Origin of the sequence: Bacillus sp. ISL-57 (assembly GCF_018613135.1) — a bacterium.
GTDB lineage: Bacteria > Bacillota > Bacilli > Bacillales > DSM-1321 > Peribacillus > Peribacillus frigoritolerans.
In genome coordinates this window covers 115,343-230,685 of record NZ_JAGGQV010000007.1, presented here as the reverse complement: position 1 = coordinate 230,685, position 115,343 = coordinate 115,343, and the positions used below count along the sequence as shown (strand labels likewise).

The window sequence follows — 115,343 nt, the reverse complement described above, 5'->3', positions numbered from 1 at the left end:
ATACCAAATGAAGCGGATTTCAATTCGGAGCTTCGACCGGATTTGGATAAATATCTTCAAGCCGCGAATGGTGGAGCGTATGACAGGGTTAAATTGTACCGTCTTGCATGGGATGTATGCATGAGTTCATTTGGATCCAGGCAAACGCTGTACGAAAGGTTCTTTTTTGGGGATCCGGTCCGTATGGCAAGCGCTTTATATAACGGCTATGATAAACAAGAATATGTGGACCGTGTCAAAGAGTTCTTGAACCGCACTGAAAACCTTGCAGAAATCAACTAAGCCAGGTAGCGGTGGCAAAGAATGTTAATTTAAAGGCCTTCCCGATGATGTGGAAGGCTTTAAATATGAAAACTTTGTTCATTTATTATATCGATTATGGATATTATTCTTTTTATATGTGCCAAAATCACTGAATTCCGCAAGTTCCATGGAGAGGGCAAAGTATCTTTTTGAAAAGAGGGATGCCAAATGGGACTCCAACGTTTCAAAAAGGTGGTCACATACTTTTGTTTTATCACTGTCCTGGCGTCCAGCGCCAATTTTTAGTATGGCATGAACAAAAGCATCATCCTCTGTACCATCGGCAACACGATAATGCTTCAATTCAATGGCTCGGGATCGAATCCCGCCAATCGGAAAGATGGTGGGATAGGATATCAGTACATCATTCACCTTTCTTAATAAGCCGTCAATCTGGATTTCATCTTTGATATTATCCGTATATTCAATAATTATATGAGGCATATGGTTAATCCCCTCCATTATTTGTTAATTTTTAGGTGGAGCCGATCCCCGTTTTCAGTAAATACATCGTCCCCGACTATTGTGCTAACGAGTTTTCCGATACCTTCAATTTCAGTGATGATTTCATCGCCTACAGCAGTATCCGCCAAGCCTTCAGGTGTGCCTGTCAATATGATATCGTTTGGACTCAATGTCATGAAGCTGCTGAAATATTCGATTAAATCAGCAATGCCGAAAATCATGTCTTTCGTGTTGCCTTGCTGAGTCAATTTTCCGTTGACGTAAGTTTTGATGGCAAGATTCGAAGGATCTGGAATATCTTCGGCATCGACGAGCCAGGGACCAATGGGGGTGCAGGTATCACGATTTTTGACCTTTAAATTTGGCCGGTAGTAGTTCTCCAGATAATCCCTTATTGCATAATCATTTGCAATCGTATATCCACTTACATAATTAAAGGCTTCTTCCTTTTTTATGTTCTTCGCCTTTTTACCGATGACCACTGCCAGTTCACATTCATAATGCATATAAGCTGCATCAGCAGGCCGCCTTGTCTGTCCCCGGTGGCCGATGAATGTATTGGGACCTTTTAAGAATGCAAGGGGTTCTTCCGGGGCTTTAAAAGCTAGCTCCTTCGCATGGTCTGCATAATTCAAGCCAAGCGCGAAGACAGTTCGTGGTTCCACAGGGGGAAGCCAGACAACGTCCTGCTCATTGACAAGCCGGCCATCCGCCAATTGGAGCTGGCCATGATATTCACTTGCTGGATGTATGGCACCTGCATAGGCTACACGGGCTCTCTTCATAAAATCCCCTCCAGTGATAATTTTTCCTCGGAAATGATCGTATTTTCCAAATAACCAATTTCGTCTATTTCTATCCTGACTTGATCATTGGCTTTGGCCAGCGGTGCTTTCTCAGGAACTCCAACTAGAAGGACGTCACCCGTACTCAAGGTCATGAAGTCCGTTACATCCTCAATAAGCCGGGGGATGGAGCGAATTAGATTTGAAGTTGAATTTTCTTGCCTTAGCTCTCCATTAATATATACACGAAGTCCTAAAGAGTCGGGGTTGGAGATGGATTCCTTGGATACGACCCATGGACCGATCGGGCAAAATCCATCACGGGCTTTATGGCGGATAGCAGGACGAAAAACGCTTTCATGAGGAATGCTAATATCATTGGCGATCGTAAAACCTTCTATATAATCCGATGCATGTTCTTTCTTGACTCTTGTAGCCGTTTTACTGATCACTATTCCAAGTGCCGCTCCGATTTCCAATTCAGGTATGCCGGCTGGAAGGGGAACTGGATTTGAATAAGAAGAAAACGTGTTTCTAGGTTTAATATAAAGGATCGGCCCTTTAGGAGGTTCATTATAAGGCGGATGGTCGATCTTTCCCTTCAATGCTTCCAATGACCCTTTATAGTTTAATAATGTTCCATATACCGTTCCTGAAATAGGGTTATCCAACTTGATTCGTGATACCTCATACTTAACACCGTTCATTAAAATATAGCGGTTCGACAGTATTTCCACTTCTTCTGAATAATCTGACTTTTTAAGCTTCACTCTTGCTTTTGCCATGGCACTCACCCCTTGATTTTATAATTAATCATATATGATATCGTATATGATTTTTTGTTTAAGTTCAACATTTTTAGATTATTCAGTATAATTAGACAAAAAATGTTAGAAAAAAGCTGAGTTTCAACAGAAAAATGCCTGGAATATTTAGTTAGTATGAAGCTAGGAATTCAAAGATTGTGGATGGGGGATGTTCGGATGATGAATAGCAAAGAGTATTTAGAAAGTTTACGAGATGGACAAACGGTATTCTTGAACGGTGATAAGGTAGATGAAGTGGCGCCCCCTATCGCAATTCTGCCAGGTAAATTGCGCAGTTATATGATGCCCTGCATGCCCCGGATACTGCACGGATTTTAACGGCTGAGACAGATGGAGGTCATAAGGTCATACTACCCATAAGTTCTTCAAGGCCTCAAAGAACGCAACAGAGCTGCTTGAAGCAAGGGAAGCCATACCACAATAGTCAAAGTTGAGTTATGGTTTCATGGGTCTACCCCTGATTACAAAGCTGCACTTACAGGATCATTGGGACCTTATAGCGATTTTTATAAGGGATTTGAAGATAATGCGAAAAGATGGTATGAAAAAACGACAAGGGACGTTCCCTTCTGTAACCATACAATTATAAATCCGGCAATGGAGAGGAATAAACCGCTACATGAAAATGAAGGGGGTATTTGTACGTACCGTGGAAGAGCGGGATGATGGAATAATCGTAAGCGGAGCTAAAATGGTTGTAACTACTGCAGCACTTACGAAATATAATTTTGTCACGAATCATTCTCCTGTCGATCTTGGGGAAGGAGATAGAAGCCATGCATTGATTTTCTTTGTGCCGATGAATGCGCCGGGATTAAAAATGATCAGCAGACAGTCTTTTGAAGAAACGGCTGCCAAGACAGGCACTCCTTTCGATTACCCGCTTTCTAGTCGCTTCGACGCAGTCAGCGTCCTTGATCATGTATTCGTGCCTAAGAGCATGGGCGTTCGAGAATGGTAAACTGCCATGCAATCTAGCGAATACACTAAAAAACATAATAAGAATGATATAAAAGGCATGGAACCTCCGCATCAATTGATTTATTTGCTTGTAAGCAGGGCTATGGGTATAATAAGTAGAGTAAATTCATTAGTAAGTTAAGTTATTTTTGGAGGTAAATTCCGTGAAAATTACAATAAAAGATGCTAGCAAATTCGTCAATCAAGAAGTAACCATTGGAGGCTGGCTTGCCAGCAAACGTTCCAGTGGGAAAATTGCTTTCCTTCAAATACGTGATGGCTCTGGGTTTATTCAAGGGGTGGTCGTGAAAGCTGAAGTGGGTGAAGAGATTTTCGCTCGTGCGAAATCGGTTTCGCAAGAGTCATCCTTGTATGTAACAGGTGTCATTCAAAAGGATGAACGCTCGCCGTTCGGTTTTGAATTACAGGTGAAAGATATTGAAATCATTCATGAATCATTGGATTATCCCATTACACCTAAAGCGCATGGTCCTGAATTTTTAATGGATAACCGCCATTTGTGGCTGCGTTCAAAAAGGCAGCATGCAGTCATGAAAATCCGGAATGAAATAATCCGTGCTACATATGAATTCTTTAATGAAGAAGGCTTCGTTAAAGTGGATCCCCCAATTTTAACGGGAAGCGCACCAGAGGGAACAAGTGAATTGTTCGCGACTAAATACTTTGATGAGGATGCTTACCTTTCACAAAGTGGTCAACTCTATATGGAAGCGGCTGCCATGGCACTTGGGAAGGTATTTTCCTTTGGTCCAACCTTCAGGGCAGAAAAATCCAAAACAAGACGACACTTAATCGAGTTCTGGATGATTGAACCAGAAATGGCTTTCATCGAATTTAAAGAAAACCTGGAGGTCCAGGAGAAATTCGTTTCTTCCATCATCCAATCCGTATTGAAAAACTGCGAGCTTGAGTTGAATACACTGGGCCGTGATACATCGAAGCTTGAACAAATCCAAGCTCCTTTCCCGCGCATTACATATGATGAAGCCATTAAGTTCCTTCATGAACAAGGATTTGATGATATTCAATGGGGTGATGATTTTGGAGCTCCGCATGAAACTGCGATAGCGGAAAGTTATGATAAGCCCGTTTTCATAACTCATTACCCAACCAAAATCAAACCTTTCTATATGCAGCCAGATCCTGAAAGGGAAGAAGTCGTTCTTTGTGCCGATTTGATCGCTCCGGAAGGATATGGAGAAATAATTGGCGGTTCAGAACGGATTCATGATCAGGGATTGCTTGAACAGAGAATCAATGAGCATGGCTTGAGCGAAGATGCTTACAAATGGTATATGGAATTAAGAAAATATGGCTCTGTGCCGCATTCAGGCTTCGGTTTGGGATTGGAACGCACCGTAGCATGGATCAGTGGAGTCGAGCATGTACGTGAAACCATCCCGTTCCCTCGTCTATTAAATCGATTATATCCTTGATTTCGTAATGAAGCGGTTATCTTGCCTATTGGCAGATAACCGTTTTTTGTTAAAATTATAAACTTATTCGATGGGCCGTATTCATGTTATACTAAACCAGAGGTGTCCAAAAACATGAATAAAGAACATTTATATGCGTGGTTTAAGGAAGGAACGATAACGATTCCATCCTTTTTGTTGACTAACTATAGTGCAATGGGACTAAATGAACAAGAAATGGTCCTATTATTACAATTGCAAAGCTTCATCGATAGAGGTAATCATTTCCCAGCACCCTCCCAACTTTCTGACCGAATGACATTGCAGGAAACGGAATGTCTATTCATGATCCAGCGTTTGGTCCAAAGGGGATTTGTTGAAATGGTGGTTGAGGGGAGCCAAGAAATCGGGCAGGAAAAATATTCATTGTCTCCACTGTATGAAAAAATGATGGACTGTTTCCTGAAAACCTTGAAACAGGCAGAGTCTGCAGAAATCCAAAAAGCGGGGGAGAGCCTTTATACGATTTTTGAACAGGAGTTCGGCCGCCCTTTATCTCCCTTTGAATGTGAGACATTGGCAATGTGGATGGAGGATGACCATCAACCTGAAATCATTAAGTCAGCTCTGAGGGAGTCTGTCATTTCAGGAAAATTGAATTTCCGATACATTGATCGAATTTTATTCGAGTGGAAAAAGAATGGCATTAAAACCTTGGAACAGGCAAGGGAGCAAGGACAAAAATTTAGAGTTCATCAAAAGAGGGACCGAAAGACGGAAACTGCACAACCATTGAAAGATGTGCCTTTCTATAACTGGCTCGAGCAGTAAAGTAAATTGAAGGAGAACCAATATGTTGAATAAAGCTCAAATTCGATATTGTCTGGATACGATGGGTGAAATGTTTCCGGATGCCCATTGTGAGCTGAATCACTCCAATCCATTTGAATTGGTGGTTGCTGTTGCCCTGTCAGCTCAGTGTACGGATGTATTAGTCAATAAAGTGACGAAGGATTTATTTCAGAAATATAAAACGCCTGAGGATTACATAAGCGTTCCGATTGAAGAGTTGGAAAATGACATTCGCTCAATCGGTTTGTTTCGTAACAAGGCTAAGAATATACAAAAGCTGTCGCGCATGTTGATCGAAGAATACGGTAAGGAAGTTCCGAGAGATCGTGATGAGCTTGTTAAATTGCCTGGCGTTGGCAGAAAGACGGCGAATGTGGTCGTTTCCGTTGCTTTTGATGTGCCTGCGATCGCTGTGGATACCCATGTAGAGCGTGTTTCCAAGCGCCTGGGATTATGCCGTTGGAAGGATAGTGTCCTCGACGTTGAGAAAACGTTGATGGCTAAGATACCAAAGGATGAGTGGTCCGTTACGCATCACCGCCTGATATTCTTTGGACGCTATCATTGCAAGGCCCAGTCACCAAGATGTGAAACCTGCCCGCTTCTCGAATTATGCCGTGAAGGCAAAAAAAGAATGAAAAGGAAAGAAGCCAATTGACGCAGTCCATATCATTAAAAGTCCCTGAAGAATTGGTCCATCATTTGTTTTTTCCTGAAAAGGAAACCATCTTGGAAAAAGAACGATATGCAGCTTGGAGTGAAACGATTCCATTCGAGGCTTTCCCGTATGAGTTACTTTATTATAATAATGTAGAAGCTTATGCTCCTTGGACGAAAGGGTCAATGCATGTAAAGGAACTGCTGGAGAGATGGAAGGGAATTGATTCAGAATGCAGTTTGCTATTTTCTGAGCGAAAAGCGGGACAGACCTTGGGACTCATGAAGCAGGGTATCGGTTTACTTTTAACCGCAGTCTTCTGGATGCATGGGCAGCCAGTGGCATTGAATGATTTCCGGTTCCAAATGCAATCTTTTAACAATATTCCGGTGAACATGGATGAAAGACTTTCTTTCATCCTAGCTAGACCCGCTTTTTTTCATTCTTATAGACAGCTTAGTGAGTTGTTCCGAGAATTTGAAAAACAATATGTGAAGTTCATGATCAAAAATACGAACAGCCAAAAAAACGTCTAAGCCAAAAGCTTAGACGTTTTTTTGTTCATTCTTCATTAATATTTATTCAGTATCTTGGTTTGGATCTGGGTCCGGATTAGGATCGGGAACAGGGGTCTCGACTGGTTTTTCCTCTTCCACCGTTCCAGGGTCAGTGGTACCGTCCCCGCCTTCGACGTCCTCACCATTATTGCCATTTCCGTCATCTGTGTTGTTGCCATTACCATTATTATCACTATTGCCATTATTGCCATTATTGCCGTTATTGCCGTTATTGTCGCTATTGCCGTTATTACCGTTATTGTCGTTTTCGCCATTGTTATTTTTGTCTTCGTCTTTTTTGTCTTCGTCTTTTTTGTCTTCTTCGCCTTCAGCCGGAGCTTCTTGTTCCGTATCCTCACCTTCGGCCGGATCTTCAATTTTCTCGTCCTCAGTATCTTCAGGGACTTCCGCTTCAGCAGGTATTTTGACAGATGTACTCGCAGGATCACTTTGTTGGTTATCCACTAATGCTACCACTGAGAAAGTATATTTACTTCCAGGGGTTGGATTAGGAATCGTTAAACTAGTATCCTTCGATTTTTTCAATACGCTCTGTGCGCCGCCGTCAACAGACATCATAACCTCGAATTGGGTATTCCCATTACCTTTAGGATATGACCATGATAAATTGATTTCATTGCTTTCCTGGTTGTAAGAAGCGTTAATGCCAGGAGAGTCGATTTTTTCATATTCTGTCGTCACTTGTGTTGGCTCGTGACCTTTAACATAATATTCATAAGTGATTTTACTGCTTGGTGTATATTCATTGGCTTTAACAGCTGGATTCGAACCTTTGATGACTCCAACCTTCACAACACTGTCAGGTTGATCAAAGTCTTTCGTTTCTTTTGATTGAGCCATATGTTCCATTAAATTCTTAAAGATGTATTTAGGGATTCTTTGAGATGATTCACCCAGATATTCCATTTGCTCACCAGATGCATTATCATAACCAGCCCAAACTGCGACTGTATAATTGGTAGTGTAACCTGCCATCCAGCTATCCTTTACACCCGAAGATGGGATGTTATTCTTTGCACGCTGTTCAGGCGTGAAATTGGTTGACCCGGTTTTACCGGCTACCGGGAGGCTAGGTATATTGGCTAACCTTCCTGTTCCATATGGTTCTTTCATGACGCTTTTCAACATGTCCGTCACGATGAAAGCTGTCGAATCTTTCATGACCGGTTTTGATTCCGTCTTGTTTTTGATGGTTGTTTTATCACGTAAAACAATCTTTTTCACACTATGCGGTTCATTATAAATACCATTGTTTCCGAATGAACTGTATGCACCGGCAAGTTCAAGTGTAGAAACATCCTTACCGCCGCCCAATGCTGCCGATTCGGTAATTTCCTTGTCGAAAGGAATCCCAAGATCAGTGGCAAAGTCACGTGCACGGTCCAAGCCGACTGCTTGAAGCGTTTTTAGGGCAGGAATATTTAATGACCGTGCCAGTGCTTCCCGAGTCGTTACATTGCCATAATGTCGTCCGGAAGCATTTTTAAGTGGTGTTCCATTGCTGTAAGTGTATTCCTCATCCTTGATTTGGTGGTAGGTGGACCAATTTAAATATTCCACGGCAGGACCATAATCCAGAATCGGCTTAATGGTCGAACCAGGTGATCGCTTGGCATCCGTTGCATAATTCCAGCCGCGTTTAACCGTCGTATTCCTGCCGCCGCCCACTGCTTTAATTTCACCAGTTTCTGTATCGAGTAATGTGACTCCGGCTTGGAGATCTTTACTTGGATAATTGATGATTTCATCACTGTTCAACATGTTATAAACATATTCTTGGGCATCTTTATCAATGGTCGTCTGGATTTCCAAACCATCGGTAAATACGTTATAGTCACCCATATCTCCGACTTCCTCAATTACCAAATCGATGAATGCATCATATGCGGTCGTATCGATTTGGCTCTTATCGATTTCTTGAAGTCCTTCTGTTATATCGATGCTTTGTGCATTTTTCATTTCCGTTTCAGTGATATATCCATGTTTGTTCATTAAGTGAAGGACAATATCACGGCGTTCTTTCGCACGTTCAGGGTATTTATACGGGTCATACCTGCTTGGGCTTTGCGGTAATCCTACAAGCATGGCCGCTTCGTTCAATTTCAATTCGTCAAGATCTTTTCCATAATAAGTTTGCGATGCAGTTAAGATCCCGTTGGCACGGTTTGCAAAGAAAATCTTATTCACATACATTTCGAAAATTTCTTCTTTTGTATATTTTCTTTCAAGCTGTATGGATAGCCACATTTCCTGGACTTTCCTTTTAATGGTCTTATCAGGTGTTAAATAAGACCGCTTGATGACCTGCTGGGTCAATGTACTTGCACCCTCTGAGCCGAATCCGTTTTTGAAGTTGGCTATGACGGCACTGCCCAGACGTAAGAAATCGACCCCGTGATGCTCATAAAAGCGGGAATCTTCCGTTGCGAGGAAAGCTTCTTCGACAAGATCGGGTATGTCTTCATAATTTACATAATCCCGGTTTTCCTTTCCGATTTCAGCAAGTAATTTACCATTTTCATCGAGAATCTTTGATGTAACCGGATCTTTCAAAAGCTTTTCGTCAAGTTCTGGAGCGTCGCTTATAAAGTAAGCCATTGCAGCTCCTCCGGCAACCAGGCCTATTATTCCGATTGTAACAAGTATAAGGAAAATCCGCTTAAGCATATTGGTTGGCTTTTTAGGACCTTTATTCTGTCCCTTTTTTTGAGTCTGCCCCTGCTTTCGGCGTTCTTCTCTAGTATTATATTTTTCAGCCATTTTTACAGCTAACCTGCCTTTCTAAAAAACTAAAAATTTTCTGAGATGAGCGAATCTACTACTTTAATATAGTCAATTCTCGGTTGAAAGCCAAGAGTAATCTTTCGTGAACTGCTTTCAACCTCTTGAAGAGTTATAGATTTGCGTCCGCCTTCTTTCATTCTCTTCCAATAAAAACTCAATTGTTCGGAACTCATTAAATATATATCATCCATTGCGGAAAACCGGATGATGACAAACGCAATTCCGTCATGCTGAACGATATGCTTCATATGTTCAATTTGATGGTCATGAAAATTCTTCAGCGGGAACGAACTGCTGTTTTTCGTTTCCTTTGCCTCAAAATCAATGTACTTTCCTTTATAAACACCATTATAATCGGTGGTCGATGCTTGTTTGAAATAAGCTTCTTTAATGACTGCAGCACTTCTTTTCGGATAGTGGACATCGACAATTTGGATGGGTGTCGGTTTTTTATGGATGACGGCAATGCCGTGTGCTAAATAATACTGATTGGTTTCGTTCAAATCGTCTTCCAATGTTTTTCCCCGGTTGCTGTAACTGATTTTTTTTAGTGGACTTTTCTTTTCTTCCATAGCCTGCGGTACAAATCTTCGTCCGTTGGGATAATGAAATGCCACTTTTACCCCTCCTTTTTTCACTTATCTATATTAGCAAAAAAAGAATCCAAAATGTGAATAAAAAGAATTGTTTCTTAGAACGATAGGATTTATGTACAACTATATGTCACAATTCATCGCTATAGAAAGGCTAGATGCGAATGTTAAAGACGGAAAAGCAGTTGCTCCAATCCATAAAAGCCCAAACTGCAAAAGGGAATAGGGATAATATATCAAGAACGAAAGCATATGAACAATTTTTTAGAATCCATCCAGAAATACAATGGTCATTTTTAGCCGGGATGGTTTCCAGGAATGCAGGCTGGAATATGTGTGATCTTGAAGGGATTTGGTTTTCCAATTTACTTGGCCTTAAATACAGGCATCAATTATTCCTAACCTATGAAGAAGCCAACTGGAGGATATTCCAAGATGCATATCCGCAATTACTTCTCTATCATTATTCGACGAAATATGGACGTCCATTGTTTCACTTATGTCATTATTTTTTTATTACCAAATTCATGAAAAACGAATGGCATTCCTTTTGGAAACATGGAAATCGTGAAAAATTAGTCACTGCGCTTATCATAAATGAACAAAATATCATTGAAGAACCGGTTATTAAAAAGCAATCCTTCGTTTTTCATTCTTTGTTATTTTTCCTGCAGGACTGGATGCATTTTAGCACTGTTTTATTTCCTACTTGCAATGGAGAACTGTATGGATCGTCCGTTGCGCATTTTAGAAATATCGATAAAAGGATTGAATTGGGGAAACGGTTGGCTGGGCTTTTATTTTCTGAAGATTTATTTCCACTATTTTATGAATTTTCCTGCAGGACTGAACCAACGGGTGCCAGATATGATTATGAACAATATCGGAAAAAGCCTAGGTACCATGAAACCCCTATGCTGAGAGGAGTATATCCATTGATTCATCATCAAGCAGGGGGGACAGAGCAATGGGATATGAAAAAAAAGGTTAAAAAAAAATGGTTCATTGAACCCAAATGGGAAGAAGACCCGCATTTGACGGAATGGTATGATCATAAACAAAAACAGCTGCACACGGCAGCAATAATCAAAAATTGGATTTTATAATAGGAAACAGGGAAGGCGTCGATGAAGCCTTCCCTGTTTATCGTTCAGTATTTATTACTTACGTAGAGGGGCGGTTTTCTCCACTAAGTTTCGGGTTTCCCGTTCCTGCCTCTTTAGTGGGCGGCTTTTGTCGTTTTTCGTTTTTCTGCTGTCTGCTTTCATTCGACTGCATAAAATCACCTCCTGTCTGTATTCTTGTTTAAAACTCCATTCTTCATTCTGCCATTGTTGTCGAAGGGCATAATAAATTAAGTGAATTGCACTTTCTTTGCCGATTCGCTTCTAGTTTTGTCAGTCATGAAGGGCTTTCAGATAAAAAAAAGAATAGTACAGGTAAAGAATGGGAGGGATCAGCATGGTCAATAAAAGTGTCGCAACAGAAGAGATATTAAGGATGATAGCTGAGATCAGTACCAGCCTGGATCGTTTGGAAATTTCATATGGGGAAACTGTAAATACAGTGCGGTGTAAACTATGGGCGGAACAATATACTTTGGTTAATGAAGCCCAGGAAGCCATTGAGAAAGCCGAGGATTATTGGGTGAATGCTGAAGGTGTGAACCACTCCTTTTCCATTGTTCCGGAAAAAACAATTATAAAACACAAGGTTTTCACTGAAGTGCACGTATAATTCGCAGGAATTTCATTTTATGGAGAACTGGATTATACTAAGGGAAACAAATGTACGGAGGAATATATTGTGCAAAAAGAAAAACTGCAGCTGTTAACAGAACAATTGATTAAATATACGGACCAGGCAGATGATATTTATGAAAGTGTACGCCTGGAAGGAAAGGAAAAGGATTTCTTTTCTGAAGTAAAGCCGTTTGCAGATCAGGTCAGGACCGTATGCATCGAATGGGAAACCGGAATGAAGGAGTGGATGAAAGAAACCGAATTTAGGCATCTTTTCCCCGAGCAAATCGAACAAACCGCCCATAACCTTTCTGATGTGGCCGTTCAGGCATTTTTTCCTAAAACAAGTTATAAGCGATTTAAAAGCCATGTCCAGTCGATCGAATTCATCCTTAATAATGTAAAAATGGAAATCGATCGGATTTTATCATAAAAACACCTACACTTTATTCCTTCTTTTTTCATATATTATCAGAACCATGTAATGAAAAAGAGGAGGGCTTATTGTCATGATGAGATCCGGTTATAACCAAATCTCCCCAAATCAAGGACAGTTTCCTCAATCAATGCCGGAAAATTGGGGAGGATACCAACAGCCAATGCCGTATCCTCCGCCAAATAATCATAATCTCGAACAACCATTTATGTATCCATATCATCACCAGGATACAGGGGGCTATATGACGCCATATCATGATCCTTATCAGCAGGCAGCTTATCACCCATTTCAACCAGTCCCGCAGCAGGCGATGCCTGTTGGAGCTTATCCGGGCAACAGTGTTATGCAGCCAATGGCACACATGCAGCCACTCCAGTCCAATCTTCAGCCGCAAGCTTTTAGTCCGTTCGCAAATCCGTTACAGCCAGCTAAAAGACCTCCGCAAAGTCAGCAGCAGGCTCATAATCCATATCCAAAGCAGCAGTTCATGCAAAAACCCCAGCCATCGGGTTTCAAATCGGTCATGAATCAATTCAAAACACAAGATGGCTCCATGGATATAACGAAGATGATGAACACAGCTGGACAAATGATGAATACAGTTTCCCAAGTATCTTCAATGGTCAAAGGAGTAGGAGGCTTCTTCAAAGCATAGAAGGTGAATAAAAGAAAAAAGCAGACTTACAAGTGACCAGCCACTTTTTTAAGTCTGCTTTTATTCATGCCTAATGGATTTCAATCCGATTCCCCCTGATTTTGGGTAGGTGAAGCGTGAGGATGCCATCGCGATGTCGAGCGGTCACATTTGCTTCATCAATCGGTTTTGGAAAGGAAATGGTTCTTGAAAAAGTACCGGTTGAAACTTCCTTTTGGTACAATCCTTGATTTTTATGCTTTCCATCTACATGCTTTGCAGATATGGTTACGGCATGGGCCAGTACATCAATTGATATTTGGCTGCGTGGAATTCCAGGCAAGGTGGCAGTAAGGGTATATTCTGAATGCGTTTCGTGAATATCAACTGGAAAGCTGCGTTCTTTCGCCGAACCGAAGAAATCGTCAAGAGATTTCAACATGCCTTTAGGAGGCCTTTCGGAAAACAGCCGATCCATTTTGTTAATGAAATGGGAAAAGGGTTCCATTCGATTCCGGTTATTATTTTTTTCAGAAGAGGTCATCACGGTGCTCCTTTCTAAAAAATTCCTTTGCCTATAAGCTATGTGAGGAATGAAGAAATGTGAATGGACTGTTGGGTTTCAGATTCAGGTCCATAGGGAATAACGGTACTGAATGATTAATAAAGGAAATGAGGGATTAATATGACAGATAGCAAGCTTTCCTACATAGATACCGGGAAGGGAAGGGAGACATTGTTGTTTATCCATGGATTTTGCGGAAGCCATGAATATTGGAGTGACATCATTGCTGGATTAAAGGAAGAATACCGGGTTATTGCCGTTGATTTACGGGGACATGGTGCAAGTGAGGAAATAGGGGAGTCTTTCTCGATTGAAGATATGGCTGCTGATATTGCGTCATTTTTGGAAGAACTGGAAATCGGACAGGTATATATGTTTGGTCACTCGCTTGGGGGATATATCACCTTGGCATTCGCAGAAAGGTTTCCTGGGAAATTGTCTGGTTTTTCATTGGTACATTCCACCGCTTTCCCAGATGATGAGACTGGAAAGGCGGGGCGATTAAAATCAGTCGAGAAAATCGAAGGTGAGGGAATCCCTGCTTTCATTGACGGACTTATACCAAAGCTTTTCGCTAATTCCGATGATCCCAATATTGACCATACAAAGGAAATCGGATATAAAACAAGTGAAATTGGTGCGATAGGGTCTTTACATGCCATGAGGAACAGAATAGACAGAAATCATGTTCTCAAAGATACGGAGTTGCCTGTCCTTTTGGTTGCAGGTGAAAAGGATAAGGTGATTCCCGTTGAAAAAACCTTTTCTGTAAAAGGGAGCCATATTAATGAAGTAATACTTAAGGGCAGCGGCCATATGGGAATGTTGGAAGCTCCAGGCAGACTAATTGAAGAAATCATTCGCTTTGTCGAGAAGAATTAAGTGAAAAAAATGACCGGGCTGGAAACGAGATGTTGACGTTTCTAGCTTTTTTTTTGAATAGGAAATAGTTTCCCTTTTGCATAGAACGTTCATTCGGTAGAATAGGAGTATGAGGTGGTTAAATGAAACTGCGAAAAAATTTACTGGAAGTCATCAAGGATCTAAAAACAAATGAAGATTTTAAAGATAATATAGTACATTGGCAAGTCATTGAAGCAAAAGAGGCAAAACATGTTCCTTTTCCCGAAGCAATGAATGATAAGATCAAGCATGCTCTTGAAATACGGGGGATAAATGGGTTGTATACCCATCAGGCTACTGCATTTGATACTGCTGTCAGCGGCAATAGCCTTGTAGCGGTCACACCTACTGCTTCTGGTAAAACATTATGCTATAATTTGCCGGTCCTTCAAAAAATACTGGAAGATGAAAAAACCAGGGCGCTTTATATTTTTCCGACAAAAGCACTGAGCTATGATCAAAAAAGCGAATTGAATGAAATGATCCATGAAATGGATGCTGAAATAAATAGTTATACATACGACGGGGACACACCTTCAAATATCAGGCAAAAAATCCGCCAGGCCGGACATATCGTGATCACCAATCCTGATATGCTCCATTCAGGAATCCTGCCCCATCATACGAAATGGGTCTCTTTATTTGAAAACTTGAAGTATGTGGTCATCGATGAACTTCATATTTACCGCGGCGTTTTCGGAAGTCATACAGCCAACGTCATTAGAAGGTTAAAGAGGATTTGCAATTTTTATGGAAGCGACCCTGTATTCATCTGTACTTCCGCTACGATCAATAACCCAAAAGAGTTGGCAGAAGAGCTTACGGAAAAACAAATGGTCCTTATCGATAATAACGGAGCCCCGAGTGGGAAAAAACATTTTGTGTTTTACAATCCCCCAATAGTCAATAAACCGCTGAACATACGCAGGAGTGCGGTTTTGGAAGTCAGGAAGCTTGCAAATGAATTTTTGAAAAATAAAATTCAAACCATCGTTTTTGCGCGAAGCAGGGTTCGTGTGGAAATTCTATTGACATATTTACAGGAACTTGTGTCAAAGCAATTGGGGCCAAAATCAATCAGGGGCTATCGCGGCGGATATCTGCCAACACAGCGTAGGGAGATTGAACAAGGCCTTAGGGATGGTTCCATTTATGGAGTGGTATCCACAAATGCACTTGAGTTGGGTGTCGATATCGGCCAGCTTCAGGTTTGCATAATGACTGGTTACCCGGGATCCATTTCGAGTGCCTGGCAACAGGCGGGACGTGCGGGAAGAAGGCATGGTGAAGCATTGATCATCATGGTTGGCAGTTCCAGTGCCCTTGATCAATATATCGTACAGCATCCCGACTATTTCTTTACCAGAAATCCAGAAACGGCAAGAATCAATCCGGATAATCTTTTGATCCTGGTTGATCATGTAAAATGTGCAGCATATGAGCTGCCATTTAAAAAAGGCGACACCTTTGGGGAAACAGAGATTATGGACGTTCTTGAATTCCTTACAGAAGAAAGGGTCTTACACTTGAATGGGGACAAATGGCATTGGATGAATGATGCTTTTCCCGCAAGCAATATCAGCCTGCGTTCAGCGGCACAGGAAAATGTCGTGATCATCGACCAAACGAATGCACCGGTTAATCGGGTCATCGGGGAAATGGATACGTTCAGTGCAATGACCCTTCTCCACGATGAAGCCATTTATTTGCACCAGGGAATTCAATTTCAGGTGGAAGAACTTGATTGGGATGAAAAGAAAGCTTATGTACGAGAAGTAAATGTGGACTATTATACGGATGCTAACCTTGCTGTCCAGTTGTCTGTATTGGAAGTCGATAAACAGCGAACTTTCGCTTCCACAGCAGCTGCTTTTGGTGATGTCGCAATCCGGGCAATGCCTACGATCTTCAAGAAAATCAAATTCGAAACTCATGAAAATATTGGTTCAGGACCAATCAGTCTTCCGGAGATGGAGCTGCATACGAGTTCGGCCATGCTTTCCATGGATTCTGATATATTCAATTGGGACGAAAATCGAATAGAACAAGGAATGATAGGAGCCTCCCATGCTCTAAATTACATGATTCCGCTATATGTTATGTGCGATCCGCATGATATCCATGTGTATCCGCAGGTTAAGGCAGCGCATAATGAAAAACCGACCATTTTCATCTATGATAGTTATCCAGGTGGCATAGGGTTAAGTGATAAAGTATATGAAAACTCTGAAGTCATCCTGATGGAAACAATATCAATGATCGAGAATTGCACTTGTGAAAGCGGCTGTCCCTCCTGTATCGGAACGGAATCCGCAACGAAAACAGCCAAGAGTGATGCCAAACAATTATTAGGTCAATTTTGTAAGCAAAAACATTAATAGATTACAGGGATCCGTGAAAAGAGGCGTAATTTCATGTCTTTAAAAAATAAACTAAACCGTATGAAAACCCATATGAACCTAGAGAAACATACTTCTCCTATAGAAGTAATCGACCAGAAAGAGAATGAAGAAATTCCTTACTTTGAAAAGTGGCTGGAGAACGATACCGTTTCCTTTCATTTCGATGGTGACTATTGTTTCATTAGGGAAGTCCGCTACCCTATAAATCACAAACACGGCTTATATGCATTTTCCGAGTTGAAAAAGGTCGTAAAAGAGTGGAATCAAGCTTCATTGGAGCATCCACTCTCCGCCAAGGGCGTTAAAAGTGAAGATCTGTTTTTCTTCGATACGGAAACGACAGGGCTTGGAGGCGGAGCGGGCAATACCATTTTTTTACTTGGCTATGCCTATTTAGAAGGTGAAGAAGTTGTCGTGAAGCAACATATCCTTCCGCAGCCAGGAAGTGAAATCCCGCTTTATCAAAGCTTTCTGGAAAACATCAATTACGAAACCCTTGTCACATATAATGGTAAATCCTTTGATTGGCCTCAGCTGAAAACAAGACATACCTTAATAAAAGAACATGTACCAAAACTACCGGAGTTCGGACATTTCGATTTGTATCATGCTTCAAGGCGCCTTTGGAGAAACAAATTGGAGCGAGTGAAATTATCTGCGGTCGAAACAGATATTCTAGGTGTACATAGAGAGGATGATATTCCTGGATATTTGGCGCCGATGATTTATTTTGATTTTGTTGAGAGGAAGAATCCGGAAATTCTGTTTGGGATCATGAAGCATAATGAATGGGATATCTTATCACTGATCACATTGTATATTCATTTGTCTCGAAAAATCCTCCAAATCGATGGATATACGGAAGAGTCCATGGAGATTGCACGATGGCTCGATTATTTGGGGAAAAAAGAGGAGTCAGTTGAGACATATCAAAAAATATTGGAATCGGGAAGTGAGGAAGATCGAATAATGGCTGGTCATGCCTTAGCTTTCCAGAAAAAGAAGCTAAAACAATTCAATGAAGCTTTGGAGATTTGGAAGGAAGTTGCCTTAAAAGGGAATGTGCAAATAAGGATAAAGGCACAGATTGAATGTGCAAAATTATACGAACATCAATTTAAGGAAGTCGGCCATGCTCTAAAATGTTCAATAATCGCCCATCAAGAGATGGTAAGAGAAGGGATCACTCAGGAAAAAAAACAATTGGAATTGGAAAAGAGGATTCGGCGGCTCGAAAAGAAAGAAGGTTCAAAGGATATTTCTGTATAAAATAAAGGAATGAGAATGGTCTTTTAGTGCAAAAGGATGAAAATAAAAAATATGTATACAATTATTGTAGCCTTCAACTATTGTGTGTAAAATGGAAAGAGTTGAGGGTGAAATTCCAAGCGTTCATTTCATACCTTTACATCAAATAAAATTAAGGTGAAAGCGGAGCGGAGAAATGTATAAAACGACTTTATTTCTATTTTTTGTTGTCCTTTGTTTAACGATAGTTTTATTTACTTCATTAAAAGACAGTCTCTATTCCTTTTTGTAGAAAATTAACCTCTATATTTGAAGAGATAGCATTCATATAATAGTGTACTTATCGACAGCCATACATCGTTTTATACTTATTCTGTATAATTAGGTCATTTCATCAGTACACGTATCCCCTTTTTTTCATAGTCTATAATGGTAAGACTAAACTTATCATGATGAAAGGGGACGTATTATAAATGTATTTTCGTAATAGTGGAGGAAATAACCCCAACGTAATGGGTGCATACAACAATGTAATGGGCGCATCCAACAATGTGATGGGAGCATACGGGAACGCACCTGGAGTAATGGGCGCATCAACCGGTAAACAGAACAACGTAATGGGAGCGTCAACTGGTAAAAAGTCCAACGTAATGGGAGCCTATAGTCCATCGGCAGTGTCTCCAGCGCAATATGGTCCAACACAAACATCTCCATCTCAAGTTGCCCCAGCGCAAGTCTCTCCGACACAGCAATTTGTCAATACGAATGTATCGAACACAGTGATTCCTGTCGTTCATCCATCACATACTACAAATGTCAATAAACATGTGAACACATTTAAGCATTATTTCCCGCATACTCAATCCGTTGTGAACGAGTGCTATAATCAACACTTGATTTGTGGAAGGCCGCCGCAAAACCCATGCTGTCCGCCTAGGCATTTTGGATACTAAAAAATAAGGGCTTATTAAGCCCTTATTTTCTTACATAATCATGTTAAAAGGGAGATTGACTATGCAATGAAGGTTTTGTATATGACCGGCTACAAAGCTTTTGAATTCGGGATATTTAAAAATGACCATGAAGCCGTAAAATATATAAAGAAAGCGATGAAACAGCGTCTCCTGCCATTGGTGGAAGATGGGCTGGAATGGGTGATCATCTCAGGTCAGTTGGGTACGGAACTATGGGGTGCCGAAGTGGTTTTCGAATTACAGGAAGAATTTCATCAGCTAAAATTAGGGGTGCTTACTCCTTTCCTGAAACAGGAAGAATCATGGAATGAAACGAACCAAGAGTTTTACCAATCCATATTGGCCCGTGCCGATTTTGTTGAATCCATTTTCAACAAACCATATGAAGGGCCCGAACAGCTTAAAATCAAAAATAGGTATATGGTCCATAAAAGTGATGCCATGCTCATCATTTTCGAAGCCGAAAAAGAAGGATCAGCCCGATATCCTTATTTCGAAGCGATGAAAAAAGCTGAAACACAGCCATACCCCATCTTTCAGATAAACTTTGATGATTTGCAATCGGCTGCGGAAGAAGCGAGCTGGTCCGAAGAATGAGAGAAAATAATTATGGATTAAAAGTTGTTTCTAAAGCATAATCATATTATTATGAAATTTAGATACAGTTTTAATGGGATTACATACCGTTCACTGAAACAGTAAGATACAAAAAGGTGTTTCGTTGACAAACCCAAGCAGATTTGAAAAAATAATAAAAAAGTCGATTGTATTGGCGAAAGTATTGAGGTGAAGTCTTATGCTATCCGATAAGATAAAATTAACGGCTAAAGATATTCTTGAAAAAGATTTTAAAACAGCCATGCGCGGGTATAAACCTGAAGATGTGGATCAATTCCTGGATCTGATCATTAAAGATTATGAAGTGTTCCATCAGGAAATTGAAGATCTTAAACAAGAAAATCTTAAATTGAAAAAACAAGCCGACGAGAGTACAAAACGTCCAAATCAACCTGCTCCAAGTGCTACCCCGGGAACCACTAACTTTGACATCCTTAAACGGTTATCCAACTTGGAAAAGCACGTTTTTGGTAACAAGCTTTTTGATTGAGGTTTTGCATTGTAAAAATGAAAATTATTTTGGTATTGTGTTTTCGTGAATAATGGAGTATAATCAATTATGTTATGTTAACGTTTGGGTAATTGCTGCTGCATTTATGCAGTAGAGGAAAGTCCATGCTCGCACGGACTGCGATGTCCGTAGTGTTCGTGCCTGGCGAAAAAATAAGCTTGGGCAGCAATCTTGGATTGCTGACGGCTGGGAAAATGCCTAAGTCCTTTTGGATATGGCATGAATACCTATAAAAGTGCCACAGTGACGTAGCCTTTACAGAAATGTAAAGGGTGGAACGAGGTAAACCCCACGAGCGAGAAACCCAAATTAATGGTAGGGGCGCTTTCTTCCTTGGAAATGAACGAGGAGAAGGACAGGAGCACTTGCTTCTGTAGATAGATGATTACCGCCGAAGTACGAGACGCGAGTCGCTTGCAGTACTGAGGAACAAAACATGGCTTACAAAACGTTATCATATTACACCAAAAGCACAACTCTCCTTTTAAAAGGAGAGTTTTTGTTTATGGAGATTGGCCTTATATAAAAAGATTGGGCATTTCCATTTATTTTTCGTTTTCTGAAACTCCGCTGTGTTAAACTTAGAACTTGGCAAGTTTTTCATACCCTTCGAAAAGTGTTCAGCGGATAGAAAATAGCTTGAATGAAGTCTTCGGAAACGTTTTTAAAAATAGTGTTGGAATGTTAAGCATTTCTTTGATTCTGGGTATCCTATTTATAAAGGTTCCCTATCTTCTGTTTGCCATAAAAATGAAGGTGGATAATGGATGGGAACCATACATAATTGGTTTGGATGAATTCAATCATATAATTGCAGCGAGTATCTTAAGGTGCAGTGATAATAAGGTAAAGTCTCACGGTAATCCATAATTGTTCCAGCTATATGATCATGATAGAAGCTTGGCCAACAATGAAGAATTCTAGCGACAAGATAAAAGGCGGTAGACCTTTTAAATAAGGTTTACATGTAAAAAATCAATGCCTGCTTCTAAAATACATAAATGAAGAAATTCATGAAAAGGTGCCATTGATTTGGATTAATGGAAAGAAGGTGCAGAATAAATGAAACAATTCGATATTATCGCAACATCAGCAATGGGATTGGAATCAATTGTTGCCAAGGAGGTTCGGGATCTTGGTTACGATTGTCAAGTCGAAAATGGTAAAATCACGTATAAAGGTGATCAATCCGCCATTGCCCGCTCTAATTTATGGCTGCGCACTGCCGATAGGGTGAAAATTAAAGTCGCGGAATTTAAAGCATATTCATTTGATGAGTTGTTTGAAAAAACAAAGGCATTGAATTGGGAGGATTACTTATCGGCCGATGTCGAATTCCCCGTGAGTGGAAAATCCGTTAAGTCAAAACTATACAGTGTCTCTGATTGTCAGGCGATTGTCAAAAAGGCAATTGTTGATAGATTGAAAAGTAAATACAAGCAAGTGTCTTGGTTTGCCGAGACTGGTCCTTTGTTTAAAATTGAAGTATCTATTTTAAAAGATGTTGTGACACTTACCATAGACACTTCGGGTGCAGGTCTGCATAAACGGGGATATCGAACCGGGCAGGGAGAGGCGCCTCTTAAAGAAACATTGGCGGCTGCGTTAATCATGCTGACCAATTGGAAAGCGGATAAACCTTTCATAGATCCATTTTGTGGATCTGGAACGATTCCCATCGAGGCGGCCTTAATTGGTCAGAACATAGCACCTGGGTTTAATAGGGAATTCGTATCTGAAACTTGGTCATGGATGGACAGCAAGGTTTGGGATGAAGCACGGATCGAGGCTGAAGATTTAGCCGATTATGATCAGTACTTGGACATATCCGGTTGTGATATTGACCATCGAATGGTCGATATAGCTAAAGCTAATAGTTTTGAAGCCGGTCTTGGTGATCTGATCGAATTCAAACAAATGCAGGTGAGGGATATCTCGACCAGGAAAGAGTATGGTGTCATTGTCGGGAACCCGCCTTATGGAGAACGTCTTGGTGAGAAAAAAGCGGTTGAGCAGATGTATAGGGAAATGGGCCAAGCCTTCAAGAAGCTTGATACATGGTCAGTATACATGATTACCTCCAACCCTGACTTCGAACAGCATTATGGTAAGCCTGCAACGAAAAAAAGGAAATTGTTCAATGGTTTCATCCGTGCTGACCTTTATCAATATTGGGGGAAAAGGCCGCCAAGACAGCCTCAAGGTGAATAAGTAGGTAGAATATAACGGAGGATTCTGATAGTCAGGACGATTTATTCATAATAGGTTCCAGTCTTGCTTATCATTTCCTTTTCTGTTATTCTAATAATGAATTATTTTTGTTCAAATTTAAGGAATACCTTAATATTCTTTTGAGCAAGGATAGTAATATAATGTGTGGAGAACACACTAGGAGGCAACAAAAATGGAACAAGGTAAAGTAAAATGGTTTAACGCAGAAAAAGGTTTTGGATTCATCGAACGTGAAGGTGGAGACGATGTATTCGTACATTTCTCAGCTATCCAAGGCGAAGGTTTCAAAACTCTTGAAGAAGGCCAAGACGTTACATTTGATGTAGAACAAGGTCAACGTGGACCACAAGCATCAAACGTAAACAAAGCTTAATTCAACCCTATATTATTTACAGACAGGCTCTCTTTTGGAGCCTGTCTTTTATTTTACGAATGGGGCAACGAGGCAGCATACATAGAAAAAACATACATAATACGTTTCATTTTCTAATGGTTGGTAAATATCTTGACTATTAATGTGAAATAAAGGATAATATACTTTTGCCTAAGATTATAATGATTCGGATTCTATACACTGATGATAGATAAAAGGGGAGACCAGGATGCTTAAAACACTGCCTTTTTCGGTAACAAAGGAAGATTCTTTTTACGATAAGCTTTCAGAATGGATCGGTGATGTCTTTTACGATATTCTTCCCGAAAAAGGATTTGAGCTGCGTGACGAACAAATATTCATGGCATTTCAGTTAGAAAAAGCCTTTAAGGAAAAGAATGTAAGTTTTGCTGAAGCAGGGGTAGGGACCGGTAAGACATTGGTCTATTTACTATATGCGATTTGTTATGCGAGATATACGAATAAACCGGCCATTATTTCGTGTGCAGATGAAACGTTGATTGAACAACTTGTCAAAGAGGAAGGCGACATCCAAAAAATCAAGAATGCTTTAGGTATTGAAGTGGATGTTCGGCTTGCCAAATATCACGATCAATATGTATGTCTAAAGAAGTTGGAATACGCAGTGAATCATGAAGATTCAGAGGGAATAGATCAGCTATATGATGAACTTCCCAAGTTTGTCCATGATAATTCATCCATGAACGCCTATACAGCATATGGGGACCGTAAACAGTACCCATATTTAAATGATGAAGACTGGTCTAAAGTTGGCTGGGACCAACTCCAAAACTGTTTCACTTGTGATAAACGCCATCGATGCGGGCAAACCCTATCACGGGACCACTATCGAAAATCAAGTGATTTGATCATTTGTTCACATGACTTCTTCATGGAGCATGTATGGACTAAGGAAAAGCGTAAGCGTGAAGGACAGTTGCCATTGCTGCCAGATCATAGCTGCGTTGTCTTTGATGAAGGTCACTTATTGGAATTTGCCGCTCAAAAGGCTTTAACTTATAAAGTTGGGGAACAAACCCTTGCCTCGGTTTTAGAATTGCTTACAGCCAATCAGGTTCGTGAAGAAACCTTATACATCATTGAGGATTTAATTGATATCAATGAAGAATTTTTTGATTTGTTGGATGAAAAAGCGATACATGTCAGCGGATCTAATCGTTATGAAATCCCAATGTCCAAAGAAATTACAAGCTTTGCCCATAAGCTTCACAAAAAGGTTGAGGAGTTAGAAGAGAACCTGGTTTTTGAAGCGGAAATGTACACGATCAATGATTATGATTTAAAAGTGACGGAAGAATATTTAGAGCAGCTGGGCTACTCCCTTTCTCTATTTGTAAAGGATGAACAGGCCGTTTCCTGGTTTGAAGAAAATGAAATGACCAAAACATTGGTCATCATGCCAAGGCTCGTACAGGATATTTTGTCTGAACAGGTATTCTCTAAAAAAATCCCTTACATTTTTTCATCGGCAACATTATCGGATAATAAATCCTTCCAATACATTGCCGATAGTTTAGGGATAGAAAAGTATGACAGCTTCTCGGTTGAATCACCGTTTGATTACGATGAAGTCATGAAAATGAACATGCCTGCCTTCGAAAACGGAGATCAATTGGCTAAACTTCAATATACGATGAAGACAATTGAGGAAAATGAAGGTCGAACACTCGTGTTGTTCCAGTCAAAAGAAGAATTGCATTGGTTCAAGGAAAACTGCCCAATATCTTCTTATCCATTTTATTTTGAAGGGGAAGCGGAAATCAGCGAGCTGGTTAAGAAGTTCCAAGAGAATGAGCAATCTGTTCTTTTCTCCTATCATTTATGGGAAGGGCTTGATGTTCCAGGGCCATCATTACAAAATGTTGTGATACACTCCCTGCCATTCCCGCCGCGCGATCCAGTTTTCGAGGCCAAACGCAACTCGGTTACCGACGCATTTGAAGAAGTGGATCTTCCATACATGCTCCTTCGCTTGCGCCAGGGAATAGGGCGTTTGATCAGGACGAGCAATGATTCGGGGACAGTCCAGATTTTGATTGATAAGGATCTTTCGGAGCAGGTGAAAGAGAAGATTATATCCATTCTTCCTGTTACGCTTTAACTCAAGTCTATCCAAAAAAGAGCCAAGGTGCCCCTTGGTTCTTTTTTATTTTAATTTATTAATCGGAGTGGTTCTGATAGGAATGATTTTTGTATAATATGGTAAAGTGTAGTTGGAAGGAGCAGTGATTATGGTTAAAAAGGGTATCGATCTGGTAGAAAAAGAGTTCAAAGAATATGTAAAGAAAATCTCGGCGTATAATGAAGCACTCGCGTTAATTTTTTGGGATTTGCGCACAGGTGCACCGAAAAAGGGAGTTGAGCAGCGTTCCGAAGTTATCGGGGTGCTTTCCTCCGAAGTGTTTAATATGACCACAAGTAAAGAAATGGAATCCTTCATTGCAGAACTTTCGAAGGAGCCTCTTAATGAAACGACTAATAAAATGGTGCAAGAGTGTAAGAAAGATTTTGAAAGGAATAAGAAAATTCCTGCAAACGAATATAAGGAATTCGTCATTTTACAATCGCGGTCTGAAAGTGCATGGGAAGAGGCAAGGGAAAAAGCAGATTTTTCTTTATTTCAACCTTATCTGGAGCAAATTGTAGCGTATACCCGCAGGTTTGTAGAATACTGGGGATATGAAGGGACGAAATATAATACCCTTTTGGATATGTATGAACCAGGCATGACTGTAGATGTACTTGACAGCGTATTCAGTGAGCTTCGGTCGAGGATCGTTCCTTTGGTAAAACAGATTGCAAAGAGCGAACATAGACCTGAAACAGAGTTTCTTTATAAAGAATTTCCAAAAGAAAAACAGCATCAACTCAACTTGGAAATTCTAAAACAGCTAGGATACGATTTCAAGGCTGGCAGGCTGGATGAAACGGTTCACCCTTTCGAAATTAGAATAAATAGGGGAGATGTCCGGGTGACGACCCGATACGATGAAAATGATTTTAGAGGGGCAATCTTTGGTACCATTCATGAATGTGGACATGCCATTTATGAACAGAATATCGCCAATGAGTTAATTGGAACACTTCTTGATTCCGGGACATCCATGGGGATCCATGAATCACAATCTTTATTTTTCGAAAACTTCATTGGACGGAACCATAGCTTCTGGAAAAATAAATTCTCCTTATTAAAAGAATATGCCCCCGAACAATTCAATGACGTGACACTGGATGAATTTTACCGGGGCATTAACGAATCGAAACCATCGTTCATCCGTATTGAGGCAGATGAACTGACGTATCCTCTACATATAATGATTCGGTATGAACTGGAAAAGGCTCTTTTTAATGGAGAACTTGAAGTGAAGGATTTACCGGAAGTCTGGAATGAAAAGTATAAGGATTATTTGGGGATTGTTCCTGAAAATGATGCCATGGGCGTGTTGCAAGATGTACACTGGGCAGATGGCAGCTTTGGTTATTTCCCTTCTTATGCATTGGGCTATATGTATGCAGCTCAAATCAAGCAAGCGATGCTTAAAGATTTGCCTGATTTTGATGGACTGTTGGAAGCGGGGGATATTGCGCCAATCAGGGAATGGCTTAATGAAAAGATACATAAATATGGAAAAACAAAAAAACCTTTGGAGATTTTGAAAGAAACGACAGGGGAAGGCCTGAATGTTCAGTATTTAATAAAGTATCTTGAAGATAAATATAAAGAAGTTTATAAAATCAAATGAATCAAAGGACTTGCATTAAATGTCAAGGCCTTCTCAGTTTGTAATTCCCTTTACATTTCCGCCTGAAATTAAGAGATTGGGGCTCTTCAAGCCCACTAGGTTAGGCCATTTTTGGACCTTACTATGTCCAATTGGCCATCTTTTTTTAAGTAATCCAGCGAAAAAAGTAAGCATCGCCTGCATCTACAATCTTTAAGTCCCCTTAAAGTAGTCCACTGCTTTTTCATCTGCGAATACACGCTCAATCGTTTCTTTACGTTTCGCATATATAGTTTTTCATCTAAATGAAGAGGCAGATGATCTGCCTCTTCCACATATGTTTGCCAGATAGGCCGTGTCACCACTTTTTGATATTCTTTTTGTACACTGTGATAAAGATGAGGATGTTGCACAGATGTGTTTTGGCGATTTGTACCCACGATAGCCCTCTTTATATGTTAAGGAGTCATTAATAGCTTAGCCAAAGGTCAGTTTAAACTGAATACCTATCATTCACCAAATCATAAATGGAAAAGAAGTCAATGGCAGCCTTCATTTCACGAATCTAATGGTTCGCTGGCACTAGTTGATTTAAAGTAATCATTTTCAGTTAATTTCGCTGAATAGAATCATGCTTTATAGGCAATAGGATTCTAAAAGTTAAAACAAAGTTGAACGGAAGATGCGAGACTCCTGTGGGAAAAGCGCCAGGGGAGACCCCGCAGGCGCAAAGGCGACGAGGGTGGTCCGCCCGCCGAAAGCGAGTACTGTAGAGGAACTCAACGGTACAAACCATAAAAGGGCATGTGCAAAATCCAAATGTTATTTGAAGTGGGAGCGATGTTTTTTCTTTATAGGTAAATCCATGTCATTTAGGTTTAGTGATTTCACAATATTCTATTAATACGAATGATGAATTATTTTTTTTATTGAAAGTTCGGTTTTTAACAAAAATAACTTTTCAAATAGAGTCAGCGTTGTTATAATTCATATATTAATAAAATATTAAGCTTCACTCGTATAATAGCAGGGATATGGCCTGCAAGTTTCTACCGGATTACCGTAAATAATTCGACTATGGGTGAGTAATAGATCTTGTTGCATATTGAAGGCTTTTGCTGATTCATTTTCATTCATGCCCAAGAAGTATTGCTTCACTCCAAAAAAGTGCCGCAATGTTTCTTGGGCTTTTTTATATGCCTGGAAACAATTGCATAGATTATGGGTCAATAAACATCCAAGATTGGGAGGAACCTTCATGCAACTTTTAAAGGATAAAATTTTGTCCGAGGGTCAAGCTTTATCAGAAGATATTTTAAAAGTAGATTCATTTTTAAATCATCAAATGGATCCTATATTAATGAAAGAAATTGGTAAAGAATTCGTAAAACGTTTCGAACAAAAGGAAATAACGAAAGTGCTGACAATTGAATCTTCTGGCATTGGACCTGGTTTGATGGCTGCGCTGGAATTGGAAGTTCCGCTCATTTTTGCCCGTAAACGTAAATCACTTACTTTAACAAATGATTTAGTAACGGCGTCCGTTCATTCCTTTACAAAAAAAGAAACCAATACCATTACGGTTTCCAATAAATATATTGAAGCCGGAGATAAGGTTTTGATCATCGATGACTTCCTTGCTGTCGGACAGGCAGCCCGGGGGTTGGTGGAAATCTGTAAGCAGGTTGGAGCAGAAGTGGCCGGAATCGGCATCGTGATTGAAAAAGCATTCCAAAGCGGTGGTAAGGATCTTAGGGAACAAGGTTTTCAAGTGGAATCACTTGCACGGATTGCTGAGTTGAAATTCGGGGAGATAACGTTTGCTGAGGAAAAGGAAGGAGAAGCCGTTAATGTCTAGTCAATCACCATTAAAAGTTGCTTCATTAGGATTACAACATGTTCTTGCCATGTATGCCGGTGCAGTCGTCATTCCATTGATAGTCGGTGGGGCGCTGGGATTGACTGCAGCGCAGTTAACTTATTTAGTTTCGATAGACATTTTGATGTGCGGGATAGCAACTTTATTGCAAGTATGGAAAAATAAATTCTTTGGAATTGGGCTTCCGGTCGTCCTGGGCTGCACATTTACAGCAGTTAGCCCGATGATTGCAATTGGTACGCAATATGGAATCAACTCCATTTATGGATCTATTTTGGCGTCAGGATTGATCGTCATTATCATTAGTAAGTTTTTCGGAAAACTGGCAAGGTTCTTCCCGCCCATTGTCACTGGATCGGTCGTTTTGATTATTGGCATTACGCTCATTCCTGTTGCCATCAACAACCTTGGTGGAGGCCAAGGAGCTGCTGATTTCGGAGACTTGAATAATGTAGCTCTTGGATTCGGAACTTTGTTATTCATTATATTCATGTATAAATTCTCATCAGGATTCGTACGCTCCATCTCTATTTTATTGGGGCTGTTAGTAGGAACATTTGCAGCCTTCTTCCTTGGGAAAGTGGACTTTAGCTCGGTTGCCAGTGCCACTTGGCTGCATATGCCTCATTTTTTCTACTTTGGAACCCCGACATTCAACGTCACGGCAATCATTACAATGACATTGGTGGCGATTGTCAGCTTGGTGGAATCGACTGGTGTTTATTATGCTCTTGGTGAAATCACGGACAAAGAAATTTCAGAAGACGATCTGGCTCGCGGATATCGTTCTGAAGGACTTGCCATCATGATTGGCGGTTTGTTCAATGCTTTTCCGTATACAGCTTTTTCACAAAATGTCGGCTTGATTCAATTGTCAGGCATTAAAACAAGAAATGTCATATTCACAACGGCTGGCATTCTTATTTTCATAGGTTTTGTTCCAAAAATCGGTGCATTCACGACAATTATCCCTTCATCCGTGCTTGGCGGTGCAATGGTGGCGATGTTCGGGATGGTAATTGCCGCTGGAATTAAGATGTTGAGCAAAGTTGATTTTGCTTCTCAAGAAAATTTATTGATCATCGCTTGTTCAGTAGGGATGGGACTAGGGGTGACCGTCGTTCCTGAGCTATTTGCGCAAATTCCGGAAAGCTTTCAAATCTTAACGGAAAACGGTATTGTTGCCGGAAGTTTGACAGCCATATTCTTGAATATCGTCTTTAACATCATCCCTACAAAAGGGAAAGTGAAGGAAGCCCGTATTGAAGGGCAAAATGTAGCCTGATTAAAATAGATTCTATACTCTTGATAGATTCACCCATTTACATGCCCAAAATCCTCAGGTGAAGAGGATTTTGGGCATTTTTTGGCAGAAGCATATCATTGATAATGAATTTAGAGTTTTGTCAGATAAAAGGAAACTCTCTTCACTTTTTGAATATATTGATAGTATATGTTCAGGAAAGTAGTGATAGGGATGGAGAAAAAATATTGTATTCATTGCCGGACCATACTTAGCCAGGAGTATAGGTGCAGTGTGTGTGGAAAAGAGGAGTTTCAAAACATCATTATACAAGTGCAAAATCAATCTTCAGTAAAGAAAGACGACTGAAAGCGCCCCCTTACCAAATTATAGGTAAGGGGGTTTTATTATATCGTGTATACATTTCGATTATTAAGGTGAAAGGTACCTCGCCATTTTTTCGCCATTGCCCATAATGACGTGGGAGGTGTAATATCAATGCTTTGTCTAAAGAGGCGGTAACATTACCGGCAAGCATGCTGCCGAATTCTGCTGCAAAGGATTCAAACATGATTTCACCGTTTTACTCATCCCATCCGTTGGTTCCCTCGATCTTTACTCCATTATTCCTTTCTCTTTGGACATTCAAAAGCCGAACCTCATAAGTCAGCCTTTCGTACAGGAATCCATTAGCGTCCTTATCTGCATGAAAGGTGATATTCGTGGCAGATTTTCCTCCACTTGTATTGTTGTATTTTCTATTGTATGGAAATTATTAAATGCCTATACATATCACCATTTAGCTATAAAGCATAATTGGTATCATGGTGGGTATATTAACCATATCATGAATATTTAGGGGTGGAATCATGCCGTATTTATTATCTGCATCTCATGTAAAGCTGCCACATTTGCTTTCGCAAGAAAAAATCATGGAATTTTCGAGAGAAATATTTGGAGCATCATTTAAGAATATAGAACGGTTACTAAAGGCCTTTAAGAATGGACAAGTGGAAAATCGATATTTTTCAAATGATCTCGATTGGTTTAAAGAGGATCATTCTTTTGCCGATCGAAATGATTTATATATACAGCAGGCAATCAAATTTGGGAAAGAAGCTATAGAAAAATGCTTAGCCAACAAAGAATTTTTAAAAGAAGGACTGCAGGCAAACGAGCTAGATGCTTTCTTCTTTATCTCAAGCACGGGGATTGCCACCCCGACCATTGATGCCAGGATAATGAATGAACTTACATTTAACCCGCATGCTAAAAGGATTCCGATTTGGGGGCTTGGCTGTGCAGGGGGAGCGAGTGGCCTATCACGTGCTTTTGAATATTGCCAAGCATACCCGACTGCGAAGGTGATTGTTTTAAGCGTGGAGTTATGCAGTCTGACATTTCAAAGGAATGATATCTCTAAAAGCAATTTAATTGGGACTTCCCTATTTTCCGACGGAGTAAGCTGTGTTTTGGTTTGTGGTGATGAAGTGCCGAGTGTTCGGTTCTCAAAAAAAGTAAGACATTTGCAATTTTTGGATTCGCAATCGACGCTTATGCCGGATTCATTGGATGTAATGGGGTGGGATGTTAAAGATCAAGGGTTATACGTGATTTTTTCGAAAGATATCCCTACAATCATCAAGGATTGGCTTAAACCGAATGTTCAAGAGTTCTTAATGGAAAATGGATTCGATCTAAACGATGTAAAAGATTTCATCGCTCATCCTGGAGGCAAGAAAGTAATTGATGCTTATCACGAAGCCCTCGGGTTCGATGAAAGCATGACGGCAGAGTCAATGAGCGTATTGCGTGAATTCGGCAATATGTCCTCAGCAACTATTTTGTACGTTCTGGAGAGGTTCATGCAGCGGGGCGGGAATAAAGGTGAGGTGGGCCTGGCTGCTGCATTGGGGCCTGGGTTTTCATCTGAACTTGTGTTAATGAGGTGGAAGTGATGATCTTCGCCATTTTCATTATCTTGATCGCTATACAGCGCCTTGTTGAATTATATATCGCCAAACAAAATGAAAAACAGTTGAAAGCTGGGGGAGCAATAGAATACGGTGAGTCCCATTACAAATGGATGGTTCTGATGCATCTTAGTTTTTTTATTGTTCTCATTATTGAAGTGGTCGGTCTTGAAATGGATATATCTGGACTTTGGCCAATTTGGCTGCCCTTTTTTCTAATTGCGCAGTCAGGAAGGATTTGGGTAATCCGTTCATTGGGAAAACATTGGAATACAAAAATCATAGTGGTTCCTGATGCCGATGTGGTCATTAAAGGTCCTTATAAATTTTTCAAACATCCGAACTATATCATAGTGGCAACTGAGATTTTAGTTATTTCCTTATTATTCAATGCATATTATACTGCTATCATCTTTAGTTTATTGAATGTTTGGATGATGACGGTAAGAATCCCACTGGAAGAGAAGGCATTAAAGGAACATACGGAATATTCTACGGTTTTTAAGGGAGAATAATAAAAAAATTTAATTACTTATTGAAAATGATTATCGTTCGTGATAAGATTCTAAATGAAGATGAAAATTATTCTCATTCGGATTTCAATCAGTTATTTTAACTAAAAACTAAAAACTAAAAGCTAATCAATATAAAAGAGGATGGTGTTGGTAATGGTTTGGGTATTCATTTTATTGACAATCGCTACATATGGTTTTGTGATGAAACATGTATTGAATAATATACAAAAACCGGCAAAGGCAGTAAAACCTTATACCGAGTCACCGATGGAAAACCGAGCTGCTTTTAACCCCACCCCAACAACCAGGTAAACATCCTGGTTTTTTTTTTGCGTTTTTAATAATATGATCAAACTGAGCGAATCCACCAATTGGTGGTTTTTTTTTGAACATGGCCTGTAATGAATCATATAGTAAAATAAAGCTGACGGTATGAATAATAAACGAAATCGTTTACAATAAGATTATCAAAATGACGATAGATTAAGGGGTATGGATTCATGATTCAAGAAACGTTAAAGCAACAGTCCAAATTGGGGATTTTGACTGCCATGTATGAGAAATTTCAATCGGCAGGTGATACAGGCAATGCAGATAAAATGAAACAGTTAATTATGAAAGTGAATAAAGAGGAGTTCATCATCGCTTTTTGCGGGCATTTTTCAGCGGGGAAATCTAGTATGATCAACTTTTTCCTGGGTGATCAAGTATTGCCTTCAAGTCCGATTCCAACAAGTGCAAATACGGTAAAAGTACAAAAAGGGGAAGACTATGCCAAAGTCTTTTACCATCATCAGCCACCAGTCTTATTTCCTGCACCTTATGACTTTAAAGAGGTCAAGAAATTTGCCAAGGATGGAGATTCTGTATCGGCAATAACGATAAGTTCCAATGATTTTTCACTGCCGGATTCATGTGCGATCATGGATACGCCAGGAATCGATTCGACAGACGATGCACATAGAGTTTCTACGGAATCTGCCTTGCATCTAGCTGATGTCGTCTTTTATGTCATGGACTACAATCACGTCCAATCAGAAGTGAACTTCCTATTCACGAAAGAATTGTTGGAGGCTGAAAAACCGACATATTTAATTATCAATATGATCGATAAGCATGATGAGAATGAGCTTGGCTTTCAAGACTTCAAGCTTTCCGTTTCTGAAGCTTTTGCGAACTGGAATGTATATCCTGATGGTATTTTTTATACATCCGTAAGAGACTTGAACAATACCGAAAATGAAATAGAAGTGGTCAAGCAATTCATATATGAAATGGCGGGCAAAGGTTTAAATGATGGGAAAGATGCCATCATGCAATCGGCTAATGCTCTTGTCGAAAGACATCTTAATTGGCTGAAGGAGCAGTATGAAGAGGAACATGCCGATGCTTTCGAAGTATTATCAGAACTTCCTCATGAAGAACGGATACACCTGACGAATCAGGTGGACAGCCTATTGAAAGAAAAAAAATCATTGACTGGACGCATAGAGGAAATCAAGGTCCAGTATGCCGATGCATTGGAAACCATTTTAAAAGGCGCATACATCATGCCGGCGGCAACACGGGACTTAGGTAAATCATTCTTGGAATCGGCCCAGCCGGACTTTAAAATGGGTCTATTATTTGCCAAGAAAAAAACGGATGCCGAACGTGAGGCACGTATTAAGGCGTTCTTGAGCGATCTACAAGAAAAGGTAAAAACCCAGCTTGAATGGCATCTTAAAGAACTGGCGGTTAAAACGCTTAATCAAGCGGAAATCCATGATTCAACACTTGAAAGTAAGGCTCAGGTGCTTCAGATCGAGGTAACGGAATCTTACATAAAAAACTCTTTGAAGCCTCAAGTCGATATTACGGGTGAATACGTTTTAAACTATACGAATGATTTAGCATCAGCCATTAAAAAGAAAGCACGTGATGTATCAGAAGGATTTTTGAATGATATGGTTACCGTTATGGAAGGAATTGTGGAACGGCAGTCTATCTCCATCGATAAGGAACTTGAAGGTTTTTCGGAATTTGCGGAAGCTCTTAAAGTTACTGCTGCGATGAACGCGGAAATCGAGTACCAAACGGAACGTTTAGATGCCATTGCCCATCAAACTGAATCATTGGTCGATGAGCGTGAAATCGATATGCTGTTAACTCAATGGAATGAAGAGGAAAAAAATATTACAGTCAAAATCATGACAACCGATAAAGTAAGTAATTCAAGGTCTGTCAACGAACAATCTGTAAGTGATCATGTTAAAGAACTCAAGGAAGCTGTACCTTCCGTGACTGTTTCTTCATCTGATGCTACTGATTTACGCGGAAAAGAAAAGCTGATGGAGACTGCAGCGAGTTTAAAACAGGCGGCCGGGCTGATCCAACCTCTGAGAGGGTTTCAATCGCTTTATAAAGAATTGAAAGAGAAGGCAAATCGCTTGGAACAACAGACGTTCACGGTTGCCCTCTTCGGTGCATTCAGTGCGGGTAAATCTTCCTTTGCCAATGCTTTGATGGGAGAAAGCGTCCTTCCTGTCTCACCAAATCCGACAACTGCCGCAATCAACAAAATCATGTCTTCGGACGCTGAGCATCCACATGGAACGGCAACCGTCAAATTAAAGACAGAAGCGATGCTGTTGGAAGATGTAAGCCTGGCATTGGCAGCTTTTGATAAATCGGCAAAAACTCTGGATGAAGCACTTCAACTAGCAGGGCAAATCATTGCGAAGGCAGGGGAAGTTGATAAGGGTAAAACGCACTTATCGTTTCTTAGGGCGTTTCATCAAGGGCTTCCCGAGTACCAAAATGATTTAGGAAATGTGGTTACGGTAGACCTTGAAGGATTTAAACGGTTTGCTGCGGAAGAGTCCAAGTCATGTCTTGTTGATCTGATCGAATTGCGTTATGACTGTGAAATGACAAAGCAGGGGATGGTCCTTGTTGACACACCTGGGGCCGATTCGATTAATGCACGCCATACTGGAGCAGCTTTCGAATATATTAAGAATTCGGACGCCATCCTATTCGTGACTTATTATAATCATCCATTTTCCCGGGCAGACAGGGAGTTCCTGATACAGCTTGGACGTGTGAAAGATTCTTTCGCTATGGATAAGATGTTTTTCATCGTCAATGCAGTCGACCTGGCACAAACGACTGACGAATTGGACGAAGTGATGGATTATGTCACAGATCAATTGAATGGATTCGGTATCCGTTTTCCAAAACTGTTCCCGCTTACGAGTAAGGGGGCGTTGATGGAAAAACAAACGCCTGGTTCGTTTAAGCATTCATTCCTTCCTAATAGCGGAATCATGGAATTCCAAGGCCAATTCGATTCTTTCATAGAAAACGATTTAACTGGACTTGCGATTGAATCGGCTCAAGCGGCTGTAAAAAGAACCGAAGAATTGCTACGAGATGTAATTACAGCTTCCAGACAGGATGAGAAAGCGAAACGAAAAGCCCTGGAGACACTTTCTCATGAGTCACAGGCCATTTCAGAACTCCTTTCAGTCATTAAAGGGGATGCCGAAAAGCAACGGTTGAAAAAAGAGATAGACGAATTGACTTTCTATAGTAAACAACGGGTCTTCTTCCGGTTTAATGATTTCTTCAAAGAATCGTTCAATCCAGCTGTTTTAAAAGATGATGGAGGCGATCTGAAAATTGTCCTCAAGCAATCGATGAAGAACTTATTGGATGCGTTAGGCTTTGACCTTGCCCAGGAAATGCGGGCAACGGCTTTAAGGACGGAAATGTTCGTAAATAAATTACTGAATGAGAAACAGGGCAGTTTGCTTCAGCAGATGCAAAAAATAAGAAGAACCCTTTCATTACAGCCATATGAACCCAATGAGAGGGAATCCCTTGAATTCACTGGAGCTTTTGCCCAATTGGATACAGGGGAATTCAAAAAGGAATTGTCATTATTCAAGAATCCAAAATCTTTCTTTGAAAAGAATGAAAAAGCGAAAATGAGTGAAGGTCTTCAGAAGCGTTTGGATGAACCTGCCCTTATATATGCAAAAGAACAGAGTGAGCGGATTTTCGAAATGTATAATGAAGTCCTCGATCAAGAGCTACTCGCGATTCAAAAAGAGTTTAAGATGGAAGTATCGGATATCTTTGCAGGTTTACGTGCAGCATTGGAGGAAACGGTTGATTTACCGTATTATGAAAATGCTGTAGCGGAATTGGCTAAAATGCATTCGAAATAGAAACGGGGTTCATTCATGAAAGAAAACCTTATTTCACGCTTGAGATACCTGGAAAAGAATGAGGATATAACCATATTGATGGCTGCTGTTACTGGCAGCCATTCTTTTGGTTTATCATCGGTCCAATCGGATTACGATGTTCGGTTTATATATGTTCATAATGATAAGCGATCATACTTGAGCTTGAGTCAGCCAGTTGAGGTCATTCAAGTGAAAGAAGGCCTATTTGATATGGAAGGCTGGGATCTCTTTAAATCATCCCGACTTACCTTAAAGAGTAACCCTGCTCTATTTGAATTGTTTCAGTCACCTATCAGGTTGATAACCCATCCGGATTATGATAGGAAGATGACTGGTTTGATAGCGGATTGCTATTCCAAAAAGGCACTGGGGCACCATTACTATCGGATGATGAGCGACAATCTTCAACAAGTGACAAAAACAAGGGGTTCCGAAAGAAAAGAGCTAAAAATATGGGTACAAGTATACCGCTCGTATTTAGCCCTTGAATATATCATCCAACGGGGTTCGCTGCCACCATTATCGGTATGGGAATTACTTGATTCGGTTTCAACGGATCAAGGAATGAAAAACAGGATGACCCGGATATTTAAAGCAAAACAAATGGAAGAATGTATAAGCAACGATGAAGGTGAAAATAATCTTTCGCTGATAGAAGGGAAATCACTTTCCATAAAGAATGAGATAACTAAGCTACATCAAGGGAAGAACATGGAAATGGAACTTAATGAATTAATTTGGGCCATTTTGGAATAGGGGGATATGAGATGAGTTTTATAATCGATAAAGAAGAGCTGTTGCCGTTGTTGAATTCCAGGGATATCAGGATTTGTGACTGCCGCTTTCAACTAGGCTCTCCTGATGCAGGGTATAATGATTACAAGAAAGACCATATTTCAGGCGCTGTTTATTTCGATCTTGAAAAGGACTTGTCTGGTCAGGTTCAAGAGCATGGCGGAAGACATCCTCTCCCTGACCTGGAAACCATTAAAGGTAAACTGGAATCAAGTGGAATCACCAACGATACTGTACTTATCGCTTATGATGGCGGGGAAGGTTCTTTTGCTTCCAGGTTTGTCTGGTTGCTAAGCTACCTTGGGCATCAGAAAGTCTTTGTCCTGAACGGGGGATATCGCGCCTGGAGGGATGCGGGCTATCCGATTGACTCGATTCAAATGAATTATATGCCAACCGAATATCATATCGATATAAATGAGCACGTTTTTGCATCTTTTCGAGAAGTGAAGGATTACACTTTGAATAGACCTGACGATATCGTATTAATGGATTCACGAGAATCTAAGCGCTACGAGGGAATCGAGGAACCAATTGATAAAAAAGCCGGCCATATACCTGGTGCAATAAATAAGGTTTGGACGAACGTTCTGGAAAATGGCTATTTTAAAAAGAAGGAAGATCTTCAGTCGAATTTCACAAGCATCGGTGAAGATAAGGAAATCATTGTGTACTGCGGTTCAGGTGTGACGGCCTCACCCAATTATATCGCCCTGAAAGAAGCGGGCTTTAAAGATGTGAAGATTTATATTGGCAGTTTCAGTGACTGGATCTCGTATGATGATAATCCAATTGAATAATATTTTTTCCAATTAAACAATCCTTAAAAAAAGGGACAGTTATGTTAAAATGGAAGTACATCATGATAGAGGTGATAATGTGTTAATGAAAGAAAATGAGCAGCATCCATCCTTTATGCTTGTCGATGGAATGGCGCTTCTATTTAGAGCTTTTTATGCAACGGCCGTTACTGGTCAATTCATGATTAACTCCAAAGGCATCCCGACAAATGCCGTTCAAGGTTTTTTGAAGCATATGCTGACGGCGGTGAATCACTTTTCACCCAGTCATGTAGCGGTATGTTGGGATATGGGCAGCAAGACTTTCAGAAATGAATTATTTGATGGATACAAGGCGAATCGATCAGAAGCTCCAGTCGAAATGATTCCTCAATTCGACTTAGCGAAAAAAGCGGTTGAAGCATTCGATATCCCTAACATAGGACTCTCTGGTTATGAGGCGGATGACTGTATCGGGACAATTGCCAAAGCATCTGCACAGCATAGCCGAGTGGGTATATTGACTGGCGACCAAGATATGCTTCAGTTAATAGATGAAAACATTTCCGTACTATTGTTAAAAAAAGGGTATGGTAACTATGAGGTGCATAATCCCGATAGCTTTTTTGAGTGGAAAGGGATTACACCAAGGCAAATGATCGATTTAAAGGCTTTAATGGGTGATACAGCTGATAACTATCCCGGGGTTAAAGGAATTGGGGAGAAGACAGCATTGAAATTATTGATACAGTATCAAAGTATCGAAGGCATTCTTGAAAATGTTGCTTCATTGACGAATGGGCAACGGGCTAAAATTGAATCCGCTGTCGATATGCTTCATTTATCCAGAAAGCTAGCAGAAATAAAATGTGATGTACCAATTTCATGTCCTTTGGACGATGCGGTCTATCAGTATGATCGCGAAAAGGTCAAAAATCTGGCTAGGGATCATGAATTCAGGACTTTACTGCGAATGATCTAATCAAAAAAGAGGAGCTCCCACATGGGAGCCCCCTTTTGGAATTCCCTTTAAATTTTCGCCTGAATTTAAGAGATTGGGGCTCTACTAGCCCACTATGTTAGACCATTTTGGAACTTGCCATTAAACGATTGGCCACCTTCTTTAAATTAATGCCAGCGAAAGTTAGCATCGCCTGAATCGACAATTTTTTAAGAACCCCCTTAAAGCAGTCCAATGCATATCATGCTTTTCTTTTGAATCTCCGAATACACGTTCAATCTTTAATTGCTTTTCGCATATATAGGTTTTACAGCTTGATGTTGACGAGATGATACATCACCTTAAGTTTCTAATAGGTGAAACAAAGTTGATTGGAACGGAAGGTACGAGACCCCTGCTTAGAAAAGTGCGTCGAAGGGAGACCCCGCAGGCATTTGCGCCGAGGAGGCTCCCGGACCGCCCACGGAAAGCGAGTGCCCTACGTTCCAATCAACGTTCAAATTGTACAGTCTGGGACCTTCCTAATGGGAGGTCCTTTATTTTGTACGATGATTTTTTTGTCGAAAAATGGATAGTCAAATTCTTTGATATACGGTAAGATGAAAATAAGGCATGAAGTATGGAGTGGATGCAGAAGTGGCGAAATCAACTGAAGAGTATGTTAGTTTTTTAGAGGGTAAGGGATTCACTTTTGGTAATGACGCGATTGGTTTTATTTATTTTGGTAAGCGCTACACGGATGCAAGTGATATTTTAGTCAATGCAGCAATAGAGTTGACATTGAAGGTACAAAAGAATTTTGATGGCAGCTTTTATATCTCCTTTTTGGAAAACTTAAAACAAAATGGCATTGAAACGCGTAGTGCAGCGGTATCGTTTGCAAAAGAACAGGGGCTACTTAAATAAATCGGACTTCGTAACTGGAAGTCCGATTTATTTTATTGGGCTTTTCAAGAAAACTCCTGTGTCACCGATTTCTTTTTCTTAACAGGCAGTTCTGCAAAAATCATTCCCAAGAATATGAATGCGCAGCCGATGATGGAAGCGGAAGTCAATTGTTCCCCTATCAATATGTATGAGGATAACGCTGCAAAAACCGGTTCCATTGAAAAGATCAGCGCCACTCTTGTAGGTGTCGTATAGGCTTGGAAGAAGGTTTGTGCGAAAAAGGCGAAGGCCGTGGCAAGGGCTGCCGTAACCAACAAAGCAGTCCATACATCCTTTTGAAACATGACCTCTGAGCTGAAGATGACGGAATGATTCTCTTTGAAAATGAAAGCTGAAACAAATGATAATAAAGATACGGTGGAAACCTGAATCAACGTCAGCGGTAAAGCGGGAAGTGTCTTGGCATATTTAGCGGTAGTAATGATTTGCATGGCAAAACTGATTGCACATAAAAATACAAGTAAATCACCGATATTCAAATTGGAGCGGTCAGCGAAAGTCATTAAATAAAGTCCGATGGTTGCGGCTGCGACACCTATTATGGTATTGCGGGAAAGCCTATGCTTTAAAAGCAGCAGGGAAAAAACAGGTACCATGACAACACTTAATCCTGTTATAAAGCCAGTCTTTGCAGGCGTTGTATAATTCAATCCGATCGTTTGAAGCCCATAACCGAGAAAAAGCCATACACCAATATGAAACCCAGCTTTAAAAAGGCCCTTGCTCCCGTTTTTTCCCTTTTTGTGTAGAGTCAATAAATAAGGGATGAGCAAGAATACGAACGCCATGAAAAAACGGACGGCATTAAAGGTGAAGGGGTCAAGAAAAGATAGCGCATTTTGGACCATGACAAAAGTGACGCCCCAGATGAATACAACGAATAATAATGAAAAATCAGCTGTCTTGTTCATGAATTTCCTCAGCCTTATTCAATCGAATGGCCCGTCTCGCCAACTCATCTGCGGACTTATTTTCGATATTTGGAATCCATTTCATGAAAAATAAATCAAGCTTGTCGGAAAGCTTTAACGCCCGTTCCAGCAAAAGTGCATATTTATTCTTTGCAAATCTTTTTTCAATGGCTTGGTTGATGGCTTGGGAGTCCGTACGAAAAGAAACGACTTGATACTTATTGGCCACACAAATTTCCAATGCTTTGATTAAGGCATGGTACTCCGCTTCATGGTTTTCCATATTCCCAAGCGGAAAGGAATGCCTCTCGACCACACCGTTATTATTTATGAAAACACCTGCACCGCTAGGCCCTGGATTGCCCGCACTGGCACCATCAATATACACTTCGATCAAGATGTGCTCCTCCTCGAGTTTAACTGTTAAAATGTTCGATATAAAAACGTTCCTTTTAAAATTAAGATTGAACATGAGAATTTCAGGCTCATATGGGAACTATAATTAAAAAGAGTGTTTAAAATGCTTACAATATATTATAAAGGGTATGACGAAAAAAAGGTATGAAAATTGTAAGCTGTTCTGCATGAATCGTGAATGGATAAGGAGCTGGAAATCTTTGAAGGTAATTATGCAATGGACATATCAAGCTTCAAAAAAACCATCTGCCGATTTCGTTTCGGATTGGCTTGATGCCGGGACTGCACTGGTCATTACAGAAGATCTTGAAAAGGCAGGAAGGCTGAAAGAAGTGGAATTCAAGGATGAATTCGATACAACATGGACCAAGAAGGAGTTAAAGAAACTCCTGACGGAAATTGAGGAAGAACCGCAGGATGTGACGGTTTTCTTTGATGGAGGTTTTCAAAAAGATGAAAAGGTGGCAGGAATTGGTGTTGCCATTTATTATCGACAAGGAAAGAAGTTCTGGCGGTTACGGAGCAATGTGAAATTGGAGCAATTCGAATCCAATAATGAAGCTGAATATGCGGCTTTTCATGAAGCGGTCAGGCAGATGGACGAACTTGGAATCCACCATCAAAGCTGTGTCTTTAAAGGGGATTCTCTCGTCGTCTTAAATCAACTTTCCGGTGAATGGCCCTGTATGGAAGAAAACTTAAATAAATGGCTGGACCGCATTGAAGCGAAACTGGATAAATTAAAGATCATTCCCGTCTGCAAGCCGATTTCCCGAAAGGAAAACCAGGAAGCCGATCGCCTGGCCACACTTGCACTACAAGGAAAAGACATTTTCAGTAAAATAGAAATTGCTGGGTCAAAGGAGCCATAACAACGATGAACAGGAAAAAAATATATGAAGAAGTGGAAGATGTTCTCGCTTCATTTTGCCAAGATTGTTTTTTAAGAAAGCATTTTCGAAAAGAGAAGGGGCGTACGTATGCCCATCAGTTCTGTATTTCAGAATGCACGGTTGGTGAAAAATTAAAACAGCTGGGCAATGAACTTAGTGACCGAACTTAAGTGCCCAAAAATTGCTTTCATTAAGACACAAGGCAATGAAGGATATGGTATTATAGGTAAAAAATAGAGAAAAGTGTGAGAGCGATGAAAAATAGAAGAGGGAAGCTTGTGAAACAGCCTCTTACCATACCCCAAATTGATTTAATAAGGGAAGAATTGAAAAAAGATGCATTTGCTTTAAGAGTAAATCATGCACAACCTAACGTAAATATTCAGGATAGAATCAACGAAGCTTCTCTTCAATTGAAAAACATCTTTCAAGATATACGTAAAGAAGGAAAAATACAGCTTGAAAAGATTGTATTGATTAAAGCAAAAGTTGCACCTGTCATTGCAGAAGCTGCTATGAATCCTGATATTTATTCCCTTTTCGATGAGCTGCATGCAGATAACGAATACACGTATCGGCATAATATCGGTGTCGGGATCATCGCCACTTATCTAGGGATGAAGCTTGGAATATCTAAAGAAAACCTTTCAGCCCTGACATTGGCAGCCATGCTGCATGACGTGGGTAAAACCAAGATTCCGGATAGTATATTGGAAAAAACGGGTAAACTGAATGAGGCAGAGTATGAAGAGATGAAACGCCATGCCATTTATGGGTATGAATTACTTAAAAATATCCCTGGAATCCCACCATCGATTGCATTAACAGCCCTCCAGCACCATGAACGGGAAGATGGGCAAGGCTATCCTCTAGGGCTGGGTGGAAAGGATATCCATCTACATGCGAAAATCGTCGCTATAGCCGATGTATTCCACGCGATGTCATCAAATCGTGTATATCATCAGGCCATGCCGTTTTATAAGGTGATCGAGCAAATGAACAGGGATATGTTCAGTAAATTCAATCCTGAGATCCTAATGGAGCTTGTAAGCCGATTAATGTCCACGTTGGTAGGAAAAGAAGTCATGCTTACCAATGGACGGTTCGGGACGATTATCATGATCGATCCATACGATCCCCTTAAAGCTTTATTGAAAACCGGTACAGAGATCATAGATTTGCGGATGGAAAAAGAATGGCAAATCGAACGAATCATCGGTTAATGGAAAAAAGCCCGATTATAAAAAATCGGGCTCTTCGTCATTCTGCTTTACCGAATCAAAATAGGTTTTGAGCATTACTTTATTTTCGCTGAAGTCTGCAATCGTATATTGATCAAGGACTTGAAGAAAAGCATCCAAGGCATTGTTAAGGACAAATTTCAATGAACAAACGGGAGAAATCACACAGTTATCGTGATCTTTAAAACATTCCACTAGATAAAAATCTTCTTCGGTTCTCCGCACTAGTTCCCCTACATTTATTTCAGCAGGGGATTTTGCAAGCCGGAAACCGCCATTTCTTCCACGTATCGTCTCGATATAGCCTAATTTACCTAGATTATGAACAATTTTCATCAAATGATTTTTAGACAGTTGATATACTTCAGAAATCTCTTTGATATTAGATAATTTGCTTTGGTCGTGGGTAGCCAGGTAAATCAAAACTCTAAGTGAGTAATCGGAATAACTCGTCAACCTCATGTTTATCGCCTCACATTCTATCCCCATTTGACTATATCATAAATGTGAACATTTTATAAACATGAAAACTTATTATCTGAAAAGATGTATAAAAAATATTGCTTTTAATGCATTTAAGTTCTAATATAAACATGTATTTAAAATACTTGTTTATGAGAAGGGGTTTACCTATGCTATCCCAGAAAACTATCGATATTATCAAATCAACCGTACCTGTATTAGAAGTGCATGGTACAACTATCACAACTGTATTCTATAAAAATCTTTTCGAAGCACATCCTGAATTATTAAATGTTTTTAATCATGCCAATCAAAAAAAGGGGCGCCAGCAAACTGCACTTTCCAACACGGTTTTGGCAGCAGCTAAATATATAGATCAACTTGAAACGATAATACCTGCCGTGAAGCAAATAGCACAAAAGCATAGAAGTCTTGCAGTCAAACCCGAACATTATCCAATTGTTGGAGAACACCTATTAGGCGCAATCAAGGAAGTGTTACAAGATTCGGCTACAGAAGAAATCCTTCAAGCTTGGGGAGAGGCGTATGGAGTCATTGCGGATGTTTTCATTAGCATCGAAAAGGAAATCTATGACGAAGCTTCCAATCAGGTCGGAGGATGGTCTGATTTCAAACAATTCACAGTGGTGGAAAAAGTACGGGAAAGTGACGTAATCACATCCTTTTATCTAAAGCCATCAGATGGAGATGTGGTTCCGGCATTTCTTCCAGGACAATATATTACCGTTCGGATCGAGATACCGGGTGAACGCTATTTATTCAACCGTCAGTATAGTTTATCTGATGTTCCGGGAAAAGATTACTTCCGTATTTCCGTTAAAAAGGAAAAACCGGGAACCTCTCCTGATGGAATGGTCTCAAACTACTTGCATGAATCCATTCAGATGGGTGACAGTATTGACGTAACGGCTCCTGCAGGTGATTTCACCATCGACTTGGATAAACGAACACCGGCAGTATTCTTGAGCGGAGGCGTTGGCATAACGCCTTTCATGAGCATGGTAAATGCGGTAGCTGAACAAACACCTGATCGTGATGTACAATTCATACATGCAACCGAAAATGGCAATCTACAGCCGTTCAGAATGGAACTGACAGAACTAGGCCACAAGCTTATCAACTATCAATTATCCTTTGTTTTTAAAAGTCCGAGTGAGGATGATAAGAACCTGCCGAATTTTGAAAAGGAAGGATATATTGATAAGGAATTATTGAGCAGTTTTGTTAAACCCGAGGCTGATTATTATGTGTGTGGCCCTGTTCCTTTCATGAAGGCGATCATCACTTACCTGAAGGAATTGGGGATAGATACGGATAAAATTCACTATGAGTTCTTCGGCCCGGCAATTGCCTTATAAGGTTCATTCATCGCAGGAATGTTATTGACATCAAGCAGATAATTTTGCATACTATATTAAAACAATGAACGTTGAGAGAAGATTAGTATGCGAGAATCACTGTGACAGAGAGCGGCGTCAATTGCTGGAAGACCCGCGACAGGAATGCGCAGAACCTGCTTCTTGAGTCCTATGCAAAACATAGGCGCAAATCCTGGCGTTATCAGGCAAAGTGGGATGCATGAACTTGCATTCAATGAAGGTGGTACCACGGAGAGCAGCCCTTTTCGTCCTTATTTCGAGGATGAAAAGGGCTTTTTTTCATGTCTTAGATATTTATTGGAGGAAGTTATCGATGGAAAAGAAACGCATCGTTGTAAAGATAGGAAGTAGTTCTTTGACCAACACAAAAGGTGAAATCGACCAAAACAAATTTTCCGATCATATCCAGGCAGTGGCAGCGTTAAGGAAAGCGGGGCATGAAGTTGTCCTTGTTTCATCTGGTGCTGTAGCGACAGGTTTTCGCAAGCTCGGCTACCCTACGCGACCTGTCACGCTCAAAGGGAAACAAGCTGCTGCAGCGGTGGGGCAAAGCCTATTGATTCAATCATATATGGAACAATTAGGGAACTTTGGAATCGTTCCGGCGCAGATTTTATTAACTAGGAAAGATTTCTCGAAAAAAGATAGATATAAAAATGCATATGCGACATTGATGGAATTGCTTGAACGCGGCATCCTTCCGATTATAAATGAAAATGATACAGTATCGGTCGAGGAGTTGACTTTTGGTGATAATGATATGCTATCCGCTCTGGTAAGCGGGTTAGTCCACGCCACGAACTTGATCATATTAACGGACATTAATGGGCTCTATGATTCCAATCCACAGACAAATCCAGGGGCGAAACGATTTGATGAATTATCCGAGGTAACGGCGGATTTATTGCAAATGGCAGAAGGCGCAGGATCTAATGTCGGAACCGGGGGCATGAAATCGAAGCTGATTGCAGCGCAAACAGCATTGTCACTAGGGGTGAAAGTATTCATCGGATCTGGTTTGGGGAGTGATAAACTTCTAACTATCCTTGAAGGCAATGGTGATGGCACATATATAGGGAATGAAGACATGACGATGGTAACGAAAAACAAACAATGGATATCCCTTCATTCACAAGTTTCCGGAAAAATTTTCGTTGATGAAGGTGCCGAAAGGGCTCTAGTTTCAAATGGCAGCAGTCTGCTGCCAGCTGGGATTTATGAAATTAAAGGAGCCTTCAACAAGGGCGATGTTGTCGAAGTCTTTGGTGTAAATGGATTATTAGGGAGGGGGGAGGTCCTTTATTCCGACGAAGAATTAAAACAGGCCATGGGAAAGAGGACATCCGAGCTTGTGATCACTTCCATAGAAGTAATTCATCGTGATAAATGGGTGAAAGCATAAAAAAATCAATTTCATGAAAGAAAAGGGGGAATTTGGGAAATGAGTGAAGTGACAGCGAAAGGAAAGGCAGCCAAAAAAGCCAGTTATCAGTTAATCGGATTAAGTACGGAAAAGAAAAATGAGGCACTTGGAAAAATTGCTAAGCAACTTATTATCGATAAAGACTTTTTGATAAAGGAAAATCAAAAGGATCTGGAAGAAGGCAGGAAAAAAGGCTTCAGTGAGTCTATATTAGATCGAATTATGTTGAATGGTAACCGTATTGATGACATGGCAGCGGCCATTGAGCTTCTAATCGAATTAAATGATCCAATTGGGGAACAATTGGAGACGATCGAAAAAGAAAATGGTTTGCTGATTAAAAAGTTACGGGTGCCGATCGGGGTAATCGGGATGATTTATGAAGCAAGGCCGAATGTGACCATCGATGCAGCTACATTATCCTTGAAAACGGGGAATGCTGTCATCTTAAGAGGCAGCTCGTCAGCCAAATACTCCAATATGGCACTAGTCTCTTCCATTCATAAAGCATTAGAGAATACGGAAATCCCAGTAGAAGCTGTTCAGTTGATCGAGGATACAAGTCGTGAAACCGCTAAGGAAATTTTTCATCTTAATGAGTATTTAGATGTTTTGATTCCACGAGGCGGAAAGAATTTAATTGAAACGGTCATTAAGGAGTCCACTGTTCCCGTCCTTGAAACAGGTGCAGGCAATTGCCATATCTTCATCGATCAGACCGCAGATATCACGATGGCCGAGAAAATTGTCTTAAACGGTAAAACTCAGCGCCCTTCCGTATGCAATGCTATCGAGGGGCTTCTAATCCATGAAGAATGGTTTAAAGAAAATGGAGTGCGTATTTTGGAACTCCTGGACGAAAAGGGTATTGAAGTATTTGGAGATGAAGCGGTTTGCAGCGTCTTTCCGAGAGCAAAAACGGCTACGGAGGAAGATTGGTCAACTGAGTACCTTGCTTTAAAAATCAGCGTGAAAACCGTAAAAGGTGTATCCGATGCCATTGATCACATAAACCGATACGGTTCCAAGCATTCTGAAGCAATCCTAACGAGGGATGAACAAAATGCTTCTGCATTTTTGAATAAAGTGGATGCCGCAGCCGTTTATCACAATGCTTCCACCCGTTTCACCGACGGCTTTGAATTCGGTTATGGCGCAGAAATCGGCATTTCCACACAAAAGCTGCATGCGCGCGGACCAATGGGTTTACCTGCATTAACATCAAGCAAGTACTTCATTTATGGCCAGGGGCAAATCCGGGAATAGAATTCATTTCATTCATGGAAGGTTATTAAAACTCAATTAAGGGTATTGTATAATACATTACTTTTAAAGGAGCAGATACCATGGACAAGAGGTTTATAGCAATATATGAAAATGAAAATGAAGCGATTTCAGCAGTCGGAAATTTAAAGGAACAAGGATATACATCCGATCAAATATCAGTATTGGCAAAAAATATTGATAAATTACCAAATGAAGCCGAGGAAGTCAGCCCGGCAAAGACTGATGGATTAGTAGCTGGGGCAGCTGCCGGCGGAGCGGTCGGATTGACAGGACTGCTTATTGGAATGAGTGCATTGGCCGTACCAGGAATAGGTCCGATATTGGCAGCAGGACCGATTTTCGCCACTTTTGGGGGAGCTGCAGCCGGGGCAGCATCGGGAGCAGGCGGATTGAGAAAGCCATTATTGGACATTGGGCTGGAGGAAGCCGAAGTCGATCAATACGTAGAGGATATTAAGGCAGGGAAAATCCTTGTCATCGCCGATCCCTTTTAAGTTCGTAAGTAAAGCCCCTCGAATGAACAGATTTACGAAGTTTGACAACTGAGCTCAATGCCCACAAAAACTCAAAACCATTATTTATTGAAAAACCCCGTTCAGGATTTCTTGAACGGGGTTAAAATGTTTGTAGACTAATTTTATTGTCCGTAACAATAAATCAAGAGGAATTCTACATTTGTATGAAGAATAAAAGGAATATAGTCCTGTTAGCGTGAAAGGAAGGGGAATTATGGGAAATAACGTAGATGGAAGCCGCTTTAAGAAATTAAAGAGGCATGATGAATTTCGCCATAAGGATCATTATGCGGTTGTTGATGTTGAAAATCGTTTTCTGGTAATGAAAAGTAAGTTTAAATGAGATGATTTGAATGTCCATTCTTTTTGTAATAATTAATATCAATCGGAATCCTTAAAAACCCAGGATAACAGGGTTTTTTATTTTTCAAAATGAAAAATCTTAATAAAATGCAGAAAAAATTTCAAGCGTACTTATGGCCATTACTTTTCTCATCGCGGCTTTAAATTGCTTATTAGCTACCTTTATTATATCTCGTCCTTATTGACTTGGGCTAGAATAACAGGTTGCCAGAGCTTGCATCTAATAAGCCAAATTGATTTTACGCTGGAGGTGGGTATTTTGATAAAAATAAAACTCGTTGTTCCCCGCAGAGGGTATATTACGGATGCTTTTGAAAGATTTGAGGAGTTCAACAAGTTAGAGGAATCGGAAAACAATGGTAACGGTTCAGTGAAGTTTGTTTTAGAGGAGGTAGTTGAGGATGCCGATAAGATTGGGAAGTTGAAGCTTGATGCCGATGTAATCATCTCAAGGGGATTAATCACGAAACTATTAAAAGAATGCAATGAATCCATTCCTATCGTTGATATACCTGTGCAGGGCATTGACCTCATTCGTTCCCTGCATGATTGCAAGGCACGTTTCGGAAGTAAAAAAGTGGCCGTCATAGGAGCTTTGAATATGATTTATGGCGTGGAAAACCTTTCGGATATCGTTGATTTGCCAATTCAGTCCTATATATTAAATGATATCGAGTCCTCAGTCAGTTTAGTGGATTTAGCCGCCAGAGATGGCTGTGAGGTTGTATTAAGTGGGTTAAGTACCTGTAAATATGCTGAAGAGATAGGATTGGGAGCCATTCTGGTTGATACTGGAAAGGAATCATTTCGGCAGGCGTTGATTGAGGCGAAAAGGGTAGCTCTTGTCAGCAGAAGGGAACAGGAGAAGACCAAGCGTTACCAAACGATTCTTAATTATGCCTATGAAGGGGTTATTGCAATAGATTTAAAAGGACAAATATCCGTATTCAATACGGCCGCTCAGGAGATATTAGCCATTTCCAAGGGAAGCTTAATTGGAAATTCAGTATACGATATAATAAAGCCCGGAAAATTTCGTAATATGCTTTTAAGCGACGATGAATACGAAAAAGATACCGTTGCTTACCAATCCATTCAATTATCGGTAAAAAAAGTCGGGATATTTTTAAAGGGTAAAAAAGTGGGGGATATGGTCGCCTTTCAAGATGTTACACGCATTCAGGAGATGGAAGGGAAGTTCTTTAGAAAGCTTCATTCACGCGGACATGTAGCGAAGTACACATTTGATGATATATTGTACCGGAGTTCGGAAATCAAGAGGACGATTGAAACGGCTCAACGTTATAGTGAAGTGGATTCAAACATTCTTATAATTGGAGAAACTGGGACGGGCAAGGAAATATTCGCCCAAAGCATACATAATCATAGCAACCGGAAAAACAACCCGTTTGTTGCCATTAATTGCGCAGCCCTTCCCGAAAATCTATTGGAAAGTGAGCTTTTCGGATATGCAGAAGGAGCTTTCACGGGAGCCATGAAAGGCGGAAAGCAAGGATTTTTTGAACTGGCCCATAGAGGAACGATTTTTTTAGATGAAATAGGAGAAATCTCCCCAAAAATGCAAAGCCGGCTGCTGCGTGTCCTGCAGGAGCGTGAAATCATGCGCATAGGTGATGATAAAGTAATCCCGGTTGATGTGAGAATAGTGTCGGCAACGAACAAAGACCTCATGCAAATGGTAAAGAATAATGACTTTCGGGAGGATCTATATTATCGCCTGAGTGTGCTGGACCTTGTATTGCCTCCGCTTCGGGAACGCAGAGAAGATATTCCGTTATTGGTGAATGCCTTTATTCGGAAAGGTCATTCGGAGCAAAAACAAATCAAAATTTCGGAAACTGCCATGAAAAGGCTGAGTGAAGGGAATTGGGAAGGGAATATTCGCCAATTGCAAAATTTTTGTGAGCGATTATGCGCTCTTTATAAGAACAAGATAATTGATGTGTACGATATCGAAATGTATTTTCCGAATAAAAGTAATAAGAAGATACTGCTTTCGGAACAAAACGAAGAGATGGATATATTACCTGGGATACATTTATCCGAGCGTGAAAGAATTGTTCAAACGTTAATAAAGGTGAATTTTAACAAAGGAAAAGCTGCTTTTGAGTTGGGTATGAGTCGGACGACTTTATGGAGAAAGATGAAAAATTTGAATATTGAAACAAATTGAAGCGTAATGAAACAAATTAATTCATTTTGAAACAATTTGTTAACTTTATTTATGTCTTGGTTTGAGATCGAATTGGCTTCTTTCTTGAATAAACGGATCTTTTTTATGTTGGCACAATAATTGTATATATACAATGGTGTAGGAAAGATTTTTCCTTCAAGGTTAACATGAAAGGGTGGTGGCAATGTGAGTCATTTAGTGTATATTCCTCAAGATATTGAGGAAGAGGGGAAACGTTTTTTAGTAGAAAAAGGCTTTAAGATTAAAGTAGGGTCTGATCTGTCGCAAAAAATTCTTATTGAAGAAATCAAAGGCTGTGATGCAGTACTGACGAGATCGACGGCTGTAATAAATAGAGAAGTTATTACAGCAGCTGAAAACCTCAAAGTAATAGCTAAGTATGGAGTGGGCTTGGACAATATCGATATCGAAGCCGCTACAGAGCGTGGCATATATGTAACAAATACCCCAGAGGCTAATGCGAATTCTGTAGCTGAACATGTAATGGCATTAATTTTAGCATTGTCGAAAAACTTAAGCTTGGCTGATAAAGAGCTGCGCAGCGGCAATTTTGCTATCCGTAATCAACTTTTTGGCATGGACTTGGAAGGCAAGACTTTGGGGATTATCGGACTGGGGAGAATCGGCAGAATACTGGCAAAAAAGGCTTCCGAAGGCTTCGATATGAAAGTGATTGGCTACGACCCTTATGTTACAGCCAGACCGAATTCTGAGCTGGAGATAGCAACAGATTTAGAATGGGTATTCAGGAACGCTGATGTTATTAGTCTGCATCTGCCGTTAACGAAAACAACAAAAGGAATAATAGGGAGCCGTGAGTTTTCCTGGATGAAAACTTCCTCCTTTTTTGTAAACGCTTCCAGGGGAGGTGTGGTGAAGGAAGCTGATTTAGTAAATGCTTTGCAAGCTGGCGAGATTGCCGGTGCCGGAATAGACGTATTTGAAGTTGAGCCTCCTGATAAATGGAACCCCCTTTTTAAATTGGATAATGTGATTGTCAGTCCTCATAATGCGGCATTGACGAAGGAAGGTTCGATACGCATGGCTGTACATGCAGCCATGCAAGTGGAACAAGTTCTTTCTGGCGTGAAACCGAATTGGGCAGTAAATGAGCCCTTAATTAAAAGGCTGTCCATGTAATCATACAGAAAGATTATCTGTTTTTTCAGAAAACCAGGTTGGGTGGTTCAAGTTTGGCATTTGTTGATAAGGATGGTGAACAAATGAAGAAAATAGTCTATGTGATAAGTGCAATACCGGCACTTGGTTCGCTTTTGGTTATCAATCGAATTGAACCTTATGTTTTAGGGATGCCATTCGTTCTTTTTTGGGCTATTTTATGGGTTTGTCTTACATCAGTGTTTTTGATAATCGCTAATAAACTTGATCCTGCAACCGAGGAGGAAGAAGACTGATGAATGAAGCCCTGCTCGTTATCCTTTTCTTTCTGGTTTTGTGTATATCGTTAGGGCTTCAAGCTCGAAAAGGTAAAAATATGAGTTTGGAACAATGGGCTATTGGCGGAAGAGGTTTCGGCAGCTTATTGCTCTTCTTCTTGATAGCAGGTGAAATGTTTACGACATATACGTTTTTGGGGGCAAGCGGAGGAGCTTATCGATCTGGTATGCCTCCTGCCTTATACGCTTTCAATTGCTTCTATTTTGTAATCGCCTATTGGCTGTTGCCGCCTATTTGGAGATATGCCCAAAAAAATAATGTCATTTCTCAATCTGATTTTTATGACAAAAAATACAACAGTCCGGCTCTAGGTGTTCTTGTGGCGGTAATTAGCGTCATTTCTATTATTCCATATCTGATCATGCAGTTGAAAGGATTAGGAATAATCGTATCGGAAGCCTCCTATGAGTCCATTTCTCCGAATGTGGCTATAGTTGTTGGGGTAATTGCAATCACGATTTATGTAACGGCTTCAGGGATGCATGGAGTGGCGTGGACCGCGGTCATTAAAGATATCATGATTCTGACTGTTGTCGTCTTTATGGGGATTTATTTTCCAATTCATTATTACGGTGGTATACAGCCGATGTTTGAATCAATCGATACAGCAAAACAAGGATTTTTGATTTTCCCGGAACAAGGTTTGAGTATCTCTTGGTTTATATCAGCTACGATCATGACAGCACTGGCATTCTATATGTTTCCTCATATGTTGGCGGGAGTGTTCTCTGCAAAAAGTCCGAAATCACTTCGTTGGAATGCTGGGGTTATGCCAATTTATCAAGTAATCATCATTTTTTCGTTATTTATTGGTTTTTCTGCGATTCTCCAAGTTCCGAATTTACAAGGAGCAGAAGCAGATTTAGCTTTATTTAAAATGGCGAAGATGTCATTTGATCCCTGGTTTGTCGGGGTTATTGGAGCATCAGGGGCAATGGCCGCCCTTATTCCCAGTTCACTCGTGTTGACGGCCACGGCCACGATACTTTCAAAAAATGTATATAAGGTATGGAAGCCAAATACATCGGATGACCAGCTACAAAGATTGAGCAGGATGTTAGTACCTGTCATTTCTATAGTGACTCTATATTTTACGTTCAATGGCGGGGAGTCGATTTTTACGTTGTATCTTATGGCATATAGCTTCATGGCACAGTTGTTTCCAGCATTGTTTTTCAGTCTGTGGAAAAAGAATCCTGTCACGGTTCAAGGGGCATTTGCCGGAATGATCGTTGGAATTCTAATTGTTGTGTACTTGACCACATCAGGTACGACACTTGCTACATTATTTCCATCTCTGCCGCAAGCCATACAAGATCTTGATGTAGGGTTAGCTGTATTATTCATCAACATCGCAGTGACTTTAGGAGTGAGTGCCGTTACAAGAAAAACTTCAATTGGGATGAAAGAAGATAATAAACAGGCTACAGGAATGGAAAAGCTTGTTAAATGACAGTGGGAATCAGTCCAATATTCATATAATCATAGATTAATAGAATAAAAACACGTTTTTGAAAGCGGGAGGCTTGATTATGAAAGTCAGTGGAGGAAGAGCAGTCGTAGAAGTAATGGCTAAAGAAGGGGTAAAAAAAGCTTTTTGTGTACCAGGTGAAAGTTATCTTAGTGTAATGGATGCACTATACCAACATCCTGAAATAGAACTTATTTCCGCAAGGCATGAAGGAGGTGCCTCTTTTATGGCGGAAGGGTATGCCAAGGCTTCAGGAGAGGTGGGAGTCTGTATGGCAACGCGTGCAGTGGGTGCTACAAACTTAGCTATCGGCATTCATACTGCTGCTCAGGATTCAACCCCTTTGGTTGCGCTTATTGGCCAAGTCGAACGCCCTTTTAAAGAAAAGGAAGCATTCCAGGAAGTGAATTTGACGGGTTTTTTCAGTCATTTATGTAAATGGACGGTAGAGATCGATCGTGTGGAAAGAATCCCGGAATTATTGCAACGTGCTTTCCATATTGCGAGATCCGGGCGTCCGGGCCCTGTATTAGTGGCTTTGCCGCATGACATGTTGGAAGACGAGGCAGAGTTGAACATATTCACTTCATATCGTTCGCTTCCTCCTCAACCACATATGGAAGATGTGAAGCAGGCGAGGGATATGATACGAAACGCGGAGCGCCCCGTATTGATTGCTGGCGGAGGTGTGATTCATTCTAAGGCCAATAGGTTGCTTGTACAGTTTGTGGAGGCAATGAAACTTCCTGTCGTTACAGCTTTCCGTCGTTTTGACGCGTTTCCGAACTCACATCCTTGCTATGCAGGATGGCTTGGATTTGGGACACCCCAATATTTACTTGATGCAATCCGGGAGGCAGATGTAGTTTTGGCATTAGGGACACGATTCTCTCAAGTAGGAACACAAGATTACACCTTGCTTTCTAAAAATTCAAAGCTGATTCATGTGGATATTTGTCCCGATATTTTTGGTAAAGTGTATGCTCCTTCGCTTGCCATAGAAGCGGATGCCAGGAGCTTTTTGGAACAAGCACTGCAAGCGCCAGAATCAGGATCTTTTATTTCAGGCGAAGATCATCTTAAAGAATTGCACGATAAATATATTGAATTTTCTGAACCGAAGTTCGATTACACAGAAGATTTCGTGGATATGGACGGATTGATGCATGATCTGGCTGTCTGTCTGCCGAAGGATACCATCATTACAAATGATGCAGGCAACTTTTTTGGATGGCTATCAAGATATTATCGTTTTGAACAAGAAAACACATACGTGGGGCCAACGTCGGGTGCAATGGGATATGGACTGCCTGCTGCTATTGGGGCAAAACTGGCGCAGCCTCACAAACAGGTTGTTTCTATTTCAGGAGATGGCGGCTTCATGATGACTCTCCAAGAGATTGAAACCGCTGTAAGGTATAAAATTCCGACCATATCAATTGTTGTGAACAACAATATTTACGGAACAATTCGAGCACATCAAGAAAAGCATTTTCCAAACCGGGCCGTTGGAACTGACTTATCTAATCCTGATTTTGCCGGATTGGCCCGCTTATTTGGGGCGCATGGTGAAAAGGTTGAAAAAAATATTGATTTTGCGCCAGCGCTGCAACGGGCGATTGCATCAGGGCTGCCGGCTGTAATAGAAGTTGCAGTAAATCCAAAGATTCTAACTGTAGGCCAGGATAAGAAGGAAGTACACGAAAAGCTAGTGTCTAACAATTAACATTGGAAGTTGGCGGGACCCAATAAAAAAAAGGCATGCAAGGGAGGTATCATAGTTGTTAAAACCATATATAGTTGTTGAATGGAATGATACGGAAACAGATGCTAAAGGCTGGCTGGTCGTCCATAACTTTGTAAAAGGATACACAGGCGGCGGTACAAGAATGCACCCAACGGTTACAAGAGAAGAGGTCGAAAGGCTGGCCGAGGCGATGGCTTATAAGTATGTAGCCTGTGAGTCTGAGACGACTGGCGGTTGTAAAGCGGGCATTGCCTATGATTATAAAGCGCCAGACGCATATGCAGTGTTAAGAAGATTTCTGATTGCGATGATGCCTTATATAGATATAGGGGTATCGTTAGGCAGTGATTTAGGTACCAAATATGAAGATGTACTCAAAATATTTAATGAATTTGGCATTGATATCCCCCTAACGAAATCAATGAAGCAGAATCCGAATGTTCTGCAAGGGATAAAAGATTTCGATGAACTGTTGACGACAAAAATCGACGGGTTGTTTTTAAACGATGTCGTAACAGGCTATGGTGTGGCATTTTCCGCAGATGAGGCATGGAAATTTAAAGGCGGAAAAGCCGGAGCGAGAGTCGTCATTCAAGGGTTCGGCTGTGTAGGCGCAAGCTGTGCATTGAAAATGACCCAGTTAGGTTATAAAGTTGTGGGAATTTCCGATGCAGCCCTTTTGGTTACATGTGAAGAAGGATTGAATGTCCAAAAGCTTATTGATCATAAAAATATGTACGGAGAAATGGATAAGGCCTTTTTTGAACCGAGTTATGATGTAAGGCCAAACACGGAATGGCTCGACATTGATTGCGACATTTTAATTCCGTCCGCACTGGAGGATGTCATCCACATATCTAATGCTAAAAGCGTAAAAGCGAGTTTGATTGTGGAGGCGGCAAACATTCCCCTTTCTCCTGAGGGAGACGAGATCATAAAACAAAGAGGTATTGATGTTGTCAATGATTTCGTTGCCAACCTGGGGGCGATAAGGTTTTATGATGCGGTGATTTTCGGACTAGTTAAACCAAATCCACAAGCTGTCGTTGATGATATTGAAAGACTATGCAGGAAAAATACGTATCATTTGTTTAAAAAAGCTAAATACGAAAATAAATATCAAAGAGAAGTAGCTTATGAAATATTTAAACCGACAATCAGCGACTTGCCGGAATATGAAGAGCCATCCGAAGCGTTATCGGGGAACTCTCGTTAACTAATGTTAACCATAAAGGTGCTTAGGCAGTTTATCGATCAGAAAAGGGGGGGAATTCATGCAAACAGAAGATGAAAATCAGCCAAAAGAATTACAGCGTTCAATGAAGAGTAGACATTTATTCATGCTCTCCTTAGGTGGGGTAATTGGAACAGGTCTTTTCCTGGGATCAGGATATGCAATCGGTGAAGCTGGTCCCTCAGGAGCGATTGTCGCCTATTTGGTCGGTGGTTTATTAATGTACTTGGCGATGATTTGTCTCGGTGAATTATCGGTAGTGATGCCGGTGTCTGGTTCCTTTCAGGTCCATGCAACGAAATTTATTGGACCCGCCACTGGTTTTGTCATTGGCTGGGTTTACTGGCTGAGCTGGGCACTTTACGTAGGATTGGAATTTGTAGCGGCCGGTTTGCTCATGACCAGATGGTTTCCCGATATACCAGTATGGATATGGTGTGTGATATTTACAGTACTTTTATTCACTATAAATGCATTGACTACGCGAAGTTTTGCAGAGACAGAGTATTGGTTCTCCGGTATTAAAGTGCTTGCCGTCATTCTTTTCATAATTATCGGTGCAGCAGCGATGTTTGGATTGATTCATATGGAGGATGCACAACCTGCTCCGTTCTTTTCCAATTTTATAGGTGATGGACTATTTCCTACAGGATTCACGGGTGTGTTCATATCTATGATGACAGTCGTATACGCTTTCCAGGGATCGGAAATCATGGGTGTTGCAGCAGGTGAGACGGAAAACCCGCAACAAAGCATTCCGAGAGCGATTCGAAACATTGTAATACGTGTACTGCTTTTCTATGTACTGGCAATCTTTGTTCTATCGGCCATCGTTCCTTGGCAAGAAGTCGGTGTACTGGAAAGCCCATTTGTTACCGTGTTTGAAATGGTAGGCATTCCTTATGCAGCTGACATTATGAATTTCGTAATTTTGACGGCGGTCCTCTCTGTAGGAAACACGGGTCTGTTTGCTTGTACCAGGATCCTTTTCTCCCTTTCTCAAAACGGTATGGCGCATTCTGCATTTGGAAAGCTCAATCGGCGCGGTGTACCTATGAACGCCTTACTAGTCACCATGGTCTTTGCCTTACTGTCGCTGCTTACTAGTGTAGTAGCGGAAGAAACGTTATTCGTTGTGCTGCTTTCCATAAGCGGGGTTGGAGGGGTGCTTACTTGGATGGCGATTGCTTTCGCACAGTACAGATTCCGGAAGCAGTATATCAGAGCAGGCGGAAAGGTTGAAAATCTGAAGTTTAGAGTGCCTTTCTTCCCGTTTGCCCCGATTCTCTGCATCATTATGTGTCTAGGTATTTTCGTGTTCACCGCTTATGATCCGACACAGCGAACTTCGTTGTATTGGGGATTGGGTTTCGTTGTTGCTTGCTATATATTTTACTACTTCAGATATGCGCGAAGGAACGTCGAGGTGCCAGCCTTAACAAATGAACAGACCAATGATTTTATTCAATAGTGATTATTATATGCAAGTTATAAGAAAACGGTCGTTTAAGATTCATGTAGAAGTTTGCAGTTAAAAGCAAACCTATAAATTAGAGAAGTAGAATAATAGAATACGGAGGAAATAGTATGCGTTACTTAAATTATATTAATGGAAAATGGAAAGAACCCACTACAGGGGAGTATAGAGAAAATCTTAGTCCCCATGATGGTGAAAATTTAGGGGAATTTCCATCAAGTGCTGCGGCTGATTTACATGATGCAGTGGCAGCCGCAAAAAATTCATATCCTGACTGGAAAAATTTGTCGTTTCAGCAACGGGCTTCATATTTGCAAAAAGCAGCTGATATTTTGAAAAGGAATATGCCGGAAGTAGGTCAAGATTTGATACAGGAAGAAGGGAAAACATTCTTGGAAGGGATGGGGGAAGCCAATCGGGCTGCCAGCATACTTGAATATTATGCTGCTGAAGCTCGGCAGCCACTCGGGGAAGTAATTCCTTCAGCCAATGCCAATACATTTTTATATACTACCCGTACCCCGCTCGGTCCGGTGGGTTTGATTACACCGTGGAACTTTCCTATCGCCATCCCTGTATGGAAATTGGCGCCGGCCCTGATTTACGGGAATACAGTCGTGATTAAACCGGCTGATCTTACACCTAAGTCTGTCCATCATGTGCTAAAAGCATTTGATGAAGCGGGTCTTCCGCCCGGTGTCATCAATTGTGTATTCGGAAGGGGTTCCGTCATTGGCGCTGCATTAGTGGAACATCCTGATGTGAAGGCTATATCTTTTACAGGCTCGAATCAAGTAGGTCAGCAAATTCAAAAACTAGCCATTGAACATGGTAAGAAAGTGCAAGTGGAAATGGGAGGTAAAAACCCGCTCGTCGTCCTTGCAGATGCTGATCTTGAAAAAGCAGTGGAAATAGCCATTGGCGGAGCTTTTAAATCCACAGGGCAAAAGTGCACAGCCACTAGCCGTGTGATTGTGGAGGAAGGAATTTATGAAGGATTCCGGGATCTTCTGGTGGCTCGTACGAAAGAATTAAAAATGGGCAACCCGCTCAACGAAGAAACATATATAGGTCCGGCTGTATCTAAATCACAACGCGATGGAGTGCTTGAAATGATCGATGTTGGGAAATCAGAAGCTACACTTTTGTGCGGAGGAGAGATCCCGGCAGAAGCGGAATTGGCAAATGGTTTTTACGTCAAGCCGGCAATCTTTGAAAATGTTCCTCAACATGCCCGCATTGCGCGTGAAGAAATCTTTGGACCAGTCATTGCCCTTTTTAAGGCCGGAAATTATGAGGAAGCAGTTAAGATGGCGAATGATACAGAGTATGGATTGAGCGCAGCCATTTGTACGAATAATTTAACTTCGGCTCAACGGTTTATTGAAGATGTTGAAGTGGGCCTTGTTCATGTCAATTCGGAAACTGCAGGAACCGAACCGCAAATGCCATTTGGCGGATGTAAAAATTCAAGTGCGGGCAGCCGTGAACAAGGGAAAAGTGCCGTTGAATTCTATACAGAAGTCAAGACAGTCTATATGGATCGGATATAACTAAAATTAAACTAAAGCGTTTTTAAACTTTTAACTTAGATCAAAAACAGGAGGGGATTTCAATATGTCCACGAAAGAAAATGTACAGTTCAGCCCTACACTGCCTTATTCACGGTATGTCGATCCAGAGGTATTCAATGAAGAAAGTAAAAAGATCTTCAGAAAGAGTTGGATTTTGGCGGGGCATGCAAGCCAAGTGGAAAAGGTAGGCGATTTCATGACATTGGATATCGCCGGAGAGCCTATTATCGTTTCTCACGGGACCGATGGTGAACTGCGTGCTTTCTACAATATTTGCCCTCATCGCGGAATGAAAGTAGAAAACGCCGATAAAGGAAATAAGAAAATTTTGCAATGCGGATACCATGGATGGACGTTCAAATTAGACGGAAGTGTAAATAGAGCCCCTAATTTTAAAACGAATGAACTGGGGGTACACAGCTGTATGAAATCCATTCGCTTAGAAGTTCAGAATGCCATGATTTTTGTCAATCTTGACAAAAATGCACCCTCTATGGCAGAAGCATATCGGGAATTTTTAGAGGAAATGAAAGAGTATCCATTCTTTGATTCTCTGAAACTAGTTAGGGAAACCCGCCGTGTAGTAAAAGCTAATTGGAAGGCCGTTGTTGACAATTACCTGGAATGTGATCATTGTTCCATTGCTCATCCTGGCTTTGCTAAATCCTTTGATTTAGCAAACTTTTGCACAACGACACATGACAAATTCACCTATCAATATATGACAGCAAGCAAAAATGGCGAAGGGGACCAAGCGCGTTTTTATTGGGTTTGGCCAAATATGATGATTAACGTTTATCCAGGAGATGGAAACGTGAATACCATTCAAGTAATTCCGGTTGATGCTGTGACGTCGTTAGGTATTTATCGGGATTATTCCTTAGATGAAAAAACAACCATAGAAAAAGAAGAATATTTTAAATTTGTTGATCAAGTACGGCAGGAAGATTTTGATCTAGTGGAAAAACTGCAAAAAGGATTAAGTACCGAGGCATTTACAAATGGAATCTTTTCTCCAACAGAACATGCTGCAGTCTATTTTCATGAACTCATTGAAAACAAGCTCCAGGACTAACCACTGAGCTCGAAATTGGAATGCACTTAAAAATGGCGTTCATGGAGAATTTGCAAATCAAAAAACCTAAGCAACCAACCAGTATGATTCGGCAGTTTACCGGTGCATACTGGTTGAGTTGTTTTTTTTGTGTTGCCTTTTTCCCTTATTTGTTATGGAATTTGCAAACTTCTTTTTATTTATTCGGGGTGGGAGGAATTGTTCTTCCTTTGTTGTTCTTCAGCAAGAAAGTCAAAAAAAACATTCATGGCGGTAAGCGGATACTCATTTACCCGTTTAAAGTAATTGTTTTTTCTGGCATCTGTTAAATAGTTGCTTTTATTGATTCTATCCAACATATATTTTTGACTCATTTTAACTATTTCTCTTTGGTTGTGTTTGTTTTCTTTTAATAAGGCAAATCCTACAGCTCCCACCAATGCATAGATTCCAAGTGCGATTTTCGAGATGGGCAAAGAGTCGTTCTTAAATAAAAGAAAAAAAAGATTAATGATGGAAAAGCCTATCATCACCGTTGAAAAAAAACCGTATTTCATATTTTTCTTCAACAAGGGGGACAACTTTAATTGAAGTTGTTCGATTTCGTCTTGCATGAAACCCGGTATATTGCTTATTTTGATCTTCATTGCTTCCTCCTTATTATCTTGCACCAATAAATGGCACTGAAAAAATCGTACCTATTAATGAAATAGGAAAAGGAACCTATATATATCTTATCGTTTGGAAACATGTTTGTCATTTAATATACCCTTGGACCTTTTTGAGGGAAAAGTAAACGCAGTGATATATGTGGATGATCAATGGAATGCCCTGTTATATGTGTTGAAAAAAATTGTCGCAGTATGAGGAGGCGAAATAAAGATCATTCACCTTAATATACCAATAATGGTATGAATGCTGAATGGGTTATGGTAAAATGGTCCTGAAATGGAAGATTTATTTTTAGTTTTTTCATTATTAATAGTTATGGATGACCTTCCCACGCCTTTTTTTGTCATAAATACGTGACTATTGTGGTATTTAGTACTTTTAAATCGAGTTTTGGAACAAATCAATATATAATTAGAAAGCGAGATATTAGATTCAAAGATTAAGGAGGGACATAGAATGATGGAATGGGCTCTGATCATTTTGTTCGCTGCAGCAGTATTACTGTTCATTTTATCGTTTATTAAAAAGGATTCTGTAAAAGTGGACAGTCAATTGGAACAGATTGCCAGCACTTTTGGGGATGAAATGAATGTATTACAGGAAAAAATCAGGAACATCGAGATAGATGCTGAAATTACGGTGCAAGAGGCAGGCATTTTGGGAATGTCTTCCGAAAAGCGAAACATGTTGCGTGAAGTACTCGACCTACATAAGCGGGGCTATTCATTTGAAAGCATCGCACTTAAGACAAAACAGCCGGAAGAAGAAATAGTACGGATGCTTACTCCTTACATGAAAACGACGAATGAAAGGAGAAATGTGGCCAATGACATCTAAATCAATGCGCAGCTTTGCCGGAGGCCTTGTTGTTGCCGCAGGCTTATGCGGTGCAGTGTACTTCTTTGGTCCAGGTGAAGCGACCGGCACGTCTGAGAAACTATCAGAAGATGAAATGAAAGAGTCTCTGGCTTCAGAAGGGTATGTCATACATTCCGAAAAAGAATGGGAAGATCAGATTGCTGAAGCACAGTCGGTTAAAGATAAGGCGGAGGCGGAAAAAGAAACGGTAAAAGAACCAACGGAAAAAATCATATACCGTACAGTTCTTACTGTGTCCAAAGGCTCGACAAGCATCGATGTGGGTAAAACCCTGCAAAAAGCGAAAGTCATCAAAAATGCCAATGAGTTTTCCGACGCGGTTGAAAAGAAAGGCAAGGCCAACGGGTTACGACCTGGAACATATGTGGTGGATAGTACGATGACGACGGAAAAAATAATTTCCATCATATTTAAATGAACATAAAAATGACCCTTGTTAAGATGGTCGTTTCAGAATGTAGCCAGACTCGATTTTCATCGAGTTTGGCTACATTTTTTTTTGCTGGTACAAATTTGGACGTTGATTGGAACGTGGGGCACTCGCTTTCCGAGACCCCGGAGGCGTTTGCGTCGAGGAGGCTTGGCAGACAGTCGGCGGAAAGGGAGCAGGTACCTGAAATCAACTGGAATGTTTTTTTATATTTTTTTTAACTTTACCTTTGTCCGCACTCCAGCCCACACTGCAATGATAAGTCCTCCAATCGTATCCGCGATTAAATCGATCATTGTATCTTTATTTCCCCCGCCTTGTAGTGTCATTCCGAATAATTGATCAGAACTAAATTCGTAGATCTCCCATATGACACCACCAAGTGCCGAGAAAGAAAGGGTAAACAAAATGACGAACCAAGGGGAAATCTCTTTGCCCGCATTTCTGTATACCAATCGTTCATATAAAGCAATTCCCGTAAAAGCAAGAAGGGAACCGCTTAACAAATGCAAAAATGTGTCCCACCAACCCAGTCCATACCAACCTAAAATAGATCCTAAAAATTGTGAACCGAATAAGAAGATCAAATAGGAAATGATAATTGGCAAATTGAATTGAAGCTTGGTAAATAGGGCCAGTGAAAGGGGAAGTGCCCCACATACCACACCGCCTATCGAAACCAGTGATTTGAAAGTTTCATCGGCTGTATAGTAATAAATAGATAAAGCCCCCATGAAAAGTACATACACTAAACTTAATGAAATAACTAGCTTACGATTCATATGATTACCTCAACAAATCATTATAATTTTAATTTTTGTACACTAGAATAAATGGAAATGAGCAAGCCGCCAGTAAGTCCGAAAATCATATCGTACATGGTATCTTTATTACCGCCTCGTTGCATGGTATGAGTAAAAGTGAGATCTCCCACAAATTCATATATTTCCCAAAGAACAGTGGCAGTGACTGAAAGTGAAAGAACAAAAAGGAAAATGACCCACCTAGAAACATCTTTTCCCGCTTTTTGAGGGATGTATAGTTTATAAAGGGCAATCCCCACAAAACCCACGAAGATGCCTTTGTAGAAATGAAGTCCAGAGTCCCACCATTTAAAATCAACATAAAAATTTGCGATGGACCCTAAAAATGAAGTACAGAAAACAAAAACATAATAGCCGATTATGATTGGAATGTTAAAGGGGTTGTTTTTTACAAACAGTAATGAAATGGGCAAGGCACTTACCAATATTCCCCCTAGAGCCACCATCCATCGAGAAGAATCATCTTTTTTGAGGTAAAAGATGAGTAAACCAGTCATGAATGCTATAAATACCAAACTAAAAATAATGATTATTTTATGTTTCAATATACTCACCTCATTCGTAAATATTCATTACGATCATCCAATCGAGCAGATTGAACGGCAAAATTGAATTTTTAGGGTATTTTTATGTTGTTCTTTTTTAAATTCTCCATCTTACTTTAGTATGATCATTGTTGTCTACCAGGGGGCTTTTTAATGATGTTTCTAAATTTAGCTGTTATAAATAATAATAAAGGCAATACCAGACCAAAAGCCGCTACATGGAATAACCATATATGTTTATTGTATTCCCCGGATGAAGAGACCGTCGGAAAAACAATCAATGAATAACAAACCATTATCATCCCTAATGCTGTAGTAAATGGCCGATAATCTTTTATATTGAATATGTTTGAAAATACGACAACAGAAACATAAAAATACATAACCGTCCTCGTATAGGTTGTAAAAATCCAAATAGTGGCAATTGCTGCTTCGATCCGCATTAGGAAATTCCCTACATTTATTTTTTTTGCCATCGTATAGCTTGGAGCGATATTTCTTGCGGTGTTATCGGGTCCAAGAACCAAGATATTCATCATGATAACCAGAATTAATATGATTCCTCCAATCAAAGTGCCAATATAAAAAGCCTTTTCCCCTTTTTTTCTTTCATTGACTTTTGAAGGGAAAATCATTAAAAACATAACAGGGGACAGCGTGAACACGCTGACATAAAAAAGTATCGCCCGTATTAAGGGGTTGGCTCCTCCTTCAAATACTGGCTGAATGTTATGAATGTTTGCTTGAGGAATGATGGAAACCAAAAAAATAGTCAGTAATAGTAATACGGGTATGAAGAATATTTCCAGAGTACGTGTAAAAGTTTCAATACCAAGGTGAACTGTAAAGATCACCACGGCAGCTAACAATATATTTAATGCTACAAGAGGAGTATCCGGCATCCAAAAAGTTTTAATGAAATTCCCCACATAATAAGTGGTCTCTGCAGCAGTTGAAAAAGACCAAAAGAAAAAAGTGAGATTGATCATCTTTCCGACTAACTTACCGAAAACCTTTTCATTTATTTGATCTAAAGCGAGATCAGGATATAAATTTCCAACCCTGATGTAAAACCATACAAAAATTAATGCGATTCCTGTTCCAAATAATGCAGCAAGCCACGCATCTTGCTTTGCAAAACCAGCTAAAGGAGAAGGAGTATGTAAAATAACCGTTCCTACCGAATACAAAAGGATTAAAATCATCAATTGATGTGATGAAATTTTGAAACTACCAGGCATTATTTTTCACCTATTTGTTTGTTCCTTCCTTCTTAATACTCCTTATTTTTGTCTATTCTTGTTCAAGTTATTCACACGGACATAATTGCCTATCTTCAACAATCCAACCCCGTTACATCAATCGGTCGCGAATTTTCTGCCTTTTTACTGATGTAGCTCTACTATACAATCATGGAATTACTGTCCAAGAGAAAGTAATTTAATTCCTTAGTCCCGAACCTAAATGGTTAAGGAACGTATATTGTTTTATCATGGCCTAATTTTTCAAAAATCCGTACTTGTTAGGGACCTTCTCGACTTTCCGGGACGATATTAATAGAACTGAACTTGTACATTTCCTTTGGTATGGCACGATCCTTGCATATGATTTATAGGTATATCTAATATATGGAGAAAGGAAGAGGATATTGAAAAACATTTAAGCTCTAGGTTATCAAGCATATTTGATAGGGCTAAATGTCAGAAAATTAATCCGGAGTCATAAAGGGCAAGGCGAAGCAGTTTAACTTAAAATGTTAGGAGAATATTAGTATGAAAATACCAGTGGAAAATATAGTGGAGTTAACTGTAGAACATCAATTTTTACAGGCTTATCCTATATTGAGTCAGTTACGTAAAGATTTGAGTTTAAAGGAATATCTAGATTTATTAAATGATATGCGTAAGGAGGGTAAACAGTTATTTGCTTTATATCATGATACAAGCATTGTAGCATTAGCAGGTATTAGCTGGCGTGAAGATTCATATAATGAACGCTATGTTTATGTACAAGATTTGGTTACTGATGTAAATCATCGTCCCAGTGGCCTTGGATATAATCTGCTCAGTTATATACATAATTGGGCAAAAGAACAAGGAGCTGAATATATTACGTTGGAAGCTTGAAAGCGGCGCCTTTTCACCCATATTAGGATGGGGAAGAGGACTTATTGGGCGTAGTCTTTTTATCGTACATGTACCGGAAATTAAATGTCGCGACTTCAAGTGTGTTGGGAAAATGGGGACATAATGATTATGAAGTTGAGGTTGGGAAAACCAGGTATTAATTAACTTGGAATGAAGGAAAAAAGTTCTTTACGCCCTAATATAAGCCATCCAAAAATTAGTTGAAAGCTTTTAAAAACTCTGTGGAAATATACAGGGTTTTTTTTGGCCCTAAACCATCCTTTTTTCTGTCAATTTAGTCCAATAATGGATTATGCGAATATTGGCAATCTATGCATTTACTCATAGGCTGCTTTTATACATAACTCCCAATGGATTGATTTAGATTGTGCACCCTGCCGAATTGATTCTAAAAGGCAAATTGTTTCCGAGTGTGAAAAGATGCGGGAAGTGGTTGATAACAATCGTAGATATAAGGGAAAAAGTGAAATTTTGATAAAAGATTATCATGTATATAATGTTTTTTGAACAGCAATTTATTTTACATACATGGATATAATTGCAGCGAAGGTGAAAACCTAATTTTAACAAACTTTTGGTTATGAGGGGGTTAGCATTGAAATCTCGAGTTCCTATCCCATTGAGGAAGTTAATTGAAGTTAAACAATCGGTGAAAAATAAAAAACAACTAGAAGACCTGAATCAAAGCGAAAATCCAAACTCCAGCAAAACCAAAAACCAAAACCAAAATCCAGTTACATCCCAAAACAGAAGTAATGGCTCAAAGAATCATCAAACAAAACTTATATCCCCTGATCTTCAATATAATATAGACCATATTAAGAAAACGTTAGGAAATAGTTCAGACATCGTTATCAGGGATTTCCAAGCAGGTAAAAATGGGGAAATTAAGTTAGGCATCGTTTACACAGATGGATTAACGGATTCTGCTTCCATCCAGGATTTAATCCTCGACACTTTGATGGTTGAAATTCGGAACTCTGACTTGGACGTAGCGGTACCTGATTGTTTTGAATTGATAAAATCACATACTCTTCCTGTAGGGGGAATAGTGGAAATTACAGATTTTCAAAAGCTTTTCAACCATGTTTTATCGGGAGACACGATGTTATTGATGGAAGGCTCCCCAAAAGGATTGGCACTCGGCTCGAGAGGGTGGGTCGATCGCGGAGTTCAAGAACCTTCCTCCCAAACAGTAGTAAGAGGGCCAAAGGATGGATTTACTGAAACGCTGCGAACAAATACTGCCTTAATACGACGGAGAATAAAAGATCCTAACCTTTGGCTTGAAACAAAGCAGATTGGAGAAAAAACGCAAACGGACGTTGCGATTATGTATTTAAAAGGTGTTGCCAATGATAAAACCGTTTCAGAATTGCAAAGCCGGTTAAATCGAATCAATATAGATGCGATTCTTGAGAGTGGATACATTGAAGAGCTTATTCAGGATGAAGTATACACTCCATTTCCGACGGTTTACAATACGGAGCGTCCTGATGCTGTAGCCGCTGCCATTTTAGAAGGAAGGATTGCGATAATGGTTGACGGAACGCCGTTTGTCCTTATCGTTCCGGCTCTGATGGTGCATTTTTTCCAGTCCAGTGAAGACTATTATCAACGGGCAGATATTGCCACATTAATTCGAGTATTACGGTATTTATCCTTTTTCCTTGCTTTGCTGACACCGTCACTGTATGTAGCTGTTTCGACTTTTCATCAGGAAATGCTTCCTACTCCATTACTCATAAGTCTAGCTTCACAACGAGAGGGAGTTCCTTTTCCTGCTTTTGTCGAGGCGATGCTGATGGAGGTAGTGTTTGAAATTTTGCGTGAGGCAGGTGTGAGGATGCCAAGGGCAATCGGTTCATCCATTTCCATCGTTGGTGCATTAGTAATTGGACAGGCTGCTGTGGAAGCAGGGTTCGTTTCAGCAACAATGGTTATCATCGTGTCCTTGACAGCCATCTGCAGCTTTGTGTTTCCAGCCAATAGTATGGCCAGCGCTTTTCGTATGCTTCGATTCTTGTTTATGATCCTTGCCGCTACATTTGGATTATACGGGATCATTTTGGGGCTGATCGTGATGGTCCTGCATTTAAATAGCTTACGATCTTTTGGTTTACCATATTTAGCTCCAAATGCACCATTCATTTTACAAGATCAAAAAGACAACATCATTCGTATGCCACATTGGTCATTATTAAAGCGGCCCCGATTGATCAGTAAAAACGATACAGACAGAGGAGATATCAGTTCTCCGAAACCACCTAGTTAAATTGATGAGATTATGAGGGTTTTTCGATGAAAAAATTGCTAAAGGTATTTTTAATGTTACCTATAATTTGTTTATCAGGCTGTTGGAGCAGCATTGAGTTGAATGAACTTGCCATCGTTACTGCCATGGGAATCGATAAATCGGATAAAGGATATCTTGTAACCGTCCAAGTTCTGAATCCGAGTGAGCTGGCTGGTGATGCCAGGTCTGGACGCACGGAAGTTGTAACCTTCAGGAAAAGCGGTGTAACCATTGCTGAAGCAATAAGAAGCCTATCAACTGATGTACCAAGAAGGTTATATGTCGCACATCTTCGTGAAGTTGTCTTTGGTGAGGAAATGGCCAGGGCAGGAATTGCAAAGCCTCTGGATGTCCTTTCCCGGCAAAAGGAGTTGCGTTCCGATTTCTATATGACCGTTGCGAAGGGTTCAACTGCTTATGATACGCTTAATGTGCAAACGGCCCTTGAAAAAATACCGGCAAATAAAGTGTTTAACTCCTTGGAAAATTCAGAGAAAAGATGGGCGCCGACAAGGACGGTCACTTTGGATGAGCTGGTCAGCAGTATCGTCAGCAAAGGCAGACAGGCCATGCTAACGGGGATTCTAGTTTATGGTGATCCCGAATCCGGAAGCAAGGTTACGAATGCACAAAATATCTCCCCGAAATCCGGTTTGCGATTGGACTATCTTGGAGTATTCAAGAAGGATAAACTTGTCGGCTGGTTAAACAGGAACGATAGTAAAGGTGTTAGTTACGTTACAGATCATGTTAAGTCTACTGCGGTAAATATTCCATGTGAGGGTGAGCAAATTACGGTCAACACGACTAGTTCAAAAACGAAAATCAAGGGGAAAGTGAAAAATGGAAATCCGAAAATTGATATAAATGTCACGTCAGAAGGGAGTATAGGTGAAGTAGAATGCACTATCGATTTATCAAAACCTGAAAAAATTGAAGAATTGAATAAAAGATACGCAAAAAACATTAAGGATAAAATAGAAGGATCGATAAAAACGCTTCAAGAGAAGTATCAAAGTGACATCTTCGGTTTTGGTGAAGAAATTCATAGAACTGATCCCAAAGAATGGAAACGTTTAGAAGGAAATTGGGATCAGGAATTCGCAAATTTGGATGTGAAAGTAACCGTTAATGCAAAGATACGCAATTTAGGCACCATATCAGAATCCTTTCAAAAAGAAATCGAGGAGTAAAGATCAATGTGGGCAATTATTGGAACTGTGTGTACGGGAGCTATTATTTCATTTTTCGAAATACCACCCCTTATTAAAAAGAAGTGCTGGAAGGAAATTGTCATTTTCATTTTATTGCTTTTAGTTGGCATGACGTTGAGTATTTTAATTATCAAGGATGTTACCATTCCCACTCCTATAGATTGGATAACGAAAATATATAGTCCACTCGCTCATTTCTTGGATCGTATTTTATCCTAGGGAGGTATCGATATGCTCGAAAAAGGAAAAATCAGCTCTGGTGAATTTCTTATAATGGTCATCATATTCACCATAGGAGGAGCGATACTTACTTTACCTTCCGTACTTGTCTCTTTAGCAAAACAGGATGGCTGGATTGCCTATATTATAGCTACTCTCATCGGGTTATGTTTCGTTTTCTTATTTACCCGGCTCGCATCGCTTTACCCATCCATGACTTATATAGAAGTTAATGAAAAAATATTTGGGAAATGGATCGGGAAGATCTCTGCACTGCTATTCTTATTTTATTTATATTACCTTTCTTCAGCGTTACTTAGTGAAATTGGGAATTTTTTTTCATCACAGGTTCTGGTTGAGACACCTATGGAAATGATTATGATCTTGTTTATAATAACAAGCTTATTTGGTGCACGGCTAGGATTGGAAGTTATCTGCCGGACTGCATTAATCTTTTTTCCTTGGCTTGTACTGCTGCTTTTCATTTTATTCGTATTTCTTATCCCGGATATCAAAATCGAAAATTTGCAACCTATATTTGAAGAAGGCATGAAACCGATAATGAAGGGATCATATCACTCTTTAGCACTGCCTTATGTCCAGCTTGTTTTCTTTTTGATGATCACTCCATATGTACATGAAAAGGCTCAAATGAAGAAAAGCTTTTATTTAGGGACTATATTAGGTGGCGGCGTTCTTTTCTTAGTGATCCTTTTCTGTATCCTCGTAGTGGGTGCTGATAATACAGCAAGGTTAACCTACCCTTCTTATAAACTGGGAATGAGGATAAGCATCGGTGATTTTTTTGAAAGGGTCGAGGTCATTGTGGCCTTCATATGGGTTTTTACAGAGTATTTTAAGTTGACCATATGTTTTTATGGACTCGCCTTGGGACTAGCTCAATTGCTGGGGATACAAAATTACAAAATACTTCTATTCCCATTAGCTTTTCTAATTCTTACTTTTACCATCTTTTCGCATCCCGATATCGTACATTATCAAAACTTTATGGCTACAGCTTGGACACCATTATCCTTAACGATTTGTTTTATTCTGCCATTGTTATTATTAATGGTTGGGAAAATTAGAAAGAAGTAAGAATGGGGTCCATCATTTTTGATGTTCTAGTGGACGTTAAATAATCTGTAAACAAAATAATTTGCCATGAAAATTTTGATGGTAAAACCGCAATTCAGCAGCTAACTGATTCATGGAAAGGGAGTAAATTAAATTTTCTGATAAATATATTGACTAAAGAATGTTGATGATTTAATATAACAATATATAACATTACATAATGTTGTATATCAAATATTAAAGGAGTGGGAAAATGAGTAAATCGGTTATGAATGTAAAAAGTAATGTAAAAACAGTATTGGATCAATTAAAGGGTAGGAAAATTAACAATATTTATTTGGTAGCATGCGGGGGATCATCTGCCATTATGTATTCAGCTAAGTATATACTGGATCGTGAAGCCAATAATATAACCTCCGATCTGTATAGTTCAAATGAGTTTATACATCGCAATCCACAACAACTAGGGAAGGAATCTTTAGTGATTTTATGCTCTATGTCCGGAACAACTCCTGAAACAGCTGAAGCGGCTAAGTTTGCAAAAAATAAAGGTGCGTTTACAGTGGCATTAACGAACGAACCAGCATCACCATTGGCCCAAAATTCGGACGTGTATATTAAATATGAATGGGGTAATGGTGTAAACGCCTTCGATACAAACCTCAGTGTTTTATATCAATTAGTTTTTGGTGTACTTCATATGGTGGAGAACAATGAAAAGTTTGGAAAACTAGTATCAAGTTTGGAGAACTTACAGCCAGTGTATGAGAAAGCCCTTGAGCAAGAGGCTTCCAATGCAAGGGTATTCGCACAATCTCATGCAAAAGAACCTGTTATCTATACAATGGCAAGTGGTTCGAACTATGGGACAGCCTATTCGTTCAGCATTTGTATCTTAATGGAAATGCAATGGATACACTCACATGCCATTCATGCTGGTGAGTACTTCCATGGACCATTTGAAATTATTGACGAAAATGTACCGTTCATCATTCTATTGGGATTGGATGAAACAAGACCATTGGAAGAAAGAGCATTAGCTTTTTCACAGCGTTATGGCAAAAAGCTAACGGTGTTAGATGCAAAACAGTATGATCTTGATGGTATTGATGAAGAAGTAAAAGGATATATTGCACCGCTTATCTTAAATCGTGTATTACGTCAATATGCAGAAGAATTAGCGGAAGCCCGTAATCATCCTTTAAGCAAAAGGCGTTATATGTGGAAAGTAGAATACTGATAATTGAAGAAAACTTAATATTCTGTATATTTTATTTGCGAATTATACTATAATGTTTTATAACATTATAGTATAATTTCCTGATGATAAAAGCATTTATAAAAAGGAGGGTATTCATGAGAAAGACAAAACTTATATTCGCATCATTTTTAAGTTTATCTTTAATGCTTGGGGGATGTTCTGGTGAAAGAACATCTTCAGAATCAGATGTTGGAAAAACTACCTTAACATTTTTCCATAGGTGGCCAAAGGAACCGGAAAAAACTTACTTTAATGAAGTTGTAAAAGAATTTGAAAAACAAAACCCCGATATCCATATTAAAACCGAAGCAGTCCTAAACGATTCGTATAAAGACAAAATTAAAGTAATGACAGGTACAAATAATCCACCAGATGTTTATTTCTCTTGGAGTGATGAATTTGCCAGTCTGTTTGTGCGAGGCAATAAAGCTTTGGATTTAACTTCTTATTATAAAAACGATCCGACATGGTCTTCTCAACTCGTTCCATCCCAAGTCAAACCATATACATTTAATAATAAGGTATATGGTGTCCCCGTAACTATGGATGGGAAAATGTTTTTCTATAACAAGGATGTCTTCGAAAAATTGAACATACACCCACCTAAAACCTGGAATGAATTTATCGATGTATTAAAAGTGTTAAAAAAGAATGATTACACAGCTCTTCAATTCGGCAGTCAAGATACTTGGACAATTTCCCATTATGTGGGCACATTGAATCAACGTCTGGTTAGTCCGGAAGTGCTGGCAATGGATTATAATCGAAAAACCGGAAAATTCAAGGATGACGGCTACATAAAAGCGCTTGAGAAATTCCAAGAGTTGTTACCTTATTTTAATGAGAATACTAATTCAATAGATCATGAATATGCAAGGCAGCAATTTTCAAATGGAAAAGCACCTATGTTTTACGCAGAAACGGCAGAGATCAAGTTATTTGGACCCACTAAGTTTGAACTTGGAATGTTTAACTTTCCTGAGGTAGAAGGAGGAAAGGGTAATCAAACAAATCTAACGGGATCGCCTGAAGGCTTTATGATTTCTTCCAAGACAAAGCATCCCAAAGAAGCGATGGAGTTTTTAAAGTTTCTAACCACTAAACATATGGGAGAAAAACTAGTCACTGATGTGGGCAAGTATAGTGCAGTTAAAGGTACGGTGAATGAAAATAATTCTTCCCCGGAACAGCTGGAAGCGGTTCAAAGCATATTAAACACAAAAGAAATGGCCCCATGGTTTGACATGAGCATTGATGCGCGTATTGCAGATGCCTATTTAACAGGAACACAAATGATGTTAAATGGAGATAAAACACCTAAACAAATTATGCGTGATGTTCAAAAAGCTGCTGATACCGTTAGATTTGAAGCGAGGAAATAAGGGGAAATCATTTTTCCGGTTTATTAAGGGAGTGATATTTTAATGATAAAACTCGATAAATTTGTACCTTATCTATATCTTCTTCCAGCCTTGGTTTTTTTATTGCTTGTTTATATTCCCATTTTCCAGAATATTGGCGATAGTATGTATAATTGGAGTACATTTTCACCAGATAAAGCATTTGTAGGGATGGATAACTATTTTACTTTATTTAAAGATCCCGTATTTTATGAAGCTTTAAAAAATAATATTCTTTATGCAGTCATTTCAATTATTTTCCAGGTTTTTGGAGGGTTAATTGTTGCAGCTGTTTTAGAAGATAAATTAATCCGTAAATTTTCACCTATATTTCGAACAGTCTATTTTTTACCAGTCGTCGTTTCAATGACAGTCATCGCCTTGCTGTTTTCATTTTTTTACAACCCGGAAGTAGGATTGTTAAATCAGTTTCTTAAAATGATTGGATTGAATAATTTAGCACTGCCATGGTTAGGTGATAGTGAAACGGCAATTTATGCAGTCATTGCTGTCTCACAGTGGCAATCAATAGGTTATATAGCCATGTTATATATCGTATCCATTCAAAAAATTTCACCTGAACTATATGAAGCAGCTGAAATGGATGGAGCGAATAAAATAAAAACGTTTTTTCACATTACGGTTCCAGCAACAAAGGAAATGACATTTGTAGCCGTAATATTAACATTGACAGGTGCCTTTACAGTGTTCAACGAGCCATATATCTTAACCGGAGGGGGACCGGGAACTTCTTCGGAAGTCCTGAGTACCTATTTATATAAAACGGCTTTTTCAAAAGATATGATGGGATATGCTTCTGCCATAGCAACGGTTATCTTAATCATTACGTTACTTATTTCTCTTGTTCAAATGAAAATATTTAAAACAGGAAAGGGGGATTAATAATGGAGATGCCTAAATCAACGATCAGAATACCGGAATTAGTTGTGGAAAATCTAAAGTATGCAAGAAAAAGAAAAACCTATAATATGAGAATAGCGCTTGTTTATGCGGGTTTGATCGCCTACTTTCTTGTTGTTGCATATCCCTTATTATGGATGGTCATCAGTTCTTTCAAAAGCACTGAGGAAATTTTCAACCATAGTTGGTCACTTCCTCATACATGGTTGTTTGAAAATTATGTTACAGCTTGGAATAGTGGGATTTCTTCCTACTTTTTAAATAGTGTCATGGTTACTGGCATGACTTGTATTCTAACGGTTTTAGTGAGTGCGTTAGGTGCATACGGATTGTCTCGCTTTGATTTTCGTGGAAAGGCTTTCATTTTGGTCATATGCTTAGGCGGTTTGATGCTATCTCCCCAAGTAAGCCTGATCCCTTTGTATAATATCATTCAGAAGCTTGGGATATATAACACCCATTGGGCGTTAATCTTACCTTATGTAGCATACAGAATTCCGCTAACCATCTTGTTGATTCGGGCCTACTTCCTGTCCATTCCGAAAGAACTGGAAGAGGCTGCCCGGCTGGATGGGTGCACAAACCTTGGAATCCTTTTTAGGATTTTCATTCCCATGAGTAAACCTATTTTATTAACGACGGTAATTTTAACAGCTTACTATACATGGAATGAATTCATGTTCGCCATCATCTTTATAGACGATGATAGTTTGCGTACGATACCTGCCGGTTTAATGCAATTCCGAGATGCATTGCAAACCGATTGGGGAGTGTTGCTTTCTGGATTAACGATTTCAGCGGCACCTATCGTCATTTTATTTTTATTCATGCAGAAGTATTTTATCCGTGGAATTGCTAGTGGAAGTGTAAAATGATAACAGGGGGAACAGGCATGAAGCTAATTGGAATTGGGGATAACGTAGTAGATTTTTATAAAGACCAAGGAAAGATATATCCCGGCGGCAATTCATTAAACGTGGCAGTAATGTACAATCGTTTAAATGAAGAGCAATCTTCATATATTGGCATTGTAGGAAATGATGGGGCGGCAGACCATGTGTTGGAGGTATTGCAAAAGGAAAAGATGGAGATTAGTAGAGTAAGACAAGCAGTAGGAGAGAATGGTATGGCCGTCGTCGCGTTGGATAAGGACGGGGACCGAATTTTCATTGGTTCCAATAGAGGGGGAATTCAATCGAGATTGGGGATTGTACTGGATGACGAGGATTTGGATTATATTCGGCAACACGACCTTCTTCATACAAGTGTTTATAGCCATATAGAGCATAACCTCCCAATATTAAGCCAACTTATTGACATTTCTTTTGATTTTTCGACAAATAAAGAAGAACACTATTTACAAAAAGTTTGTCCGTATGTGACTTATGCATTTTTTTCAGGAAGTAATTTAAACACTGCAGAGTGCCATGCACTGATTCAAAAGGTGCATTCGTTCGGCACAAAAGTGATATGTGTTACTCGTGGGGAGAAGGGAGCAATTTTATCAACTGAAAATCAATTATATGAGCAAGCTATTATCCAAACCAAAGTTGTGGATACATTGGGGGCGGGAGATTCATTTATTGCTGGTTTTCTCTCATCGTACGTCCAAGGGCAAGATGTAAATAAAGCTTTACAAAAAGGAGCTTTAGTTGCCTCCCAAACCTGTCAGGATTATGGAGCTTTTGGGTATGGTAAAGAATATATTCCTGACCATATACTGGTTTAGCATGATTTATAGATGGAAAAAGGTAACGAGATCCCGGATTAGGACGGGGATTCGTTACCTTTTTCTTGCGACATGGAACTATCAATCGTAAAGGTCACGCGATTGGCAGGATAATATAAGAAGGAGGAATGGATGGGCTGCTTCTTTGCGTCAAATGCCACTTTCTCCACTTTGAAAAGGGGATCTCCCACTTCGCACTCTAAAAATTTTGCTTCATCTGCATTTGCCAATACCATATTTAAAAGTTTCGTGTTATGAACAGGAGTTATATTATATTTATGCTTTATGATGTCATACATGGAAACGGAGTTATGGACATGTTCATTTAATTTAGGCAGAACCTTTAAGGAATAATGAGAAATTTCTAAGGTGAGAGGTTGATTATCATAGTATAAGATCCGTTGTAATTCAAGAACATCACTTTCAGGAGTAATCTCCAAGGATTTAGAAATATTAGCCGGTGCGGGTATGGTCCCAAATGAAAGGATTTTAGTTTGAGGTATCTTCCCTAATTCTGACATATATTCAGCATGACCATTAACAGCAAATAGTTCCCTTTTTACTTTAGGATATTGGACAAATGTTCCCTTTCCTTGTTGACGTATTAGAAGACCCTCTTCCACCAAGTCCAAAACAGCTTTTCTAACAGTAATGCGACTAACTCCATATATGTCACATAATTCTGTTTCAGTTGGTAATCTTTCGCCAGGAGAGTAAATCCCTTTGTTTATATCTTCAATAATAGATTGTTTCAATTGCATATATAATGGCGTAGAACTATGAGTGTTGAGTTTCATATTTTCCCCTTTCTCTTATTTTTTTTCTTTTATTATAACGTAATGTGATGTTATAGTACAAATCATCAATTCGACTAAATGCATAGTCAACATATATAAATGGTTAAAGGCATTCTGCAACAACGATCCGAGATAACAATGTCGGGGATCGTGGTTGTGGGAAAATATGCATTTTTACACAGCTAATATAAAAAGAGTATTTATTAGTGCAGCACCTAACTTATAGTTAAAGCAGGTGCCTGCATCATAAAATAGCCATAATACGACATCAAATTCCAACATATTTCCACTTTTCCTTTTTGTATAATGAAATAGAAAAATAGTCTAAGGGAGTGATTGTTGTCATATGAAAAACAGGAAAGTTATTTCAACTCTGGGAGTTGCCGTTTTATCGGCGTGTATTGCGGCACCAGCATTTGCAGCTAATGAAACATCCCCGGGAACACCCATTCAACAAACTTATTCGGTTTCAGGTTTTACAGATCATGCTGAACTAGGGAAAAAGCTAGAACAAATTGCGAGTGATAGCCAAGGTAAAGTAAAAGTGGATGTAGCTGGATATTCCAATAGAAATAGAGAAATCTATAAAGCAACCGTGGGGACTGGCGACAAAGTCGTTTTAATTCAAAGTGAGATTCATGGAAATGAGAAAACTGGTACGGATGCCATCTTGAATATTTTGAAGTTTTTGGGGACCAATTCTCCTGAAGCGGAGAAAATTCGTAAAGAAATTACCCTAGTGGCTTTGCCTAAAATTAATCCGGATGCTGCTGAATTGAACCGTCGGGGAAATGATATGACCTGGGCAGAGGTCGTGGAACAGTTTCCGCAGTTAGCAGGAGCGAAACCATCCTGGAACTATTATACATACAAAAATGAATCATTCGATTATGAGTCCAAACCTGGCTTCGATGTCAATCGTGATTTTAATCCTGATTTAAACTATACTCCTCAAGCTAAAGACTTCCCTGGAAAATCATCCACCCCTGGTTGGTTCATTACACCTGAATCACAAACAACACGTGATGTTTACAAGTCTCTACTGAAGCAATACGGAAAGGTGGAGATTTTTGTGGACTTACATCACCAAGCTCCCTATTACGAAGTTGATGGAACGGATGATTTAGTCACCTACTCGATTTCCGCTCAATTTGTTCCTGATCCAAGCTCGCCTTCAGGACAAGATTATGCCAAATATGCAAAAAACTATAATTATGATTTTTCCAGACAATTGAATGTGGCGGTATATAATGCCATGAAAGCACAAGGTAATTCTCCATTTGGGAATATATCCTTGTATCCGCAAAACCAAAACCTTCCTGGAACGGCTTTAGGAGCCTTTGCTTTAAATGGAAGCGGGACAGTGCTCTTTGAAGTCAGGGGTCAAACACAGTCTTTTGGCCAAAAGAAAAAAGGCATGCTCATTAAAGCAGTGGAAAGAGGGTTATATGGAATAATTGATGGAGTTACTGATGGTTCAGTATATAAAATCAATCCGGAACAATACGAGTCAATTCCCTTGACGGAGGGCAGGCAATAATAAAAATTGATAGTTTTATCAACTTAGTAACCAGACGGGTGCCCGCCTGGTTTTTCTTCATGATCGGTTACGGCAAACAGAAATAGTTTTTTGAATATCGCCTTTGACAATTTATTAGTGTAGGAGAAAACTATTTGGAAACATAGTCATTTTTGACTATTAACATAAAGTAGTAAAAATGTCAGAATATTATTAATAGTTATATTTTGATCATTATATTTTATAAGGAGGGTTTTTATTGAATTTTAAAAAGAAAGTTCTATCAGTTTCATTATCTAGTTTAATGACGTTAGGCGCAGTAACAGCTGTTGCGGTGCCAGTCGGAGCGGTTGGAAATGGCCCCAGTGCTGGAAATGGACAAGTGACAACTTCAAATCTTCATACATATGAAAGCCTGGTAAGCTATCTTGAAACACAGGATGCAAAACAAGAAAGGCTGGCACTGGAAGTAATCGGGGAAACGGTAAAAGGAAGGGACATTTACCTCGCGAAGTACATGTCAAATCCTAAGAATCCTACTATACTATTTTTAACGCAACAGCATGGAAATGAACAACTGACTACCGAGGGCGCACTCGAATTCATTAAACATCTAGGCACGAACAAGACTAAAGGCATTTTGGAAAATGTTAATATACTGATCATTCCCATGTTAAATGCAGATGGGGCCATGGGAGATGTTAATTTCCCTCTTGATGACTATTTAGCAAAAGGTGATCGGCATCTAACACGGGCAAATGCAAATGGGATCGACTTGAATCGTGAGCATGCTAAAGAAACTGATTCCATGCAAGTAGAGGTAAAAGCTTTACACGAAAATGTATTTGCGAAATACGATATAGATTACATGATAGATTTACACCATCAAGGGACGCTAAGCGAAACGGACGGTGAACTTGTTTCAGGTTCGATTCTTTATCCTACAAACGCGAACGTAAAGCCTGAAGTGTTAGAAGCCTCAAAAAAACTGGGTGCTGTCGTATATAACTCCATTGAACCAACTGGTTGGGGGCATATTGGCAGGTATGATGGCGGTTCTGGAGAAAATATAGGCCGTAATGGTGCAGCCGTCCGTTATGATATTGCCACATTGCTCTTTGAGATGCGAGGTATGTCGGACCACAATGTGGAGTCAGTAGCGCTAGGACAAAAAAGTAATGGCTATCTCATTAAGCAAACAGTAACCACTTTGGATGCAGCTGTAAGAGCTCTTGCCGATGATTCAATTGAAACTGTCGATGCAAGCTTTTGGGACACCCTGCCAACACAATACAATCGTCCTGGGTCAGAATCAGACGAATAAAATGAAGACACATTCCACTCTTTCAGATGGGATGTGTTTTTTTGATTCCTTATGTCGCCGGAAACAGGAGGAGGAGCCAATTTTCCCTACCCGATATGACATTATTTACAGTGAAAATAGCAGTACTACTATAGTAAAAGTTGACATAAAAAAAAGCATCTGCTTTCACTTAAGAAGATGCTCAGTTTGTCGACAAAAGGGGGTTCGGAATGATTTCACATAGAACCATGATTTTAAAGGAAGATTAGATGATCCTTAATGTTTTTTTCTGTTTTATGACCCTCAATTGAAGAAATTTGCGACACTCCTGCCGAATAGCTGGCGACGCTTGCGTGGAGGAAGCTTGGCAGACAGTCGGCGGAAAGGGAGCGGATTTCTGAAATCAGCTGGAACATTTTTAAAGAAAAAAGACTGTAGACAAATTCGCTTTCTTCGAATTTGTCTACAGTCTGAGCATCTGTTTTCATAAACAGATGCTTTTTGAATTTCAGGACTTTTTTATTTTCTACTTAGTTTTTATATCATTAGCTTGGATCTTTCTGATCGATTAACAGTATCGGCCTGTATGGCCAGTGTTTGTCCTATAAACTTTTTTCGGCTGAATTCTCCTTTTTTTCTTCTTCTTTTAGTTGTAAGGCTACTAGACTGGCAAAGTCATGAATGATGGTGGCTGCCAATAGTGATGTAATTTGTGTTGGATCATACGGCGGGAGGACTTCCACCAGGTCGAATCCAATAAAGTTGAATCCTTGCAGAGAGCGTATCATCTCTAGGGTTTCAAAACTATTCAGACCGCCGACCTCCAATGTGCCAGTTCCAGGAGCGCAGGATGGATCGACAAAATCAATATCAAATGTCAAGAAACATGGTGTATCCCCGATGGTTTCCTTGACTTCCTTCACGACATCTTCGATTCCTCTCTTCTTCAGCTCGGGCGTAGTTATCACATTGTATCCTAGTTCTGTACTGGAATCTAAATCTCCTGGATGATTGAGCGTACCTCTGATGCCAATCTGGAAAACTTTATCCGTTTGGAGCAAGCCTTCCTCATATGCACGGATAAATGGGGAACCATGCCAGTATTTTTCTTCATAATAGGTATCCCAAGTATCTGTATGTGAATCAAAATGAAGAAGTGCAACAGGGCCGTGTATTTTTGCGGCTGCTCTTAAATTAGCCAATGTTACTGAGTGATCTCCACCGATGCCTATTGGAATGATGCCGTTTTTCATCAAGTCTGCCATAGCTTTTTCAATTAACTCATAGCTTCGATGTATATTATGGGGAATAACTGACACGTCCCCAATATCAATTGCATTACATTCGTCAAACGGAAATACCTTGTGAATGGGATGATAAGGAAACAACGTCATGGATGCTTGGCGGACTGCCTGTGGAGCAAACCGGGCTCCTACCCTGAATGAAGCAGCTGTATCGAAAGGCATACCTACGACTGCCAATTTGGCATTTTCCCTTGAAGCAGGTAAGCGCATAAATGATCCGGTGGTACAAAACTCCGGTTTAACATCAGGTGATAAAGGATATTTCATTTTTCTATTCCTCCATTTTCTTATAGCTTAATAATTTTGAAACTCATTTAAATGAATTCCTATAGATGATTAATCATGCAATTACCATGCCAAATCACTGTGAGTGATTTAATGAGATTTTTTACGAGATAACATGGGCTTTGTGTATGCAAAGGCGAATAAGTTATGGGGAAATGAATCGCCGATGAAGATGATGCTGGAAGACTTCATATCTTTGAATCAATCATTTGCGGGTAAGAATAAAGGAATTAGGGCGTTTTTCGTTTGTCGAAATAAACCGAAATCATATGGCACAGAAATTGCATAAAGGTATACAGGTAAAACTTTTAAAATAGAGGGAGGCATGGGGATTATTCTAGTTAAGAAATTGAACTCACTGATTTGAAAGCGGTTTCAAGGAGGAATGATAGGTGGAAAATGAGGTTACATTGAAAAGATCACTGAAATTATGGCAAATCGTTATGATGGGGTTAGCATATATGACCCCGATGGTCGTATTTGATACATTCGGCATTGTATCTGGGATTACGGGTGGTCATGTGCCGACTGCCTATATCGTTGCATTGGTGGGGATGCTTTTTACAGCTGCCAGCTATGGAAAACTTGTAAAGGTTTTTCCTGCTGCAGGTTCTGCCTACACTTATACGCAAAAGGCGATAAACCCTCATTTAGGATTCCTGGTAGGATGGTCTTCGTTGCTGGACTATTTGTTTTTACCTATGGTCAATGCATTGTTGACCAAAATTTATCTGACAGCATTATTTCCAGGAGTTCCTACATGGATTTGGGTAGTATTGTTCGTAGCAATCGTCACCATTCTCAATCTCAGGAGCGTCAATGTGCTTGCTAACTTTAATGCGCTTTTTGTTTTAATTCAGATTGCCATCATGGCAGTGTTCATCATTCTTGTTGTCAAAGGTTTAAATGATGGGGAAGGTACAGGAGAAGTGTTTACATTAATGCCTTTCGTAAATGAAGGGATGGATTTCTCGGCCATAATTACCGGGGCTACGATCCTTTGTTTTTCCTTTTTGGGATTCGATGCGGTAACGACACTATCTGAGGAAACGCCGGATCCGAAAAAAACGATTCCAAAAGCGATATTTTTAACTGCGCTTTGGGGTGGGATCATCTTCATTACCGCATCTTTCTTTATTCAGCTCTTTTTTCCGGATATATCCCGTTTTAAGGAACCGGATGCTGCATTACCGGAAATCGCCCTTTATGTAGGCGGGAAGCTATTTCAATCCATTTTTCTTTGTACGACATTCGTCAATACGCTAGCCTCGGGACTAGCCTCGCATGCCAGCGTTTCCCGTCTTTTGTATGTTATGGGCCGTGATAAAGTATTTCCGGAAAAATGGTTTGGATTCATTCATCCCAAGTGGAAGACACCAGCCATTAATGTACTCATAGTTGGAGTCATTTCAATGTCGGCTTTATTCTTTGATTTAGTGACAGCAACGTCACTGATTAACTTTGGTGCATTAATGGCATTTACCTTTGTAAATCTTTCAGTGATCAGCCATTTTATCATTCGGGAAAAGGAGCACCGAACGATAAAGGGGTGTATTAAATACTTAATTATGCCTTTAATTGGAGCTATAGCAATTGGCATTCTATGGATCAACCTTGAGGCAAGTTCCCTAATAATGGGGACGAGTTGGTTCATTATTGGTTTTTGTTATCTATTATATATCACAAAGGCATTCAGGAAGGCACCGCCCCAATACCAAGTTGAAGAAATTCAGCTATGAGATTTTCCAAGGAAAAACGCATCCGATAAGGATGCTTCAATTTATAGACTTCAAAAGGTTTCGGAATGGTTTCATTCCGAAACCTTTTTGATTTTTAATTGGATAAGAATAGATGACCGCGACCATTTCTGGCCCTTGCCTGTCCAGTTGGATATCTTCTTTATATTCATGTAAGAGTCGCCTGCACTGACAATATTTTACGTCCGCTTGTTGTCCAAAGCATGCCATGGCTTTTCTTTTGCATCAGCGAATATTTCCATAAGTAGTAGAGACATAACCTAAGAACCAGCATAGGCCACGTTCGTATTACCTCTTCAATGGTCTTACGCATCAATCGGTTAAATAGGGTAGATTGATTGATTGATTGATTGTCAGGTTAACCTTGATTACTGGGTCAATACTTGGGCCTACCTCTGTTTCTTTCACTAAGTCATAAATGAAAGAGATATCAATGGCGTCCACAATTATACGAACCAAATGATTCGAATGCTCCAAATGACAACATTTAAAGTCGATTTCACTTAATAGAATCATGTTTAGAAAGTATCCTTTTGATTTCAAGTTTTAATACTTCTTTTTTAAAAACAAATAAGACTGTAGGCAAAAGGGTTCTATTTAAAGGATAAACAAAGTTGATTGGAACGGAAGGTGCGAGACCCCGCAGGCGAAAGCCGAGGAGGCACCAGGACCGCCCGCGTAAAGCGAGTGCCTGGAAGCTACGTTAGAATGTATTATTATCGCTGTTTGTCTACAGTCTGACGTATCCTAAAAGGATGCGTTTTTTTATGTGTTTAATCATCACTTTTTACATATGCAAATCTGAATTGCTTATGAATTAATACATATGTCCTGATGATTGTATGTGTGATATGGGTGAGGACAGATGGCGGTATGGTGCTATTCATACAATATCCTCAAAGCTGGCATGAAAGTTGCTTAATAAGTAATAAGAATAAAAGTGAGGTGCTAAAATGTCAGAGGAAATTAAGGTTATTGAAAAACGTCAATTGGATAATCCACTGCAAGAATTCCAGGATATCTTAAAAGAAGCGATTCATGTTTTGGACTATCCAGAGCAGGTTTTTGATTTTTTGAAAGCGCCAATGCGTTTTCTGGAAGTCTGTATTCCTATTCAAATGGATAATGGCGAGACAAGGATGTTTCAAGGGTATCGTGCTCAACATAATGATGCAGCCGGTCCAACGAAAGGGGGTATCCGGTTTCACCCGGATGTCACTCCTGAAGAAGTTAAGGCATTGGCCGGATGGATGAGCTTGAAATGCGGAATAACCGATCTTCCATACGGAGGGGCAAAAGGCGGCATTGTGTGTGATCCGAGACAGATGAGTTCATTTGAGCTTGAACGATTAAGCAGAGGGTATGTCAGGGCGGTAAGTCAAATAGTGGGCCCTACAAAAGATATCCCGGCACCAGATATGTATACGAATTCACAAATCATGGCCTGGATGCTGGATGAATATGATCACATCAGGGAATTCGATTCACCTGGCTTCATTACAGGAAAGCCTCTGAGATTAGGAGGATCGAAGGGCAGGGAAAAAGCCACTTCCAAGGGCGTATTATATACACTTCAAATGATTTGTGATTTAAAGGGGATTCCGATTGAAGGCATGCGGGTAATTATCCAGGGATTCGGGAATGTTGGCAGTCATTTAGCATTGTATTTACATGAAATGGGGGCCAAGGTTGTCGGAATAGCGGATGAGCTTGGAGGTTTATATGATCCGAATGGATTGGATATTCCTTACCTTTTGGAGAACAGGGACTCTTTTGGGGTGGTTTCGAACTTATACCAAGATTCCTTATCCAATCAAGAATTATTGGAAAAAGAGTGTGATGTGCTGATTCCCGCAGCCATTAGCGGAGTGGTGAATAAGGATAATGCGAAACGACTAAAATGTGAAATCCTGATTGAAGCTGCAAATGGGCCGACGACAAAGGAAGCGATCAAGATTCTCGATGATAAGGGTATAGTCCTAGTCCCTGATATTTTGGCGAATTCAGGAGGGGTGATAGTCTCGTATTTTGAATGGTGCCAGAACAATCAAGGTTATTACTGGACGGAAGAGCTTGTCGATGAACGATTGAAGGAAAAGATAACGGCCAGCTTTTTGAATGTCTACCATACTTCACAAAAATATTCCGTGAACATGAAAGTGGCCGCTTATATTGAAGGGATTCGCAAAATAGCAGAAGCATCCCAGCTTCGGGGGTGGATCAGGTTCTGAACGAATTATGGATTACAAGAAAGGGGGCAATCCGTTGAATTTTGATATTCTTTCCGAAAATAAAGAAAACCAGGCTATTCATCATTATTGCTTATTGTCACAAGATTATAGATATGATGTAACCATTGTATATTCGGCCCAGTTTTTCGGTAAAGCAATGGTGACTTCCATGCAAAGCGGAAGAATGATCCTGCTTTGTGCCAATGATATTAATTTAGATCAGTACTGGGCTCCGACCCTCGGCATTGAACAAGAAGATATATCTGAGTTCCAAAACTTTCTTAGGTTAGTTTTACAAACCCCATTTCATTTTGAAGAATACTGAAGGAAGGAATGATGTAAATGTACGTTGATGTGATTCTTAGCCCTTGTGATGGCAGGGTTGAAAAAATTTCAATATCCAAAAATTCCAGATTTTACGAATGGGAACAATTATTTCAGATTAAGAAGGCAGATGGAAGTGTGGAAATCATTGATATTGGTGTCAGCGGGAAAATAGAAACATTGGAGGTATTGGAAGGCGAACCAGTGGTGGCCGGCGAGGTCCTCGCCTATTTTAAAGAAGATTTATTTGTGACCGGCAGCGATTAATATAAAGCGAAAAGAAGATGAAATGATTCATCTTCTTTTCGTTTTATCCGATAATCCTTCACTTCTCTCTTATTATCATGGTCCCCTATACCCCAATTTTGCAGAAACCCGATTCCCAGTTTCCATCACATTCTTAATGAGGAAATCGAGTCTTTCATCTGTCAGGTTAAAGCTGACAAAACCAATGCTCACCGCACCGTGAACTTCCCCAAAATGGTTCAATATCGGCACGGCAACAGAACATGTTCCCTCTGTTCTTTCACTGTGACTGATTCCATGTCCCTTCGTTTTAGTCTCTTGCAATATATCCCAAAAAGCTGCTCTTTCTTGAGTTGGCAGAAGAGCATCGACGATTTTTTTCGTTTGATTATATGGCATATAGGCGAGCATCGCTTTATTGGCAGCCCCGATATGCATAGGTACACGTGAGCCAAGCTGGTCATAAACCCGGATTTGGCTCTTTTCACTGTCGATCCTTTCGATAACGAGTGATTCCATCCCGATTGGTTGGCTTAGATAGACGCTTTCCTCCACTTTGTTCATAAGCCTTTCGAGTTCAGGCCTTATTTGACTAATGTAATCCATTTTGTCATACATGCGTAAACCATATTCGAGCCAAATATTCCCCAAACCATATTGTTTGGATTGCCCGTCCTGTTGAATTAATCCATGCAAGGACATTGCCTTTAACAAACGATGCATGGAGCTGACAGGAAGATCACATTCTTGGGAAAGTTCCGTAATTGACAGCCAGTTTTCAGAAGAATTGGATACCAGCACCTTTATGACGTTCATGGCGCGGTCAATTGATTGCATATACAAACCACCTATCTTTCCATACAAGTTAAATAAAAAGTTAATTTATTTGAAAATTTAAAACATATTGACATTATACCAAAACTAAATTTATAATAAAAGAAAAATTCCTATTAGCGGAAACGTTTTCCGATATGCGGAAAAGGAGGGGGAGGCAGTGACATTTTGCTCGTCCATGTACAAACCATTGGATCGTGTCATTGTAAAACATCCGAAAGAAGCTTTTATTAGTCAAGAGCATTTAAGTCAAACATGGCGGAACTTCAACTTTCTGGAAGAGCCAGATTTCAACGAAGCGCTAACGGAGTTTGGTGACTTTATATCCATTTTGGAGAAATATGTCCCAAACATCGATTATTTGCCAGCATCTTCAGTAGTTGGCATTGACTCCTTATATGCGCATGACCCAGTCAAATTCACTAGCCAAGGGGCCATTATTTTAAAGTCGGGGAAAGAATCGAGGCAGCCTGAAGCGACTGTATACAAGGAATACTGTAAGGAAAAAAACATTCCGATCATTGGGTATTTAACGGGTGATGCGGTCGCGGATGGCGGTGATATCGTTTGGCTTGATGATAAGACCTTGGTTGTCGGACATGGTTATCGTACAAACGCTGAAGCCATTCGGCAATTAAAGGAAATGACCGCACATCTTGTGGATGAATTTATCGTAGTTCAGCTTCCGCATGATCAAGGAGAGGCAGAGTGTCTCCATCTAATGTCTTTCATCAGCATGGTCGACCATGATTTAGCGGTAGTTCATTCCCGCCTTATGCCTGTCTTTTTCAGAAAACTGCTTATTGAACGAGGCATTAAGCTTATCGAAGTGCCGATTGATGAGTACTTGAACTTGGGTTGTAATGTGCTTGCCATTGCTCCGCGGGTTTGCGTGATACCTTCTGGGAACGCTTACACAAAGCAAAAGCTTATTGATTCGGGAGCGACAGTTTATGAGTACAAAGGAACTGAAATCAGTTTCAAAGGCACTGGAGGTCCTACCTGTTTAACCTGCCCGGTGGTGCGTACAAATATTGATGAAGGGGGATTGAAATGAGTCAATTACTATGGGGTACTCCAGAAAGGCTCCGTGCTTTGTTGTGTGAACTTGTTAGCTGGGAAAGCCGTACTCTTACACCAGGGGAGCGAATGTTCCCTTATAAGGTGCAAGAGAAATTAAGGGAGCTCGATTATTTTAAAAGGAATCCGGCACATTTATCGCTTCACGAGGCAGATTTAGGCAGGAATTTTGTCAATGCCTTTTATAAACATCCCGATAGCAAGGAGACCGTTGTTTTAATTAGTCATTTTGATACGGTTCATACTGAAGAATACGGTGACCTTGAGACTCTTGCATTTCAACCAGAGGAGCTCACGAAAAAACTTCATGGTAGGAAAGATGATCTGCCGGAAGAAGCGCGCATTGATCTGGAATCAGGAAAGTATTTGTTTGGTAGAGGAACGATGGATATGAAAATGGGGCTTGCCCTTCATATGGCTATCATCGAAAAGGCAAGCATCGAACAATGGCCGATCAATCTCCTGCTGTTAACGGTTCCGGATGAGGAAGTGAATTCTGCTGGAATGAGGGCTGCAGTTAAAGAACTTGTGGCTTTACGTGATAGATATGACCTTTCCTATAAAGTGTTTCTCAATAGTGAACCGTCCTTTTCACAGAAACCGGGTGATAATAATCATTATATTTATTCCGGAACTTTGGGGAAAATTATGCCCGCTGCCCTTTTTTATGGGAAAGAAACTCATGTAGGTGAGCCATTAAAGGGCATAACGGCTAACTATATAGCCTCGTTTCTCACGCAGCTCATGGAGTGGAACACTCTTTTTCTGGAAAGTGACCTTGGCGAGGAAACACCTTTACCAGTATCTCTTCAGCAAAAAGACCTAAAACTACAATATTCAACACAGACACCTTATCGGGCAGCCGCGCTTTATAATGTGTTCATCATGAAAAGAACAGCTGCAGAAATAATGGGACTATTCGAGCAGGTTGCGAACGAAGCAGCGATGAAATGCAATGAATCTTATAAAGAACTTTGTCTGCGTGAACAAATTGAAGGTGTAGGCGAAGTACAAGTATTGCGCTACGAAAAGTTACTTTCATATGCCGAGGGCAAATTTGGCGGGAGTTTTGTTGAGCAAATAAAGAGTGAAGTTAAAGGAAACAAGGATTTGGATGAACGGGAAAAATCAGTGCGGATCGCTGAAAAATTGATGATACAATGTCAGGAGCTTTCACCCGCCATTGTATTGCTGTTCGCACCGCCATATTATCCAGCCGTCAATTCGTCCGATGATCCGCTTATCATCGAATCTGTGAAATTAATGAAGGAAACTGCCAGAAAGTTTGATGAAGAAGTCAAACAAATTCATTATTTTAATGGCCTTTGCGATTTAAGCTATGTTCAATATACTGATGACTCTGATGGCTGGACGGCTTTTGAAAAAAATACACCAGTCTGGGGCGATACTTACAGCATTCCCTTTGCCGATATGCAAAAACTTCAGGCACCCGTACTTAATGTGGGGCCATTCGGCAAGGATGCCCATCAGCGTACTGAGCGCCTTCACATCGATAGCGCCTTTGTCCATACGCCCGTTATGCTTGAGAAGTTAATAATGAGTATGTTTAAGTGTTTGGTTGAGAAGTGATGGTCCGATTAGGAAAGTATTAAACTTTAACTGGGGGTATAAAGATGAATGACCTGCCTAATGGTCCAATCACTTCCAAGCCGCTTAATCAGAATAATAAGCCACTTAACCAACTAACGGTGCTGCCGGAAAAAGGGATAAATCCTTTTGTATTAATGTTTATCGTAATTGTGATAGTGACGTTTCTAACCTATATCTTACCAGCAGGCCAATATGAAAGAATTGAAAAGGATGGCCGAAGTGTAGTCGATCCCACTTCTTTTGAGTTCGTGGAATCAACACCTGTGGGATTATTGGAAATGTTCAGCAGTATTCATGGAGGGATGATTGAAGGAGCGTCAATTATTTTGTTCGTCTTTTTGTTTGGCGGAGCACTGGGAATCATGCAGGCAACAGGAGCACTGGATTCTTTCATTAAGTTTGTGGCTGTCCGATTCGGAACAAAAGAAAAATTGCTTATTCCGTTGATGGTATTAATCTTCGCATCATTAGGGACACTGATCGGCTCTGCTGAGGATGCATTAGTTTATATCGCCATCATTGTTCCGATGACGATCGCATTAGGCTTTGATGCACTTACTGGTTTTGCGATCGTCATCCTTGGAACATTGGCGACTGGATTCATTTCGGGCATTACGAACCCATTTAATGTCGGAGTTGCCCAAAGCATTGCAGAATTGCCCATGTATTCGGGAATGGGATTGCGAATCGCTCTTCTTGCAGTTTTTTATGTCGTTACAGTATTGTACATCTATTTTCATGCAATGAAGGTCAAAAGGAACCCTGAACTGGGGGAGTATGGGAAATTCAGGCGTGAAGAACATGGACAACTTGATAAAAACTTTAGGATGAGCAAAAGACATAGCGCTGCTTTAATTATTTTATTGGTGAATTTCATCCTATTAGTCTATGGAGTTATTAAATTAGGATGGTATATAAGTGAAATTGGCGGCTTGTTCTTATTAAGCGGGATCATAATGGGCCTAATCGGAGGCTTGACTCCGTCCAAGATGGCTAATGGTTTTATTTCAGGAGCAGGCGATATGGTTTCCGGGGCATTGATAATAGGTGTTGCTCAGACAATCTTGGTCATCATTACAAGTGGTGGATTGCTTGATACCATTTTATATTATGCTGCAGGATTGGTTGAGCAGCTTCCTCCCGCCATAAATGCAATCGGAATGTTCATTGTCCAATTATTCCTTAACTTCATTGTTCCTTCAGGAAGTGGACAAGCAGCATTGACGATGCCGATCATGGCTCCATTAGCGGATTTAATGGGTGTGACAAGACAAACGGCAGTTTTAGCTTTCCAATTAGGGGATGGGATTTCGAATATGATATTTCCGACTTCTGGAGTGCTATTGGCTGGACTGGCAGTGGCCGGCATATCATTTACGAAATGGGTAAAATGGGTATTTCCCTTTCTTTTGATTCAGGTTGCCGTAGCGATTATCTTTTTGATCATTGCTCAAAGCATAAAGTATGGCCCTTTTTAAAGTTCTGAAAAAACTGAATATTCGAACTAGGTGATCTAGGAGGCATTTATGATGAAGACAATACAGGAGACAGTTGTGGATGAAGTGATTTCATGGAGACGTCATTTTCATGAAAATCCGGAGCTCTCGTATCAGGAGCACCAGACTTCCGAATTCATTTATAGGAAATTAAAAACCTTTACAGGATTAGAAGTGACGAGACCTACCGAAACGAGTGTTTTAGCGGTTCTCAAAGGAGCTGAAAAATCACCCCAAAAATCGAATACCATTTCCTTTCGTGCAGATATTGATGCACTCCCGATTGAAGAGGAAGCAGATATTGAATATAAATCAAAAAATCCTGGGGTTATGCATGCATGCGGACATGATGCACATGCTGCGATGTTATTAGGTGCTGCAAAAGTCCTCTCCGCGAAAAAAGATGCGATTAATGGAGAAATCAGGTTTATTTTCCAACACGCCGAAGAGGTTCTGCCAGGAGGAGCTCAGGAATTGGTGAAAAAAGGGGTCATGGAAGGAGTGGATTATGCATTCGCACTGCATGTTACTCCTTATGAACGAACAGGGACCATATGTTTAAGGGAAGGGGTATTCTGTGCAGCAGCCGATGATTTTGAAATTAAAATTATTGGTCAGGGAGGTCATGCGTCAACTCCGGAATTAACGGTGGATCCGCTTATCATTGGTGCAGAAATAACGACGAATATTCAACATATCGTTTCCAGAAAAATTTCAGCTCTTAGGACACCTGTCATTTCAGTCACCCAATTCCATTCCGGAAGTGCGCTCAATGTCATACCTGAATATGCAGAAATCGGCGGTACCATTCGTTCCTTGGACTCTGAAAGCCGAGTGAAAGCAAGGGAGTATCTAGAGCAAATCGTTAAGGGGATTGCAGAAGCGCATGGGGCAAAGTGTGAAGTCACTTGGTATTTAGGGTATCCAGCAGTGGTGAATGATAAAGCTGCCGTTGATATTTCAGGAACGGTCATGGAAGGTATTTTTGAAGAAAATAATATCATCCAGGTTGATGATCCAATGTTTGGGACAGAAGATTTTTCGGCTTTTTCCGAAATCGTTCCCTCTTCCATGCAATTTCTAGGCGTCCATGATAATGAGTTTGGAAAAGCTTATCCTTTGCACCATCCTAAATTTAAAATCGATGAGAAGGCTTTAGGGTATGGAGTAAGATATTTTGTAGGAATAGCGGATAAATTATGCGGTCATCAAAATAATTGAGAAGCATGGGCTAATAAGAGACACCCCTTATCAAGAAAGGCTTTCGGTTGTCACTTCTCTCGCTATTGTCATAGTTATTTCAAAAAGGTGAATTTTCCACATTTTAAAAAATAAGCTACCTATTTAGGAGGAATATATATATGTTTAATCATGCGATTGTAAGAAAGATTGGAAAAAGTTTTGTAAATGGCTTAACAACATCGGATTTAGGAACCCCGAATTATGAAAAAGCGCTTGTACAACACGAGGCTTATGTAGAAGCATTAAAACGCTGCGGTGTGAAAGTGACCGTTCTCGAATCGGATGAGAGATACCCTGATTCCACGTTTGTTGAAGATACCGCGGTGTTGACGCCAAAATGTGCCCTTGTAACCAATCCCGGTGCAGAAAGCCGGAATGGTGAGATCAATGAAATGAAAGAAGTTTTAAAGGACTTTTATGACACAATCGAATATATTCAATCTCCAGGTATGTTAGATGGTGGGGATGTAATGCAAGTTGAGGATCACTTCTATGTTGGCCTTTCAACTAGAACGAATGAAGCCGGTGCTCTTCAGTTCAAAGATGTTATGGGTAAATATGGATATGAAACGACCATCATTCCCCTTAAGAAATTCTTTCATTTAAAAACGGGTGTCAATTACCTGGGAGACAATAACTTATTAGTGGCAGGGGAATTCATTAATCACGAGGCTTTTTCTAGCTTTAATCAAATCATCGTAAAAGAGGAAGAAGAGTATTCCGGTAACTGCGTCAGAATGAACGAATGCGTTATTGTCCCTAAAGGGTTTGATGGTACAAAGAAAAAAATTGAAGATTTGGGATACACAGTGATTGAAGTGGAGATGACTGAATTTCAAAAACAAGATGGCGGACTTAGTTGTCTTTCATTGAGGTTCTAATATGGTTTGGGAGAAGGCATAGGTTTAATAGATAAAATAAGGACGTGATTATATGGGGTATGGACTGGAGAATAATGATCAGCTGAAACGCTCAATGAAAAGACGCCATTTATTTATGCTTTCACTTGGCGGCGTTATTGGTACAGGGCTTTTTTTAAATGCAGGCTATACAATTAACCAAGCGGGGCCAGGAGGTGCCTTGGTCGGTTATCTAGCCGGCGGTCTAATTTTGTATATGGTCATGGTCTGCCTTGGCGAGCTAGCCGTTCATATGCCGGTTACAGGATCATTCCAAAAATATGCTGCCGAATATATTGGGCCTTCCGCTGGTTTTTCTCTAGGATGGATGTATTTCGTAGGTTCTGCCGCAACTGCAGGAGTTGAATTTACGGCAGCAGGAATATTGATGAAACAATGGTTCCCCCATAGTCCTACCTGGATTTGGTGTGCGGTGTTCATAGTGCTTTTATTTACATTGAATGCATTAACGACAAGAGGTTTTGCAGAGGCGGAATATTGGTTCGCTGGAATAAAAATCGTTGCAGTGATTTTGTTTATCTTGATTGGAATCGCTGGTATCTTTGGTTTTGTCTCTTTATCTGATCGTCCAACCCCATTCTTCGAGAATTTGGCTCCCTCTGGTCTTTTTCCAGTTGGCGGCATTACAATTATCTTTGTGACAATGATGAATGTTATATTTTCTTATCAAGGCTCGGAACTTATCGGAATTGCGGCAGGTGAAAGTGAAAAACCTGAAGAGAACATCCCAAAAGCCATTCGTAACGTACTATTTAGAATCATTGTTTTTTACATTTCGTCCATTATCATCCTTTCCGCCATATTCCCTTCTTCGGAATTAGGCCTATTGGAAAGTCCTTTTGTAACTTTGATGAAGATAGCGGGGATACCTTATGCAGCAGGCATCATGAATTTCATTATTTTGACAGCCATTCTTTCAGTGGGGAATTCATGTCTGTATGCATCTACAAGATTGCTTTGGTCGATGGCCCATGATGGAATGGCACCAAAGGTATTTGGTCTATTGTCCAAAAGGAAAGTGCCATTGAATGCCCTTCTTTTTACGATATGCTTTTCACTTCTCTCGTTATTGACTAGCTTCATTGCGGCAGATACTGTGTTCGTGATACTTATGTCCATAGCCGGTATTTCCGTCACGATCTCATGGATGGGAATTGCCTTATCGCAATATATGTTTAGAAAGAAATTTATTAAAGCGGGTGGTAAAACGGAAGACTTACAATACATAGTACCATTTTACCCATTCGTCCCGTTGTTTTGTTTAGGCTTTTGTTCACTGATTCTAGTATTCCTTGCCTTTGACCCTACTCAACGAGTCGGACTGTTTTATGGAATAGGATTTTTGGTAGCCTGTATATTATTCTATAAATTTAAATTGGCCAAGAAAGCAGAATCGAACACGAACTTGGAAAATGAAAAAATATTGTAATAGATTGCTATATCGATTGCCCGTTCGTATAAAAGGTTAGCCAGTTTTTTTACTGGCTGACCTTTTTTTAATCATGTAGCTGCGGTCACTTGAATGATTATTTACTGAATCGGGAGGGGAAAACTGACATTTTGACGAAATAGAAGGAATATCATATTACGAAAATAGGAAGGAGGAATGGAAATGTCCGATAACAAAGTGACTAATAACATGACAACGAGTATAGAGGGGCGGGATCTCGTCATGGAGCGTATATTTGACGGGCAGCGGGACCTTGTTTTTAAAGCATTTTCAAATTCTGAGCACTTGGCTGGGGTGCACAGATGAAAACCAAAGTGAATTTTATGGCCAAGAATCTTGGGGGAAAGCTGTTTATCAAGAAATAACTGTACCCGAGAAGATTGTCTTAACGGACATGTTTGCAGATGAAGGAGGCAACGCAGCCGACGGTATGCCAGTTACACTGGTAACGTTGACGTTTGTTGAACACGAGGGTAAGACAAAACACATCATGCGTTCTCGATTCGATTCAGTCGAGGGGCTTCTGCAAGTAATGGGACAAGGATGTGCCTCACAATTTTACCGCCTCGACGACCTTCTGGAAAAGCATCAGTAGAGGATAATAAGGTTTAGATGCTAAATAACAACTCATGTCATATGACCTTAACATATGCGAATCTTACTTAAGCAGGATCGCTTTTTTACAGCTAAGGACAATGGAGCATGTGGGGAGAAGGAAAACAAAACCTAAAAATGGGGGGAAGTAATGAAAATCAATCACATAAATTTAACTGTTAATGATGTTACAGCTTCACGTGAGTTTTTAGAAACATACTTTGGATTGACATTTGCAGGAAGTAGGGGAGATGGGTTCGCTGCAATGAAAGATGATGATGGTTCCATATTGACTCTGATGAAAGGAAGCAATGTACTATACCCCAAGACTTTTCATGTTGGATTCATACAAGAAAATGAAGAACAAGTTAACAGGATCAATCAGCGGTTGAAGGAGGATGGATTCAAGGTAAAACCTCCACAACACTTACACGGATATACTTTCTATGTAGAAGCGCCTGGAGGATTTAACGTTGAAGTACTGTGTTAAAAGTATATAGAGATGAAATGTCGTTTTTTAAAGATGAATTAGGTGGAAAAACTGAAAAAGATTGTAGTGATAGTGCTGAAAATGCTGAATTCACACAAAATATTACTGCAATGGAAATGCAAGGATTTGTTCAAATCAATTGATGGAAAAAATGAAAATACCTACATTCATTACACTCTAGGGAAATTCCAAAGTTCGGGCGATGGAAGTAGTCGTGCTCTAGAAATCCACCTAGCATCTCTGAGATACTAGATTTTAAAAAGATCTTCTATGTATTCTTGAATCATTAACGATTTTACTAAACGATAATTATACGAATATAAGGGCAATACTACTTAGGAATTGTAGTATTGCCCTTAGTTTTTCACCACTGATGATATTGACAATAAGGTGATGCTTCTTTCCAACTTACAGGGGAGACGTTAAGGTGGTAAATCGGACTTTGTTTTCGCAAACCAAATTCATTCATGATAAGATAAATAAAATCAAATACTAGTAGGGCGGGGTGGAGCCAATCAATTCTGGCTCCTCCCTGCTTTTTTTGCCCACCCGATATTTGGAGGTTTTATTTTGAATGTTATCGTAAATAAATTTAAAAAAATGGGATACAAGCAGGTTTCTTTGTACGCCGTCATAGCACTTTGTTTTGTCTTGTCTGTTTTCTTTGTTCATCACAATTATTCATTCTATGAACGCCCACTAGCCAAAGTCATCAAAACAAATCTGGAAAATACAACTGAATTGAATGATATGTATCAAAATGAAGATCGACTATTTACCCAGAGTATAATAGCCGAAATACAAAATGGAAAAGAAAAAGGAAAACTTATTCATTTGAAGAATGAATATTCCTCATCCGGAGCTTTTGATCAAGAATATCGAGTTGGAAATGATTTATTTGTTTCGATTGATACGAAGACAAAAGGAAATTCAGAGTTGACTGGAACGATAAAAGACGTAAAACGGGATAAATTTGTGTTGATTGTAGCATGGGTTTTTATCTTTACATTACTTATCGTTGGAAAAAAACAAGGCCTGCTTTCAATTATTAGTTTGGCAGTCAATGCCATATTATTGTCATATGCATTAGATTTTTATTTGAATACATCAAACATTGGTTTGGTTTTGATATGCAGTATAAGCATCATACTATTTACGGTCTTTTCCCTTTTACTCGTTAATGGTTTTAATGAAAAAACATATGCAGCCGTTATTGCGACACTGTTAGGGACATTTTTATCTCTGCTCATCGCTTATCTTGTAATGTGGTTAACTTCAGAAAAGGGCCTTCGATATGAAGAGATGCAATTTATCACCCGTCCGTACAAAATGGTGTTTTTGGCAGGGTTATTTATCGGTTCTTTAGGAGCCGTAATGGATATAGCCATTACCATGTCTTCTTCGATTTTCGGGTTGTATGAAAAGAATAACCACATATCAGTAAAAGCACTTAAAACTTCAGGATTAGAGATTGGAAAAGACATAATGGGAACCATGACAAATATTTTGTTTTTTGCCTATATAAGTGGTTCCATTCCTATGATTATTTTGTATTTGAAAAATGAATCCGCATTGGGTTTTACCCTTTCCATGAACCTCACATTGGAATTGGCCCGCGCCCTAGCTGGTGGTATCGGAATCGTGTTAACTATCCCGATCGGTCTATATGTCTCTATTTTTTTCATTAATCGAAAGAGGGAAAGATAATGAATGTATTAGTGTTGCTAGCGTTTATACTATTTATATTAATGATCTTGATTGGCGGAAAAAAAGGGGCACGTTCATTTTTTGCTTTGTTTCTAAACTTTGGTGTGTTACTTTTCGCCATCATTTTTATGACTAATCCATATATTGATCCGTATATCGTAACATTGATTGCATGTACGGTTATTAGTTATATTAATTTATTTTTCATTAATGAAGTGAACATTACAACAAAAACAGCATTCATTTCTACTATTATCACGATTGTCATTGTCCTCTTTTTTATTGTCATTGTGACGGAAAATGCGATGATACAAGGTTTCGGTGAAGAAGAAATAGAAGAGCTTAGCATCTTTTCCCTTTATATTGGGGTGGATTTCGTTAAAATTGGAGCTTCTGTAATTATTATGAGTACCATTGGCGCGATTATCGATACAGCCATGGCCATTGCATCTCCCATGCGAGAAATGTATCATCACCATCCATCCATTAGCAAGAAAGAATTATTCACATTTGGACTGAGTATTGGGAGGGATATCTTAGGAACATCTACGAATACGCTATTTTTTGCCTTCTTTGGAGGCTATTTGGCATTGCTTATATGGTTTAAGGATTTGTCCTATTCTGTTGGGGAAATCGTAAACTCAAAAATATTCAGTGCTGAAATGATCACTATATTTTGTGCTGGAACCGGAGTAGCCCTGATAATTCCTATTACAGCCTTGATTACTGCTTATTTTTTGGTGAAAAAAGGAGAAAATAAAGAGAAAGCTATATAGGTTTCATGGCAAAAAAGCTTATGGGCACTCATTTGTATAATTAGAATAAGTCTTTGTTTTTTTTGCAAATGATTGTCCATTTTCTCCCGCATACGACCGTTTCATTTTTGAGGTCGGTTGGTGGAACAAGATGCCATATTGCCTATATAAGCTTACTGCCATTTTAACTCGGAGTAATACCCGCTTTACCATTAAACGCCTGGTAAGCGACATTGACCATTTCCGGGGGACCCATATATTCTTCCCCCGGTTCAATTACAAAGCCTTTGTCTGCAACGAGGTGAATCAGACGTCCATCCTCCGTCATGATAAATATAAAGACCCATTCAATTACGCCTTCCTTTTCTTGAATCATGGTTAGTTTTTGTTTTAATTTCTGGGAATAGGAAATTTGCCGGTTCATGTTTTTTTGTAGACTCGTACCTTCCGTTCCAATCAACTGGAACTTCTTTTTTAAGAAAATATTGAAGGGAAACTGGCTCTTCTTCTCCAATTCGTTTAAACAGTCTGGCGGTTTCATCAATTTTTTGACAAAAGGAGTTTCGAATTGCATTCGCCCCGAACCAAGTTTTTTACTAGTTTATACGGATGAAACCCTCACTAGATTGAAAAGATTTGCGATACTCCTGCCGAAATACTGGATAGCCGAGACCCTCAGGCGCTTGCGCTGAGGGGGCTTGGCAGACAGTCGGCGGATGGGGAGCGGATCTCTGAAATCAGCTGCAACTTTTTCAATGCAAACTGAGTTTTCATCGAGTTTGTCTAGAGTCGGAAACCTAATCCAAATACGGATTAGGTTTTTTTCAAACTGTCTAGAAACCTCTTAAAGTCTTCAAAAAGAAGGTAAAGTAGTTGTTTCTAAACTTATATAACTGAGAGTCAAGGTATTCAGCCATTTCGCAAGCTGATTTCATATTAACAAATGAGGCAGTTTCCCATGTGATGATTGAAAAAGCATTGGTATGAAAAAAGTGTCTACCAATGCTTTTTTATCGCTTTCAATCAAGAAGGGGCATATAGGGATTATGTTCTTGCCATTGTATTACTTAATGTGGGTGTCTTTGGTTGTAGTACATAGTATCATTAAAAAGATAAGGACATTACATAATGCTCACAAACGGAGAGGAAGTGCCTTGACTATCAAAGAGTACTTCAATCAAGGAAGAAGAGTTCTATCAAATGTTAAAGACAAGTCAGGAACACGTTAGGAGTGAAGATAGATGACTAAGTTTTATTCCGATATGACAGTGGAGGAAGCAATATCATGTTTCCCCATCGGAAGCACTGAAGTGGAAGTTTTGGATGATTCAGAGGATTTCATCGGATTTTTGACAATAGAGGCGTTATCTGCGGCAGTGCAGCAGAGTGATTTGACGAAGCCCATTTCTCATTTCATTACGGTTAATGCACCGCTGCAAAATTTACGGAATTACTCAATACCATATGATCAATTTCAAGCATTCTTTGAGAGTGATTTATGCAGGGTTGTATTTAATGCCCTGTATGATGGCGTGTATATCACGGATGGTGATGGAACGACATTATTTATCAATCAAGCTTATCAGCGCATTACTGGAATAAGAGAAGAGGAAATCATCGGAAAACCGATGAGTTATTTAATTGAGCAAGGTATGATATCCGTTTCAGCTTCATTGGATTCCATTCGAACGAAGAATCAAGTTACTTTGACACAAAGAATTCGAAACGGAAGAAAGATCATCGTATCGGCCACACCTATTCTATCGCCACAGAACGAAGTCATATTTGTCATAAATAGTGTCAGGGATATTACTGAATTAATCCGGATGAAGTATACGATTGACAGCCAAAAGTTATCTTTCCAACCTATTTCTCAATTATTGCCTGGCTCGGAACAGGTCAATTTACAGGAAATCATCATTGGACCTACTACAACTCCTTTATTCAAACTGGCTGATAAAGTGGCTAAAACGGATGCGAAGATCTTGTTACAGGGGGAAACGGGAGTAGGGAAGAGTTTAATCGCCAAGTACATACATGCCAAAAGCTCCAGGAAGGAAAAGATTTTCCTTGAATTAAATTGCGGAGCCATTCCAGCGAACTTGGTGGAATCTGAACTTTTTGGATATGAACCAGGGGCATTTACCGGATCCCTTAAGAATGGAAAAATGGGGATTTTTGAAAAAGTGAATGGTGGCACGTTATTTTTGGACGAAATTGGGGATTTACCTTTAGAGTTACAGGTGAAACTTTTGAAAGTGGTAGAAGAAAACAAGTTTATGAGAGTGGGTTCTACCGAAATGAAAGAAGTGGATGTCAGGTTAATTACAGCCACCCATCGCGATCTGGCCACCCTCGTGCAAGAAGGATCCTTCCGCGAAGATCTTTATTACCGGCTAAATATCGTATCCTTTGAAGTCCCGCCTTTACGTCAGCGAAAGGAAGAAACGATCCCGCTTTTAGAAATGTATTTGAAAAAATTCAATGAAAAATATAATGAAAAGAAAAAGATGACACCGGAATGCTATGAATGGCTGACGAACTATTCGTGGCCTGGTAATATACGTGAGCTTGCGAGTCTTGCAGAGCGGCTGGTCGTCACGACTTATGATGATAGTATTGATTTACCTAATTTACCATCTTTCATCCAGCCAGTCTTATCAAGGAAAACTACTACACATTCTTTGAAGGAAGCCGTTTCCGAGCTGGAGCGTTCGCTAATATTGGATGCGATGAAAAAATATGGGACTACAAGGGCCGCTGCCATTTCTTTGGATATCAGTCAAAGCGCTTTGGTACAAAAAATGAAAAAATTTCACATTCGATTAGAAAACGAATCGAATTAGTTTTTTTGATTTGATTTCTACTCATTGTTGATCCTGTTACCCATGAAAAAAAAGGTATCTCCCTTATAAATTAGGCGTTTTCACTTTGGCATGATTCCTGCATTAGTAAAAACATGAAAGGGGAGATAACCATGAATATTTCTATTTTTTCTATGGCTAACAAATTGGTGACAGGAGCAGATTCTTTACAGCAGCTGACTGAAGAGGTTACGCGATTAGGGATGAAGAATCCGTTGATCGTTACAGATAAAGTTTTAGTGGGTGCCGGGGTTGTGCAAAAGGTTGAGGATCTACTTTCAACAGCATACGGTATTTTCTCGGATGTGAATCCAGAACCGGAAATTGAAATCGTTGAGCAGTGTGTACGGTCAATCAAGGATGGAAATCATGATGGACTGATTGCGGTAGGCGGTGGAAGTGCGATGGATATTGCGAAAGCTTCTTCCGTCATGGCTACGAATTCAGGCAGCATCGAGACCTATTTCGGTACGAACTTGATTGAAGTTCCAGGCCTGCCTTTAATAGCCATACCGACGACGGCAGGGACCGGGTCGGAAGTGACGAATATTTCGATTTTATCGGATAAAAAAGAACAGGTAAAGAAGGGAATTGTAAGTCCGTACCTTTTACCGGATGTAGCGATTGTATCGCCCATCATGACGCTGACTTGCCCGCCAAGTGTGACTGCTGCGAGCGGAGTGGATGCACTTGTTCATGCAGTCGAGGCCTATATTTCCAAATTTGCGTCGCCCGTTACAGATGCCTTGGCAATCGGGGCCATGAAGTTAATCGCTATACATTTACCAAAGGCTTATGCTGCCCCAGATAATCTGGAAGCACGGGAAGCGATGATCACTGGAAGCCTAATGGCAGGGCTAGCTTTTGGAAATGCCGGTGTTGGAGCTGTTCATGCGCTAGCTTATCCGCTTGGAGGCCGCTTCCATTTATCACATGGTGTCAGCAATTCATTATTACTTCCATTTGTCATGAAGTGGAATAAAATTGCATGTTTGCAAAGGTTCCGCGACATTGCTGAAGCACTTGGAGAGAAAGTCACTCATTTAAATGATGATGAGGCAGCGGATAAAGCGATAGAAGCGATGACCAGAATATGTCGTTATGTTGATATACCACAGTCACTAAGTGAATTTGAAATTCCTGAATCGGCTTTAAGTGAAATGGCTGCCGAGGCCATCAAACAAGTCCGTTTACTTCGCAATAATCCCCGTGCATTAAACGTCCGGGATATCGAAAAAATATATCGTTCAGCCTATGGCTTTTAAGTGGAGGAAACAATATGAAATGGAAAAAACGCCGCTACGGAGAAGAGACATCGTATATACCTGCGGGACCTTTCAAGATTAGACTGCCATTTGTCCATTATCGTTTTGAGTGGCCTGACTACGTTCAAGGATTATTGATGTGTGCAGTTGACCTTGGAGCGATAACGCTGCTTGCAGACCATCTCGGTATGCCTTTTGATGTGGCTCTAGCCGTCGTTATCTTGAATGGATTATTATACTTGGCGCATCATTTACTCGGGGACCCGGTTATACCAGGTTGGATTACACCTGCGGTTCCATTGCTTGTATTGTTCGTCGGGCAATTTCCGGAAGGGCCTGATCGGGTCTATGCACTCGTTGCGTTTCAAATAACATTAGGTATTTTATCGATATTGCTAGGAATGACCGGACTTGCCAGTAAGGTCGTGCGATTAGTGCCGAATGCAATCAAATCAGGCATTATTTTAGGGGCCGGTATTGGTGCTGTCGTTTCCATTTTTGAAGTGGGTGGAAAGTTTGATTTATTTCCTTATACAATTAGCATTTGTATCGGCTTTGCTTTTTATCTGCTTTTTTCGAAAAGTTTTGGAAAATTGAAAATGCGAAATAAAGTTTGGGTATTCATAGGGAATTTAGGGATATTGCCGGCAATTTTGCTCGCGGTCTTTGTAGCCCCAATTTTTGGAGAAGCAAAATGGCCTGATATCCAATGGGGATTCAGCAGTCCGGATTTTGCTACGCTTTGGTCAAACTATACTGTTTTCGGTTTAGGTTTTCCTGCCTTGACCTTCTTTTTAAGTGCGATTCCAGCTGTTTTTGCTACTTATTTAGTCGTATTCGGGGATGTGCTCAAAACAAAAGCGCTGCTTTCTGAATCCGATGAGGTCAGGGAAGATGAAAAAGTGGACTATAATCCAAACAGAGCCCATTTAATTTTTGGCGGCCGAAATGTGATCATGAGTTTAATCGGACCTGATATAACAATGTGCGGTCCGTTGTGGGCAGCCATGCAGGTCGTGGTTGTGGAACGATTCAAGAATGGCAAGAAAGCCATGAATTCTTTCTTCGGCGGTGCCGGCTCGTTCCGTTGGGGTACGAATACAGGGTTGTTCTTATTGCCGGTAGTCAGCCTGGTGGAACCCATTCTCGGTGTCGCCTTGGCCTTGACGCTTTTGGTTCAAGGATATGTTAGCGTACGCGTAGGCGTGATGCAGGCGAAGAGCCAACGCGACCTGGGAATTGCAGGTGTCGTTGCTGCCATCCTTGTTATAAAAGGTGCTGGCATGGCGTTTGCTGCAGGCATTCTATTATGTGCCCTATTATATGGCAAGGACTTTTTCAAAGGAGAGAATGATAAGACTTTTACAGATCATGGAGAAGAAGAGGGGAGTAAAGCATCATGAAAAAAGTAGTGGAAAAATGGCCAATTTATATTAACGGAGCACCTATTCATACAGAAAGTCATTTTGTAGTGGAAAATCCAGCAACATTGGAGCCTGTGGGCTATGTTCCGGACGCTAACGAAAAAGAGGCAAAGGCTGCTGTGGATGCAGCTCAAGCTGCTTTTTTGACTTGGTCGAAAACGAGTGCTTACCATAGGGCGGAATTACTTGAGAAATGGTACACAATCATTGAGAATAGGCTGGATGAAATCGCAACGATCATGACCCTGGAACAAGGAAAGCCATTGGCAGAGGCAAAAGGTGAAATGAAATATGCCTCAAGTTTCGTGAAATGGTACGCTGAAGAAGCAAAGCGCAACTATGGGGAAATCATACCAGCCTCCGTTGCATCAAAGCGTATTTTAGTGCAAAAGCAGGCAGTCGGTGTCATTGCTGCCATTACCCCTTGGAATTTTCCTGCTGCCATGATCACGAGAAAAGTGGCGCCAGCTCTTGCTGCGGGATGTACCGTGGTCATCAAACCCGCGGAACAAACGCCTTTGACCGCTTTGCTATTGGTTGAAAGTGCTCATGAAGCGGGCATTCCGGCTGGTGTGATAAATATTGTAACTACACAAAAACCAGGAGATGTATCAGACGTGTGGATGAATGATTCACGTGTTAAGAAGATCACATTTACCGGCTCCACTCCAGTAGGGAAACATCTAATGAAAAAGGCGTCAGAAACAGTGAAAAAAGTCTCGCTTGAACTCGGTGGATTGGCTCCATTTATCATTGCTGAGGATGCGAATATCGAAGAAGCAGTAAATGGTTTGATTCAATCAAAATTCAGGAATGCTGGACAAACATGTATTTGTGCGAACAGGATATTCGTCCATGAGACAATTGAACAGCCGTTTTTACAAGCTTTCGAACAAGCCGTTTTAGGTTTGAAGGTTGGAAATGGAATGGAAGGAGCCGATCTTGGTCCATTGATAGATGGAGCTGCAGTTAAAAAGGTTCGGCTACAATTGGAGGATGCTGCAAGAAAGGGGGCCATCCTCCATAACACCTCAAAAGTCGATGAACAACAAGGCCATTTCATAGCACCAGCCATACTTTCCAATGTAACAGATGATATGCTGTGCATGCAGGAAGAAACGTTTGGGCCAATTGCGCCAATCAGTACATTCAGAACCGATCAAGAAGCGATAGATCGAGCCAATAACACGAATTTTGGCTTGGCAGCTTATGTGTATACCGAGTCACTTAATAAGGCGGTTGCCTACTCGGATGCACTTGAATATGGGATTGTCGGTATTAATGACAGTGCCCCATCCACTGCCCAAGCGCCATTTGGAGGCATGAAGGAAAGCGGAATAGGCAGGGAAGGCGGACACCACGGCATGGATGAATATTTAGAAGTGAAGTATGTCTCCATGCAGCTTGGCCAGTAAAAAAACGGAAGGGTCCGCCATGATTCTTAGGGCAAAAAAAGAGTGGAAGGCACATCAATTATCGATGTGCCTTCCACTCTTTTTCAATGTTTAAAATGCATTTTTACAGATAGGAAGGAGGAAAGGTCATATTTCCAAGGATGACATCGGTGTCAGCACCAGTAGCCATGGGGAACGTTACTTGTATGACCATGGAAAGTCTCATTTGCAAGTAATGCAAAGGCCACCGCTTCTTTCGCTTCAGAAGAGTATCCCAACTCTTCTTGAGTCAAAACTCGAATAGAATTTCCAAGCAGTGTTTGAATCATGTTTAATAACGTTTTGATATAGCTACCACGCCGCCAATGATCACTTCTTCAATACTGTTTTTTTGAGATGAAATTTCGATAGTTTTCCGCAATGGACTTTGCTGTAAACATCGTTACTGTTGCCAAAATATCTTGGTTTGGAAGCGATTCAAACATCTTTAATAGTTTTACTACATATTGCTTTCCAAACAATTCCCTGCCCGTAGATTTTGGTGGAGGGCCCATAATATAAGGAAGACTGATACAATAAGATAAAAGTTCGTCATTGATTTGTCCTTGTTTAGCTATGTTTCCACATTCGTCATAGGTTATATTGAACAATTGGCGGCATACTTCATCAATGATCATATTCCCAGGCCCTGTATCAAAAGCGTACATGTCATCCAAAGATGCTTGCTTGGGGTAAGACGGTTACATTTCAAATGCCACCTATGTTTTGAAGTAATCGTCCCTTTGCTTCACTTCTATAAAGAATGTATTCGTTAAAAGGAACAAGAGGAGCTCCTTGTCCACCAGCAGCCATGTCCATCGTCCGGAAATTAGAGATTACAAGTGTGTTTGTATCGTGAGCATGGTAGTAATAATCTCGTTCTCAAAAGATTACTAAAAACCCCCCTTGCCCAAAAATGGGCAAGGGGGGTTTTTTAGTAGAATATCATTTTTAAAGTTTGAGATTTTGCCAGATTGAAAGGAAAGATACGATTAACAATCCGGGACTTTCCTTATTTCGCTAAGCTTTCTGTCAATCGGTTTTCTTTCCAAATGACTGTAATGCCAAGACCAATGACGATAATGACAGCAGCGAAAAGATAAGGGTAGTGGATGTTTACGTCAAAAAGCAATCCTCCCATGGATGGCCCGGCGATATTCCCTAAGCTCGTATAGGTGGAGTTCATACCAGCAACGAAACCTTGTTCTTTCCCGGCAGCTTTTGATAAAAATGTCGTCAATGCCGGACGAAGCAGGTCAAATGCAAGGAATATGAAACAAGTTACCACTAGAACTGCCGAAAAACTGGAAATCATAGTGGATGCTACCGCAAAAATGGCCCCGACGATTAAACATAATTGGATAAGCTTCTTTTCGCCGAGAATATCTACCAGCTTTCCAAACATGAACACTTGCACAACAACTCCGAAAATAGAGCTTATTGTAATGATAATGGCAATATCCTTAGGCGTGAAGCCGAATTTATGATCAGAAAATAGGCTGAAAACCGTTTCATAGGCTGACAAACCAAAAGCGAGTACAAATACAATGATGAACGCAATGAAGTAAAGCGGATTCAGAGATTTTTTTAAATCGCCGATAAAGTTCGTTTGCTTTGTATTAGCAGAAACCTTTGCAAGCTGTTCCTTTGTCATCGGTTCTTTTAAAATGAATATTGATGAAAGGCAAGCTATAAAAGCAATGCCCGCCGCTAGGAAGAAGGGCAAGCGTATACCATATTCTGCAACAAAGCCACCGATTCCTGGTCCTATTATAAAGCCCAAGCTAATGGCCGCTGAAATATAGCCCATTGCTTTTGGCCTTTCTTGAACGGATGTAATGTCCGCAACATATGCAGTAACACCTGGCATGATAAAGGCGGCACTGATTCCGCCTAGGATCCTAGATAAATAAAACACCGACACATTTGTCCCTACACCGAAGATCAGTTCCGAAACACCAAAAAGGAATAAGCCGATGATGATGATTTTCTTTCTGCCGTAACGGTCAACCCAACGACCTGCGAATGGAGACATGACAAGCTGTGAAACCGCAAATACGGCAACCAGATAGCCCATCGTGCTTCCGGATAAATGCATGATATTCATAAATGACGGCATAACGGGGATGATGAGTCCTATTCCCAGAAAAGCAATGAATATATTGCTTAGAAGAATAATTAATACCGCCTTTTGATCTTTAATTGGTTTATTCATGTTTTAACACCACTTTCTTTGTGAATCATTTTTGCGAAATACCCCTCCAAAACACTTTCCAGGAGGCTGATAATTTATCATTCAGCCGTTTCTCATCATTGCCGTATACAAGCTCAAGCAAAATGGAATCCACGACTCCCAAGAATGCATAGGTCGGCGTTATGGCTTCATCTTCGACGATTAATTTGGCATTGATCCAATCATTGAATTTACATTCCAGGATCGCCTGCACCTTTTCCTCGATATCTACCACTTCCTGCCCGATTTCTTTTTCAAGATGCGCTGGCGGAAAAAAGGACATACGCAGCCAAAACTTTATATGCTCATTTTTTTGGAAAAGGTCGATGACCAATTGAAGAAATCCGTATAAATCTTTTTCAGGATTTTTTGAATCAACTTTACGCAAATATTTGAGTTTCGACGATAGCTCCGTCTCTTTCGCATCACGTAAAACTTGCAGGAAAAGATCATCCTTGCCTTTAAAATGAGCGTAAATGGATTGCTTCTTCATGCCGACTTCTTCAGCTATTTGAGAAAGCGAAGCTCCTTCATAACCATGAATCGTGAAATATTTTAGAGCGGCTTCCTTAATTTCATTACTTTTCAATAATATCACCTCATAATTTAACGAACGTTCGTCAGTTATAATAGCAAATTACCTTATTATATGCAAGCGAATATGGTCATAAAAAGGTATTATGTCCGAAATCATTGATAATTATGGCGCTAAATTTGAAAAGGACATATATATGCACTCAAGGCTATTCACAAAATTCCTGCATATAATTCTATAAGGAATAAAGAGTCAGGTGGGATGAAGTTGGATATGTATGACATCAGAAATGCGATTCATTACTATTACACAAAAATGCAGGAAACGAATCATCCTTATTATTGGTATTGTTTGGCTGAGACCCAAATTAGGGCCGGATTAACAAATGAAGCACTGCAAACGATAGATAACGCCTTGTCGTTTCAGAATCCTTATCCTTCCAAACAGGAACTGCTAGACATGCAATTGAAGCTCCAAACCGTTCTTTCAAGACAAATGAACTCTAGCAGAACAGTCATAGTGACCTCAAAACAGGGAGATATTGATGGGGACGGGACAAAGGACAATGTTTTTCTTACAGCAAACAAAACCCCTGATAGTCCCTTTTGGAGGAATATAACCTTGGTTATCCAAAATGGGAGGACTAATCAATATGAACAAGTCCCCATGAAAAATAATGCAGGATATAATCCGACCCTTTTTCTTGGTGATTTTACAGGTAATGAGGGGGATGACATATTAGTGGTCATTGAATCAGGAGGAAGCGGGGGTTCCATTTATGCCTATGTTTTTTCCTACCTTAACGGTCAACTCATGACCATTTTTAATTCAGATTCATTCAATGAATCCTTTCATTACGATGTTCATTATGAAAACCAATACAAAGTAAAGGTGAACAGTACTTACCTAAAAGAAAGGTACATTCTTGACCTGACTTATAAGGGTCAGGAATATTTATCCGAAATATATAACAAGGATGGTATATTGAAGGCGCCGATTGAAGGATGGGTCAATCCTTTATCTGGTGTATATCCGGTTGATTTCAATAGGGATGGCATATATGAGCTCGAAGCGTATCAGAGGATCGCAGGAAGGTACAATGCCGACTCACTGGGATTTGTACAGACCGTATTGAAATGGAACGGGAAAGCATTTGCTCCTGACCGGCAGAATGTGGCTATTTTTGGAGAGGAAATATAGCAACAATGGAATAGATGGTCCATGAACAAGGTACAGGCAAACTCTTCGCCCAAAAGAAGCCGGAAAATATTCCTGGCAATGGTTCACCTGACTTGTGTTCATTTACGAAGAAAATCGATTCGGCTTTCCATATGATTTAACTTCGAAGGGGTTTAATGCATATTGGAATTTTTAGTAGGCGATACCTACACGTGCTTTTAAATAGTCGTTACTTTTTATTTGGCTAAATGCAAATTCTGCTGTATCCGGAACGGATATTTCAACCCCATCCTTCGGCAAAAAGTCGCCTTCTATACGATATATACCAACTCTCTTTCCATCTGGCAAATACGTAGGACAGACAATTGTCCATTGAAGTGTTGATTGTTTAAGCAAATCGAAAACTTTATGATGTTCTTTCGCTGCACGGGTAGACTTCTGCCTTGATTCACTTGTCTGATAACGCAGAGAATTTGGGGTTGTTCTACTTTGGAGGATACCTGCCGTTCCAATGGTTATAATTCGTTGTATACCTTCATTTTCCATAGCTTCGATAATTAGTGGCATACTTGCTGATAAAGTGGTTGTCCCATCGGTATTAAGTGCACTAATAACTAAATCAACGCCATGCATGGCACGTACGATATCATCTTTATTTAAAGCATTACCTTGAATGATGGTTAAATTGGCATTTTTTAAAGCAATCTTCTCTGGAGTGCGAACTAAAGCGGTAACATGATGATTGTCTTGAAGACCATAAATTACTAATTGACCCCCAACTCGTCCAGTTGCACCCAAAATTAAAATATTCATGGAAACGACCTCCTTTTTTCAGATACAATCATTCCACTAACATTGTAACGTCATTTTCGACCAATGGGGAGTTTTGTGCATTAAAACATTATAATCCAGCGTGATGTGCAAGGAAAATGTATAAAACAGGCCCCTCAAAAGATTCATGAGGGGCCCATTTAAAGTAGAAAAAATATAAAAACGCTTTAAAACAAGTCAATAGCGACCACAATTTTGCCCCTACTATTCCTGCCCTTCTTTCGATTTTAGAAAAGCATCAACGGATTCATCCAATAATTTTTCCCGATTAGGATCTTCATTGACATCTGTATCCACTTCTTCCATCATGCCGTTTAATCGACTAACCTGACTTTTTGGCTTAGCTGGATTATTTTTTTGTTTTGGCATATAAACTCCTTCTTGAACAGTTATTTTTTATTTAGTATGAACGATTCACCCAATATTCACTAAGATTATTTCCGCTTCTTTCCCAAGTTGTCTGGATGGAAACTTAAAACAACATACATGTATTATTTTGGTTATTATTGACTGAATATTATAAATATTGTAATATTTAGTTTGCGCATTTGGTTTTTTAAAACTAGGTTTTATATCTGAAACGAATGGGTTTTCCTTGTGTGCAGTCAAATAATCTGACAGGAGGTTTTTGTTATGAAGAAAAGAATAAGGAATATTTCGTTTGGGTTTTTGTTGGTAGTGACCATAATTCTATCATTATCATTATTTCTTCCTTCATTTGGACAAACAGCGGTCCAGCAAACCGATTTTAAAGTAACCCTATTAGGTACAGGTTCACCACTTTTAAGTACATCCCGCTCCGGTCCAGCTACTCTTGTAGAAGTCGATAATGAAAAACTCCTCTTTGATGCTGGACGGGGAACCGCTTTACAATTACATAAAGCGAATATGTTACCAGGCAGTGTTGATAAAGTATTCCTTACGCATTTGCATTCGGATCATACAATCGGCATACCGGACGTATGGCTTACAGGTTCCTTACCAACAGGAGGGAAAAGAGAGCAAGCATTTAAGATTTGGGGGCCTAAGGGAACCGAGAAAATGATGGTACATATGAATAAAGCATTTAAAGCCGATTTGGATGCAAGGGATGACTCTGGAAATGGGAACGTTGAAGGAGCAAGTATTGTCGCAAATGATATCAAGGAGGGTATTGTCTATAACAAAAAGGGAATTGAAGTAATAGCCTTCAAGGTTGACCATAAATCAATAGAGCCGGCTTTCGGTTATCGGGTTAATTACAAAGGACATTCAGTAGTGATTTCAGGTGACACCCGCTATAATGAAAATCTTGTAAAATTCTCCAAAGGTGCTGATGTGGTGATTCATGAGGTTGCAGCGGCAAAACCTGATAATGAATCAGAATCGATCGCCAATATACTTGATCTTCACACTACACCGGAGGAAGCAGGTAAAGTCTTTAGCCAAATACAACCAAAACTTGCTGTTTATTCACATATTGTATTATTGGGAGGATTAACAGAAGAAAAAGCTGATTTGCTCGAAAGAACAAAAAAAACATATGAAGGAACTGTGTTAGTAGGGGAGGATTTGCTATCCATTGAAATAGGGGAAAAGGTACAAGTACAACAGCCGGTTAACGAGGCGAACTCGGGGAACTAAAACGGACCAGCTTAGGCTATTTCATGAATGAGAGGGCTTACTTCAAAGGAAGGTTGCTGGTGCAACCTTTTTTCTTATGTTAATAAAGGGGCAGGCAGATTAAAAAATGTCGATAGTTAACTCAATAGATAAAATTGGAGAAGTGTTAATTCCAGGAGAAGAACCAGGTGAGATAGACTAACCTGAAGAGCAAAAGGAATATCATTAACGAAAAGGGCGCTTGAATTTAATAAAAGGAAAGCACATATTATACGTGACTAATATGTGCTCTTCTTTTTAAAAACTTATTCAATAAGGAAGTATAAATTAAAGATACCCATTTAATACTGTGCCAAAAAGATCGAATTCAGGATCTTTTGACTGGGTTATTGGAGGGGCTTCGGATCGCCCTATTGAAGAGTTGAAAACAGGCTTACCTTCATCTGACTCTACAGAGTTTTCATCATTCTTTTTATACAATGGGTTATCAATCATCCCAAAATCAACTCCTTTTTATAAGATAAACGAATGGTTAGTTATTAATTCCCTAAATACTTTTATTTTATGCAAAAAAATATGGTGATGACTGGAATTATTGAAATGAACGGGGAAAAACGTGTAAGCAATCGTGATGATTTTTATGACAGGATCCATAATGATTATTTTATGCCCATAAAAAAAAATGGTACCGATTCATTGATCAGTTGAGGGATTTTGGTCTTCGGCCTTCTTAATAGCAAAAGGATTGAAAAGTTCATTCCACATGGTTACAGGAAGCTCTAATGATCGGACCTGTACTAATGATTGACAGGTCAAAGTGGAGTGAGAATCCTTTCCTTTTTAACAAAGTAAGCCCACTCAGAGAAGCCGATCTCTTTTAGTCTTTTTTTAACTAGTTCAAATTCATCGCCAATACGTTCAGGCGTATGCGAATCTGATCCAAAGGTTACCTTCACATTATGGAAAAGAGCTCGTTCTAAAATGTCATCTGCGGGATACCACCCACCACACTCTTTCGTTTTACCAGAGGTATTGATCTCAATGGCTATATCTTCTTGACTGATGATTTTTAGCGTTTTTTCAATACTGTCTGTCTCAATGGAAGAAAAGGCTGGGTAAAACCCTTTCATTGCATCAATATGGCCTAAGATTTGGAACACTCCGCTTTTAGCCGATTTCTGTATTAATTCATAATATTCATCTTTTACTTTTGACTGTTCTTTAGAGGTTAATCCATTCCAACGCCCTCTTTTAAAAATGCTAATATCCTGAACATAATGAACAGATCCAATTATGTAGTCAAAAGGGTGTAACAGATATTGTGCACGGTAGACTTCAATGTGATCAGGGAAGAAATCACTTTCCATTCCTAATAAAACGTGAATTTTGCCTGCATATTTCTCTTTTAAGCGAAGTACTTCCTCAATATAAGGGACAAGTTCACTTTTTGCCATTGCAATTGTTGGATAGAGATGGTCGTCCTCACTATAAAAATATGGAGAATGATCAGAAATCCCAATATATTGCAAGCCGTAATCAATGGCTTGCTTTACATAGTCCTCAATTGTGCCGATAGCATGACCACAGCGTTCATGGTGAGTGTGCAGATCAAATTTTATTGAATTCGTCATTTTCTTAGTCCTCCTAAAGTGAACCAGATTGTCTTATTTTATCATATCCAAAATTCACATCCTTTCTCACAAAATGAAATAAGATTTATTCCTTACTACCTTGAAAACGAATTTCTTTTACGGATTAAAATTTACACCTATCAATCAGAAATTTTATTTCGAGTAATTGTATAAAGGTTGAATTCCCTAGACAAACTAAAATGTTCAAATATGTAAAAGGAAAGGGAAGATAATGAATGACAAAGGTTTTGTATATCACGGCTCATCCTCATGATGACAAACAATCTTACAGTATGGCCGTTGGAAAAGCATTTATTGACACATATAGAGAAGTAAATCCTGGCCATGAAATTGTGAATATTGACCTTTATAAGGAAAATATTCCTGAAATTGATGTAGATGTTTTCAGCGGTTGGGGGAAACTTCAAGCTGGAAAGGGTTTTGAAGAACTCTCGTCGGAGGAGAAAGCGAAAGTTAGTCGACTCTCAGAGTTATGTGAGCAATTCATAGCAGCCGATAAATATATATTTGTAACACCTTTATGGAATTTTTCATTCCCGCCAGTAATGAAAGCATATATTGATTCCGTTGCTGTTGCGGGTAAATCATTTAAATACACCGAACAAGGTCCAGTTGGTCTTTTAACTGATAAAAAAGCCTTGCATATTCAAGCGCGTGGTGGTATTTATTCAGAAGGACCGGCAGCTGAACTGGAAATGGGCCACCGATATCTAAATATCATCATGCAATTTTTCGGAGTGCCGTCCTTTGAAGGTGTATTCGTTGAAGGGCATGCAGCAATGCCTGATAAGGCACAAGAAATTAAAGAAAATGCAATAGCACGAGCAAAAGATTTAGCTACTACTTTTTAAATTAAAGAGTCAACAATTTGTTGGCTCTTTTTTTTGTCAAAATAAAAAATAATTATGTGGATGTATTTTTCTTCACCAATCATAGCGCATTAAGACTTCGTATTTTATCCGCAAGTTACAATCCAGACCGACCTAACGTCGTTCCAACATGGAATTATATTAATCATTGTATAAAAAGTCAGAAAAATATAAAATGTACTTAAATCGGAGGGATTTTTCTTATTTTCTGAGTAAGGAATTTCCAATTACTTCACTATCATTTAAATATTTATTTCTTAAAAGAAAAGAGTGGGTTTTATGATGAAAGACATTAAAAATATTTTTTGTGTAGGTCGAAATTATGCTTTGCATGCAAAAGAGTTGAATAATGAAATACCAACTTCCCCTTTTTTATTTTCAAAACCGACTCATTCGCTCGTGGAAGCAAATAGTCAGTCAATTACGTTGCCGAGTAATCAGGGTTCCGTTCACTTTGAAACTGAGCTTGTCATACATATCGCAAAACAGTTCGAATCAGGAATGAAAGTAGATGAAGTAGTAGATTCCATGGCCATCGGGTTGGACCTGACACTTAGAGATGTTCAATCACAGTTAAAACAAAAACAGCATCCTTGGCTTTTGGCTAAAGGATTCAAAAATTCTGCAGTTGTTAGTGGTTTTATTCCGTTTCCAGGTGTCGAAGCATGTGAACAAGTAGATTTTTCCCTTTTAAAAAATGGAGAGCGTGTACAAGTCGGAAATATTAAAGACTTACTTTTTGATTTGCAAACCATTATAGAATTTACAGCAGAGCATTTTG

Annotated in this window: 113 protein-coding genes, 1 other RNA gene, 4 pseudogenes and 1 riboswitch (2 of these 119 running past the window's edge); of the genes and pseudogenes, 89 read left to right on the top strand and 29 right to left on the bottom strand. The window is 39.9% G+C overall.

The window, feature by feature from the left end; genetic code table 11:
* Positions 1–282, top strand: partial view of a 4-hydroxyphenylacetate 3-monooxygenase, oxygenase component gene (gene hpaB, locus J7I90_RS12460; RefSeq protein WP_214772006.1) — the 3' end only. Its footprint begins 1,191 nt before the window's first position; the window shows 282 of its 1,473 coding nt (coding positions 1,192–1,473); its start codon lies beyond the left edge, outside the window; the stop codon is at positions 280–282.
* A 78-nt stretch (positions 283–360) separates the two neighbouring features.
* Here the strand turns inward: hpaB and J7I90_RS12455 are convergent, their stop codons facing one another.
* The 3 genes from J7I90_RS12455 to J7I90_RS12445 are packed head-to-tail and all read right to left on the bottom strand — an operon-like array spanning position 361 to position 2,338.
* Positions 361–747: a 5-carboxymethyl-2-hydroxymuconate Delta-isomerase gene (locus tag J7I90_RS12455; RefSeq protein ID WP_214772004.1), complete on the bottom strand. Its 387-nt coding sequence runs from the start codon at positions 745–747 to the stop codon at positions 361–363.
* Positions 748–764: 17 nt separating this feature from the next.
* Positions 765–1,553: a fumarylacetoacetate hydrolase family protein gene (locus tag J7I90_RS12450; protein ID WP_214772002.1), complete on the bottom strand. Its 789-nt coding sequence runs from the start codon at positions 1,551–1,553 to the stop codon at positions 765–767.
* Positions 1,550–2,338, bottom strand: a complete 789-nt coding sequence (locus tag J7I90_RS12445) for a fumarylacetoacetate hydrolase family protein (RefSeq protein ID WP_214771999.1) — start codon at positions 2,336–2,338, stop codon at positions 1,550–1,552. Before J7I90_RS12445 ends, J7I90_RS12450 begins: the two co-directional genes overlap by 4 nt.
* Before the next feature lie 156 nt (positions 2,339–2,494).
* Here J7I90_RS12445 and J7I90_RS27380 point away from each other — a divergent pair, with 156 nt between their 5' ends.
* The 6 genes and pseudogenes from J7I90_RS27380 to J7I90_RS12420 all read left to right on the top strand — a co-directional run bounded on the left by J7I90_RS27380 (position 2,495) and on the right by J7I90_RS12420 (position 6,822).
* Positions 2,495–2,698: a hypothetical protein gene (locus tag J7I90_RS27380; RefSeq protein ID WP_251025248.1), complete on the top strand. Its 204-nt coding sequence runs from the start codon at positions 2,495–2,497 to the stop codon at positions 2,696–2,698.
* A 168-nt stretch (positions 2,699–2,866) separates the two neighbouring features.
* Positions 2,867–3,341: pseudogene (locus J7I90_RS27375) on the top strand (4-hydroxyphenylacetate 3-hydroxylase N-terminal domain-containing protein).
* Positions 3,342–3,504: 163 nt separating this feature from the next.
* A complete protein-coding gene (gene asnS / locus J7I90_RS12435) occupies positions 3,505–4,797 on the top strand; it encodes an asparagine--tRNA ligase (protein WP_214771997.1) in 1,293 nt (430 codons plus the stop codon).
* A 114-nt stretch (positions 4,798–4,911) separates the two neighbouring features.
* Positions 4,912–5,607, top strand: coding sequence for a DnaD domain-containing protein (locus J7I90_RS12430; protein ID WP_214771995.1), 696 nt, complete (start codon positions 4,912–4,914; stop codon positions 5,605–5,607).
* Positions 5,608–5,629: 22 nt separating this feature from the next.
* Positions 5,630–6,286 carry an endonuclease III gene (gene nth / locus J7I90_RS12425; protein ID WP_063593994.1) on the top strand — a complete coding sequence of 219 codons (657 nt, stop codon included), beginning with the start codon at positions 5,630–5,632 and terminating at the stop codon, positions 6,284–6,286.
* Positions 6,283–6,822 carry a YpoC family protein gene (locus J7I90_RS12420; RefSeq protein WP_214771993.1) on the top strand — a complete coding sequence of 180 codons (540 nt, stop codon included), beginning with the start codon at positions 6,283–6,285 and terminating at the stop codon, positions 6,820–6,822. The genes nth and J7I90_RS12420 overlap by 4 nt, the downstream gene beginning before the upstream one ends.
* Before the next feature lie 42 nt (positions 6,823–6,864).
* Here J7I90_RS12420 and J7I90_RS12415 read toward each other — a convergent pair whose 3' ends face one another.
* Together J7I90_RS12415 and recU are read right to left on the bottom strand one after the other, a co-directional pair.
* On the bottom strand, positions 6,865–9,624 hold the full coding sequence (locus J7I90_RS12415) for a PBP1A family penicillin-binding protein (RefSeq protein ID WP_214771991.1): 2,760 nt from the start codon (positions 9,622–9,624) through the stop codon (positions 6,865–6,867).
* A gap of 29 nt (positions 9,625–9,653) precedes the next feature.
* Positions 9,654–10,265 (bottom strand): Holliday junction resolvase RecU, encoded by a 612-nt coding sequence (gene recU / locus J7I90_RS12410; protein ID WP_034307899.1) that lies wholly within the window; start codon positions 10,263–10,265, stop codon positions 9,654–9,656.
* Positions 10,266–10,405: 140 nt separating this feature from the next.
* On the opposite strand from recU, the gene J7I90_RS12405 reads away from it, so the two are divergent.
* The 4 genes from J7I90_RS12405 to J7I90_RS12390 all read left to right on the top strand — a co-directional run bounded on the left by J7I90_RS12405 (position 10,406) and on the right by J7I90_RS12390 (position 13,077).
* The gene (locus J7I90_RS12405) at positions 10,406–11,347 is read left to right on the top strand and encodes a DUF2515 family protein (protein ID WP_251025247.1); all 942 of its coding nucleotides are present in this window, start codon (positions 10,406–10,408) and stop codon (positions 11,345–11,347) included.
* 355 nt (positions 11,348–11,702) lie between these two features.
* A complete protein-coding gene (locus J7I90_RS12400; protein ID WP_214771987.1) occupies positions 11,703–11,978 on the top strand; it encodes a hypothetical protein in 276 nt (91 codons plus the stop codon).
* Positions 11,979–12,047: 69 nt separating this feature from the next.
* On the top strand, positions 12,048–12,416 hold the full coding sequence (locus J7I90_RS12395; protein WP_214771985.1) for a YppE family protein: 369 nt from the start codon (positions 12,048–12,050) through the stop codon (positions 12,414–12,416).
* Positions 12,417–12,492: 76 nt separating this feature from the next.
* Positions 12,493–13,077, top strand: a complete 585-nt coding sequence (locus tag J7I90_RS12390; protein WP_251025246.1) for a YppG family protein — start codon at positions 12,493–12,495, stop codon at positions 13,075–13,077.
* A 70-nt stretch (positions 13,078–13,147) separates the two neighbouring features.
* On the opposite strand, the gene J7I90_RS12385 is transcribed toward J7I90_RS12390, so the two are convergent.
* Entirely contained in the window at positions 13,148–13,534 is a 387-nt protein-coding gene (locus J7I90_RS12385) for an Hsp20/alpha crystallin family protein (RefSeq protein ID WP_214771982.1), read from the bottom strand.
* 207 nt (positions 13,535–13,741) lie between these two features.
* On the opposite strand from J7I90_RS12385, the gene J7I90_RS12380 reads away from it, so the two are divergent.
* The 12 genes from J7I90_RS12380 to J7I90_RS12325 all read left to right on the top strand — a co-directional run bounded on the left by J7I90_RS12380 (position 13,742) and on the right by J7I90_RS12325 (position 26,667).
* Positions 13,742–14,503, top strand: a complete 762-nt coding sequence (locus J7I90_RS12380) for an alpha/beta fold hydrolase (protein WP_214771980.1) — start codon at positions 13,742–13,744, stop codon at positions 14,501–14,503.
* Between the two features lie 122 nt (positions 14,504–14,625).
* Entirely contained in the window at positions 14,626–16,902 is a 2,277-nt protein-coding gene (locus J7I90_RS12375) for a DEAD/DEAH box helicase (RefSeq protein WP_214771978.1), read from the top strand.
* A gap of 36 nt (positions 16,903–16,938) precedes the next feature.
* The gene (locus J7I90_RS12370; RefSeq protein ID WP_214771976.1) at positions 16,939–18,195 is read left to right on the top strand and encodes a ribonuclease H-like domain-containing protein; all 1,257 of its coding nucleotides are present in this window, start codon (positions 16,939–16,941) and stop codon (positions 18,193–18,195) included.
* Between the two features lie 452 nt (positions 18,196–18,647).
* Positions 18,648–19,127: a CotD family spore coat protein gene (locus J7I90_RS27370; protein ID WP_238141512.1), complete on the top strand. Its 480-nt coding sequence runs from the start codon at positions 18,648–18,650 to the stop codon at positions 19,125–19,127.
* A gap of 66 nt (positions 19,128–19,193) precedes the next feature.
* Positions 19,194–19,745 (top strand): SLOG family protein, encoded by a 552-nt coding sequence (locus tag J7I90_RS12360; RefSeq protein WP_214771974.1) that lies wholly within the window; start codon positions 19,194–19,196, stop codon positions 19,743–19,745.
* Between the two features lie 199 nt (positions 19,746–19,944).
* Entirely contained in the window at positions 19,945–20,256 is a 312-nt protein-coding gene (gene gpsB / locus J7I90_RS12355; protein ID WP_034307876.1) for a cell division regulator GpsB, read from the top strand.
* 80 nt (positions 20,257–20,336) lie between these two features.
* An RNA gene (gene rnpB / locus J7I90_RS12350) (RNase P RNA component class B) lies at positions 20,337–20,726 on the top strand.
* Between the two features lie 232 nt (positions 20,727–20,958).
* Positions 20,959–21,147, top strand: a complete 189-nt coding sequence (locus J7I90_RS12345) for a hypothetical protein (protein WP_214771972.1) — start codon at positions 20,959–20,961, stop codon at positions 21,145–21,147.
* A 192-nt stretch (positions 21,148–21,339) separates the two neighbouring features.
* Entirely contained in the window at positions 21,340–22,488 is a 1,149-nt protein-coding gene (locus J7I90_RS12340; protein ID WP_214771970.1) for a THUMP domain-containing class I SAM-dependent RNA methyltransferase, read from the top strand.
* 193 nt (positions 22,489–22,681) lie between these two features.
* On the top strand, positions 22,682–22,882 hold the full coding sequence (locus J7I90_RS12335) for a cold-shock protein (RefSeq protein ID WP_034307871.1): 201 nt from the start codon (positions 22,682–22,684) through the stop codon (positions 22,880–22,882).
* Positions 22,883–23,111: 229 nt separating this feature from the next.
* Positions 23,112–25,025, top strand: a complete 1,914-nt coding sequence (locus tag J7I90_RS12330; protein ID WP_214771967.1) for an ATP-dependent DNA helicase — start codon at positions 23,112–23,114, stop codon at positions 25,023–25,025.
* 130 nt (positions 25,026–25,155) lie between these two features.
* Positions 25,156–26,667, top strand: a complete 1,512-nt coding sequence (locus J7I90_RS12325; protein ID WP_214771965.1) for a carboxypeptidase M32 — start codon at positions 25,156–25,158, stop codon at positions 26,665–26,667.
* Between the two features lie 126 nt (positions 26,668–26,793).
* Here the strand turns inward: J7I90_RS12325 and J7I90_RS27365 are convergent.
* Positions 26,794–27,105 (bottom strand): annotated as a pseudogene (locus J7I90_RS27365) (transposase); the annotation flags it as partial.
* A gap of 537 nt (positions 27,106–27,642) precedes the next feature.
* A riboswitch (purine riboswitch) is annotated at positions 27,643–27,744 on the top strand.
* Between the two features lie 160 nt (positions 27,745–27,904).
* Between J7I90_RS27365 and J7I90_RS12320 the strand changes: the two are divergent.
* The 9 genes from J7I90_RS12320 to J7I90_RS12280 all read left to right on the top strand — a co-directional run bounded on the left by J7I90_RS12320 (position 27,905) and on the right by J7I90_RS12280 (position 39,047).
* Positions 27,905–28,504, top strand: a complete 600-nt coding sequence (locus J7I90_RS12320) for a xanthine phosphoribosyltransferase (RefSeq protein WP_096337561.1) — start codon at positions 27,905–27,907, stop codon at positions 28,502–28,504.
* Positions 28,497–29,810: a nucleobase:cation symporter-2 family protein gene (locus J7I90_RS12315; RefSeq protein ID WP_214771963.1), complete on the top strand. Its 1,314-nt coding sequence runs from the start codon at positions 28,497–28,499 to the stop codon at positions 29,808–29,810. Before J7I90_RS12320 ends, J7I90_RS12315 begins: the two co-directional genes overlap by 8 nt.
* Positions 29,811–30,637: 827 nt before the next feature.
* Positions 30,638–31,726, top strand: coding sequence for a type III polyketide synthase (locus J7I90_RS12310; RefSeq protein WP_214771961.1), 1,089 nt, complete (start codon positions 30,638–30,640; stop codon positions 31,724–31,726).
* Entirely contained in the window at positions 31,726–32,256 is a 531-nt protein-coding gene (locus J7I90_RS12305; protein ID WP_214771959.1) for an isoprenylcysteine carboxyl methyltransferase family protein, read from the top strand. The genes J7I90_RS12310 and J7I90_RS12305 overlap by 1 nt, the downstream gene beginning before the upstream one ends.
* A gap of 147 nt (positions 32,257–32,403) precedes the next feature.
* Complete coding sequence (locus J7I90_RS12300) at positions 32,404–32,568, top strand: hypothetical protein (RefSeq protein WP_202315735.1); 165 nt, start codon at positions 32,404–32,406, stop codon at positions 32,566–32,568.
* 188 nt (positions 32,569–32,756) lie between these two features.
* Positions 32,757–36,470, top strand: coding sequence for a dynamin family protein (locus tag J7I90_RS12295; RefSeq protein WP_214771958.1), 3,714 nt, complete (start codon positions 32,757–32,759; stop codon positions 36,468–36,470).
* A 15-nt stretch (positions 36,471–36,485) separates the two neighbouring features.
* Entirely contained in the window at positions 36,486–37,247 is a 762-nt protein-coding gene (locus J7I90_RS12290) for a nucleotidyltransferase domain-containing protein (protein ID WP_214771957.1), read from the top strand.
* A gap of 11 nt (positions 37,248–37,258) precedes the next feature.
* Entirely contained in the window at positions 37,259–38,086 is an 828-nt protein-coding gene (locus J7I90_RS12285; protein WP_214771956.1) for a sulfurtransferase, read from the top strand.
* A gap of 85 nt (positions 38,087–38,171) precedes the next feature.
* On the top strand, positions 38,172–39,047 hold the full coding sequence (locus tag J7I90_RS12280; protein WP_053535539.1) for a 5'-3' exonuclease: 876 nt from the start codon (positions 38,172–38,174) through the stop codon (positions 39,045–39,047).
* Positions 39,048–39,144: 97 nt separating this feature from the next.
* Here the strand turns inward: J7I90_RS12280 and J7I90_RS27360 are convergent.
* A pseudogene (locus J7I90_RS27360) lies at positions 39,145–39,334 on the bottom strand (transposase); the annotation flags it as partial.
* A gap of 304 nt (positions 39,335–39,638) precedes the next feature.
* Between J7I90_RS27360 and J7I90_RS12275 the strand changes: the two are divergent.
* The gene (locus J7I90_RS12275) at positions 39,639–39,932 is read left to right on the top strand and encodes a DUF6123 family protein (RefSeq protein ID WP_048688421.1); all 294 of its coding nucleotides are present in this window, start codon (positions 39,639–39,641) and stop codon (positions 39,930–39,932) included.
* A gap of 44 nt (positions 39,933–39,976) precedes the next feature.
* Here the strand turns inward: J7I90_RS12275 and J7I90_RS12270 are convergent, their stop codons facing one another.
* Complete coding sequence (locus tag J7I90_RS12270) at positions 39,977–40,885, bottom strand: DMT family transporter (protein WP_214771955.1); 909 nt, start codon at positions 40,883–40,885, stop codon at positions 39,977–39,979.
* A complete protein-coding gene (locus J7I90_RS12265) occupies positions 40,869–41,282 on the bottom strand; it encodes a reverse transcriptase-like protein (protein WP_214771954.1) in 414 nt (137 codons plus the stop codon). Before J7I90_RS12265 ends, J7I90_RS12270 begins: the two co-directional genes overlap by 17 nt.
* Before the next feature lie 220 nt (positions 41,283–41,502).
* Here J7I90_RS12265 and J7I90_RS12260 point away from each other — a divergent pair, with 220 nt between their 5' ends.
* From J7I90_RS12260 to J7I90_RS12250, 3 genes are all read left to right on the top strand, one after another.
* The gene (locus tag J7I90_RS12260) at positions 41,503–42,174 is read left to right on the top strand and encodes a ribonuclease H family protein (protein WP_251025245.1); all 672 of its coding nucleotides are present in this window, start codon (positions 41,503–41,505) and stop codon (positions 42,172–42,174) included.
* Positions 42,175–42,179: 5 nt separating this feature from the next.
* Positions 42,180–42,365, top strand: a complete 186-nt coding sequence (locus tag J7I90_RS12255; protein WP_034307842.1) for a zinc-finger domain-containing protein — start codon at positions 42,180–42,182, stop codon at positions 42,363–42,365.
* Positions 42,366–42,449: 84 nt separating this feature from the next.
* Entirely contained in the window at positions 42,450–43,418 is a 969-nt protein-coding gene (locus tag J7I90_RS12250) for an HD-GYP domain-containing protein (RefSeq protein WP_214771952.1), read from the top strand.
* A 15-nt stretch (positions 43,419–43,433) separates the two neighbouring features.
* Here the strand turns inward: J7I90_RS12250 and J7I90_RS12245 are convergent, their stop codons facing one another.
* Positions 43,434–43,898 carry an RrF2 family transcriptional regulator gene (locus J7I90_RS12245; protein WP_057277839.1) on the bottom strand — a complete coding sequence of 155 codons (465 nt, stop codon included), beginning with the start codon at positions 43,896–43,898 and terminating at the stop codon, positions 43,434–43,436.
* 170 nt (positions 43,899–44,068) lie between these two features.
* Here J7I90_RS12245 and hmpA point away from each other — a divergent pair, with 170 nt between their 5' ends.
* From hmpA to J7I90_RS12180, 14 genes are all read left to right on the top strand, one after another.
* Positions 44,069–45,277 (top strand): NO-inducible flavohemoprotein, encoded by a 1,209-nt coding sequence (hmpA, locus tag J7I90_RS12240; protein WP_214771950.1) that lies wholly within the window; start codon positions 44,069–44,071, stop codon positions 45,275–45,277.
* A 334-nt stretch (positions 45,278–45,611) separates the two neighbouring features.
* Positions 45,612–46,700, top strand: a complete 1,089-nt coding sequence (proB, locus tag J7I90_RS12235) for a glutamate 5-kinase (RefSeq protein ID WP_214771948.1) — start codon at positions 45,612–45,614, stop codon at positions 46,698–46,700.
* Positions 46,701–46,739: 39 nt separating this feature from the next.
* Entirely contained in the window at positions 46,740–47,987 is a 1,248-nt protein-coding gene (locus tag J7I90_RS12230; RefSeq protein WP_214771946.1) for a glutamate-5-semialdehyde dehydrogenase, read from the top strand.
* Positions 47,988–48,067: 80 nt separating this feature from the next.
* Positions 48,068–48,502: a general stress protein gene (locus J7I90_RS12225; protein ID WP_214771944.1), complete on the top strand. Its 435-nt coding sequence runs from the start codon at positions 48,068–48,070 to the stop codon at positions 48,500–48,502.
* Between the two features lie 235 nt (positions 48,503–48,737).
* Positions 48,738–48,866, top strand: a complete 129-nt coding sequence (locus tag J7I90_RS27785; RefSeq protein ID WP_285289428.1) for a hypothetical protein — start codon at positions 48,738–48,740, stop codon at positions 48,864–48,866.
* A gap of 279 nt (positions 48,867–49,145) precedes the next feature.
* The gene (locus tag J7I90_RS12220) at positions 49,146–51,080 is read left to right on the top strand and encodes a sigma 54-interacting transcriptional regulator (RefSeq protein ID WP_214771942.1); all 1,935 of its coding nucleotides are present in this window, start codon (positions 49,146–49,148) and stop codon (positions 51,078–51,080) included.
* A 186-nt stretch (positions 51,081–51,266) separates the two neighbouring features.
* On the top strand, positions 51,267–52,241 hold the full coding sequence (locus J7I90_RS12215) for a hydroxyacid dehydrogenase (RefSeq protein ID WP_214771940.1): 975 nt from the start codon (positions 51,267–51,269) through the stop codon (positions 52,239–52,241).
* Positions 52,242–52,294: 53 nt separating this feature from the next.
* Positions 52,295–52,516, top strand: a complete 222-nt coding sequence (locus tag J7I90_RS12210) for a DUF3311 domain-containing protein (RefSeq protein WP_396020130.1) — start codon at positions 52,295–52,297, stop codon at positions 52,514–52,516.
* Entirely contained in the window at positions 52,516–54,012 is a 1,497-nt protein-coding gene (locus J7I90_RS12205; RefSeq protein ID WP_214771939.1) for a sodium:solute symporter family protein, read from the top strand. Before J7I90_RS12210 ends, J7I90_RS12205 begins: the two co-directional genes overlap by 1 nt.
* 79 nt (positions 54,013–54,091) lie before the next feature.
* Positions 54,092–55,756, top strand: coding sequence for a thiamine pyrophosphate-dependent enzyme (locus tag J7I90_RS12200; protein WP_214771938.1), 1,665 nt, complete (start codon positions 54,092–54,094; stop codon positions 55,754–55,756).
* Positions 55,757–55,811: 55 nt separating this feature from the next.
* Complete coding sequence (locus J7I90_RS12195; RefSeq protein ID WP_214771937.1) at positions 55,812–56,993, top strand: Glu/Leu/Phe/Val family dehydrogenase; 1,182 nt, start codon at positions 55,812–55,814, stop codon at positions 56,991–56,993.
* 58 nt (positions 56,994–57,051) lie between these two features.
* Positions 57,052–58,482: an amino acid permease gene (locus tag J7I90_RS12190; RefSeq protein WP_054400315.1), complete on the top strand. Its 1,431-nt coding sequence runs from the start codon at positions 57,052–57,054 to the stop codon at positions 58,480–58,482.
* Between the two features lie 116 nt (positions 58,483–58,598).
* Positions 58,599–60,041, top strand: coding sequence for an aldehyde dehydrogenase family protein (locus tag J7I90_RS12185; RefSeq protein ID WP_214771936.1), 1,443 nt, complete (start codon positions 58,599–58,601; stop codon positions 60,039–60,041).
* A 64-nt stretch (positions 60,042–60,105) separates the two neighbouring features.
* Complete coding sequence (locus J7I90_RS12180) at positions 60,106–61,137, top strand: aromatic ring-hydroxylating oxygenase subunit alpha (RefSeq protein WP_214771935.1); 1,032 nt, start codon at positions 60,106–60,108, stop codon at positions 61,135–61,137.
* Between the two features lie 179 nt (positions 61,138–61,316).
* Here the strand turns inward: J7I90_RS12180 and J7I90_RS12175 are convergent, their stop codons facing one another.
* Positions 61,317–61,763: a DUF5392 family protein gene (locus J7I90_RS12175; protein ID WP_214771934.1), complete on the bottom strand. Its 447-nt coding sequence runs from the start codon at positions 61,761–61,763 to the stop codon at positions 61,317–61,319.
* Positions 61,764–62,244: 481 nt separating this feature from the next.
* On the opposite strand from J7I90_RS12175, the gene J7I90_RS12170 reads away from it, so the two are divergent.
* Together J7I90_RS12170 and J7I90_RS12165 are read left to right on the top strand one after the other, a co-directional pair.
* On the top strand, positions 62,245–62,625 hold the full coding sequence (locus tag J7I90_RS12170) for a hypothetical protein (protein ID WP_214771933.1): 381 nt from the start codon (positions 62,245–62,247) through the stop codon (positions 62,623–62,625).
* The gene (locus J7I90_RS12165) at positions 62,615–63,085 is read left to right on the top strand and encodes an endolytic transglycosylase MltG (protein WP_214771932.1); all 471 of its coding nucleotides are present in this window, start codon (positions 62,615–62,617) and stop codon (positions 63,083–63,085) included. The genes J7I90_RS12170 and J7I90_RS12165 overlap by 11 nt, the downstream gene beginning before the upstream one ends.
* A 218-nt stretch (positions 63,086–63,303) precedes the next feature.
* Here J7I90_RS12165 and J7I90_RS12160 read toward each other — a convergent pair whose 3' ends face one another.
* The 3 genes from J7I90_RS12160 to J7I90_RS12150 all read right to left on the bottom strand — a co-directional run bounded on the left by J7I90_RS12160 (position 63,304) and on the right by J7I90_RS12150 (position 65,707).
* Entirely contained in the window at positions 63,304–63,879 is a 576-nt protein-coding gene (locus J7I90_RS12160; RefSeq protein WP_214771931.1) for a DUF2238 domain-containing protein, read from the bottom strand.
* A gap of 20 nt (positions 63,880–63,899) precedes the next feature.
* On the bottom strand, positions 63,900–64,475 hold the full coding sequence (locus tag J7I90_RS12155) for a DUF2238 domain-containing protein (RefSeq protein ID WP_311381002.1): 576 nt from the start codon (positions 64,473–64,475) through the stop codon (positions 63,900–63,902).
* A 116-nt stretch (positions 64,476–64,591) separates the two neighbouring features.
* Positions 64,592–65,707 (bottom strand): GerAB/ArcD/ProY family transporter, encoded by a 1,116-nt coding sequence (locus J7I90_RS12150; protein WP_214771928.1) that lies wholly within the window; start codon positions 65,705–65,707, stop codon positions 64,592–64,594.
* A 531-nt stretch (positions 65,708–66,238) separates the two neighbouring features.
* Between J7I90_RS12150 and J7I90_RS12145 the strand changes: the two genes are divergently transcribed.
* The 10 genes from J7I90_RS12145 to J7I90_RS12100 all read left to right on the top strand — a co-directional run bounded on the left by J7I90_RS12145 (position 66,239) and on the right by J7I90_RS12100 (position 76,730).
* Complete coding sequence (locus J7I90_RS12145) at positions 66,239–66,592, top strand: GNAT family N-acetyltransferase (protein WP_214771926.1); 354 nt, start codon at positions 66,239–66,241, stop codon at positions 66,590–66,592.
* A gap of 697 nt (positions 66,593–67,289) precedes the next feature.
* Entirely contained in the window at positions 67,290–68,888 is a 1,599-nt protein-coding gene (locus J7I90_RS12140) for a spore germination protein (protein ID WP_396020133.1), read from the top strand.
* Positions 68,889–68,914: 26 nt separating this feature from the next.
* Positions 68,915–70,102: a Ger(x)C family spore germination protein gene (locus J7I90_RS12135; RefSeq protein ID WP_214771922.1), complete on the top strand. Its 1,188-nt coding sequence runs from the start codon at positions 68,915–68,917 to the stop codon at positions 70,100–70,102.
* 6 nt (positions 70,103–70,108) lie between these two features.
* Positions 70,109–70,342, top strand: coding sequence for a hypothetical protein (locus tag J7I90_RS12130; RefSeq protein WP_214771920.1), 234 nt, complete (start codon positions 70,109–70,111; stop codon positions 70,340–70,342).
* A gap of 12 nt (positions 70,343–70,354) precedes the next feature.
* Entirely contained in the window at positions 70,355–71,440 is a 1,086-nt protein-coding gene (locus tag J7I90_RS12125; RefSeq protein WP_214771917.1) for a GerAB/ArcD/ProY family transporter, read from the top strand.
* Positions 71,441–71,672: 232 nt separating this feature from the next.
* A complete protein-coding gene (locus J7I90_RS12120) occupies positions 71,673–72,659 on the top strand; it encodes an SIS domain-containing protein (RefSeq protein ID WP_214771915.1) in 987 nt (328 codons plus the stop codon).
* A 116-nt stretch (positions 72,660–72,775) separates the two neighbouring features.
* Positions 72,776–74,062, top strand: a complete 1,287-nt coding sequence (locus tag J7I90_RS12115; RefSeq protein WP_214772162.1) for an ABC transporter substrate-binding protein — start codon at positions 72,776–72,778, stop codon at positions 74,060–74,062.
* A gap of 42 nt (positions 74,063–74,104) precedes the next feature.
* Entirely contained in the window at positions 74,105–74,983 is an 879-nt protein-coding gene (locus J7I90_RS12110) for a carbohydrate ABC transporter permease (RefSeq protein WP_214771913.1), read from the top strand.
* 86 nt (positions 74,984–75,069) lie between these two features.
* Positions 75,070–75,876 (top strand): carbohydrate ABC transporter permease, encoded by an 807-nt coding sequence (locus tag J7I90_RS12105; RefSeq protein ID WP_250211001.1) that lies wholly within the window; start codon positions 75,070–75,072, stop codon positions 75,874–75,876.
* A 17-nt stretch (positions 75,877–75,893) separates the two neighbouring features.
* Positions 75,894–76,730, top strand: coding sequence for a PfkB family carbohydrate kinase (locus J7I90_RS12100; protein ID WP_214771909.1), 837 nt, complete (start codon positions 75,894–75,896; stop codon positions 76,728–76,730).
* Positions 76,731–76,768: 38 nt separating this feature from the next.
* On the opposite strand, the gene J7I90_RS12095 is transcribed toward J7I90_RS12100, so the two are convergent.
* Positions 76,769–77,527, bottom strand: a complete 759-nt coding sequence (locus tag J7I90_RS12095) for a GntR family transcriptional regulator (protein ID WP_214771907.1) — start codon at positions 77,525–77,527, stop codon at positions 76,769–76,771.
* Positions 77,528–77,873: 346 nt separating this feature from the next.
* On the opposite strand from J7I90_RS12095, the gene J7I90_RS12090 reads away from it, so the two are divergent.
* Both J7I90_RS12090 and J7I90_RS12085 read left to right on the top strand, forming a co-directional pair.
* Positions 77,874–79,067, top strand: a complete 1,194-nt coding sequence (locus J7I90_RS12090) for a M14 family zinc carboxypeptidase (RefSeq protein ID WP_214771905.1) — start codon at positions 77,874–77,876, stop codon at positions 79,065–79,067.
* Positions 79,068–79,305: 238 nt separating this feature from the next.
* Entirely contained in the window at positions 79,306–80,370 is a 1,065-nt protein-coding gene (locus J7I90_RS12085; RefSeq protein WP_251025243.1) for a M14 family zinc carboxypeptidase, read from the top strand.
* A gap of 233 nt (positions 80,371–80,603) precedes the next feature.
* Here the strand turns inward: J7I90_RS12085 and J7I90_RS12080 are convergent, their stop codons facing one another.
* Together J7I90_RS12080 and speB are read right to left on the bottom strand one after the other, a co-directional pair.
* Complete coding sequence (locus tag J7I90_RS12080; RefSeq protein WP_214771903.1) at positions 80,604–80,837, bottom strand: hypothetical protein; 234 nt, start codon at positions 80,835–80,837, stop codon at positions 80,604–80,606.
* Between the two features lie 114 nt (positions 80,838–80,951).
* Entirely contained in the window at positions 80,952–81,920 is a 969-nt protein-coding gene (speB, locus tag J7I90_RS12075) for an agmatinase (RefSeq protein WP_214771901.1), read from the bottom strand.
* A gap of 133 nt (positions 81,921–82,053) precedes the next feature.
* Between speB and J7I90_RS12070 the strand changes: the two genes are divergently transcribed.
* Entirely contained in the window at positions 82,054–82,227 is a 174-nt protein-coding gene (locus tag J7I90_RS12070) for a hypothetical protein (RefSeq protein ID WP_214771899.1), read from the top strand.
* Positions 82,228–82,330: 103 nt separating this feature from the next.
* Complete coding sequence (locus J7I90_RS12065) at positions 82,331–83,677, top strand: APC family permease (protein ID WP_053535505.1); 1,347 nt, start codon at positions 82,331–82,333, stop codon at positions 83,675–83,677.
* 330 nt (positions 83,678–84,007) lie between these two features.
* Here J7I90_RS12065 and J7I90_RS12060 read toward each other — a convergent pair whose 3' ends face one another.
* Positions 84,008–84,238: a hypothetical protein gene (locus tag J7I90_RS12060; protein WP_214771897.1), complete on the bottom strand. Its 231-nt coding sequence runs from the start codon at positions 84,236–84,238 to the stop codon at positions 84,008–84,010.
* Between the two features lie 410 nt (positions 84,239–84,648).
* Here J7I90_RS12060 and J7I90_RS12055 point away from each other — a divergent pair, with 410 nt between their 5' ends.
* From J7I90_RS12055 to J7I90_RS12045, 3 genes are read left to right on the top strand one after another with little or no spacing between them, the layout of a single operon-like run.
* Positions 84,649–85,926: a Glu/Leu/Phe/Val family dehydrogenase gene (locus tag J7I90_RS12055; RefSeq protein WP_214771895.1), complete on the top strand. Its 1,278-nt coding sequence runs from the start codon at positions 84,649–84,651 to the stop codon at positions 85,924–85,926.
* A gap of 34 nt (positions 85,927–85,960) precedes the next feature.
* Complete coding sequence (locus J7I90_RS12050; RefSeq protein WP_034307765.1) at positions 85,961–86,251, top strand: SAV0927 family protein; 291 nt, start codon at positions 85,961–85,963, stop codon at positions 86,249–86,251.
* Between the two features lie 17 nt (positions 86,252–86,268).
* Positions 86,269–86,517 (top strand): biotin/lipoyl attachment domain-containing protein, encoded by a 249-nt coding sequence (locus J7I90_RS12045; RefSeq protein ID WP_048687574.1) that lies wholly within the window; start codon positions 86,269–86,271, stop codon positions 86,515–86,517.
* A gap of 75 nt (positions 86,518–86,592) precedes the next feature.
* Here the strand turns inward: J7I90_RS12045 and J7I90_RS12040 are convergent, their stop codons facing one another.
* Positions 86,593–87,333, bottom strand: coding sequence for an IclR family transcriptional regulator (locus J7I90_RS12040; RefSeq protein WP_214771893.1), 741 nt, complete (start codon positions 87,331–87,333; stop codon positions 86,593–86,595).
* A 175-nt stretch (positions 87,334–87,508) separates the two neighbouring features.
* On the opposite strand from J7I90_RS12040, the gene J7I90_RS12035 reads away from it, so the two are divergent.
* The 11 genes from J7I90_RS12035 (at position 87,509) to J7I90_RS11985 (ending at position 98,696) form a co-directional block, all read left to right on the top strand.
* Positions 87,509–88,387: a dimethylarginine dimethylaminohydrolase family protein gene (locus tag J7I90_RS12035; protein ID WP_214772158.1), complete on the top strand. Its 879-nt coding sequence runs from the start codon at positions 87,509–87,511 to the stop codon at positions 88,385–88,387.
* Positions 88,384–90,000 (top strand): M20/M25/M40 family metallo-hydrolase, encoded by a 1,617-nt coding sequence (locus J7I90_RS12030; RefSeq protein ID WP_214771891.1) that lies wholly within the window; start codon positions 88,384–88,386, stop codon positions 89,998–90,000. The genes J7I90_RS12035 and J7I90_RS12030 overlap by 4 nt, the downstream gene beginning before the upstream one ends.
* 155 nt (positions 90,001–90,155) lie before the next feature.
* Positions 90,156–91,499, top strand: coding sequence for a YfcC family protein (locus J7I90_RS12025; RefSeq protein WP_251025263.1), 1,344 nt, complete (start codon positions 90,156–90,158; stop codon positions 91,497–91,499).
* A gap of 51 nt (positions 91,500–91,550) precedes the next feature.
* On the top strand, positions 91,551–92,738 hold the full coding sequence (locus J7I90_RS12020) for an amidohydrolase (protein WP_311381001.1): 1,188 nt from the start codon (positions 91,551–91,553) through the stop codon (positions 92,736–92,738).
* Positions 92,739–92,878: 140 nt separating this feature from the next.
* A complete protein-coding gene (locus J7I90_RS12015) occupies positions 92,879–93,640 on the top strand; it encodes a dimethylarginine dimethylaminohydrolase family protein (protein WP_214771884.1) in 762 nt (253 codons plus the stop codon).
* Between the two features lie 52 nt (positions 93,641–93,692).
* On the top strand, positions 93,693–95,108 hold the full coding sequence (locus J7I90_RS12010; RefSeq protein WP_214771883.1) for an amino acid permease: 1,416 nt from the start codon (positions 93,693–93,695) through the stop codon (positions 95,106–95,108).
* Between the two features lie 256 nt (positions 95,109–95,364).
* Positions 95,365–95,724, top strand: coding sequence for an SRPBCC domain-containing protein (locus J7I90_RS12005; RefSeq protein ID WP_251025242.1), 360 nt, complete (start codon positions 95,365–95,367; stop codon positions 95,722–95,724).
* A gap of 150 nt (positions 95,725–95,874) precedes the next feature.
* On the top strand, positions 95,875–96,213 hold the full coding sequence (locus tag J7I90_RS12000) for a VOC family protein (RefSeq protein WP_214771882.1): 339 nt from the start codon (positions 95,875–95,877) through the stop codon (positions 96,211–96,213).
* Positions 96,207–96,356, top strand: a complete 150-nt coding sequence (locus J7I90_RS11995; protein WP_214771881.1) for a hypothetical protein — start codon at positions 96,207–96,209, stop codon at positions 96,354–96,356. The genes J7I90_RS12000 and J7I90_RS11995 overlap by 7 nt, the downstream gene beginning before the upstream one ends.
* Positions 96,357–96,783: 427 nt before the next feature.
* Entirely contained in the window at positions 96,784–97,920 is a 1,137-nt protein-coding gene (locus tag J7I90_RS11990) for a YibE/F family protein (RefSeq protein WP_396020431.1), read from the top strand.
* The gene (locus tag J7I90_RS11985; RefSeq protein ID WP_214771880.1) at positions 97,920–98,696 is read left to right on the top strand and encodes a YibE/F family protein; all 777 of its coding nucleotides are present in this window, start codon (positions 97,920–97,922) and stop codon (positions 98,694–98,696) included. Before J7I90_RS11990 ends, J7I90_RS11985 begins: the two co-directional genes overlap by 1 nt.
* A 163-nt stretch (positions 98,697–98,859) precedes the next feature.
* Here the strand turns inward: J7I90_RS11985 and J7I90_RS11980 are convergent, their stop codons facing one another.
* Positions 98,860–99,216: a hypothetical protein gene (locus tag J7I90_RS11980; RefSeq protein ID WP_214771879.1), complete on the bottom strand. Its 357-nt coding sequence runs from the start codon at positions 99,214–99,216 to the stop codon at positions 98,860–98,862.
* Positions 99,217–99,916: 700 nt separating this feature from the next.
* Here J7I90_RS11980 and J7I90_RS11975 point away from each other — a divergent pair.
* From J7I90_RS11975 to J7I90_RS11960, 4 genes are all read left to right on the top strand, one after another.
* Positions 99,917–101,521 carry a sigma-54 interaction domain-containing protein gene (locus J7I90_RS11975; protein WP_214771878.1) on the top strand — a complete coding sequence of 535 codons (1,605 nt, stop codon included), beginning with the start codon at positions 99,917–99,919 and terminating at the stop codon, positions 101,519–101,521.
* A 131-nt stretch (positions 101,522–101,652) separates the two neighbouring features.
* Positions 101,653–102,804 (top strand): iron-containing alcohol dehydrogenase, encoded by a 1,152-nt coding sequence (locus J7I90_RS11970; RefSeq protein WP_214771876.1) that lies wholly within the window; start codon positions 101,653–101,655, stop codon positions 102,802–102,804.
* Between the two features lie 14 nt (positions 102,805–102,818).
* The gene (locus J7I90_RS11965; RefSeq protein ID WP_214771875.1) at positions 102,819–104,207 is read left to right on the top strand and encodes a solute carrier family 23 protein; all 1,389 of its coding nucleotides are present in this window, start codon (positions 102,819–102,821) and stop codon (positions 104,205–104,207) included.
* Entirely contained in the window at positions 104,204–105,643 is a 1,440-nt protein-coding gene (locus J7I90_RS11960; RefSeq protein WP_214771874.1) for an NAD-dependent succinate-semialdehyde dehydrogenase, read from the top strand. Before J7I90_RS11965 ends, J7I90_RS11960 begins: the two co-directional genes overlap by 4 nt.
* 152 nt (positions 105,644–105,795) lie before the next feature.
* Here the strand turns inward: J7I90_RS11960 and J7I90_RS28145 are convergent.
* The 4 genes and pseudogenes from J7I90_RS28145 to J7I90_RS11945 form a co-directional block, all read right to left on the bottom strand.
* Positions 105,796–106,299 (bottom strand): annotated as a pseudogene (locus J7I90_RS28145) (anhydro-N-acetylmuramic acid kinase).
* Positions 106,300–106,369: 70 nt separating this feature from the next.
* On the bottom strand, positions 106,370–106,474 hold the full coding sequence (locus J7I90_RS28140) for an anhydro-N-acetylmuramic acid kinase (RefSeq protein ID WP_396020430.1): 105 nt from the start codon (positions 106,472–106,474) through the stop codon (positions 106,370–106,372).
* Between the two features lie 199 nt (positions 106,475–106,673).
* A complete protein-coding gene (locus J7I90_RS11950) occupies positions 106,674–107,876 on the bottom strand; it encodes an MFS transporter (RefSeq protein ID WP_214771873.1) in 1,203 nt (400 codons plus the stop codon).
* A gap of 25 nt (positions 107,877–107,901) precedes the next feature.
* Positions 107,902–108,492 carry a TetR/AcrR family transcriptional regulator gene (locus J7I90_RS11945; protein WP_311381000.1) on the bottom strand — a complete coding sequence of 197 codons (591 nt, stop codon included), beginning with the start codon at positions 108,490–108,492 and terminating at the stop codon, positions 107,902–107,904.
* A 396-nt stretch (positions 108,493–108,888) separates the two neighbouring features.
* Between J7I90_RS11945 and J7I90_RS11940 the strand changes: the two genes are divergently transcribed.
* Positions 108,889–109,629, top strand: coding sequence for a VCBS repeat-containing protein (locus tag J7I90_RS11940; RefSeq protein WP_251025262.1), 741 nt, complete (start codon positions 108,889–108,891; stop codon positions 109,627–109,629).
* A 171-nt stretch (positions 109,630–109,800) separates the two neighbouring features.
* Here the strand turns inward: J7I90_RS11940 and J7I90_RS11935 are convergent, their stop codons facing one another.
* Complete coding sequence (locus J7I90_RS11935) at positions 109,801–110,421, bottom strand: NAD(P)-dependent oxidoreductase (protein WP_214771871.1); 621 nt, start codon at positions 110,419–110,421, stop codon at positions 109,801–109,803.
* A gap of 222 nt (positions 110,422–110,643) precedes the next feature.
* The gene (locus J7I90_RS11930) at positions 110,644–110,808 is read right to left on the bottom strand and encodes a hypothetical protein (protein ID WP_214771869.1); all 165 of its coding nucleotides are present in this window, start codon (positions 110,806–110,808) and stop codon (positions 110,644–110,646) included.
* A gap of 264 nt (positions 110,809–111,072) precedes the next feature.
* Between J7I90_RS11930 and J7I90_RS11925 the strand changes: the two genes are divergently transcribed.
* Positions 111,073–112,062, top strand: coding sequence for an MBL fold metallo-hydrolase (locus J7I90_RS11925; RefSeq protein ID WP_214771867.1), 990 nt, complete (start codon positions 111,073–111,075; stop codon positions 112,060–112,062).
* Between the two features lie 306 nt (positions 112,063–112,368).
* On the opposite strand, the gene J7I90_RS11920 is transcribed toward J7I90_RS11925, so the two are convergent.
* Complete coding sequence (locus J7I90_RS11920; protein ID WP_214771866.1) at positions 112,369–112,536, bottom strand: hypothetical protein; 168 nt, start codon at positions 112,534–112,536, stop codon at positions 112,369–112,371.
* A 69-nt stretch (positions 112,537–112,605) separates the two neighbouring features.
* Here J7I90_RS11920 and J7I90_RS11915 point away from each other — a divergent pair, with 69 nt between their 5' ends.
* The gene (locus J7I90_RS11915) at positions 112,606–112,749 is read left to right on the top strand and encodes a hypothetical protein (protein ID WP_214771864.1); all 144 of its coding nucleotides are present in this window, start codon (positions 112,606–112,608) and stop codon (positions 112,747–112,749) included.
* Positions 112,750–112,853: 104 nt separating this feature from the next.
* On the opposite strand, the gene J7I90_RS11910 is transcribed toward J7I90_RS11915, so the two are convergent.
* Positions 112,854–113,672 carry a histidinol-phosphatase gene (locus tag J7I90_RS11910; RefSeq protein WP_214771862.1) on the bottom strand — a complete coding sequence of 273 codons (819 nt, stop codon included), beginning with the start codon at positions 113,670–113,672 and terminating at the stop codon, positions 112,854–112,856.
* Positions 113,673–113,908: 236 nt separating this feature from the next.
* Here J7I90_RS11910 and J7I90_RS11905 point away from each other — a divergent pair, with 236 nt between their 5' ends.
* On the top strand, positions 113,909–114,544 hold the full coding sequence (locus J7I90_RS11905) for an FMN-dependent NADH-azoreductase (RefSeq protein WP_214771861.1): 636 nt from the start codon (positions 113,909–113,911) through the stop codon (positions 114,542–114,544).
* 300 nt (positions 114,545–114,844) lie between these two features.
* Positions 114,845–115,343, top strand: partial view of a fumarylacetoacetate hydrolase family protein gene (locus tag J7I90_RS11900; protein ID WP_214771860.1) — the 5' portion only. 128 nt of this gene lie beyond the right edge of the window; 499 of the gene's 627 nt are visible here — the first part of the coding sequence; its start codon is at positions 114,845–114,847; the stop codon falls past the right edge of the window.

Coding starts and splice junctions, on each gene's coding strand:
- J7I90_RS12090 (WP_214771905.1), top strand. CDS start 77,874: ATGAAAAACAGGAAAGTTATTTCAACTCTGGGAGTTGCCGTTTTATCG.
- J7I90_RS12055 (WP_214771895.1), top strand. CDS start 84,649: ATGTCAGAGGAAATTAAGGTTATTGAAAAACGTCAATTGGATAATCCA.
- J7I90_RS12415 (WP_214771991.1), bottom strand. CDS start 9,624: ATGGCTGAAAAATATAATACTAGAGAAGAACGCCGAAAGCAGGGGCAG.
- J7I90_RS12170 (WP_214771933.1), top strand. CDS start 62,245: ATGATGGAATGGGCTCTGATCATTTTGTTCGCTGCAGCAGTATTACTG.
- J7I90_RS11985 (WP_214771880.1), top strand. CDS start 97,920: ATGAATGTATTAGTGTTGCTAGCGTTTATACTATTTATATTAATGATC.
- J7I90_RS12405 (WP_251025247.1), top strand. CDS start 10,406: ATGTTAAAGACGGAAAAGCAGTTGCTCCAATCCATAAAAGCCCAAACT.
- J7I90_RS12025 (WP_251025263.1), top strand. CDS start 90,156: ATGTTTATCGTAATTGTGATAGTGACGTTTCTAACCTATATCTTACCA.
- J7I90_RS12360 (WP_214771974.1), top strand. CDS start 19,194: ATGAAGGTTTTGTATATGACCGGCTACAAAGCTTTTGAATTCGGGATA.
- speB (WP_214771901.1), bottom strand. CDS start 81,920: ATGAAATATCCTTTATCACCTGATGTTAAACCGGAGTTTTGTACCACC.
- J7I90_RS12330 (WP_214771967.1), top strand. CDS start 23,112: ATGCTTAAAACACTGCCTTTTTCGGTAACAAAGGAAGATTCTTTTTAC.
- J7I90_RS12020 (WP_311381001.1), top strand. CDS start 91,551: ATGAAGACAATACAGGAGACAGTTGTGGATGAAGTGATTTCATGGAGA.
- J7I90_RS12150 (WP_214771928.1), bottom strand. CDS start 65,707: ATGCCTGGTAGTTTCAAAATTTCATCACATCAATTGATGATTTTAATC.
- J7I90_RS12370 (WP_214771976.1), top strand. CDS start 16,939: ATGTCTTTAAAAAATAAACTAAACCGTATGAAAACCCATATGAACCTA.
- J7I90_RS12000 (WP_214771882.1), top strand. CDS start 95,875: ATGAAAATCAATCACATAAATTTAACTGTTAATGATGTTACAGCTTCA.
- J7I90_RS12245 (WP_057277839.1), bottom strand. CDS start 43,898: ATGAGGTTGACGAGTTATTCCGATTACTCACTTAGAGTTTTGATTTAC.
- J7I90_RS12080 (WP_214771903.1), bottom strand. CDS start 80,837: ATGAAAACAGATGCTCAGACTGTAGACAAATTCGAAGAAAGCGAATTT.
- J7I90_RS12190 (WP_054400315.1), top strand. CDS start 57,052: ATGCAAACAGAAGATGAAAATCAGCCAAAAGAATTACAGCGTTCAATG.
- J7I90_RS12290 (WP_214771957.1), top strand. CDS start 36,486: ATGAAAGAAAACCTTATTTCACGCTTGAGATACCTGGAAAAGAATGAG.
- J7I90_RS27785 (WP_285289428.1), top strand. CDS start 48,738: ATGGGAAATAACGTAGATGGAAGCCGCTTTAAGAAATTAAAGAGGCAT.
- J7I90_RS27370 (WP_238141512.1), top strand. CDS start 18,648: ATGTATTTTCGTAATAGTGGAGGAAATAACCCCAACGTAATGGGTGCA.
- J7I90_RS12335 (WP_034307871.1), top strand. CDS start 22,682: ATGGAACAAGGTAAAGTAAAATGGTTTAACGCAGAAAAAGGTTTTGGA.
- J7I90_RS12455 (WP_214772004.1), bottom strand. CDS start 747: ATGCCTCATATAATTATTGAATATACGGATAATATCAAAGATGAAATC.
- proB (WP_214771948.1), top strand. CDS start 45,612: ATGGAAAAGAAACGCATCGTTGTAAAGATAGGAAGTAGTTCTTTGACC.
- J7I90_RS12010 (WP_214771883.1), top strand. CDS start 93,693: ATGGGGTATGGACTGGAGAATAATGATCAGCTGAAACGCTCAATGAAA.
- J7I90_RS12115 (WP_214772162.1), top strand. CDS start 72,776: ATGAGAAAGACAAAACTTATATTCGCATCATTTTTAAGTTTATCTTTA.
- J7I90_RS12375 (WP_214771978.1), top strand. CDS start 14,626: ATGAAACTGCGAAAAAATTTACTGGAAGTCATCAAGGATCTAAAAACA.
- J7I90_RS12450 (WP_214772002.1), bottom strand. CDS start 1,553: ATGAAGAGAGCCCGTGTAGCCTATGCAGGTGCCATACATCCAGCAAGT.
- J7I90_RS11935 (WP_214771871.1), bottom strand. CDS start 110,421: ATGAATATTTTAATTTTGGGTGCAACTGGACGAGTTGGGGGTCAATTA.
- J7I90_RS11965 (WP_214771875.1), top strand. CDS start 102,819: ATGAAATGGAAAAAACGCCGCTACGGAGAAGAGACATCGTATATACCT.
- J7I90_RS12100 (WP_214771909.1), top strand. CDS start 75,894: ATGAAGCTAATTGGAATTGGGGATAACGTAGTAGATTTTTATAAAGAC.
- J7I90_RS12255 (WP_034307842.1), top strand. CDS start 42,180: ATGAACAGGAAAAAAATATATGAAGAAGTGGAAGATGTTCTCGCTTCA.
- J7I90_RS12280 (WP_053535539.1), top strand. CDS start 38,172: ATGAAAGAAAATGAGCAGCATCCATCCTTTATGCTTGTCGATGGAATG.
- J7I90_RS12035 (WP_214772158.1), top strand. CDS start 87,509: ATGTACAAACCATTGGATCGTGTCATTGTAAAACATCCGAAAGAAGCT.
- hmpA (WP_214771950.1), top strand. CDS start 44,069: ATGCTATCCCAGAAAACTATCGATATTATCAAATCAACCGTACCTGTA.
- J7I90_RS12400 (WP_214771987.1), top strand. CDS start 11,703: ATGGTCAATAAAAGTGTCGCAACAGAAGAGATATTAAGGATGATAGCT.
- J7I90_RS12070 (WP_214771899.1), top strand. CDS start 82,054: ATGGGCTTTGTGTATGCAAAGGCGAATAAGTTATGGGGAAATGAATCG.
- J7I90_RS12015 (WP_214771884.1), top strand. CDS start 92,879: ATGTTTAATCATGCGATTGTAAGAAAGATTGGAAAAAGTTTTGTAAAT.
- J7I90_RS11920 (WP_214771866.1), bottom strand. CDS start 112,536: ATGATTGATAACCCATTGTATAAAAAGAATGATGAAAACTCTGTAGAG.
- J7I90_RS12285 (WP_214771956.1), top strand. CDS start 37,259: ATGAGTTTTATAATCGATAAAGAAGAGCTGTTGCCGTTGTTGAATTCC.
- J7I90_RS27380 (WP_251025248.1), top strand. CDS start 2,495: ATGAAGCTAGGAATTCAAAGATTGTGGATGGGGGATGTTCGGATGATG.
- J7I90_RS12380 (WP_214771980.1), top strand. CDS start 13,742: ATGACAGATAGCAAGCTTTCCTACATAGATACCGGGAAGGGAAGGGAG.
- J7I90_RS28140 (WP_396020430.1), bottom strand. CDS start 106,474: ATGGCTGCTGGTGGACAAGGAGCTCCTCTTGTTCCTTTTAACGAATAC.
- J7I90_RS12125 (WP_214771917.1), top strand. CDS start 70,355: ATGCTCGAAAAAGGAAAAATCAGCTCTGGTGAATTTCTTATAATGGTC.
- J7I90_RS12320 (WP_096337561.1), top strand. CDS start 27,905: ATGCAACTTTTAAAGGATAAAATTTTGTCCGAGGGTCAAGCTTTATCA.
- J7I90_RS11940 (WP_251025262.1), top strand. CDS start 108,889: ATGCAATTGAAGCTCCAAACCGTTCTTTCAAGACAAATGAACTCTAGC.
- J7I90_RS12145 (WP_214771926.1), top strand. CDS start 66,239: ATGAAAATACCAGTGGAAAATATAGTGGAGTTAACTGTAGAACATCAA.
- gpsB (WP_034307876.1), top strand. CDS start 19,945: ATGCTATCCGATAAGATAAAATTAACGGCTAAAGATATTCTTGAAAAA.
- J7I90_RS12390 (WP_251025246.1), top strand. CDS start 12,493: ATGATGAGATCCGGTTATAACCAAATCTCCCCAAATCAAGGACAGTTT.
- J7I90_RS11905 (WP_214771861.1), top strand. CDS start 113,909: ATGACAAAGGTTTTGTATATCACGGCTCATCCTCATGATGACAAACAA.
- J7I90_RS11915 (WP_214771864.1), top strand. CDS start 112,606: ATGCAAAAAAATATGGTGATGACTGGAATTATTGAAATGAACGGGGAA.
- J7I90_RS12295 (WP_214771958.1), top strand. CDS start 32,757: ATGATTCAAGAAACGTTAAAGCAACAGTCCAAATTGGGGATTTTGACT.
- J7I90_RS12110 (WP_214771913.1), top strand. CDS start 74,105: ATGATAAAACTCGATAAATTTGTACCTTATCTATATCTTCTTCCAGCC.
- J7I90_RS12270 (WP_214771955.1), bottom strand. CDS start 40,885: ATGAACAAGACAGCTGATTTTTCATTATTATTCGTTGTATTCATCTGG.
- J7I90_RS11960 (WP_214771874.1), top strand. CDS start 104,204: ATGAAAAAAGTAGTGGAAAAATGGCCAATTTATATTAACGGAGCACCT.
- nth (WP_063593994.1), top strand. CDS start 5,630: ATGTTGAATAAAGCTCAAATTCGATATTGTCTGGATACGATGGGTGAA.
- J7I90_RS12275 (WP_048688421.1), top strand. CDS start 39,639: ATGAAGTATGGAGTGGATGCAGAAGTGGCGAAATCAACTGAAGAGTAT.
- J7I90_RS12430 (WP_214771995.1), top strand. CDS start 4,912: ATGAATAAAGAACATTTATATGCGTGGTTTAAGGAAGGAACGATAACG.
- J7I90_RS12305 (WP_214771959.1), top strand. CDS start 31,726: ATGATCTTCGCCATTTTCATTATCTTGATCGCTATACAGCGCCTTGTT.
- J7I90_RS12040 (WP_214771893.1), bottom strand. CDS start 87,333: ATGCAATCAATTGACCGCGCCATGAACGTCATAAAGGTGCTGGTATCC.
- J7I90_RS12045 (WP_048687574.1), top strand. CDS start 86,269: ATGTACGTTGATGTGATTCTTAGCCCTTGTGATGGCAGGGTTGAAAAA.
- J7I90_RS12315 (WP_214771963.1), top strand. CDS start 28,497: ATGTCTAGTCAATCACCATTAAAAGTTGCTTCATTAGGATTACAACAT.
- J7I90_RS12445 (WP_214771999.1), bottom strand. CDS start 2,338: ATGGCAAAAGCAAGAGTGAAGCTTAAAAAGTCAGATTATTCAGAAGAA.
- J7I90_RS12205 (WP_214771939.1), top strand. CDS start 52,516: ATGAATGAAGCCCTGCTCGTTATCCTTTTCTTTCTGGTTTTGTGTATA.
- J7I90_RS12250 (WP_214771952.1), top strand. CDS start 42,450: ATGAAAAATAGAAGAGGGAAGCTTGTGAAACAGCCTCTTACCATACCC.
- J7I90_RS11930 (WP_214771869.1), bottom strand. CDS start 110,808: ATGCCAAAACAAAAAAATAATCCAGCTAAGCCAAAAAGTCAGGTTAGT.
- J7I90_RS12105 (WP_250211001.1), top strand. CDS start 75,070: ATGAGAATAGCGCTTGTTTATGCGGGTTTGATCGCCTACTTTCTTGTT.
- J7I90_RS12340 (WP_214771970.1), top strand. CDS start 21,340: ATGAAACAATTCGATATTATCGCAACATCAGCAATGGGATTGGAATCA.
- J7I90_RS12135 (WP_214771922.1), top strand. CDS start 68,915: ATGAAAAAATTGCTAAAGGTATTTTTAATGTTACCTATAATTTGTTTA.
- J7I90_RS12130 (WP_214771920.1), top strand. CDS start 70,109: ATGTGGGCAATTATTGGAACTGTGTGTACGGGAGCTATTATTTCATTT.
- J7I90_RS12225 (WP_214771944.1), top strand. CDS start 48,068: ATGGACAAGAGGTTTATAGCAATATATGAAAATGAAAATGAAGCGATT.
- J7I90_RS11970 (WP_214771876.1), top strand. CDS start 101,653: ATGAATATTTCTATTTTTTCTATGGCTAACAAATTGGTGACAGGAGCA.
- J7I90_RS12165 (WP_214771932.1), top strand. CDS start 62,615: ATGACATCTAAATCAATGCGCAGCTTTGCCGGAGGCCTTGTTGTTGCC.
- J7I90_RS12030 (WP_214771891.1), top strand. CDS start 88,384: ATGAGTCAATTACTATGGGGTACTCCAGAAAGGCTCCGTGCTTTGTTG.
- J7I90_RS12385 (WP_214771982.1), bottom strand. CDS start 13,534: ATGGATCGGCTGTTTTCCGAAAGGCCTCCTAAAGGCATGTTGAAATCT.
- J7I90_RS11980 (WP_214771879.1), bottom strand. CDS start 99,216: ATGAAACCGCCAGACTGTTTAAACGAATTGGAGAAGAAGAGCCAGTTT.
- J7I90_RS11975 (WP_214771878.1), top strand. CDS start 99,917: ATGACTAAGTTTTATTCCGATATGACAGTGGAGGAAGCAATATCATGT.
- J7I90_RS12185 (WP_214771936.1), top strand. CDS start 58,599: ATGCGTTACTTAAATTATATTAATGGAAAATGGAAAGAACCCACTACA.
- J7I90_RS11925 (WP_214771867.1), top strand. CDS start 111,073: ATGAAGAAAAGAATAAGGAATATTTCGTTTGGGTTTTTGTTGGTAGTG.
- J7I90_RS12200 (WP_214771938.1), top strand. CDS start 54,092: ATGAAAGTCAGTGGAGGAAGAGCAGTCGTAGAAGTAATGGCTAAAGAA.
- J7I90_RS12120 (WP_214771915.1), top strand. CDS start 71,673: ATGAGTAAATCGGTTATGAATGTAAAAAGTAATGTAAAAACAGTATTG.
- J7I90_RS12160 (WP_214771931.1), bottom strand. CDS start 63,879: ATGAATCGTAAGCTAGTTATTTCATTAAGTTTAGTGTATGTACTTTTC.
- J7I90_RS12310 (WP_214771961.1), top strand. CDS start 30,638: ATGCCGTATTTATTATCTGCATCTCATGTAAAGCTGCCACATTTGCTT.
- J7I90_RS12175 (WP_214771934.1), bottom strand. CDS start 61,763: ATGAAGATCAAAATAAGCAATATACCGGGTTTCATGCAAGACGAAATC.
- J7I90_RS12180 (WP_214771935.1), top strand. CDS start 60,106: ATGTCCACGAAAGAAAATGTACAGTTCAGCCCTACACTGCCTTATTCA.
- J7I90_RS12325 (WP_214771965.1), top strand. CDS start 25,156: ATGGTTAAAAAGGGTATCGATCTGGTAGAAAAAGAGTTCAAAGAATAT.
- J7I90_RS11950 (WP_214771873.1), bottom strand. CDS start 107,876: ATGAATAAACCAATTAAAGATCAAAAGGCGGTATTAATTATTCTTCTA.
- J7I90_RS11910 (WP_214771862.1), bottom strand. CDS start 113,672: ATGACGAATTCAATAAAATTTGATCTGCACACTCACCATGAACGCTGT.
- J7I90_RS12095 (WP_214771907.1), bottom strand. CDS start 77,527: ATGAAACTCAACACTCATAGTTCTACGCCATTATATATGCAATTGAAA.
- J7I90_RS12230 (WP_214771946.1), top strand. CDS start 46,740: ATGAGTGAAGTGACAGCGAAAGGAAAGGCAGCCAAAAAAGCCAGTTAT.
- J7I90_RS12345 (WP_214771972.1), top strand. CDS start 20,959: ATGTTAAGCATTTCTTTGATTCTGGGTATCCTATTTATAAAGGTTCCC.